98 protein-coding genes and 2 pseudogenes (2 of these 100 running past the window's edge) are annotated in these 115343 nt (G+C 64.8%); 57 read left to right on the top strand and 43 right to left on the bottom strand.

Going from position 1 to position 115343, the window contains the following annotated elements:
• The 3 genes from CAG29_RS03165 to rarD form a co-directional block, all read left to right on the top strand.
• Positions 1 to 1084 carry the 3' portion of a PhoX family phosphatase gene (locus tag CAG29_RS03165; RefSeq protein ID WP_085693854.1) on the top strand. It extends 818 nt beyond the left edge of the window, so only the last 1084 of its 1902 coding nucleotides appear in the window; its start codon lies off the left edge, out of view; it ends in the stop codon at positions 1082 to 1084.
• A 143-nt stretch (positions 1085 to 1227) separates the two neighbouring features.
• The gene (locus CAG29_RS03160; protein ID WP_085693853.1) at positions 1228 to 2202 is read left to right on the top strand and encodes a serine/threonine protein kinase; all 975 of its coding nucleotides are present in this window, start codon (positions 1228 to 1230) and stop codon (positions 2200 to 2202) included.
• Between the two features lie 150 nt (positions 2203 to 2352).
• On the top strand, positions 2353 to 3240 hold the full coding sequence (rarD, locus tag CAG29_RS03155) for an EamA family transporter RarD (RefSeq protein ID WP_085693852.1): 888 nt from the start codon (positions 2353 to 2355) through the stop codon (positions 3238 to 3240).
• A gap of 223 nt (positions 3241 to 3463) precedes the next feature.
• On the opposite strand, the gene CAG29_RS03150 is transcribed toward rarD, so the two are convergent.
• The gene (locus tag CAG29_RS03150; RefSeq protein WP_085693851.1) at positions 3464 to 3982 is read right to left on the bottom strand and encodes a glycine cleavage system protein R; all 519 of its coding nucleotides are present in this window, start codon (positions 3980 to 3982) and stop codon (positions 3464 to 3466) included.
• 564 nt (positions 3983 to 4546) lie between these two features.
• Here CAG29_RS03150 and CAG29_RS03145 point away from each other — a divergent pair.
• On the top strand, positions 4547 to 6724 hold the full coding sequence (locus CAG29_RS03145; protein ID WP_085693850.1) for a malate synthase G: 2178 nt from the start codon (positions 4547 to 4549) through the stop codon (positions 6722 to 6724).
• Positions 6725 to 6979: 255 nt separating this feature from the next.
• Here CAG29_RS03145 and CAG29_RS03140 read toward each other — a convergent pair whose 3' ends face one another.
• Positions 6980 to 7438 carry a response regulator gene (locus CAG29_RS03140; protein ID WP_085586801.1) on the bottom strand — a complete coding sequence of 153 codons (459 nt, stop codon included), beginning with the start codon at positions 7436 to 7438 and terminating at the stop codon, positions 6980 to 6982.
• Between the two features lie 255 nt (positions 7439 to 7693).
• Here CAG29_RS03140 and CAG29_RS03135 point away from each other — a divergent pair, with 255 nt between their 5' ends.
• Together CAG29_RS03135 and CAG29_RS03130 are read left to right on the top strand one after the other, a co-directional pair.
• Positions 7694 to 9628 (top strand): putative nucleotidyltransferase substrate binding domain-containing protein, encoded by a 1935-nt coding sequence (locus CAG29_RS03135; protein ID WP_305879797.1) that lies wholly within the window; start codon positions 7694 to 7696, stop codon positions 9626 to 9628.
• Complete coding sequence (locus tag CAG29_RS03130; RefSeq protein ID WP_085586799.1) at positions 9625 to 10332, top strand: PolC-type DNA polymerase III; 708 nt, start codon at positions 9625 to 9627, stop codon at positions 10330 to 10332. The genes CAG29_RS03135 and CAG29_RS03130 overlap by 4 nt, the downstream gene beginning before the upstream one ends.
• A gap of 53 nt (positions 10333 to 10385) precedes the next feature.
• Here the strand turns inward: CAG29_RS03130 and CAG29_RS03125 are convergent, their stop codons facing one another.
• Positions 10386 to 10712 (bottom strand): hypothetical protein, encoded by a 327-nt coding sequence (locus tag CAG29_RS03125; RefSeq protein ID WP_085586798.1) that lies wholly within the window; start codon positions 10710 to 10712, stop codon positions 10386 to 10388.
• Between the two features lie 302 nt (positions 10713 to 11014).
• Here CAG29_RS03125 and CAG29_RS03120 point away from each other — a divergent pair, with 302 nt between their 5' ends.
• The 6 genes from CAG29_RS03120 to CAG29_RS03095 all read left to right on the top strand — a co-directional run bounded on the left by CAG29_RS03120 (position 11015) and on the right by CAG29_RS03095 (position 17288).
• Positions 11015 to 11533, top strand: coding sequence for an RNA polymerase sigma factor (locus CAG29_RS03120; RefSeq protein ID WP_085586797.1), 519 nt, complete (start codon positions 11015 to 11017; stop codon positions 11531 to 11533).
• Positions 11530 to 12501, top strand: coding sequence for a FecR domain-containing protein (locus CAG29_RS03115; RefSeq protein ID WP_085629965.1), 972 nt, complete (start codon positions 11530 to 11532; stop codon positions 12499 to 12501). The genes CAG29_RS03120 and CAG29_RS03115 overlap by 4 nt, the downstream gene beginning before the upstream one ends.
• A 217-nt stretch (positions 12502 to 12718) precedes the next feature.
• Entirely contained in the window at positions 12719 to 15145 is a 2427-nt protein-coding gene (locus CAG29_RS03110; protein ID WP_085693849.1) for a TonB-dependent siderophore receptor, read from the top strand.
• A 74-nt stretch (positions 15146 to 15219) separates the two neighbouring features.
• Positions 15220 to 16350: a PepSY domain-containing protein gene (locus CAG29_RS03105; RefSeq protein WP_085655821.1), complete on the top strand. Its 1131-nt coding sequence runs from the start codon at positions 15220 to 15222 to the stop codon at positions 16348 to 16350.
• A complete protein-coding gene (locus CAG29_RS03100; RefSeq protein ID WP_085586793.1) occupies positions 16347 to 16526 on the top strand; it encodes a hypothetical protein in 180 nt (59 codons plus the stop codon). Before CAG29_RS03105 ends, CAG29_RS03100 begins: the two co-directional genes overlap by 4 nt.
• Before the next feature lie 132 nt (positions 16527 to 16658).
• Entirely contained in the window at positions 16659 to 17288 is a 630-nt protein-coding gene (locus CAG29_RS03095) for a glutathione S-transferase family protein (protein WP_085629971.1), read from the top strand.
• Positions 17289 to 17463: 175 nt separating this feature from the next.
• On the opposite strand, the gene creD is transcribed toward CAG29_RS03095, so the two are convergent.
• The 4 genes from creD to CAG29_RS03070 all read right to left on the bottom strand — a co-directional run bounded on the left by creD (position 17464) and on the right by CAG29_RS03070 (position 21658).
• Complete coding sequence (creD, locus tag CAG29_RS03085) at positions 17464 to 18831, bottom strand: cell envelope integrity protein CreD (RefSeq protein ID WP_085693847.1); 1368 nt, start codon at positions 18829 to 18831, stop codon at positions 17464 to 17466.
• Between the two features lie 147 nt (positions 18832 to 18978).
• Positions 18979 to 20397, bottom strand: coding sequence for a two-component system sensor histidine kinase CreC (gene creC / locus CAG29_RS03080; RefSeq protein WP_085693846.1), 1419 nt, complete (start codon positions 20395 to 20397; stop codon positions 18979 to 18981).
• Entirely contained in the window at positions 20397 to 21077 is a 681-nt protein-coding gene (gene creB, locus CAG29_RS03075; RefSeq protein ID WP_085586788.1) for a two-component system response regulator CreB, read from the bottom strand. Before creB ends, creC begins: the two co-directional genes overlap by 1 nt.
• Positions 21078 to 21151: 74 nt before the next feature.
• Positions 21152 to 21658, bottom strand: a complete 507-nt coding sequence (locus CAG29_RS03070) for an ATP-dependent zinc protease (RefSeq protein WP_085586787.1) — start codon at positions 21656 to 21658, stop codon at positions 21152 to 21154.
• 261 nt (positions 21659 to 21919) lie between these two features.
• On the opposite strand from CAG29_RS03070, the gene CAG29_RS03065 reads away from it, so the two are divergent.
• Complete coding sequence (locus CAG29_RS03065; protein ID WP_085655824.1) at positions 21920 to 22807, top strand: acyltransferase; 888 nt, start codon at positions 21920 to 21922, stop codon at positions 22805 to 22807.
• Between the two features lies 1 nt (position 22808).
• Here CAG29_RS03065 and CAG29_RS03060 read toward each other — a convergent pair whose 3' ends face one another.
• Positions 22809 to 23363, bottom strand: a complete 555-nt coding sequence (locus CAG29_RS03060) for a DUF2780 domain-containing protein (protein ID WP_085586785.1) — start codon at positions 23361 to 23363, stop codon at positions 22809 to 22811.
• 327 nt (positions 23364 to 23690) lie between these two features.
• Between CAG29_RS03060 and CAG29_RS03055 the strand changes: the two genes are divergently transcribed.
• Both CAG29_RS03055 and CAG29_RS03050 read left to right on the top strand, forming a co-directional pair.
• Positions 23691 to 23903, top strand: coding sequence for a cold-shock protein (locus CAG29_RS03055; RefSeq protein ID WP_085586784.1), 213 nt, complete (start codon positions 23691 to 23693; stop codon positions 23901 to 23903).
• A 75-nt stretch (positions 23904 to 23978) separates the two neighbouring features.
• Positions 23979 to 24239 carry a hypothetical protein gene (locus tag CAG29_RS03050; protein ID WP_085629982.1) on the top strand — a complete coding sequence of 87 codons (261 nt, stop codon included), beginning with the start codon at positions 23979 to 23981 and terminating at the stop codon, positions 24237 to 24239.
• 75 nt (positions 24240 to 24314) lie between these two features.
• On the opposite strand, the gene fdhA is transcribed toward CAG29_RS03050, so the two are convergent.
• The 7 genes from fdhA to CAG29_RS03015 form a co-directional block, all read right to left on the bottom strand.
• The gene (gene fdhA / locus CAG29_RS03045; RefSeq protein ID WP_085693845.1) at positions 24315 to 25514 is read right to left on the bottom strand and encodes a formaldehyde dehydrogenase, glutathione-independent; all 1200 of its coding nucleotides are present in this window, start codon (positions 25512 to 25514) and stop codon (positions 24315 to 24317) included.
• A 215-nt stretch (positions 25515 to 25729) separates the two neighbouring features.
• Positions 25730 to 26587, bottom strand: coding sequence for a formyltetrahydrofolate deformylase (gene purU, locus CAG29_RS03040; protein WP_085586781.1), 858 nt, complete (start codon positions 26585 to 26587; stop codon positions 25730 to 25732).
• A gap of 79 nt (positions 26588 to 26666) precedes the next feature.
• Positions 26667 to 27299, bottom strand: a complete 633-nt coding sequence (locus CAG29_RS03035) for a sarcosine oxidase subunit gamma (RefSeq protein ID WP_085586780.1) — start codon at positions 27297 to 27299, stop codon at positions 26667 to 26669.
• A 127-nt stretch (positions 27300 to 27426) separates the two neighbouring features.
• Positions 27427 to 30444, bottom strand: coding sequence for a sarcosine oxidase subunit alpha (locus CAG29_RS03030; RefSeq protein WP_085636904.1), 3018 nt, complete (start codon positions 30442 to 30444; stop codon positions 27427 to 27429).
• The gene (locus CAG29_RS03025; protein WP_085586778.1) at positions 30441 to 30770 is read right to left on the bottom strand and encodes a sarcosine oxidase subunit delta; all 330 of its coding nucleotides are present in this window, start codon (positions 30768 to 30770) and stop codon (positions 30441 to 30443) included. Before CAG29_RS03025 ends, CAG29_RS03030 begins: the two co-directional genes overlap by 4 nt.
• Positions 30771 to 30784: 14 nt before the next feature.
• Entirely contained in the window at positions 30785 to 32035 is a 1251-nt protein-coding gene (locus CAG29_RS03020; RefSeq protein WP_085586777.1) for a sarcosine oxidase subunit beta, read from the bottom strand.
• A gap of 20 nt (positions 32036 to 32055) precedes the next feature.
• Positions 32056 to 33309, bottom strand: a complete 1254-nt coding sequence (locus CAG29_RS03015; protein ID WP_085586776.1) for a serine hydroxymethyltransferase — start codon at positions 33307 to 33309, stop codon at positions 32056 to 32058.
• Between the two features lie 376 nt (positions 33310 to 33685).
• Between CAG29_RS03015 and CAG29_RS03010 the strand changes: the two genes are divergently transcribed.
• From CAG29_RS03010 to CAG29_RS02990, 5 genes are all read left to right on the top strand, one after another.
• A complete protein-coding gene (locus tag CAG29_RS03010) occupies positions 33686 to 34726 on the top strand; it encodes a low specificity L-threonine aldolase (protein ID WP_085586775.1) in 1041 nt (346 codons plus the stop codon).
• Positions 34727 to 34850: 124 nt separating this feature from the next.
• Positions 34851 to 35675 (top strand): NAD(P)-dependent oxidoreductase, encoded by an 825-nt coding sequence (locus CAG29_RS03005; protein ID WP_085693844.1) that lies wholly within the window; start codon positions 34851 to 34853, stop codon positions 35673 to 35675.
• Positions 35676 to 35765: 90 nt separating this feature from the next.
• Positions 35766 to 36251, top strand: a complete 486-nt coding sequence (locus CAG29_RS03000; RefSeq protein WP_085586773.1) for an Hcp family type VI secretion system effector — start codon at positions 35766 to 35768, stop codon at positions 36249 to 36251.
• 47 nt (positions 36252 to 36298) lie between these two features.
• Positions 36299 to 37687 (top strand): hypothetical protein, encoded by a 1389-nt coding sequence (locus tag CAG29_RS02995; RefSeq protein ID WP_256576778.1) that lies wholly within the window; start codon positions 36299 to 36301, stop codon positions 37685 to 37687.
• Positions 37684 to 38448, top strand: a complete 765-nt coding sequence (locus CAG29_RS02990) for a hypothetical protein (RefSeq protein ID WP_085693842.1) — start codon at positions 37684 to 37686, stop codon at positions 38446 to 38448. The genes CAG29_RS02995 and CAG29_RS02990 overlap by 4 nt, the downstream gene beginning before the upstream one ends.
• Positions 38449 to 38510: 62 nt before the next feature.
• Here CAG29_RS02990 and gbcB read toward each other — a convergent pair whose 3' ends face one another.
• The gene (gene gbcB / locus CAG29_RS02985; protein WP_085586806.1) at positions 38511 to 39611 is read right to left on the bottom strand and encodes a glycine-betaine demethylase subunit GbcB; all 1101 of its coding nucleotides are present in this window, start codon (positions 39609 to 39611) and stop codon (positions 38511 to 38513) included.
• 281 nt (positions 39612 to 39892) lie between these two features.
• On the opposite strand from gbcB, the gene gbcA reads away from it, so the two are divergent.
• Positions 39893 to 41185 carry a glycine-betaine demethylase subunit GbcA gene (gbcA, locus tag CAG29_RS02975; protein ID WP_085586769.1) on the top strand — a complete coding sequence of 431 codons (1293 nt, stop codon included), beginning with the start codon at positions 39893 to 39895 and terminating at the stop codon, positions 41183 to 41185.
• Between the two features lie 107 nt (positions 41186 to 41292).
• Here gbcA and CAG29_RS02970 read toward each other — a convergent pair whose 3' ends face one another.
• The 9 genes from CAG29_RS02970 to CAG29_RS02930 form a co-directional block, all read right to left on the bottom strand.
• Positions 41293 to 42537 carry a metallophosphoesterase gene (locus CAG29_RS02970; RefSeq protein WP_085636920.1) on the bottom strand — a complete coding sequence of 415 codons (1245 nt, stop codon included), beginning with the start codon at positions 42535 to 42537 and terminating at the stop codon, positions 41293 to 41295.
• A 25-nt stretch (positions 42538 to 42562) separates the two neighbouring features.
• Entirely contained in the window at positions 42563 to 44431 is a 1869-nt protein-coding gene (locus CAG29_RS02965) for a hypothetical protein (protein WP_085693841.1), read from the bottom strand.
• Positions 44432 to 44593: 162 nt separating this feature from the next.
• Positions 44594 to 48046 carry a GMC oxidoreductase gene (locus tag CAG29_RS02960; protein WP_085693840.1) on the bottom strand — a complete coding sequence of 1151 codons (3453 nt, stop codon included), beginning with the start codon at positions 48044 to 48046 and terminating at the stop codon, positions 44594 to 44596.
• 1106 nt (positions 48047 to 49152) lie between these two features.
• Positions 49153 to 49923: an electron transfer flavoprotein subunit beta gene (locus CAG29_RS02955; protein ID WP_085580647.1), complete on the bottom strand. Its 771-nt coding sequence runs from the start codon at positions 49921 to 49923 to the stop codon at positions 49153 to 49155.
• 10 nt (positions 49924 to 49933) lie between these two features.
• Positions 49934 to 51154 (bottom strand): electron transfer flavoprotein subunit alpha/FixB family protein, encoded by a 1221-nt coding sequence (locus CAG29_RS02950; RefSeq protein WP_085629996.1) that lies wholly within the window; start codon positions 51152 to 51154, stop codon positions 49934 to 49936.
• On the bottom strand, positions 51154 to 53103 hold the full coding sequence (gene dgcB, locus CAG29_RS02945; RefSeq protein WP_085580651.1) for a dimethylglycine demethylation protein DgcB: 1950 nt from the start codon (positions 53101 to 53103) through the stop codon (positions 51154 to 51156). Before dgcB ends, CAG29_RS02950 begins: the two co-directional genes overlap by 1 nt.
• A gap of 154 nt (positions 53104 to 53257) precedes the next feature.
• Positions 53258 to 55318, bottom strand: coding sequence for a dimethylglycine demethylation protein DgcA (gene dgcA, locus CAG29_RS02940; RefSeq protein WP_085580653.1), 2061 nt, complete (start codon positions 55316 to 55318; stop codon positions 53258 to 53260).
• Positions 55319 to 55333: 15 nt separating this feature from the next.
• A complete protein-coding gene (locus CAG29_RS02935) occupies positions 55334 to 55864 on the bottom strand; it encodes a DUF5943 domain-containing protein (protein ID WP_003228980.1) in 531 nt (176 codons plus the stop codon).
• A 74-nt stretch (positions 55865 to 55938) separates the two neighbouring features.
• Positions 55939 to 56916: a dipeptidase gene (locus CAG29_RS02930; RefSeq protein WP_085580657.1), complete on the bottom strand. Its 978-nt coding sequence runs from the start codon at positions 56914 to 56916 to the stop codon at positions 55939 to 55941.
• Between the two features lie 235 nt (positions 56917 to 57151).
• Between CAG29_RS02930 and CAG29_RS02925 the strand changes: the two genes are divergently transcribed.
• A complete protein-coding gene (locus CAG29_RS02925; RefSeq protein WP_085630432.1) occupies positions 57152 to 57553 on the top strand; it encodes a lysozyme inhibitor LprI family protein in 402 nt (133 codons plus the stop codon).
• Between the two features lie 44 nt (positions 57554 to 57597).
• On the opposite strand, the gene CAG29_RS02920 is transcribed toward CAG29_RS02925, so the two are convergent.
• Positions 57598 to 58563 (bottom strand): tyrosinase family protein, encoded by a 966-nt coding sequence (locus tag CAG29_RS02920; RefSeq protein WP_085630002.1) that lies wholly within the window; start codon positions 58561 to 58563, stop codon positions 57598 to 57600.
• Between the two features lie 260 nt (positions 58564 to 58823).
• On the opposite strand from CAG29_RS02920, the gene CAG29_RS02915 reads away from it, so the two are divergent.
• Complete coding sequence (locus CAG29_RS02915; protein ID WP_085580661.1) at positions 58824 to 59240, top strand: DUF3010 family protein; 417 nt, start codon at positions 58824 to 58826, stop codon at positions 59238 to 59240.
• A 166-nt stretch (positions 59241 to 59406) separates the two neighbouring features.
• On the opposite strand, the gene CAG29_RS02910 is transcribed toward CAG29_RS02915, so the two are convergent.
• A complete protein-coding gene (locus tag CAG29_RS02910; RefSeq protein ID WP_085630006.1) occupies positions 59407 to 60351 on the bottom strand; it encodes a GlxA family transcriptional regulator in 945 nt (314 codons plus the stop codon).
• Between the two features lie 193 nt (positions 60352 to 60544).
• Here CAG29_RS02910 and CAG29_RS02905 point away from each other — a divergent pair, with 193 nt between their 5' ends.
• The 7 genes from CAG29_RS02905 (at position 60545) to aac(6') (ending at position 66434) form a co-directional block, all read left to right on the top strand.
• Complete coding sequence (locus CAG29_RS02905) at positions 60545 to 61489, top strand: choline ABC transporter substrate-binding protein (protein ID WP_085580665.1); 945 nt, start codon at positions 60545 to 60547, stop codon at positions 61487 to 61489.
• A 75-nt stretch (positions 61490 to 61564) separates the two neighbouring features.
• Entirely contained in the window at positions 61565 to 62452 is an 888-nt protein-coding gene (locus tag CAG29_RS02900; protein ID WP_085580667.1) for a 3-keto-5-aminohexanoate cleavage protein, read from the top strand.
• Between the two features lie 137 nt (positions 62453 to 62589).
• The gene (locus CAG29_RS02895; RefSeq protein WP_085630008.1) at positions 62590 to 63555 is read left to right on the top strand and encodes an L-carnitine dehydrogenase; all 966 of its coding nucleotides are present in this window, start codon (positions 62590 to 62592) and stop codon (positions 63553 to 63555) included.
• A 136-nt stretch (positions 63556 to 63691) separates the two neighbouring features.
• Positions 63692 to 64168 (top strand): thioesterase family protein, encoded by a 477-nt coding sequence (locus CAG29_RS02890; protein ID WP_085693839.1) that lies wholly within the window; start codon positions 63692 to 63694, stop codon positions 64166 to 64168.
• A gap of 24 nt (positions 64169 to 64192) precedes the next feature.
• Positions 64193 to 65356, top strand: coding sequence for a gamma-butyrobetaine dioxygenase (locus tag CAG29_RS02885; protein WP_085693838.1), 1164 nt, complete (start codon positions 64193 to 64195; stop codon positions 65354 to 65356).
• A gap of 315 nt (positions 65357 to 65671) precedes the next feature.
• Positions 65672 to 65932 (top strand): hypothetical protein, encoded by a 261-nt coding sequence (locus tag CAG29_RS02880; RefSeq protein WP_085580676.1) that lies wholly within the window; start codon positions 65672 to 65674, stop codon positions 65930 to 65932.
• 55 nt (positions 65933 to 65987) lie between these two features.
• On the top strand, positions 65988 to 66434 hold the full coding sequence (aac(6'), locus tag CAG29_RS02875; RefSeq protein ID WP_085580679.1) for an aminoglycoside 6'-N-acetyltransferase: 447 nt from the start codon (positions 65988 to 65990) through the stop codon (positions 66432 to 66434).
• On the opposite strand, the gene CAG29_RS02870 is transcribed toward aac(6'), so the two are convergent.
• Together CAG29_RS02870 and CAG29_RS02865 are read right to left on the bottom strand one after the other, a co-directional pair.
• Positions 66435 to 67538: a GlxA family transcriptional regulator gene (locus CAG29_RS02870; protein ID WP_085580681.1), complete on the bottom strand. Its 1104-nt coding sequence runs from the start codon at positions 67536 to 67538 to the stop codon at positions 66435 to 66437.
• A gap of 664 nt (positions 67539 to 68202) precedes the next feature.
• Positions 68203 to 69579: an L-serine ammonia-lyase gene (locus CAG29_RS02865; RefSeq protein WP_085580683.1), complete on the bottom strand. Its 1377-nt coding sequence runs from the start codon at positions 69577 to 69579 to the stop codon at positions 68203 to 68205.
• A gap of 435 nt (positions 69580 to 70014) precedes the next feature.
• On the opposite strand from CAG29_RS02865, the gene CAG29_RS02860 reads away from it, so the two are divergent.
• The 3 genes from CAG29_RS02860 (at position 70015) to choV (ending at position 73048) form a co-directional block, all read left to right on the top strand.
• Positions 70015 to 70962 (top strand): choline ABC transporter substrate-binding protein, encoded by a 948-nt coding sequence (locus CAG29_RS02860; RefSeq protein WP_085580685.1) that lies wholly within the window; start codon positions 70015 to 70017, stop codon positions 70960 to 70962.
• 65 nt (positions 70963 to 71027) lie between these two features.
• The gene (gene choW / locus CAG29_RS02855; RefSeq protein WP_085580687.1) at positions 71028 to 71873 is read left to right on the top strand and encodes a choline ABC transporter permease subunit; all 846 of its coding nucleotides are present in this window, start codon (positions 71028 to 71030) and stop codon (positions 71871 to 71873) included.
• Entirely contained in the window at positions 71870 to 73048 is a 1179-nt protein-coding gene (gene choV, locus CAG29_RS02850) for a choline ABC transporter ATP-binding protein (RefSeq protein ID WP_085580689.1), read from the top strand. The genes choW and choV overlap by 4 nt, the downstream gene beginning before the upstream one ends.
• A gap of 438 nt (positions 73049 to 73486) precedes the next feature.
• Here choV and CAG29_RS02845 read toward each other — a convergent pair whose 3' ends face one another.
• Positions 73487 to 75427, bottom strand: coding sequence for a BCCT family transporter (locus CAG29_RS02845; RefSeq protein ID WP_371856101.1), 1941 nt, complete (start codon positions 75425 to 75427; stop codon positions 73487 to 73489).
• A gap of 481 nt (positions 75428 to 75908) precedes the next feature.
• On the opposite strand from CAG29_RS02845, the gene betI reads away from it, so the two are divergent.
• From betI to yccS, 12 genes are all read left to right on the top strand, one after another.
• Positions 75909 to 76529 carry a transcriptional regulator BetI gene (gene betI, locus CAG29_RS02840; RefSeq protein ID WP_085581202.1) on the top strand — a complete coding sequence of 207 codons (621 nt, stop codon included), beginning with the start codon at positions 75909 to 75911 and terminating at the stop codon, positions 76527 to 76529.
• A 48-nt stretch (positions 76530 to 76577) separates the two neighbouring features.
• Positions 76578 to 78050, top strand: a complete 1473-nt coding sequence (gene betB, locus CAG29_RS02835) for a betaine-aldehyde dehydrogenase (RefSeq protein ID WP_085580694.1) — start codon at positions 76578 to 76580, stop codon at positions 78048 to 78050.
• Positions 78051 to 78203: 153 nt separating this feature from the next.
• Positions 78204 to 79907: a choline dehydrogenase gene (betA, locus tag CAG29_RS02830; RefSeq protein WP_085693837.1), complete on the top strand. Its 1704-nt coding sequence runs from the start codon at positions 78204 to 78206 to the stop codon at positions 79905 to 79907.
• Positions 79908 to 80105: 198 nt separating this feature from the next.
• Positions 80106 to 81104, top strand: a complete 999-nt coding sequence (locus CAG29_RS02825; protein ID WP_085580698.1) for a hypothetical protein — start codon at positions 80106 to 80108, stop codon at positions 81102 to 81104.
• Positions 81104 to 81826 carry an AzlC family ABC transporter permease gene (locus CAG29_RS02820; protein WP_085580700.1) on the top strand — a complete coding sequence of 241 codons (723 nt, stop codon included), beginning with the start codon at positions 81104 to 81106 and terminating at the stop codon, positions 81824 to 81826. The genes CAG29_RS02825 and CAG29_RS02820 overlap by 1 nt, the downstream gene beginning before the upstream one ends.
• A complete protein-coding gene (locus CAG29_RS02815; RefSeq protein WP_085693836.1) occupies positions 81823 to 82164 on the top strand; it encodes an AzlD domain-containing protein in 342 nt (113 codons plus the stop codon). The genes CAG29_RS02820 and CAG29_RS02815 overlap by 4 nt, the downstream gene beginning before the upstream one ends.
• Before the next feature lie 217 nt (positions 82165 to 82381).
• A complete protein-coding gene (locus tag CAG29_RS02810; protein ID WP_085580704.1) occupies positions 82382 to 83824 on the top strand; it encodes a TldD/PmbA family protein in 1443 nt (480 codons plus the stop codon).
• The gene (locus CAG29_RS02805) at positions 83824 to 85161 is read left to right on the top strand and encodes a TldD/PmbA family protein (protein ID WP_085630016.1); all 1338 of its coding nucleotides are present in this window, start codon (positions 83824 to 83826) and stop codon (positions 85159 to 85161) included. Before CAG29_RS02810 ends, CAG29_RS02805 begins: the two co-directional genes overlap by 1 nt.
• Positions 85162 to 85296: 135 nt before the next feature.
• Positions 85297 to 86724: a multidrug transporter subunit MdtD gene (gene mdtD, locus CAG29_RS02800; RefSeq protein ID WP_085580708.1), complete on the top strand. Its 1428-nt coding sequence runs from the start codon at positions 85297 to 85299 to the stop codon at positions 86722 to 86724.
• Positions 86725 to 86804: 80 nt separating this feature from the next.
• Entirely contained in the window at positions 86805 to 88190 is a 1386-nt protein-coding gene (gene dbpA, locus CAG29_RS02795; protein WP_085581204.1) for an ATP-dependent RNA helicase DbpA, read from the top strand.
• An 81-nt stretch (positions 88191 to 88271) separates the two neighbouring features.
• Positions 88272 to 89450: an NAD(P)/FAD-dependent oxidoreductase gene (locus tag CAG29_RS02790; RefSeq protein ID WP_085693835.1), complete on the top strand. Its 1179-nt coding sequence runs from the start codon at positions 88272 to 88274 to the stop codon at positions 89448 to 89450.
• Between the two features lie 276 nt (positions 89451 to 89726).
• The gene (gene yccS, locus CAG29_RS02785; protein WP_085693834.1) at positions 89727 to 91910 is read left to right on the top strand and encodes a YccS family putative transporter; all 2184 of its coding nucleotides are present in this window, start codon (positions 89727 to 89729) and stop codon (positions 91908 to 91910) included.
• A 135-nt stretch (positions 91911 to 92045) separates the two neighbouring features.
• Here the strand turns inward: yccS and CAG29_RS02780 are convergent, their stop codons facing one another.
• On the bottom strand, positions 92046 to 92783 hold the full coding sequence (locus CAG29_RS02780) for an ABC transporter substrate-binding protein (RefSeq protein ID WP_085580714.1): 738 nt from the start codon (positions 92781 to 92783) through the stop codon (positions 92046 to 92048).
• Between the two features lie 255 nt (positions 92784 to 93038).
• Here CAG29_RS02780 and CAG29_RS02775 point away from each other — a divergent pair, with 255 nt between their 5' ends.
• Entirely contained in the window at positions 93039 to 93491 is a 453-nt protein-coding gene (locus tag CAG29_RS02775; protein ID WP_085580716.1) for a GNAT family N-acetyltransferase, read from the top strand.
• 118 nt (positions 93492 to 93609) lie between these two features.
• On the opposite strand, the gene CAG29_RS02770 is transcribed toward CAG29_RS02775, so the two are convergent.
• Genes CAG29_RS02770 through CAG29_RS02760 form a run of 3 tightly spaced genes read right to left on the bottom strand, consistent with a single transcriptional unit; the run spans position 93610 to position 96598 of the window.
• Entirely contained in the window at positions 93610 to 93906 is a 297-nt protein-coding gene (locus tag CAG29_RS02770; protein WP_085580718.1) for a helix-turn-helix domain-containing protein, read from the bottom strand.
• Between the two features lie 30 nt (positions 93907 to 93936).
• The gene (locus CAG29_RS02765; RefSeq protein WP_085630018.1) at positions 93937 to 94428 is read right to left on the bottom strand and encodes a M48 family metallopeptidase; all 492 of its coding nucleotides are present in this window, start codon (positions 94426 to 94428) and stop codon (positions 93937 to 93939) included.
• 46 nt (positions 94429 to 94474) lie between these two features.
• On the bottom strand, positions 94475 to 96598 hold the full coding sequence (locus tag CAG29_RS02760; protein ID WP_085580724.1) for a bifunctional diguanylate cyclase/phosphodiesterase: 2124 nt from the start codon (positions 96596 to 96598) through the stop codon (positions 94475 to 94477).
• A 322-nt stretch (positions 96599 to 96920) separates the two neighbouring features.
• Here CAG29_RS02760 and CAG29_RS02755 point away from each other — a divergent pair, with 322 nt between their 5' ends.
• The 4 genes and pseudogenes from CAG29_RS02755 (at position 96921) to CAG29_RS02745 (ending at position 99044) form a co-directional block, all read left to right on the top strand.
• Positions 96921 to 97589, top strand: coding sequence for a polysaccharide lyase family 7 protein (locus CAG29_RS02755; RefSeq protein ID WP_085693833.1), 669 nt, complete (start codon positions 96921 to 96923; stop codon positions 97587 to 97589).
• Between the two features lie 383 nt (positions 97590 to 97972).
• Positions 97973 to 98326: a DUF6124 family protein gene (locus tag CAG29_RS02750; protein WP_085580729.1), complete on the top strand. Its 354-nt coding sequence runs from the start codon at positions 97973 to 97975 to the stop codon at positions 98324 to 98326.
• A gap of 177 nt (positions 98327 to 98503) precedes the next feature.
• A pseudogene (locus CAG29_RS28945) lies at positions 98504 to 98623 on the top strand (DUF6124 family protein); the annotation flags it as partial.
• Positions 98624 to 98792: 169 nt separating this feature from the next.
• Positions 98793 to 99044 (top strand): transcriptional regulator, encoded by a 252-nt coding sequence (locus CAG29_RS02745; protein WP_085580731.1) that lies wholly within the window; start codon positions 98793 to 98795, stop codon positions 99042 to 99044.
• A 79-nt stretch (positions 99045 to 99123) separates the two neighbouring features.
• On the opposite strand, the gene fba is transcribed toward CAG29_RS02745, so the two are convergent.
• The 6 genes from fba to tkt all read right to left on the bottom strand — a co-directional run bounded on the left by fba (position 99124) and on the right by tkt (position 105423).
• Entirely contained in the window at positions 99124 to 100188 is a 1065-nt protein-coding gene (gene fba / locus CAG29_RS02740; RefSeq protein WP_085580733.1) for a class II fructose-bisphosphate aldolase, read from the bottom strand.
• 176 nt (positions 100189 to 100364) lie between these two features.
• On the bottom strand, positions 100365 to 100697 hold the full coding sequence (locus CAG29_RS02735) for an MliC family protein (RefSeq protein WP_085580735.1): 333 nt from the start codon (positions 100695 to 100697) through the stop codon (positions 100365 to 100367).
• Positions 100698 to 100754: 57 nt separating this feature from the next.
• Positions 100755 to 100976, bottom strand: a complete 222-nt coding sequence (locus tag CAG29_RS02730; RefSeq protein ID WP_085580737.1) for a hypothetical protein — start codon at positions 100974 to 100976, stop codon at positions 100755 to 100757.
• Positions 100977 to 101010: 34 nt separating this feature from the next.
• Positions 101011 to 102174 (bottom strand): phosphoglycerate kinase, encoded by a 1164-nt coding sequence (locus CAG29_RS02725; protein ID WP_085580739.1) that lies wholly within the window; start codon positions 102172 to 102174, stop codon positions 101011 to 101013.
• A 17-nt stretch (positions 102175 to 102191) separates the two neighbouring features.
• Positions 102192 to 103244, bottom strand: coding sequence for an erythrose-4-phosphate dehydrogenase (gene epd, locus CAG29_RS02720; RefSeq protein ID WP_085580742.1), 1053 nt, complete (start codon positions 103242 to 103244; stop codon positions 102192 to 102194).
• Positions 103245 to 103425: 181 nt separating this feature from the next.
• Positions 103426 to 105423, bottom strand: coding sequence for a transketolase (gene tkt / locus CAG29_RS02715; RefSeq protein WP_085580744.1), 1998 nt, complete (start codon positions 105421 to 105423; stop codon positions 103426 to 103428).
• A gap of 271 nt (positions 105424 to 105694) precedes the next feature.
• Between tkt and CAG29_RS02710 the strand changes: the two genes are divergently transcribed.
• The 4 genes from CAG29_RS02710 to CAG29_RS02695 all read left to right on the top strand — a co-directional run bounded on the left by CAG29_RS02710 (position 105695) and on the right by CAG29_RS02695 (position 110267).
• Complete coding sequence (locus tag CAG29_RS02710; RefSeq protein ID WP_085693832.1) at positions 105695 to 106690, top strand: metalloregulator ArsR/SmtB family transcription factor; 996 nt, start codon at positions 105695 to 105697, stop codon at positions 106688 to 106690.
• Positions 106691 to 106708: 18 nt separating this feature from the next.
• A complete protein-coding gene (gene metK / locus CAG29_RS02705; RefSeq protein WP_085580748.1) occupies positions 106709 to 107899 on the top strand; it encodes a methionine adenosyltransferase in 1191 nt (396 codons plus the stop codon).
• A gap of 204 nt (positions 107900 to 108103) precedes the next feature.
• Positions 108104 to 109783: an NAD-dependent DNA ligase LigB gene (ligB, locus tag CAG29_RS02700; protein WP_085693831.1), complete on the top strand. Its 1680-nt coding sequence runs from the start codon at positions 108104 to 108106 to the stop codon at positions 109781 to 109783.
• Positions 109784 to 109880: 97 nt separating this feature from the next.
• Positions 109881 to 110267: a DUF1090 domain-containing protein gene (locus CAG29_RS02695; protein WP_085580752.1), complete on the top strand. Its 387-nt coding sequence runs from the start codon at positions 109881 to 109883 to the stop codon at positions 110265 to 110267.
• A 61-nt stretch (positions 110268 to 110328) separates the two neighbouring features.
• Here the strand turns inward: CAG29_RS02695 and CAG29_RS02690 are convergent, their stop codons facing one another.
• Entirely contained in the window at positions 110329 to 110778 is a 450-nt protein-coding gene (locus CAG29_RS02690) for a cytochrome c (protein WP_085581206.1), read from the bottom strand.
• A 128-nt stretch (positions 110779 to 110906) separates the two neighbouring features.
• Here CAG29_RS02690 and CAG29_RS02685 point away from each other — a divergent pair, with 128 nt between their 5' ends.
• Positions 110907 to 112091, top strand: a complete 1185-nt coding sequence (locus CAG29_RS02685; protein ID WP_085655835.1) for a murein transglycosylase A — start codon at positions 110907 to 110909, stop codon at positions 112089 to 112091.
• A 137-nt stretch (positions 112092 to 112228) separates the two neighbouring features.
• Here the strand turns inward: CAG29_RS02685 and CAG29_RS02680 are convergent, their stop codons facing one another.
• Positions 112229 to 112612 (bottom strand): MAPEG family protein, encoded by a 384-nt coding sequence (locus CAG29_RS02680; RefSeq protein WP_085580756.1) that lies wholly within the window; start codon positions 112610 to 112612, stop codon positions 112229 to 112231.
• Between the two features lie 40 nt (positions 112613 to 112652).
• Positions 112653 to 112832: pseudogene (locus tag CAG29_RS02675) on the bottom strand (EamA family transporter); the annotation flags it as partial.
• A gap of 217 nt (positions 112833 to 113049) precedes the next feature.
• On the opposite strand from CAG29_RS02675, the gene CAG29_RS02670 reads away from it, so the two are divergent.
• Both CAG29_RS02670 and CAG29_RS02665 read left to right on the top strand, forming a co-directional pair.
• On the top strand, positions 113050 to 114219 hold the full coding sequence (locus CAG29_RS02670; protein WP_085580758.1) for an MFS transporter: 1170 nt from the start codon (positions 113050 to 113052) through the stop codon (positions 114217 to 114219).
• A 190-nt stretch (positions 114220 to 114409) separates the two neighbouring features.
• Positions 114410 to 115343 carry the 5' portion of a sodium:proton antiporter gene (locus CAG29_RS02665; protein ID WP_085630024.1) on the top strand. Its footprint extends 329 nt past the window's final position, so 934 of the gene's 1263 nt are visible here — the first part of the coding sequence; it begins with the start codon at positions 114410 to 114412; its stop codon lies beyond the right edge, outside the window.

Raw genomic sequence — 115343 nt, 5'->3', positions numbered from 1 at the left:
CTGGCACCCGTACGACCCGCGCTTCGACATGGCCAAGAACCCCAACGAACTCAACCGTCACGGCTGGGTGGTGGAGATCGACCCGTTCGACCCGCAGTCGACCCCGGTCAAGCGCACCGCCCTGGGCCGCTTCAAGCATGAGAACGCCGCCCTGGCCGAAACCGACGACGGCCGCGCCGTGGTGTACATGGGCGACGACGAGCGCGGCGAGTTCATCTACAAGTTCGTCAGCCGCGACCGCATCAAGCACCGCAACCCGAAAGCCAACCGCGACCTGCTCGACCACGGCACCCTGTACGTGGCGAAGTTCGACGCCGGCGACGGCAACCCCGACCATCCGAAAGGCCAGGGCCAGTGGATCGAACTGACCCACGGCAAGAACGGCATCGACGCCAGCAGCGGCTTCGCCGACCAGGCCGAAGTCCTGATCCACGCGCGGATGGCCGCCACCGTGGTCGGCGCCACGCGCATGGACCGTCCGGAGTGGATCGTGGTCAGCCCCAAGGACGGCCAGGTTTACTGCACCCTGACCAACAACGCCAAGCGCGGCGAGGACGGCCAGCCGGTGGGCGGACCGAACCCGCGGGCGAAGAACGTCTACGGGCAGATCCTGCGCTGGCGCACCGACCGCGACGACCACGCGTCCAAGACCTTCGCCTGGGACCTGTTCGTGGTCGCCGGCAACCCGGGCGTGCACGCCGGCACGCCGAAGGCCGGCTCCTCCAACATCACCCCGCAGAACATGTTCAACAGCCCCGACGGGCTGGGCTTCGACAAGGCCGGGCGCCTGTGGATCCTCACCGACGGCGATTCGAGCAACGCCGGCGACTTCGCCGGGATGGGCAACAACCAGATGCTCTGCGCAGACCCTGCCACCGGTGAGATCCGCCGGTTCATGGTCGGGCCGATCGGCTGCGAAGTGACCGGGATCAGCTTCTCGCCGGATCAGAGGACCCTGTTCGTGGGGATCCAGCATCCGGGCGAGAACGGCGGCTCGACCTTCCCCGAGCACCTGCCCAACGGCAAGCCGCGCTCGTCGGTGATGGCGATCACCCGTGAGGACGGCGGGATCGTCGGCGCCTGACCGGCCCTCATCGCCGGCAGGCTGGCTCCCACAGGAAACGGGGGCGCCAGCCTGCCCGCGATGGCGTCAGCACAGACACCCACCGCCCACCTGCGTTACCATGCCGGGCCGGACGCGGCCGCCTGCCGCGCGCAGGAGTCAGCATGGCCCACCCGTTTGAAACCCTCACCCCAGACCTCGTGCTCGACGCCGTCGAGAGCATCGGTTTCCTCAGCGACGCGCGCATCCTGGCGCTCAACAGCTACGAAAACCGCGTGTACCAGGTCGGCATCGAAGGCAGTGAGCCGCTGATCGCCAAGTTCTACCGCCCGCAGCGCTGGAGCGATGCGGCAATCCTGGAAGAGCACCGCTTCACCCTGGAACTGACCGAGCGCGAGATCCCGGTGGTGGCGCCGTTGATCCACAACGACGACACCCTGCACGAACACCAGGGTTTCCGCTTCACCCTGTTCCCCCGTCGCGGCGGCCGGGCGCCGGAGCCGGGCAACCTCGATCAGTTGTACCGCCTCGGCCAACTGCTCGGGCGCCTGCATGCCGTGGGCGCGACCCAACCGTTCGAACACCGCGAAGCCCTGGCCGTGAACAACTTCGGCCATGATTCGCTGAACACGCTGCTGCAAGGCAATTTCATCCCCAAGAGCCTGCTGCCGGCGTACGAATCCGTCGCCCGCGACCTGCTCAAGCGCGTCGAAGACCTTTACGCCGCCACCCCGCACCGCAACATCCGCCTGCACGGCGACTGCCACCCCGGCAACCTGTTGTGCCGCGACGACGTGTTCCACATCGTCGACCTCGACGACTGCCGCATGGGGCCGGCAGTGCAGGATCTCTGGATGATGCTGGCCGGCGACCGCCAGGAACGCCTCGGACAACTGGCCGAGCTGATGGACGGCTACAACGAGTTCCACGGCTTCGACCCGCGCGAACTGGCGCTGATCGAGCCGCTGAGGGCCCTGCGCCTGATGCACTACAGCGCCTGGCTGGCCCGGCGCTGGGACGACCCGGCGTTCCCCCGCAGCTTCCCGTGGTTCGGCAGCGAGCGGTACTGGGGCGATCAGGTGCTGGCGCTGCGCGAGCAAACGGCGGCGCTGGATGAAGAGCCGTTGAAACTGTTTTGATCCCGCCCCCTCGACCTGGAAGGTCCCCGGTGGGAGCAGGCTCGCTCCCACCGTTTTTTGTGCGCGAATCCCTGAGCGATCGACTGCGACATTCCAGGGCGAAACTCCTTACAATCCCCCCTTTGTTAGCTGCCTAAGCAAGGACTCTGCATGCAAGCCGCCAACCCGCACCGCGGGTACATCCTGGGACTGAGCGCCTACATCATCTGGGGCCTGTTCCCGCTCTACTTCAAAGCCATCGCCGCCGTGCCGGCCGTCGAGATCATCATCCACCGGGTGCTCTGGTCGGCCCTGTTCGGCGCGCTGTTGCTGCTGGTGTGGAAACACCCGGGCTGGTGGCGCGAACTGCGGGAAAACCCCAAGCGCCTGGCCATCCTCGCGCTGAGCGGCACCCTGATCGCGGCCAACTGGCTGACTTACGTGTGGTCGGTGAACAACGGCCGCATGCTGGAGGCCAGCCTGGGCTACTACATCAACCCGCTGGTGAACGTGCTGCTGGGCATGCTGATCCTCGGCGAACGCCTGCGGCGCATGCAGTGGCTGGCGGTGGCGCTGGCGGCCATCGGCGTGGCGCAGCAGGTGTGGCAGGTCGGCAGCCTGCCGTGGGTGTCCCTGGCGCTGGCGTTGTCCTTCGGCTTCTACGGACTGATCCGCAAGCAGGCGCCGGTCAAGGCGTTGCCGGGGCTGGTGGTGGAGACCTGGATGCTGGTGCCGATCGCGCTCGCCTGGCTGCTGCTCAACCCGACCGCGGCCAGCGCCCAGGCCGAATTCTGGAGCACGTCCCAAGCCTGGTGGCTGGTGGCGGCCGGCCCTGTGACGCTGGTGCCGCTGGTGTGCTTCAACGCAGCCGCGCGGCACCTGCCCTACACCACCCTGGGCTTTCTTCAGTACCTGGCGCCGACCCTGGTGCTGCTGCAGGCGGTGCTGCTGTTCGGCGAGCACCTGTCGTCGAGCACCCTCGTGGCGTTCATGTTCATCTGGGCGGGTCTGGCGGTGTACAGCGTCGATGCCTGGCTGAGCCTGCGCCGGCGCGCCTGATCAAAAAACGAACACCCCTGCGCAGGCCACGGTTCTCGTGGCCTGCACCGTTCCTTCCCAAGGTTATCCACAGCGTGATCCCCGCCGATTGTGCGCAAGTCGCTGATTGGCGGTGATTTTTTGATCAATCTTCGCCAAGCCACGGCCGGCGTGGCCTGGCGCGCGGTCTCTACAGGTTATCCACAGCCAGGTTCAGTTTTTCACGGGATAACCTGTCCGGCGCTCAAGGGTCTGTGCGCAGCACCAGTTCCACCATCAGGTCGTCGGCCAGGGTCTCCAGCCGCGACTGCAGCACATCCAGCGACAGGGTCAGCGGCACGGCCAGGATCGCCTCGGCGTGGAACAGCGGCTCACTGCTCATCGGCGCCGGACGCACTTCAGTCACCAGCCGTTCCAGGTTCACCCCCTGCTCGCTCAGCAACCGGGTGATGTCCCGCACGATGCCGGGACGGTCGTTGCCCACCAGTTCCATGGCGATCGGTTTCCAGGTGCAGGCCTGCTCGATGCCGCTCTCGGCGATCTGCACGCGGATGCCCTGGGCCGACAGCGCCTGTAGGGAATCGACTAAAGCTTCGTAAGCCTCCGCCGGCACGCCCACCCGCAAGATCCCGGCGAACTGCCCGGCCATCCGCGACATGCGGCTCTCCAACCAGTTGCCGCCGTGCTCGGCGATGCATTGGGCGATGCGCTCGACCTGGCCCGGCTTGTCCGGGGCGAAGACGGTGAGTACGAGGTGATCCATGGCGCAGCCCTCTGTCGTGACTTTTGTGATGGAAAGGCAAGTATAGGCAAGCGGGCAGACTGTGCGGCGGGGCCGTCGACACCGACAGAACGGTGGGAGCCAGCCTGCTGGCGATGGCGCCCGCCAGGGCGCCCCAGCTTCTGCGGGAGCGGGCCTGCCCGCGAACCCAGGCGCCGCCGATCCCGGCCACAGAACAAATCGTGTACAACTTTTTATATTTAGCTGGAACAATCCAGCACTTTTTTGAGAACATCCCGTTCCGCGCCGTGACCGCAATGCGTCATGGGGTCGCAGAACGACGTAATTAGTCTGATTTTCACAACCGCAGGTCATCATGTAGTATGCCGCAGCGCGCACTACATAATGTTGGACCGATGTCTGCCCAAGGCACGTCCGCAACCCCGAAAGCCCCGTCAGCAAGGCCCCAAGCCGTTGATTGGATGCCAACCCAGCCGCCGGCGACGGCATGTACTGGTAGAGGGGTTTGTGGTTTAAATGGCCAGTGGCTTCATCGTCAATTCGAAGAGCTGAAAAGCGAAATAGCTGAGCAGAGTGAGGCAAGCAATGACTGAACACGTTCAAGTCGGTGGCCTTCAGGTCGCCAAAGTCCTGTTCGACTTCGTGAACAACGAAGCCATTCCCGGTTCCGGCCTCACCGCCGAGCAGTTCTGGGAAGGCGCCGACAAGGTCATCCACGACCTGGCGCCGAAGAACAAAGCCCTACTCGCCAAACGCGATGATTTCCAGGCCCGTATCGACGGCTGGCACCAATCCCGTGCCGGTCAGCCTCACGACGCCGCGGCCTACAAAGCCTTCCTGCAAGAGATCGGCTACCTGCTGCCCGAAGCCGCCGATTTCCAGGCAACGACGCAAAACGTCGACGACGAGATCGCCCGCACCGCAGGCCCGCAACTGGTCGTGCCGGTGATGAATGCCCGCTTCGCCCTCAACGCCTCGAACGCCCGCTGGGGTTCGCTGTATGACGCCCTGTACGGCACCGACGCCATCAGCGAAGCCGGCGGCGCGGAAAAAGGCAAAGGCTACAACAAGGTGCGCGGCGACAAGGTCATCGCCTTCGCCCGCGCCTTCCTCGACGAAGCCGCGCCGCTGGCGTCCGGCTCCCACGTCGATTCCACCGGCTACAGGATCGTTGACGGCAAACTGGCCGTCTCGCTCAAGAACGGCAGCGAGACCGGCCTGCGCAACCCGGCGCAGCTGATCGGCTTCCAGGGCGACACCAACGCCCCGCTCGCCATCCTGCTGAAAAACAACGGCCTGCACTTCGAGATCCAGGTCGACGCCGCCACCCCGGTCGGCCAGACCGACGCCGCCGGCGTCAAAGACATCCTGATGGAAGCGGCGCTGACCACCATCATGGACTGCGAAGACTCCGTGGCCGCCGTCGACGCCGACGACAAAGTGGTGATCTACCGCAACTGGCTCGGCCTGATGAAGGGCGACCTGGCCGAAGAAGTGGCCAAGGGCGGCCAGACCTTCACCCGCACCATGAACCCCGACCGCACCTACACGAAGGCCGACGGCAGCGAACTGACCCTGCACGGCCGCTCGTTGCTGTTCGTGCGCAACGTCGGCCACCTGATGACCATCGACGCGATCCTCGACCGGCACGGCAACGAAGTGCCGGAAGGCATCCTCGACGGTCTGGTGACTTGCCTGGCGGCGATGCACAACCTCAACGGCAACACCTCGCGCAAGAACACCCGCACCGGCTCGATCTACATCGTCAAGCCGAAGATGCACGGCCCGGAAGAAGCGGCGTTCACCAACGAGCTGTTCGGCCGCATCGAAGACGTGCTGGGCCTTGCGCGCAATACCCTGAAAGTCGGGATCATGGACGAGGAGCGCCGCACCACGGTCAACCTCAAGGCGTGCATCCAGGCGGCCAGCGAGCGCGTGGTGTTCATCAACACCGGTTTCCTCGACCGCACCGGCGATGAGATCCACACCTCCATGGAAGCCGGCCCCGTCGTGCGCAAGGCCGACATGAAGGCCGAGAAGTGGATCGGCGCCTACGAGAACTGGAACGTCGACATCGGCCTGCGCGCCGGCCTGCAAGGCCGTGCGCAGATCGGTAAAGGCATGTGGGCGATGCCCGACCTGATGGCGGCGATGCTCGAACAGAAGATCGCCCACCCGCTGGCCGGCGCCAACACCGCCTGGGTGCCGTCGCCGACCGCCGCCGCGCTGCACGCGCTGCACTACCACAAGGTCGACGTGTTCGCCCGCCAGGCCGAACTGGCCAAGCGTGAGCGTGCGTCGGTGGACGACATCCTGACCATCCCGCTGGCGGTCAACCCGACCTGGACGCCGGAGCAGATCAAGCACGAACTGGACAACAACGCCCAGGGCATCCTCGGTTACGTGGTGCGCTGGATCGACCAGGGCGTGGGCTGCTCGAAGGTGCCGGACATCAATGACATCGGCCTGATGGAAGACCGTGCGACGCTGCGCATCTCCAGCCAGCACATCGCCAACTGGCTGCGCCACGGCGTCGTCACCGAGGCCCAGGTGATGGAAAGCCTCAAGCGCATGGCGCCGGTGGTGGACCGTCAGAACGCCAACGACCCGCTGTACCGCCCGCTGGCGCCGGACTTCGACCGCAACATCGCCTTCCAGGCGGCGGTCGAACTGGTGATCGAAGGCACCCGACAGCCTAACGGCTACACCGAGCCGGTGCTGCACCGCCGCCGCCGCGAGTTCAAGAAGGCCAACGGCCTGTAACCCGCGCTGACGCCGGAGACGAAAAAGCCCTGATCTTGCGGTCAGGGCTTTTTTTTGGGGTGCGCCTTGGCTGACGCCATCGCCAGCAGGCTGGCTCCCACCTGGTCTTGCAGCGTTCGCAGGTACCGCATTCACCCAAGATTCCGTGTGGGAGCCAGCCTGCTGGCGATGGCGTCAGCGAGACCACCGCAACGGGCATGGAACCGGGGTAAAAAGAGGCTGCAGATACCGGCCTCGCAAACCTTCACAACAAGGTTAGGGCGCCATCCCCAATTCACGCCTCGCCAACTGCAGCAGCTTGGCGGTGTCGATGGGCTTGAGCAGAAAGTCCACCACACTCAGGTGCATGGCGGCGATGGCGTCCTTCACCGAGGCGTCGCCGGACACGATGATGATCGGCAGGGCCGCGCGCTCCGACTCGCGCACCCGACGAATCAGCTCAAGCCCCCCCACGTGCTCCATGCGCAGGTCGGTGATCACCAACCCGATCCGCCGTTTGTTGTCCGTGTCGGGCATCAGCATCCTGAGCGCCTCTTCGCCGCTGGAGGCGGTCACGCAATCGATGCCGTCCAAGGCGAGGATCTCCGCCAGCAACTCCCGGGCGTCCTTGTCGTCGTCGACGATCAATGCCCGTTGAGGCGGCAGCGCGGGCTCGAGCATGACGTCCCGCAGCGCCTCCTGTTCGGCGTCGCTCAAAATATCGTGATCGGACATGGCGTTCTCTACGTAGGCAAGTCGTTCCCCTGGCACAGTGGTCAGACATCGCTGGACAGAGCTTCAATGTGCACTTCGTCGGATTGTTTTCCAAGGGGCCGGAAAAAGAAAATCCGACTGATAACGTAGGGCATTTCCGAAATGCCCCGAACGGCATTGCCCACCTAGACTTACGTCCAATGGGCACCCCGGCCGCAGGCGCCGACCATGGCGACAACGCTCCAACAACAATTCAAAGAAACTGCGGTCATGGTCATGAGTAAAGCGGACGCCTTCACCCAGGCAGGGAAAACCGCCGTATTGCAGAACATCCAGGGCACCCTGCAATTCCTTCAGCGCTTCCCGCCCTTCAATCAGATGGAACATGCCCACCTGGCCTACCTGGTGGAGCAGTGCCAACTGCGCTTCTACGGCCAGGGCGAGAGCATCGTCAAACCCGCCGACGGGCCGGTCGAACACTTCTACATCGTCAAGCAGGGCCAGGTGGTCGGCGAACGGCCCCATACCGCCAAGGGCGGCACCGAAACCACGTTCGAAATCACCGCCGGCGAGTGCTTTCCCCTCGCCGCCCTGCTCGGCGAACGGGCGACACGCACCGAACACCTGGCCGGCGAAGACACCTTCTGCCTGCAACTGAACAAACCGGCGTTCATCAAACTGTTCGCGCTCTCCGGGCCGTTCCGCGATTTCGCCCTGCGCGGCGTCAGCAGCCTGCTGGACCAGGTCAACCAGCAGGTCCAGCAAAAGGCCGTGGAGACCCTCGGCACCCAATACTCGCTGAACACCCGCCTCGGCGAACTGGCGATGCGGCATCCGGTGACCTGCGCCCCGGCCACGCCGTTGCGCGACGCGGTGAAGCTGATGCACGAGCAGCAGGTCGGCAGCATCGTCGCCGTGGACGGGCACAAGGCGCCGCTGGGGATCTTCACCCTGCGCGACCTGCGCCACGTGGTGGCCGAAGGCGTCGGCGACCTGAGCGAACCCATCGAACGCCACATGACCCCGTCGCCCTTCTGCCTGTCGCCGGACCACAGCGCGTTCGACGCGGCCATCGCCATGACCGAGCGGCACATCGCCCATGTCTGCCTGGTCAAGGAGCAGCGCCTGTGCGGCGTGGTGTCCGAGCGCGACCTGTTTTCCCTGCAGCGGGTCGACCTGGTGCACCTGGCGCGCACGATCCGCAGCGCCCAGCGCGTCGAGCAACTGGTGGCCCTGCGCGGCGAGATCGGCCAACTGGTGGAGCGGATGCTGGCCCACGGCGCGTCGTCCACCCAGATCACCCATATCATCACGCTGCTCAACGACCACACCGTGTGCCGGGTGATCGAACTGACCCTGGCCGACAAGGGCGATCCCGGCGTGCCCTTCAGTTGGCTGTGCTTCGGCAGCGAGGGCCGACGCGAACAGACCCTGCACACCGACCAGGACAACGGCATCCTGTTCGAGGCCCGCGACGCGGCGCACGCCGCCGAGATCCGCGGCAAGCTGCTGCCGATCGCCCAGCAGATCAACCACAGCCTTGCGCAGTGCGGTTTCGCGTTGTGCAAGGGCAACATCATGGCCGGCAACCCGCAGCTGTGCCTGTCCCGCGCCGAATGGGCCCGGCGCTTCGCCGCGTTCATCCGCGAGGCGACACCCGAGAACCTGCTGGGATCGAGCATCTATTTCGACCTGCGGGTGGTCTGGGGCGACGGGCAAGGCTGCGAGCAACTGCGCCGCGGCATTCTCGAGCAGGTCGGCGACAACCGCCTGTTCCAGCGCATGATGGCCGAGAACGCCCTGCGCAACCGTCCGCCCGTGGGGCGCCTGCGCGAGTTCGTGCTGACGCGCAAGGGCGGCGAAAAGGCCACGCTGGATCTGAAGGTCCAGGGCCTGACCCCGTTCGTCGACGGCGCGCGCCTGTTGGCGCTGGCCCACGGCATCGACGCCAACAACACCCTGGAACGCTTCCGCAGCCTGGTGGAAAAGGACGTCATCGACCGCCTGGACGGCGCAGCCTACGAGGAGGCCTACCACTTCATCCAGCAGACCCGCCTCCAGCAGCATCAGATCCAGACCCGGGAAAACCTGCCGTACTCCAACCGGGTCGATCCCGACAGCCTCAACCACTTGGACCGGCGCATCCTGCGCGAGTCCCTGCGCCAGGCCCAACGCCTGCAAAGCAGCCTGACGTTGCGGTATCAGCTATGAACCTGTTCTCGTGGCTGCGACCGGCCGGGCCCGACCTGCCGGATCCGTTGCGGCAACGGCTGGCGAAGCTGCCGCCGCCCCGCGAGCTGGATGAATGCAGCCTGCGCGAACAGCGCTGGGTGGTGCTGGACCTGGAAACCACCGGGCTGAACCTGAACAAGGACCGCGTGCTGTCGATCGGCGCGGTGGTGATCGAGGACGGCGCGGTGGACTTCGGCCAACAGTTCGAACGCACCCTGCAATGCCGCGAAATGAAGCTGGGGCCCAGCGTGCTGATCCACGGCCTGGGGCCGAGCGCGATCGCCGCCGGCAGCGATCCGGCCGAGGCGTTGCTCGATCTATTGGAGTTCATCGGCGACAGCCCGGTGCTGGCCTTCCATGCGCCGTTCGACCGGCACATGCTGGGCCGGGCCGTGAAGGAACACCTGGGCCATAAGTTGCAGTCGGTGTTTCTCGACGTGGCGGACCTCGCGCCGCTGCTGTGTCCGCAGGCGCATTTGCGTGAAGCCGGGCTGGACGACTGGATCGGCTGGTTCCGGCTGGAGGTGTTCGAGCGCCATCACGCCAGCGCCGATGCCCTGGCCACCGCCGAACTGGCGCTGATCCTGTTCAGCCGTGCCCGGCAACAGCAGATCCACAGCCCGCTTAACCTGCAGCAGCGCCTGGGCCAGTGGAGGCGCCGGCAACAGGCGCCTTCGTTCTGATCCCCGCTCCGCGACGCAGGGCGGGGAGACGCAGGGCAGGCCTGTTCACAGGCTCATTGTACGGCGACGCCGTCCCGGCTTTTTTGCTTGGCGAGACGGCGCCGTTGGCGTGCGTGCAATCCGACGAAGTAAACCAGCGCCCCGGCCAGATAGAGGGGCCACAACGTAATGAGCACGACTTGCAGCCACACATCCAGCATGTCCCCGCCTTCGCGGAAGAACGTTTTGAGCACCAGGGCCATCACGGGATTGCGCTCGATGGGCCGCTCGTTGTCGTCGATCCAGTTCCAGCCGACTCGCCCTGCCTCGCCCAGCAGTAATGCGCCAATCCATGCCGCCATGAAAATCAGGCTGGGCAATGCGAGGTAAATCAGTTTCATCAGGGTGTTTCTCCGGGTCGGCGTCCGATCGTCTGCAAGCGAACGAACGAAAGGCGAATGACATCATATCGCCATAAACTCCGGCTATCCTACCTTGTTGCCCACCCGTTCGGCACCGCCCGGATCAAGTTTCATCATCCGTCTCACTTACGCCGTCGACGGGATTGATCGCCCGGCGATCCCATCCACAGGCAACGGCGCCTCGGGATTACCCGACCGGTGGCCAATTGCTAACGATTCCCACCTCTGACACAATCGCGAACAATTCTCGTTGGTTAACACTTCCCAGTCGGTGATACATCGTGTCGTCAGCCCAAAGCCCCCACAGTGAGCTCGTCGGTGCGTTGTATCGCGACCACCGCAGTTGGCTGCTGGCCTGGTTGCGGCGCAATGTGGCGTGTCCGCAGCGGGCGGAGGATCTGAGCCAGGACACCTTCGTGCGCCTGCTCGGCCGCGACGAGCTGCCGGTGCCCCGCGAGCCCCGGGCCTTCCTGGTGGCCATCGCCAAGGGCCTGCTGTTCGACTATTTCCGCCGCGCCGCGCTGGAACAGGCCTACCTGACCGAACTGATGCTGATCCCCGAAGGCGAACAGCCGTCGGTGGAAGAACAGCAACTGATCCTCGAAGACCTCAAGGCCATCGACCGGATGCTCGGCCAACTGTCGACCAAGGCCCGCGCCGCCTTCCTCTATAACCGCCTCGACGGCCTCGGCCATGCCGAGATCGCCGAGAAGCTCGGCGTGTCGGTGCCCCGTGTGCGCCAGTACCTGGCCCAGGGCATCCGCCAGTGCTACATCGCCCTGTACGGTGAACCGACATGAGCCCCGCCGGTTCCCGGCCGGTGCCGGCCCATGTGCTGGACGCGGCCATCGCCTGGCAACTGACCCTGGATTCCAGCAGTCCGCTGGAGCGCGAAGAGTTCGCCAAATGGCACGCCGCCAGCGAAGAGCACGCCCGCGCCTGGCGCCAATTGGGCATGCTCGACCAGCGTTTCAGCGTAGCCAAGGGGCCGGCGCGCACGGCCCTGCTGCAATCGCGCGAAGGCATCCGCCGCCGGGTGCGCAAGCTGGGCAGCGGCCTGGCCGGGATGGTGGCGGTGGTCGGCCTGGCCCTGTTCGCCAGCGAGCGCTACCTGCCGCTGGACTACTGGCTGGCCGACCAGCGCACCGCCACCGGCGAACAGCGCACCGTGCGCCTGACGGACGGCACCTTGCTCAACCTCAACACCCACAGCGCGGTGGATGTGCGCTTCGATCAGCGGCAACGGCTGATCGTGCTGCAGGAAGGCGAAGTCCTCATCGAGACCGGCCACGGCGATGCCCGGCCGTTCATCGTCGAGACCCGCGAAGGCAGCATGCGGGCGCTGGGCACGCGGTTCCTGGTCAAGCGCGAAGAACACGGCACGCGCCTGAGCGTGCTGCAGTCGGCGGTGGCCGCCCATCCGCAGAGCGACCTGCAGGAGCGCATCCTGCGCGAAGGCCAGCAGGTGCTGATCCGCCGCGACGGCCTGGATCCGGTGGCGACGCTCGACCCCGGCGCCGATGCCTGGACCCGCGGCATGCTGGTGGTGGACAATGCCCGGCTGGAAGACCTGGTGCGCGAGATCGGCCGCTACCGCCGCGGCCACCTGGGCACCGCGCCGGAGGTCGCCGACCTGCGCATCACCGGCAGCTTCCCGCTGCACGACACCGACAAGGCCTTGAGCGCCCTGCTGCCGACCCTGCCGGTGCAGATCGAACACCACACGCCGTGGTGGGTCACCGTCGCCAAGGCCGATGCCAAGCCCTGAAGAATCGCGTTGTCCGCACGTTCGCCATCGCGCCCCCACATGGAATCCCGAGAACACCCGCAAACCTGGGGGAGCGGGCTTGCTCGCGACAGGGCCATCCGCCGCACCGAAGAGGCCTGACCCCGCCGCCCGAAAAAATTTCACCCAGCCCTATCACTTTTCGAATCTCGTCCGGCACACAGGCAATTGAGAAATATTTCCATTCAGGAGCCGCCGTATGTCCCGTTCGCTAGACACCTTGTTGCGCCCCAGTTTGCTGGCGGTCGCCATCGCCCTCTGCACCCCGCTGGCCAGCAGCCAACTGATCGCCGCTGAACAGGCGTCGAACGTACGCGCGTACAACCTGCCGGCGGCGCCGCTGTCCACCACCCTGAACCAGATCGCCAGCCAGGGCGGCCTCGCGCTGTCGCTGGATCCCGCGCTGGCGGCCGGCAAGACCTCGGCGCCGGTCAACGGCCAGTACGATGCGGCCGGCGCCCTGCGCGCGGCCCTGCGCGGCACCGGCCTGCAACTGGAGCAGAGCGGCACCGGCACCTATACCCTGGTGGCCGTGCCGGACGGCGTGATGGCCCTGCCGGAGACCTCGGTGATCGGCGTCGAGAACACGGAAAGCGCCTGGGGCCCGGTCGAAGGCTACACCGCCACCCGCACCGCCGCCGGCACCAAGACCGACACCGCGCTGGTCGAAGCCCCGCGCTCGATCTCCGTCGCCACCCGCCAGCAGATGGACGACCGCAGCGTGCACAGCCTCGATGACGCCGTGCGCTACATGCCCGGCATCACCGCCAGCAGCTACGGCAGCGACACCCGCGCCGACTGGCTGCGCGTGCGCGGCTTCGAACCGACCCAGTTCCTCGACGGCCTGCCGCTGCCCAAAGGCGTCTACGCCAACCCGAAACAGGAAACCTGGAACCTGGACCGCCTCGCCCTGCTGCGCGGCCCGGCCTCGTCCGTCTACGGCCAGACCCCGCCGGGCGGCCTGCTGGACATGGTCAGCCGGCGTCCCAGCGACATCGCCAGCAGCGAGATCCAACTGCAGTACGGCAGCGACAACCACCGCCAGATCAACTTCGCCAGCACCGGCAAGATCGACGACGCCGGCCGGTTCCTCTACGGCATCAGCGGCGTGGTGCGCGACAGCGGCACCCAGATCGACCACGTCGACAACAAGCGCTACAACATCGCGCCGAGCCTGACCTGGAACATCGACGATGACACCAAGTTCACCCTGCTGACCCAGTTCACCCGCGACGACACCGGCATCACCAGCCAGTTCCTGCCGGTGCAGGGCACCAAGATCGACATGCCGTTCGGCAAGGTCTCGCACCACAAGAACCTGGGCGATCCGGACTGGGAATACTACGACCGCACCTACTACGCGCTGGGCTATGCCTTCGAGCACCGCCTCAACGACGTGTGGCAGTTCAAGCAGAACCTGCGCTACACCAAGTCGGACCTGTCGTTCCAGGGCATCACCGTCGGCTCCTACCCGTTCACCCAGGTGGACAACGAAGGCAACGTCGGCCGCTCGACCACCATCGTCGACGAAGACATCAGCCAGTTCGCCGTGGACAACAACTTCCAAGCCGACTTCGCCACCGGCGACATCCGCCACACCCTGCTGCTGGGCCTGGATCACCAGCGCAGCAACACCAACTACACCTCGATCTTCGGCAGCGCGCCGTCGATCAACGTGAACAACCCGATCCACGGGCTGCCAATCACCCGTCCGGCGCGCTCCACCGCGTTCTACGACTACGACCAGAAGACCCACCAGACCGGCCTGTACGTGCAGGACCAGATGGCCCTCGACCAATGGCGCCTGACCCTCGGCGGCCGCGAGGACTGGGTGCACACCGGCACCAAGTTCTTCAACAAGGGCAACGCCACCAGCACCGACCGCGACAAGGCCTTCAGCGGCAACGCGGCGCTAAGCTACGTGTTCGACAACGGCTTCGTGCCGTACATCTCCTACGCCGAGTCCTTCCAGCCCACCAGCGGCGCCGATTCCAGCTCCACCGAATCGCTCAAGCCGACCGAAGGCAAGCAGTGGGAAATGGGCATCAAGTACCAGCCGCCCGGCAGCAAGACCCTGCTGACGGCCGCCGTGTATGACCTGACCCAGAAAAACGTGTCGGTCACCACCACCGTCAACAACATCCCGCTCACCAGCCAGACCGGCGAAGTGAAGGTCAAGGGCCTGGAGCTGGAAGCGGTCTCCGACGTCACCGACAACCTGAAGGTGATCGCCGCCTACACCCTGGCCAAGTCCGAAGTGCAGAAAGGTGACGACAAGGGCAACCGCCTGCAACTGATGCCGAACCAGCAGGCATCGCTGTGGGCCGACTACACCTGGCACACCGGCGTGCTCGACGGCTTCGGCATCGGCGCCGGCGCCCGCTACACCGGCAACACCTACGGCGACAAGGCCAACACCTGGCTGGGCAAGGCCGACGCCTACACCGTGTTCGACGCCGCCGTGCACTACGACCTCGGCCGCCTGGACAACAGCCTCAAGGGCGCGTCGGTGGCCATCAACGCCACCAACCTGCTGGACAAGGACTACATCTCCACCTGCGACAGCTTCTACTGCTACTACGGCGACCAGCGCAGCGTCGTCGCCAGCGCCACCTACAAGTGGTAAGCGACTGAGCTGAACCGGCCCCGCAGCCAGGCCGTCCCCCCGGGGACGGCTTTGGCGTTTCTGAAGGTCATGAAATGAAAAGCAAAACAATTCGTCGCTGGTCGTTCGTGCACACCTGGACCAGCCTGATCTGCACCGTGTTCCTGCTGCTGTTGGCCCTGACCGGCCTGCCGCTGGTGTTCCACCACGAGATCGAACACCTGCTCGGCGACGCGCCGGAGTTTCGCGAAATGCCCGCCGACACCCCGCGCCTGAACCTGGCGCAACTGGTGGAGGCCGCCGAGCGGCATCGTCCCGACGAAGTCGTGCAGTACTTCGGTTTCGAAGAGGACGAACCCAACGGCGTGCTGGCGATCATGGCGAAGACCGCCGGCACCGAACCCAACTCGTCGCACTCCTTCATGCTCGACGCCCGCACCGGCGAAGCCGTGGAGACGCCGGCGGCCAACGGCGGCCTGATGCTGTTCATCCTGCGCCTGCACGTGGACATGTTCGCCGGCCTGCCGGGCAAGCTGCTGCTGGCGTTCATGGGAGTGCTGTTCGTGGTGGCGATCGTCTCCGGCACGGTGCTGTACCTGCCGTTCATGCGCCGGCTGGAGTTCGCCACCGTGCGCCGGGACAAATCCGCCCGCCTGCGCTGGCTCGACCTGCACAACCTGATCGGCGTCGTCACCCTGACCTGGGCGCTGGTGGTGGGGGTCACCGGCGTCATCAGCGCCTGCGCCGACCTGCTCATCTCCGCCTGGCGCAACGACGCGCTCGCCGCCCTGGTCGAGCCCTACCGCGACGCGCCGCCGCTGACCCTGCGGGCACCGGCCACCCGCCTGCTCGACATCGCCGCCGAAGTCGCGCCGGACATGCAGCCGGACTTCATCGCCTTCCCCGGCACGCGGTTCTCCAGCGAGCACCATTACGCGGTGTTCATGAAGGGCGGCACCCACCTGACCTCGCACCTCCTGACGCCGGTGCTGATCGACGCCAGCACCCTCAAGGTCACGGCCGTGGCCGAGCGGCCGTGGTACATGGACGCCATGGGCATGTCCCAGCCGCTGCACTTCGGCGACTACGGCGGCATGCCGATGAAAATCCTGTGGGCCACCCTCGATGTGCTGACCATCATCGTGCTCGGCAGCGGCGTGTACCTGTGGGTGGTGCGGCGCAAGGCGGCCAAGGCCTTGCCGCAAGCGACGGAGGCGTCAGCATGAAGCCGCGCCGGTCGAATTTCTGGAAAGTCTTCAGCACGCCGCTGGTGATCGCGCTGCTCAGCGCCGCCGGGCTGTTCGCGGCGCTGCTGGGGGACGGGATCTGGGACGCCTTGAGCTGGATCGGCCTGGGCGTGCCGGCGTGGCTGGGGATGAGGGGATTGCTCGCGCGCCGGTGAGCGTGCAGGCCTGTCGGGCCTCATCGCGGGCAAGTCGAAAGGGCCCAACCAGACACCATCTAGCCCTCGCCAGCCGCGCCGGAACTCTCTAGGCTAGACCTCTGCATTTTCGCCGATTGCCGAGGTTTGCCCATGTCCGCCCCCAGCATGACCCTGTTCCACAACACCCTGTCCCCATTCGTGCGCAAGATCATGGTGCTGCTGCACGAGACCGGCCAGCAGAATCGCGTGGCCCTGCACGATTGCGTCCTCAGCCCCGTCAGCCCGGACGCGGCGCTGAACCACGACAACCCCCTGGGCAAGATCCCGGCCCTGCGCCTGGCCGACGGCAACGTCATCCATGACAGCCGGGTGATCCTCGACTACCTCGACCATCAGCACGTCGGCAACCCGCTGATCCCCCGCGACGGCTCGGCCCGCTGGCGGCGCCTGACCCTGGCCTCGATGGCCGACGGGATCATGGACGCCGCCGTCACGGTGCGTTACGAGCAGGCCCTGCGCGCCCCGGAAAAGCACTGGGAAGAATGGCTCGACGCCCAGCGCGACAAGATCCGCCGCACCCTGGCGCTGTTGGAGCGCGACGCCATCGCCGAACTCACCAGCCACTTCGACATCGCCGCGATCAGCCTGGCCTGCGCCTTGGGCTACCTCGACCTGCGCTTCCCGGACATGGACTGGCGCACGGCCAACCCGCAACTGGCCGATTGGTACTTCGAGGTGAGCCAGCGGCCTTCGATGATCGCGACGATGCCCAAGGCCTAGGCCGGCCGTCCGGGCCTCACCGCGAGCCGCCCTTCTCCCACAGGTGTCTGCGGCTCCGTGCGGGAGCGAGCCTGCTCGCGACGGCGCCACCTCGGCTGCTCCGGCAACCACCCAAGTATCAGCGTCACCAAAACCTGCGCCTCGCGCCGGTCCTCGCGCAACCCCAACGACCGGCTCATTGCACCGCCCCCAGGTCGAACTCCAGCGGCTTGGCCGGTTTCTGCCCGATCCCGTACCAGTCCAGCTTGCGGGTCAGCACCATGAACACGCCCAGCAGCCCGAACAACAGCAGCGAGCCCATCAGCAGCGCGTAGTCCTCGGCGCTCAGCAAGCCGTAGAGCAGGCCGTACAGCGCCGCCAGCCCCGCCGAGAAACTCAGGCCGTGGCGCACGCTGCGCAGCACGTGGCACACATAGAAACCGATCAGCAGCACACAGGCGCCGGCCGACAGCAGATACGCCAGGGCGAAGCCGATGTGCTCCGACAACGACAGCAGCAACAGATAGAAGAACGCCAGCGCCACGCCCACCAGCGCATATTGCACCGGGTGCACCGCCAGGCCTTTGAGCACCTCGAACAGGAAGAAGCCGGCGAAGGTCAGGACGATGAACAGCAGCGCATATTTGATCGCCCGGTCGCTCTTGAGGTACTGGTCCACCGGATCGATGAAGCTCACGCCGAAGCGGCGCCCGTTGAACCCTTCGCAATCCCCCGCCACGCAGTGCTGCATGGCCTCCTGCAGGTTGGTGGAGAAGAACGAGGTCTGCCAGTCGGCGGTGAAGCCCTGATCGGTGATCTCCCGTTTGGCCGGCAGGAAGTTGCCGACGAAGCTGGGATGCGGCCAGTTCGCGGCCAGGCTCACACGGCTGGTCTTGCCCACCGGCAGCACCTGCAGCGAGCCGGTGCCTTGCAGGCGCAGGTCGAAGCCGAACGTCAGCTGCGTGGCCTTGCCGGCGTCCAGCGGCGGCAGCGTCACCCGCACGCCTTCGCCGAGCCAGCCCACTTCGGTGCCGGGCACGAAGTCCAGGCGCTGGCCGTCGAGTTCCAGCTTCAGCGCGTTTTCGATGCCGCGGATGTCGCTGATGGCCACGGCCAGGAACGGCGCCTCGAACCGGTAGTCGGCGAAGTCTTCCTTGATGCCCAATTGCGCCGGCAGCGAGAAATGCCCGCTGAGGCGGTTGTCGGCATGGAACAGCCTGGCCTCGTAGATGCCGCGGGCACGCAGTTCGGTCTGCACCTGGCCGTCGAGCTCGAAACGCTCCGGCAGGAAGTACAGCCGCCCGCGGGCTTCGCTGAGCTCTTCATAGCGCTGGTTGGTCTTCTCGTTGGTCTTCCAGATACGGACAGTCTTGCGGTACGGCACCACCATCACCGGCCCGCTCACCTGCTGGCTGTAGCCGGAACTGCGGGCGATGTCTTCCAGCACCCCGTCACGCAACTGCTGGCGCTCGTCGATCACGCCTTCGATCATCAGCAAAGGCACCAGCAACAGCAGGATCAGCAGGGCGATCGCCCCGAGTTTCAATGCAAGGTTCTTGTTCATGGGACTCTCCCTGTTTCGGTGGGCAGAGTCTGGTTGGGCGGTGTGGGGGGAATGTGGGGGATGTGTGGAGTTTGTGTGGAGATTTGGCCTGCCTGATCGCGAGCAGGCTCGCGCCTGCACAAAGACAGCAAAGACAGCGACACGCGCTCAAGGCAGGCGCAGGATCACTTCCACGCCGTTCTCGGCATTGCCGACCGCCATCGAGCCGCCGTGCAGTTTGACCACCTCTTCGACGAAGTTCAGCCCCAACCCCGTGCTTTTGCGCCCGCTGTCCGGGCGGGGCAACGAATAGAACCGCTCGCTCAGGCGCGGCAAGGCGTAATCGGGAATCGGCTCGGCCTCATTGAACAGGCGAACCACCACCTGCCCGCCGTCACGTTCGGCGCTCAAGCGCAGCAAACCGCCGGCCGGCGTGAAGTCCAACGCATTCTCCAGCAGGTTGGCCAGCGCCTGGCGCAACAGGAACGGCTCGCCGGTCAACGCCAAATCCGCCGGGACGGCCTGTTCGACGCGCAATCGCCGGCCCTCGATCCGGGCGACCTGGGCCTGCAATAGTCCGTCCACCAGTTCCGCCAACGGCACCGTCACCTGTTCCTCCAGGGTCTGGCGCTGTTCCACCTGGGCCAGGTTCAGCAGCCGTTCGATCAACTGCTGCATCCGCGCGCTTTCGCTGTCGATGTTGCCGACGAAGCGTTGCCGGTGCTCCGCCGGCATGTCCCCCTGCAACAGCTCCGCCGCCCCGCGGATCGCCGCCAACGGGCTCTTCAGTTCGTGGGTCAGGGTGTGCACATAGCGTTCGACATAGGCCTTGCCTTCGAGCTGGGTGCGCATCTGCTCCACGGCCGTGGCCAGTTGCGCCAGCTCGCCGCCGCGATAGTGCGGCACTTGCGCCCGGCGGCCCTCGCTCACGGCCTGGGCGTAGCCGGTCAAACGGTGCAGGGCCCGACTCAGCCACCACGACAGCAACGCGCCGAACAGCAGGCCGAGGCCGATCAGCGCGGCGCCGTAGCCCAGCAACCGGCGCTCGGTGCGGTCCACGTACGGTTGCAGGGAGCTGTTGGGCTTGGCCACCGTCACCACGCCGATGATTTGCCCGCTGTCGCGGATCGGCGCGCCGACGTGCATCACCGACGAGGCCGGGTCGTCCGGGTCGCTGCGGCTGGAGCGGGCGCCGTACTCGCCGCGCAGGGTCAGGTAGACGTCGTTCCAGCGCGAATAGTCCTGGCCCACTGCGGCGCCGCTGGAGTCCAGCACCACGATGCCGTTGGCGTCGGTGACGTAGATGCGGTGGTTGACCTGGTTCTTCGGCAGGTCCCAGATCGTCGCCTTCGGCTGGCGCTCGCCATAGGCGCGCAGCAGCTGCGGCCAGCGGTTCTGGTTGAGGGTGCCGGCCTTGAAGTCGTCGCGCAGGATCTCCGCCATCAGGTTGGCGGTGTCCACCAGGGTCTCTTCGGTGGACTGGCGCACGCCGGGGCGGATCTCTTCCATGACGGTGTTGAGCACGAAATAGCCGGTCAGGCCGATGAACAGCACGTACACCAGAAAGATCCGCAGCCCCAGCGGCATCAGCTGTGCCCCGGACTGTAGCTGTAGCCGAGGCCGCGATGGGTCTGGATCGGCTCGGCGTCGGCGCGCACCAGGCGCAGCTTGGCGCGCACGCTCTTGATGTGGCTGTCGATGCTGCGCTCGTAGCCGGCATCGGCGGCCACGCCCAGGGCATCGAGCAATTGTTCGCGGCTGAACACCCGCTCCGGCTGTTCGAGCAGGCATTGCAGCAGGCGGAACTCATGGCGGGTCAGGCTCAGGGCCTGGCCTCGGTAGCAGATCTGCACGCGCTCGGCATCGATCCGGAACAGGGCCGAGGCGGCCTCGACGGCCGGGCGCGGGGCCATGCGCTTGAGGATCGCCCGTACCCGCGCCGCGACTTCCCGGGGGCTGAACGGCTTGACCACATAGTCGTCGGCGCCGATCTCCAGGCCCACCACCCGGTCGATCTCGGCGTCCCGGGCGCTGAGGAACAGCACCGGCACTTCCGAGAACCTGCGCAGTTGCCGGCAGGTCTCGAAACCGCTGATGTCCGGCAGGCCGATGTCGAGGATGATCAGGTCGGCCGGGGTCTGGCGCTGATGGGCGAGCGCGGCGGCGCCGAGGCTCAGCCACGTGGTGGTGAACCCCTCGCCTTGCAGGGCAAAGATCAGCGTGTCGGCAATCGCCGCTTCGTCTTCGACAATCAGAATGTGAGGCATGGCGTCCGAGCCTGTGGGTTGGTGCGCGAACGGTGCCCCAAGCCTCGCCTTACGTCAATGAGACCACTTCGGCATCAGCAATCGGGCTTGTCGGCGGTGAAGCGCCGCGCCGGGTTCACCGCCGCGCCGAACTCACGCAAGGCCTTGGCCCCGATCAGCAACGGATAGTTGAAGCTGCTGCGGTCGGTCAGGTTGACCTCCACGGTGCGTTTGACGTTGCCCAGACACAGCTCCAGGTCGACCACCGGACGCTTGGCGACCTCGACGCTGTCGCCCTCTTCGCCTTCCTCCTCGGAGCGGTTCTTGATCTTGCTGATCCGCGCCACCTTGTGCTCGTAGACCTTGTTGTCGGCGCCTTTGGTGGCGAGGCGAAAGCGCACCCACTCGTCGCCGTCGCGGGTGAAGGTCTCGATGTCCTTGGCCGACAGCGACGCGGTCAGTGCGCCGGTATCCATCTTCGCCTTGAGCACTTGGCCGCCGATTTCCGGCAGCGCGATGTATTCGTAGCGACCGTACAGGGTCGGTTCGGCGGCCATGACCGGCAAGGCCACCAGGGAAAGCAATGCAAGGAGGGATTTCACGTTGAGGGCTTCCTTGGGAAATGGGGGCGTCAGACGCCGAACTCTAGACCGCTGAAAATCACAATAGTTGATCACGCGCCGGCCTCTGCGGCGAGGGCGCCTGCTGGCGCCGGGACGGTTGCGCAGCCGGCGGAGGCAGGCGCCCTCGCCACCAGGGATCAACCCTACCCGCGCACAGGTGAAACATTTGTCACCGACGATTTGGCCTGTCGCCCGAAGCCACTTATCATGGCGCGCCCATCCGCTTTCATAGAGTCGCTTATGCGCCGCCTGCTCACCGGCTGTCTCGTCACCCTGCTGCTGTTGCTCAACACCCTGGCGCTGTTCGGCCCGCTGATGGTGTTCGCCCTGCTCAAGCTGATCCTGCCGGGACGCCTGCGCGACGTCGCTTCGGGGGCGGTGATGTGGATCGCCGAGACCTGGGCGGAGATCGACAAGCTGATCTTCCGCCTGTGCATCCCCACGCAGTGGGACATCCGCGGCGGCGACGACCTGCGCGGCGACACCTCGTACCTGGTGGTCAGCAACCACCAGTCCTGGGTCGACATCCCGGCGCTGATCCAGACCCTCAACCGGCGCACGCCGTTCTTCAAGTTCTTCCTCAAGAAAGAGCTGATCTGGGTGCCGTTCCTGGGCCTGGCCTGGTGGGCGCTGGACTACCCCTTCATGAAGCGCTACACCAAGGCGTTCCTGGCCAAGCACCCGGAACTGGCCGGCAAGGACCTGGAGATCACCAAGGCCGCGTGCGAACTGTTCAAGCGCCAGCCGGTGACCGTGGTCAACTACCTGGAAGGCACCCGCTTCACCGCGGTCAAAAGCGCCCAGCAGCAATCGCCGTTCAGCCACCTGCTCAAGCCCAAGGCCGGCGGCGTGGCGTTCGTGCTGGCGGCGATGGGCGAACAGCTGGACGCGATCCTCGACGTGACCGTGGTCTACCCGCAAGAGAAGATCCCGGGGTTCTGGGATCTGATCAGCGGCAACGTGCCCCGCGTGATCATCGACATCCAGACCCGCGAGCTGGATCCGACCCTGTGGCAGGGCGACTACGAGAACGACCCGGCCTTTCGCGAAAAGGTCCAGGGCTGGGTCAACCAGCTCTGGACCTTGAAGGATCGGCGCATCGCCGAACTGAAGAACGAACGCCGCTGACTCAACTGCCGGCGCCGGTGCCCCAGATACTGCCCAGGCTCTGCAGCAGCGGGCCGCCGACGCCCTGCTGACCGAGGAACTGCAGCAGCACCGGGGCAAACTGGCCGACCATGCCGCTGTCCATGCCCAAGGCACCGAAGGCGTTGTTCAGGTCGTTGGTGTCCTTGACGTTGCCCAGGGCGTTGTCCAGCCCGGCGGACTTGCCCGAAGAACCCAACAGCCCGCTCAGCATGGCCAGGTTGCCCGCCCCGCCCGACAGCTGGTCGATGCCCGGCACGCTCTTGGCCAGCTCCGAGTAGTCGGTGTTGCTGAGCTGGTTCTTCGCCAGCCCCAGCATGGCGCTGGTGCCGCCCACCGCCTGTTGCGGGGTGACGTTCAACGCGCCCAGGGCGTTGAGCAGGCCGGCGGTCTGCGAGGTCGGCGCAGCATCCGCGGCCTTGTCGCCGCCCTGCATGCCCGCCACCGCGCCCGCCACGTCGTTCAGGCTGAAACCGGCGAACACGGGGCCGGCCAGCGCCATCAGCGAGGCCAGGGCAATACCGCGCGAAATCTTCATTCAGACATCCTCTTGTGGCATCAAAGCCGCCCGACAGGCAGCGAAACTGCCGGTTTGACCGGGCATCCGCCGGCATGTTCCGGGGCGGTGCGGCCATATTCCGCGTGCCGGTGTCCATACATCGTGAAAAGGACCTCAGGGCGCCGCTGCCGGTCAGCGATAACACCGTCGGCGACTATCAAGAAATGCACTAAAGGACTGTCATATCTGACAGTTACCCGATGGCGGATCCTCACCTACATTGAATCTGCGGTCTCGGAAAGGGTACGCCCGCCTGACGAAGGCGGCCGACCCGTTATTCAGTCAAGCGAGCGGGAAGTGCAGAGCATGGCAATCAGACAGGACGGTACAGTCAAATGGTTCAACGATGAAAAGGGTTACGGGTTCATCACCCCGGAATCCGGCCCGGATCTCTTCGTGCATTTCAGAGCCATTGAGGGCAGCGGCTTCAAAAGCCTCAAAGAAGGTCAGAAAGTAACGTTTGAGGCCGTACAAGGACAAAAAGGCATGCAAGCGGACAAGGTTCAAGTCAAAGACTGAGGCACCCTTGAACCGGCGCACCACTCCGCGTCTGTCCCACCGCAGGCGCGGGTAACCCATACGGGAGAGGCGGCGATGGAGAGACGTTGGCGCGACTGCGCTGAACCGAACAAGGCCGAGATGACGGACGCGCCAGAGGAGTGGGCGATGCAGGCCAATCTGTCCTCCCCTTCCATCATCTTTTGCATCGACCCGTCGGATCCGTTGATGAAGCGGATCAAGGCCGGGCAAACCGTCACGTACGAACTGGTGCGCGGAGACAACGGTCAGTGGTATGCCATCGATATCCGGCTGGAGTCTGACGCGACAGAGGAAGACAACTTTGACACCGCCTGACGCCTGCTCCCATTTTCCGTCGACAAACAAAAAACGGCGCCCCTCAGGCGCCGTTTTCCTTTTGCCGCTCTGGCCTCAGGCCGCGCTGAACAGCTTGTGCGGATCGATCACAAACTTCTTCGGCACGCCGGCGTCGAACTCGCCGTAGCCTTCCGGCGCCTGGTCGAGGCTGATGACCTGCACGCCCACCACTTCGGCGATGTTGATGCGGTCCCACATGATCGCCTGCATCAACTGGCGGTTGTACTTCATCACCGGAGTCTGCCCGGTGTGGAAGCTGTGGGATTTGGCCCAGCCCAGGCCGAAGCGGATGCTCAGGCTGCCCATCTTCGCCGCCGCGTCCACCGCGCCCGGATCCTCGGTCACGTACAGGCCCGGGATGCCGATCTTGCCGGCCACGCGCACCACGCCCATCAACGAGTTGAGCACCGTGGCCGGGGCTTCCTGTTTCACCCCGTCATGGCCATGACCACGGGCTTCGAAGCCCACGCAGTCCACGGCGCAATCGACTTCCGGCTCGCCCAGCAGCGCAGCGACCTGCTCATGCAGCGGCGCGTCCTTGGACAGGTCGACGATCTCGAAGCCCTGGGCCTTGGCGTGGGCCAGGCGGATCGGGTTGACGTCGCCGACGATCACCACCGCCGCGCCCAGCAGGCGCGCCGAGGCGGCCGAAGCCAGGCCGACGGGGCCGGCGCCGGCGATGTACACGGTGCTGCCCGGCCCTACGCCGGCGGTCACGGCACCGTGGTAGCCGGTCGGCAGGATGTCGGACAGGCAGGTCAGGTCGCGGATCTTCTCCATGGCCTTGTCGCGGTCCGGCAGCTTCAGCAGGTTGAAGTCGGCGTACGGCACCAGCACGTACTCGGCCTGGCCGCCGGTCCAGTCGCCCATGTCGACGTAGCCGTAGGCACCGCCGGCGCGGGCCGGGTTGACGGTCAGGCAGACGCCGGTGTGCTGCTCCTTGCAGGAACGGCAGCGCCCGCAGGCCACGTTGAACGGAACGGACACCAGGTCGCCGATCTTCAGGCTCTCGACGTCGCTGCCCTTCTCGATCACCTCGCCGGTGATCTCATGGCCCAGCACCAGCCCGACCTGGGCGGTGGTGCGACCGCGCACCATGTGCTGGTCGGAGCCGCAGATGTTGGTGGAAACCACACGCAGGATGACACCGTGCTCGATTTTCCTGCCGCGCGGATCCTGCATTTTCGGATAGTCGATCTTCTGCACTTCGACCTTGCCAGCGCCGAGATACACCACACCACGATTGCCAGACATGCTTTCACCTCGCTGTTGTTTTTATGGAACCGCGCCGCCCAGGCAGGCCGCGCGTTGAGTGCTCGGGTACAGATGCTGAATCTTGTGTCGCCTGTTATGGCCTCATCGCTGGCAAGCCAGCCCCCACAGGATCCCTGATGGGTTCAAGATCTGTGTACGACACAAATCCCTGTGGGAGCTGGCTTGTCGGACCGCCGCAACGCAGCGAAACCAATCTAAAGAACGACCGTGCGGTTGGCGTTGAGGAACACCCTCCGCTCGATGTGATAGCCCACGGCCCGCGCCAGGGTCAGGCCCTCGATGTCGCGCCCCTTGGCGATCAGGTCTTCGGGGTAATGGCTGTGGTCCACGGCCTCGACGCCCTGGGCGATGATCGGCCCCTCGTCCAGGTCGTTGTTGATGTAGTGCGCCGTGGCACCGACCAGCTTCACGCCCTTGTTGTAGGCCTGGTGGTACGGTTTGGCGCCCTTGAAGCCCGGCAGCAGCGAGTGGTGGATGTTGATCGCCTTGCCGTCGAGCTTGCGGCACAGTTCCGGCGACAGCACCTGCATGTAGCGGGCGAGGATCACCAGTTCGGCGCCGGCCTCCTCGATCACCTGCCACACCTGGCGCTCCTGGGCCGGTTTGTCGTTGGGGTCGAGGGGGAAATGGTAGTAGGGAATCTGGTGCCAGTCGGCCAGCGGCTTGAGGTCCGGGTGGTTGGACACCACCGCCGCCACGTCCATCGACAACTGGCCGATGCGCTGGCGGTAGAGCAGGTCGTTGAGGCAGTGGTCGGCCTTGGAGACCATGATCACCACTTTTGGCCGGTAGTTCGGCGCCGTCAGCTCGAAGACCATGCCGAAGGCCTGGCCGCGCTCGGCGAGGCCGGCGCGGAACGACTGCTCGTCGAAGCCGTCGGGCTGGCGGAACTCCACGCGGATGAAGAACCGGCCCGAGAGCCGGTCATCGAACGAATGGTGCTCGGTGACGTAGCAGCCCTGCTCGTAGAGAAAACGCGTGACCGCGTCCACCGTGCCGAGGACGCTGGGGCAGTCGGCGGTCAGAATCCATGTATCCGGGGCGCGGCTCATAAGGGATCGCTCCTGAAACTTTGATAATCGTTGTTCCCCTGCGAAAGCGGGCAAGCCCGCTCCCGCAGGGGGATGACGATCAGGCCTGGACGCTCAGGCCGTATTCGGCGGCGGCATCCTGCAGCCACAGCCACCAGTAGTCCGAGAAGCTGCGGCGGATCAAAAGCTCCCAGGTGTCTTCGGCGGTGTGGCGGATCATCAGCTGCGACTTGGCGAACACCGTGCCGACCGCCTTGCCCACCGGGAAGTTGTTCGGGTGCACGTCGTAGCTGGTGGACTTCATCAGCACCTGACGCACGTTCGGCCCGCTCAGTTCGAGCAGTTGCTGGCCGCCGCTGACGTTGACGATGGCGATGTGCAGGTCGCCCAGCGCCTCGCGCAGCTTCTGCTCGGCGGCGAACTCTTCGCCGCTCGGCACGATCAGCAGCCACTCGTCCGGGCCCATCCACTGCAGGCTGGTCTCGCCCTTGACGATGACGCTCAGGGCACCCGGCAGTTCGATGCCCAAGGCCTTGTGCACGCCGGCGGCGAAGGCCGCGTCATGGCCGTCGCCGCGCAGGGTCAGGTGGCCCAGGAGTTTCTTTTCGCGCACGGTCACGCCGGCGTTCTTGCGGCCCTTGCCCACCAGTCCGGCGAGGTCGGCATGATGCAGCGACGACTCGGCCTTGGCCCCGGTGGTCGGGCGTTGTTGGTACACGTTGGCTGCGGTCATAAAGCACCCTTTCTGAATTCTGTGTTCCTGTGGGAGCTGGCTTGCCAGCGATAGCGGTGTGTCGGTCTGACGCTATCGCGGCGATGCCGCGGGCCGACAAGCCCACTCCCACAGGGACTGTGGTGTCTCAAATGTTCTGGCGATCGCCTTTCGGATCGAAGAACACCGAAGAAACGATCTCCGCCTCGATCACGCGGCCGTCGGCCAATGGCGCGAACACCCGCTCGCCCAGGCGCTTGAGGCCGCCCTTGACCACGCCCATGGCAAACGAATAGCCCAGGGAGTTGTGCGCGTAGCTGGAGGTCACGTGGCCGACCATGGTCATCGGGATCGCCTGCTTGGTGTTGAACACCAGTTGCGCGCCCTCCGGCAGCCATTGGTTCGGGTCGATCGGCTTGAGGCCCACCAGTTGCTTGCGCTGGTCGCGCACGCAGTCCTCACGGTTCATGCCGCGCTGGCCGATCCACGAGAACGGCTTGGTGCGGCCGACGCACCAGCCCATGTTCAGGTCGTCCGGGGTCATCGAGCCGTCGGTGTCCTGGCCGACGATGATGAAGCCCTTCTCGGCCCGCAGCACGTGCATGGTCTCGGTGCCGTACGGGGTCAGGTTGTACTTCTTGCCGGCCTCGACGATCTTTTCCAGCACGCCCATGGCGTAGTCGGCCTGCACGTTGACTTCGTACGACAGCTCGCCGGTGAACGAGATCCGGAACACCCGGGCCGGCACGCCGCCGACCAGGCCTTCCTTCCAGGTCATGAACGGGAAGCCGTCGCGGTCCAGGTCGATGTCGGTGACTTCGCTCAGCAGCTTGCGGCTGTTGGGGCCCGACAGGGTCATGGTCGCCCAGTGGTCGGTGACGGAGGTGAAGTACACCTTCATGTCCGGCCACTCGGTCTGGTGGTACAGCTCCAGCCACTGCAGCACGCGGGCCGCGCCGCCGGTGGTGGTGGTCATGACGAAATGGTTGTCGGCCAGACACGCCGTCACACCGTCGTCGAAGACCATGCCGTCTTCCTTGCACATCAGGCCGTAGCGGGCCTTGCCCACGTCGAGCTTGGTCCAGGCGTTGGTGTACACGCGGTTGAGGAACTCACGGGCGTCCGGGCCCTGGATGTCGATCTTGCCCAGGGTCGAGGCGTCCAGCAGGCCGACGCTGTCGCGCACGGCCTTGCACTCGCGCTTGACCGCCGCGTGCAGGTCTTCGCCGTTCTTCGGGAAGTACCAAGGGCGTTTCCACTGGCCGACGTCCTCGAACTCGGCGCCGTTCTTCAGGTGCCAGGCGTGCAGCGCAGTGAAGCGCACCGGCTCGAAGAGGTGCCCGCAGTGCCGGCCGGCCACGGCGCCGAAGGTGATCGGCGTGTAGTTCGGACGGAACATCGTGGTGCCCATCTGCGGGATGGTGATGTTCATCGAACGGGCGGCGATGGCCAGGCCGTTGATGTTGCCCAGCTTGCCCTGGTCGGTGCCGAAGCCCAGCGCGGTGTAGCGCTTGACGTGCTCGACCGACTCGAAGCCCTCGCGGGTCGCCAGTTCGATGGCGGCGGCGGTGACGTCGTTCTGCAGGTCGACGAACTGCTTCGGCGCACGGGCGGTGCCTTTCTCGTGGGGCACCTGGAACAGCGCCAGGGTCGCTTCCTCCAGACGGCTCAGGGCCTTGGGCAAGGTGCCTTCGACCACCGTGAAACCGGCCTCGCTGGCGGCGCGGGCGCCGCCTTCGAAACCGTCGGCCAGCGAATCGCCGAGGCCGTAGACACCGTTGATGCCGCCGACGCAAACGCGTTTCTGCGGCGCTTCGCCCGGCACGAAGCCGAGGATGTCATCACGCCAGACCGGCTTGCCGCCCAGGTGCGACGCCAGGTGAACCACTGGGCTGTAGCCGCCGGAGCTGGCGATCACGTCGCAGTCCAGCCATTCGCCGGGACTGGTCACGGCATGGGCTTTCACATCGATGGCGGCCACGCGGGCGGCCGTCACGCGCTTGCTGCCCCGGGCCTCGATCACGGCGCTGCCGGTGAGGATGCGGATGCCTTTGGCGCGTGCCTCTTCCACCAGCGCACCGCGCGGGTTGCTGCGGGCGTCGGCGATCGCCACCACTTGCAGGCTGGCGTCGAGCCAGTCCAGCGCCACGCGGTAGGCGTGGTCGTTGTTGGTGCTCAGGACCAGCTTCTTGCCCGGCGCCACGCCGTAACGGCGCACGTAGGTCGAGACCGCGCCGGCCAGCATGTTGCCCGGCACGTCGTTGTTGCCGTAGACCAGCGGACGCTCATGGGCGCCGGTGGCCAGCACCACGCGCTTGGCGCGCACCCGGTGGATGCGCTGGCGCACCTGGCCGATCGGCGCACGGTCACCGAGATGATCGGTGAGGCGTTCGTGAATGGTCAGGAAGTTGTGGTCGTGGTAGCCGTTGACCGTGGCGCGCGGCAACAGCAGCACGTCCGGGGTGTTCTTCAGCTCGGCGATGACGCCGGCGACCCACTCCACGGCAGGCTTGCCGTCGAGGCTTTCGCGGGAGTCGAGCAGGCTGCCGCCGAACTCTTCCTGCTCGTCGGCCAGGATCACCCGGGCGCCGCTGCGCGCAGCGGCCAGCGCGGCGGCCAGGCCTGCGGGGCCGGCGCCGACGACCAGCACGTCGCAGTGCTGGTTCATGTAGTCGTAGCTGTCCGGATCGTTCTCGGTCGGCGAGCGGCCGAGGCCGGCGGCCTTGCGGATGTACTTCTCGTAGGTCATCCAGAACGACTGCGGATACATGAACGTCTTGTAGTAGAAGCCCGGCGGCATCAGCTTGCCGCCGACCTTGCCGAGGATCCCCATCATGTCGTTGTTCACGCTCGGCCAACCGTTGGTGCTGGTGGCGACCAGGCCCTGGTACAGCGCCTGTTGGGTGGCGCGCACGTTGGGGATCTGGGTGGCTTCGGTGGCGCCGATCTGCAGCACCGCGTTCGGCTCTTCGGCACCGGCGGCGAAGATGCCGCGCGGCCGGGAATACTTGAAGCTGCGGCCGATGATGTCGACGCCGTTGGCGATCAGCGCCGACGCCAGGGAGTCGCCCTCGAAACCCTTGTAGCTCTGGCCGTTGAAGGTGAAGCTCAGCACTTTGTTGCGGTCGATCCGTCCACCGTTGGACAGGCGATTGATCTGGCTCATACCTTCTCTCCCAGAGCCTGCGCGGCCGCTTTCGGACTGTCGGCCTTGTCGGTGAATTGCGGCTTGGCGCCGATCTTGTAGGTTTCGAGGATCTCGTAGGTCACGGTGTCGCGGGTGACGTTGAAGTACTGGCGGCAACCGGCGACGTGATCCCACAGCTCATGGTGCAGGCCGCGTGGGTTGTCGCGGAAGAACATGTAGTCGCCCCACTGCTCGTCGGTGCAGGCGTTCGGATCCAGCGGACGCGGGATGTGCGCCTGGCCGGAAGCGTGGAATTCCTCTTCGGAGCGCAGTTCGCCGCAGTGAGGACAGAAGATGTGCAACATGGGGATTTCTCCTGTTAGTGGGCGACAGCCGCAGCGCCGTGTTCGTCGATCAACGCACCGTTGTGGAAACGGTCGATGGAGAAAGGTGCGGCCAGCGGGTGCATCTCACCCTTGGCCAGACTCGCGGCAAACACGTTGCCCGAGCCAGGTGTTGCCTTGAAGCCACCGGTGCCCCAACCGCAGTTGAAGAACATGTTCGGCACCGGGGTTTTCGAAATGATCGGGCAGGCGTCCGGGGTGGTGTCGACGATGCCGCCCCACTGGCGGTTCATGCGCACGCGGGACAGCACCGGGAACATCTCGACGATGGCCTGGATGGTGTGCTCGATCACCGGGTACGAGCCGCGCTGGCCGTAGCCGTTGTAGCCGTCGATGCCGGCGCCGATCACAAGGTCGCCCTTGTCGGACTGGCTGATGTAGCCGTGCACGGCGTTGGACATGATCACGCTGTCGATGATCGGCTTGATCGGCTCGGACACCAGCGCTTGCAGCGGGTGGGATTCGAGCGGCAGGCGGAAGCCGGCGAGCTTGGCCATGTGGCCGGAGTTGCCGGCGGTGACCACGCCGACGCGCTTGGCGCCGATGAAGCCTTTGTTGGTCTCCACACCGATGCACACGCCGTTTTCCTTGCGGAAACCGATCACTTCGGTCTGCTGGATCAGGTCCACGCCCAGGGCGTCGGCCGCACGGGCGAAGCCCCAGGCCACGGCATCGTGGCGGGCCACGCCGCCGCGGCGCTGGACGGTGGCGCCCATCACCGGATAGCGGGTGTTCTTGGAGCAGTCCAGGTACGGGATCTCGTCCGCCACCTGTTTGGCGTCGAGCAGTTCGCCGTCGATGCCGTTGAGGCGGTTGGCGCTGACCCGGCGCTCGGAGTCGCGGATGTCCTGCAGGGTGTGGCACAGGTTGTAGACGCCGCGCTGGGAGAACATCACGTTGTAGTTCAGGTCCTGGGACAGGCCTTCCCACAGTTTCATCGCGTGCTCGTACAGGTGCGCCGACTCGTCCCACAGGTAGTTGGAACGCACGATGGTGGTGTTGCGGGCGGTGTTGCCGCCGCCCAGCCAGCCCTTCTCGACCACGGCCACGTTGGTGATGCCGTGCTCCTTGGCCAGGTAGTAGGCGGTCGCCAGGCCGTGCCCGCCGCCGCCGACGATGACCACGTCGTAGACCTTTTTCGGGGTCGGCGTGCGCCACATGCGCTGCCAGTTCTCATGGTGGCTGAGGGAGTGCTTGAAGAGGCCGAAGCCCGAATAGCGTTGCATAGTCATTACTCCAGAACCGCTCAGCGATAAACCGGGAAGTCAGCGCACAGGGCCGAGACCTGCTGGGCGACGTTGGCCTCGACGTCGGCGTCGCCGAGGTTGTCGAGGATGTCGCAGATCCAGCCGGCCAGCGTCACGCACTGGGTCACCTTGAAGCCGCGGGTGGTCACCGCCGGGGTGCCGATGCGCAGGCCCGAAGTGACGAACGGCGACTGCGGGTCGTTCGGCACGGCGTTCTTGTTCACGGTGATGTGGGCACGGCCCAGCGCCGCATCCGCGTCCTTGCCGGTGAGGCCCTGACGGATCAGGCTGACCAGGAACAGATGGTTGTCGGTGCCGCCGGACACTACATCGTAGCCACGTTTGACGAATACGCCCGCCATCGCCTGGGCGTTCTCGATCACCTGCTGCTGGTACGCCTTGAAGCCGGGCTCCAGCGCTTCCTTGAAGCACACGGCCTTGGCGGCGATGACGTGCATCAGCGGGCCGCCCTGGGCGCCGGGGAACACGGCGGCGTTGAGCTTCTTCTCGATCTCTTCGTTGGCCTTGGCCAGGATCAGGCCGCCGCGCGGGCCGCGCAGGGTCTTGTGGGTGGTGGTGGTGACCACGTCGGCGAACGGGATCGGGTTCGGGTACAGGCCCGCCGCCACCAGACCGGCCACGTGGGCCATGTCGACGAACAGCAGCGCACCGACCTTGTCGGCGATCTGGCGGAAACGCGGGAAGTCGAGGGTCTTGGAGTACGCCGAGAAGCCGGCGACGATCATCTTCGGCTTGTGCTCGACGGCCAGGCGCTCGACTTCGTCGTAGTCGATCAGGCCGGTGGCGGTGTCGATGCCGTACTGCACGGCGTTGTACAGCTTGCCCGAGGACGACACCTTGGCGCCGTGGGTCAGGTGGCCGCCGTGGGCCAGGCTCATGCCCAGGATCGTGTCGCCGGCCTGCAGCAGGGCCAGGTACACGGCGCTGTTGGCCGAGGAGCCGGAGTGCGGCTGGACGTTGGCGTAGTCGGCGCCGAACAGTTGCTTGGCGCGCTCGATGGCCAGGGCCTCGACCTTGTCCACGTGCTCGCAGCCGCCGTAGTAGCGCTTGCCCGGATAGCCTTCGGCGTACTTGTTGGTCAGGCCGCTGCCCTGGGCCTCCATGACGCGCTTGCTGGTGTAGTTCTCGGACGCGATCAGCTCGATGTGATCTTCCTGACGTTGCTCCTCGGCATTCATCGCCGCCAGCAGTGCATCGTCGTAACCCTGGATCCGGTCTTGCTTGCTGAACATCGCGTCTCTCCCAGCGGCGTCTGTGCGCCATTCGTCTCGGTCAGGCACCGGCGTTTCGGCGGTGCCCTTTGGATGCGATGGTATGACCGGTTCGGACACGTCAAATGCCTACGGACGCCACGCAAAGGCGCGTTTACGACATGGCGCGAAACCGGCGGGCCAGACGCAAGGCCCGACGCCTGGCGATGCCCGCCGCACCGCCGACCTGTGGCAGCCGGCCTGCTGGCTCCCACATGGATCGGTGGTGCAGGCCGGACGGCATCGCTGTACAGTTCCGCAAGCGACATCCCGTGCGCGCCCCGGACGATCTTCGGTACAGTGCGCACCCTCATTGACCAACGGGTCACCACAAGTGCCCCGATCACGGAAGCCGGCCATGACCGACAAGAGCCAACAATTCGCCAGCGACAACTATTCCGGCATCTGCCCCGAGGCCTGGGCCGCCATGGAACAGGCCAACCAGGGCCACCAGCGCGCCTACGGCGACGATGAATGGACCGCCCGCGCCTCGGACCATTTCCGCAGGCTGTTCGAGACCGACTGCGAGGTGTTCTTCGCCTTCAACGGCACCGCCGCCAACTCCCTGGCCCTGGCCTCGATGTGCCAGAGCTACCACAGCGTGATCTGCTCGGAGACCGCCCACGTCGAGACCGACGAGTGCGGCGCGCCGGAGTTCTTCTCCAACGGCTCCAAGCTGCTGATCGCCGGCACCGAGAACGGCAAGCTGACCCCGGCCTCGATCCGCGAGATCGCCCTCAAGCGCCAGGACATCCACTACCCCAAGCCCCGCGTCGTGACCCTGACCCAGGCCACCGAGGTCGGCAGCGTCTACACCCCGGACGAAGTGCGCGCCATCAGCGCCACCTGCAAGGAACTGGGCCTGAACCTGCACATGGACGGCGCCCGCTTCTCCAACGCCTGCGCGTTCCTGGGCTGCTCGCCGGCGGACCTGACCTGGAAGGCCGGCGTCGACGTGCTGTGCTTCGGCGGCACGAAGAACGGCATGGCGGTCGGCGAGGCGATCCTGTTCTTCAACCACGAACTGGCCGAAGACTTCGACTACCGCTGCAAGCAGGCCGGCCAGCTGGCCTCGAAGATGCGCTTCCTGTCGGCGCCGTGGGTCGGCATCCTGGAGAACGACGCCTGGCTCAAGTACGCCCGCCACGCCAACCGCTGCGCGCAGTTGCTGGCGGAGCTGGTCAGCGACATCCCGGGCGTCGAGCTGATGTTCCCGGTGCAGGCCAACGGCGTGTTCCTGCAACTGTCGGAGCCGGCCCTCGCCGCGCTGACCGCCCGGGGCTGGCGCTTCTACACCTTCATCGGCAAGGGCGGCGCACGGTTCATGTGCTCGTGGGACACCGAAGAAGAGCGGGTGCGCGAGCTGGCGCGGGACATCCGCGAGGTGATGACCGCGTAACACGCCCCTGTGGCGGGGGAGCCTGCTCCCTCGCCGCAAGCCCCCGCCCCTGCACGCCCTCCTGCCTGGTCTACAGTGTGTGTCGAGCCTTTCCGCTCACATAACAACAAGCAGGAGCGAACGCATGTCCCTCAAAGGCAAGACCCTGTTCATCACCGGCGCCAGCCGTGGCATCGGGCGCGAGATCGCGCTGCGGGCCGCGAAGGACGGGGCCAACATCGTGATCGCGGCCAAGAGCGCCGAGCCCCACCCGAAACTGCCCGGCACCATCCACAGCGTGGCCAGGGAAGTCGAGGCGGCCGGCGGCCAGGCGCTGGCCCTGCAAGTGGATGTGCGCGACGAAGACGCCGTGCGCCAGGCGCTGACCCAGGCCAACGAACGCTTCGGCGCCATCGATGCCCTGGTGAACAACGCCGGGGCGATCAAGCTCACCGGCGTGGCCCACATCGAGCTCAAGCGCTTCGACCTGATGCACCAGATCAACACCCGCGCGGTGCTGCTGTGCAGCCAGGCCGCCCTGCCCTACCTGAAAAAATCCGCCGGGCACATCCTCAACCTGTCGCCGCCGCTGAACCTCGCGGCAAAATGGTTCGCCCAATACAGCCCCTACACCGTCACCAAGTACGGCATGAGCATGCTCACCCTGGGCATGAGCGAGGAATTCGCCGCCCACGGCATCAGCGTCAACTCCCTGTGGCCGCAGACCATGATCGCCACGGCGGCCATCGAGTTTCAGCTGGGCAACCGCGAGTCGTTCAAGCATGCGCGCACCCCGGCGATCATGGCGGACGCGGCCCACACGATCCTGAGCAGCAACGGGCGGCAGATCACCGGGCGCCTGCTGATCGACGAGGAGATCTTGCGCGAACACGGCGCGACCGAATTCGGCCACTACCGCTTCGAACCGGACAGCGACGCCAAACTGATGCCCGACCTGTTCATCGACTGATCAATTTCAGAATCGGACTACGCCTCGTCCGACATCAAGTAAACAGGGTTCCTCATAGACTGCCCGCTCCACATTCAAGGAGCGAAGGCTATGGCGAACCCTGCCTACATGACCATCACCGGCAAGACACAAGGCCTCATTTCAGCGGGCTGCTCGACCCCGGAGTCCGTGGGCAACAGCTACCAATCCGCCCATACCGACGAAATCATGGTGCTTGCCTTGAGCCATGAAATGCGCCGCGACAACAACCTCGGAAAAGCCGTCCACCAACCGGTGATCATCACCAAAGCGTTGGACAAGTCCTCCCCGCTGCTGGCCCAGGCCCATTCGAACAGCGAAGAGCTGGAGTGCACGATCAGCCTGTATCGCACCTCGCCCCAAGGCCAGCAGGAAAAGTTCTATACGATCGCCCTCGACGGCGCCGTCCTCGCCGAGCTCTCGCAGGATGTGCCGCATATCATCCTGCAGAACGACGCCCAGCCCCAGGAACAGCTGGCCATCCGTTACCGCGGCATCAGCTGGGTGCACCACATCGCCGGCACCACCGGCACCACCTCGTGGGGCGAAATGGGTTGAGCCCACGGCCATCCGCTCCCAGTGACGTGCAGGACGCCGCCGGCCGCTTGCTGGGCCAGGCCCTGACCAGCGGCGCCCGCCATATGGCCTTCGGCATGGCACGCGTGCGGTTCATCCAACAGGTCGCACGCTACGCCAAGCGCATCGCCGATGAAGTGGCCGCCGGCCACCTGAGCCCGGAGCAAGGGATCCTGGCCCTTGCGCAGGAACAGCGGGACTTGCTGAACCAGTCCCGGATCCTGTCGCGCAACCCCCGCCCGGCGAGGGCCAGGTCGTTGTCCGCGCAGCCCGCAGCCCATTCCGATCCGGAACGGCTGCTGCGGGCCGTCCACCGGCAGAACCTGAAGGTGTCGCGCCTGGCGGCGATGTCCGGCCCGTCCCCGCACCCCGTCAACGACCTGCGGTTCTTCCCCGGCGAGCTCTGGCCGCAGGAAGTGCCGGCGCCTGTAGAGCCGGGGTTCTACATCGTGCCCGAAAGCCTGCCCGCCGAGGCCCTTCAGGCGCGCCTGTTCCCGTCGCCCAAGCCCAATGTCATCGCCACCTTCAAACGCCTGAATCCGCTGGAGGACGTGGTGAAGGCCGGGTCGCTTATTGTTTTGAGCGATCCGGGCAATCAGCAGTGCACCTATGAGGAATCGTTGCTGATGGAGACCGCGCGTACCGTGAGCACGGCGCTAGCACCGTTGACGGTGGAAGAGGCGGATTTCATGGCGCAGAACTACGGCATCATTCAGGGCGCACTCTCGGATCAATCGAAAGTGATTGGCGTCGTCACGGCCATAGCGGCCAATCATCTGGACGGTATAAAAAGCATTCTGAACGACATCGAGCTCTTGCATACCAATACCCTTGAGGCGAATGGGAGCCTGAATTCAAAAGACTTCAAAAAACAGCGGGCGCAATTGCTCAAAGGTTTTGATGGCCAACTGACCCGACTCACCAGAGAAACCCTCAACCTCCCTGACTACCCAAACCTGAAAACCGCCTTAGGTATCGATAACCCACACCTGATCCATCGCTGGAGAAAGGCCGGCGGCATCAGCCAGATTCCCGGTTACGCCACTCATTTCCAGGCCGTCACCAACGCGTCGCAATACGTCAAATATGGCGGTTGGATCGGCACGGCGGTGGGAGGTAGTGCGTCGGTGATGAAGGTTCAGGAAGTTTGCGCGAATGGAAGCACCGAAGCGTGTGAAAAGGTGAAGTTCACGGAGACCGGAAGCTTTTTGGGTAGCGTGGGAGGCGGAATAGTCGCCGGCACGCTCGTGAGTTTGAGTGCCTCAACGATCTGCGTAGGAGTTGGTCTCCCGACTGGCGGGCTCGGCACTGTCCTTTGTGCTGCCCTATTGGCAGGAGTCGGAAATTATGCCGGCGGGACTTTGGGCGAAAAAGACGGTGATCGGATCGCAGAGAAAGTATACGAGGCTGTTAAATGACCCTCCGCATTTCAGACTTAATATTTTTGTTGGTTGGCATTATAGACTTCATCGGCATATTTATTCTAATAGGGATAATGTTGTATATCGCCAAAACAAAAACCGAAACCATACTAAGCCACCTAACTAACAGCTCGATCTCAAACAAAATAATAGTACTTTGGCACGGAGGAATCCGGGGCAGAATTCGCATGATGGGCGAAGTGTTCGCCATCATGAGAAACCCAGCGATTTATATCCACGCCGGAACACTTTGCGCGAAGGACTTCGAAAACTTCCCCAAAAAACTCAAGAAAGACTTAATCACCTTATACAGACTCGTTTTAATTTCTTTCGCAATGATGATGTGCCTGGGACTTGCCTCATCTGCAGATCACATGCGCGACATCGCAAAAGAGCCAATAGTGATTATGGCCATAGTGAGCTTCATAGGCCTTTTATCAGTCAATGGGATTTTGCTTTATGTCGCCAAGGAAAAGCTGGAATTAATCCTCAACAGCTTTGAAAGAAGCTCGATCACCCCGTCTCTGCTCATGTTATGGCAGTCGGGTTTAGGGGGGCGCATCTATATGTTAGGAGAGATCTTTGGCATCCTCAAAAACCCCTCACGATATATATCCCAAGGCAAAGTAAGCGCAAGAGACGTTAAGAGTTTTCCCCCAAAGCTCAAACGCGTCCTGCTTAGACTGAACCAATACCAGCGAATATTTGGCTTTACGTTCGCGGGCTTTGCCTTGCTCGCCATGTCCGAACTGGTTTGAAGTCGCAGTATTCCAGCCGACCTCCTCGCTGAGGAGATCGGCCCAAGTGCAAACAATCCGACTTAAAACTCAATCCGCACATCCCCCTTCGGCACGCTACAGCACGACAGGATGTACCCCTCGGCCTCGTCGTCCTCGGTGATCCCGCCGTTGTGGTCCATCTCCACCTCGCCGCCGAGCTTGAGCACCTTGCAGGTGCCGCAGATGCCCATGCCGCAGGCCTTGGGGATCATCAGGCCGACCTTGGCCGCCGCCGCGTGCACGGTTTCGCCCGGGGCCACGCGAATGCTCTTGTCCGAGGAGGTGAACTCCACCAGGTGCAGGTCCGCCGCATCGACCGCCGGCGCTTCCGCTGCCTGTTCGGCCTGTTCCACGGCGTCGGCCTGGGCTTCCGGCGGCGTGGCGCCGAAGGACTCCTCGTGGTAGCGCTTCATGTCGTAGCCGGCGTTTTCCAGCAGACGCTTGACCGCGTTCATGTACGGCGTCGGGCCGCAGCAGAACACTTCGCGCTCCAGGAAGTCCGGCACCATCAGTTCGAGCATCTTGTGGTTCAGGTAGCCGCGGTAGCCGGCCCACGGCTCGCCCAGCCCGTGCTTCTCGCAGATCAGGTGCAGGCTGAAGTTGTCGATCCGCGAGGCCATGTGCTCCAGCTCGCGGTGATAGATGATGTCCTTGGGCGAGCGGGCGCTGTGGATGAACGACATGTCGACGTTGCCGTTGGTGTCGTAGAACCAGCGCGCCATGGACATGCACGGGGTGATGCCGACGCCGCCGCTCAGGTACAGCACTTTCGGGCTTGGGAAGTCGATGGCGTTGAACAGCCCGACCGGCCCGTGCACCGCCAGTTCCTGGCCTTCGTGCAGGGTGTCGTGCAGCCAGTTGGAGACCTTGCCCCCCGGCACGCGCTTGATGGTCACCGAGAAGCTGTAGGGCACCGACGGCGAACTGGAGATGGTGTAGGAACGCATGATCGGCTGGCCGTCGATCTCAAGCTCCAGGGTCACGAACTGGCCCGGCTTGAAGAAGAACATGATCGGCTGGTCGGCCATGAAGCAGAACGTGCGCACATCCCAGGTTTCCTGGATGACTTTGACGCAACGGACTATGTGCCGGCCATTGGCCCAGGTCTGGGTGGTGACCGGATTCAGGAAGTTGTTGGACATGCTGTTCTCCACGGCCGACGGTCGGCCTTCATGTGGCGATTCTGCGCATGGCGCAAACCGTGCGTTTACCTATCCGCGACATTCACATGCTTATCGCGACCAGCCCCCAACCACCGGGGCTTGCGCGTCGGGATCAGATTGCGCCATGTCGCCCATGGATAAGGTTGCGGGCTGCGCCGGCCCCACACTCGGCTCCACATAACGACGATTTGCAGCACCTTGCGCAGCACACCTGATCAGCCACTTTCACCGGCCCGCAGAATGGCCATGAGGACGAATCGATGGACACCGCAAAACTCAGCCTGGGCGATCCGCTGGAACCCGCACGCAAGGCCACCGCGCAAATGCTTCAGGAACGCGAGCGCACCTTCTCGCTGCCGCAGCCGTTCTACAGCGACGAGCGCCTGTTCGACATCGACATGCAGGAGATCTTCCAGAAGGAATGGCTGATCGCCGGCATGACTTGCGAGATCCCGGCCAAGGGCAACTACCTGACCCTGCAGATCGGCAAGAACCCGATCATCGTGATCCGCGGCGCCGAGGGCGTGGTGCATGCGTTCCACAACGTGTGCCGCCACCGCGGCTCGCGCCTGTGCACCAGCGACAAGGGCAAGGTCGCCAAACTGGTCTGCCACTACCACCAGTGGACCTACGAGCTGGACGGCCGCCTGCTGTTCGCCGGCACCGAGATGGGCGCCGACTTCGACATGAACCAGTACGGCCTCAAGCCGGTGAACGTGAAGACCGCCGGCGGCTACATCTTCATCAGCCTGGCGGAGAACCCGCCGGCCATCGACGACTTCCTGTCGACCCTGAACCACTACATGGAACCCTACGACATGGAGAACACCAAGGTGGCGGTGCAGACCACCTTGATGGAGAAGGCCAACTGGAAACTGGTGCTGGAGAACAACCGCGAGTGCTACCACTGCAACGGTTCGCACCCTGAGCTGCTCAAAACCCTGCTGGAATGGGACGACGTCACCGACCCCCGCGCCGACCAGGCGTTCAAGGACCATGTCGCCGCCTCCGCCGCCGCCTGGGAAGCCGAGAAGATCCCTTACGCCCACGCCAGCTTCGGCCTGCGCAACCGCATCGTGCGCATGCCGCTGCTCAAGGGCACCGTGTCGATGACCATGGACGGCAAGCAGGGCTGCGCCAAGCTGATGGGCCGGATCAAGAACCCGGACCTGGGCTCGATGCGCATCCTGCACCTGCCGCACTCGTGGAACCACTGCATGGGCGACCACATCATCGTGTTCACCGTGTGGCCGATCAGCGCCCAGGAGACCATGGTCACCACCAAGTGGATCGTGCACAAGGACGCGGTCGAAGGCGTGGACTACGACGTCGAGCGCATGCGCAAGGTGTGGGACGCCACCAACGACCAGGACCGGCGCCTGGCCGAAGAGAACCAGCGCGGCATCAACTCCACGGCCTACCAGCCGGGCCCGTACTCCAAGACCTACGAGTTCGGCGTGGTCAACTTCGTGGACTGGTACAGCGAGCGCATGCTGAGCAACCTCGGCGCCGAGCCTGCGCCGTACCTCAAAGGCGTGCCGGTGCAAGGCTAAAGGCAAAGGCATCGCTGGCAGGCCGTCCTCCACAGGGGATCTCCGATGCACAGAGAATCCCCGGTGGGAGCCAGCCTGCTGGCGATGGGCCCCTCCCCCTTACCGCATCACCTGGATGACCACCTCACCGAGCCATCCTCACCGATGAACTCCTCGAAGATCTCCTCGCCCACCAACCGCACCCTCGCATAACCGTTCAGCACCCGCAGCGGATACGACGGGTCCTGGGCGTTCTTGGTCTCCGAAAACAGCACCCGCGAATGCCCGTCCAGCTGGCTGGTCACCCCGTACGGAATCGCTCCGTGCCCGGCGCAGCGCGCATGCAGCCCGCCCTGGGTCGCGTAGACGATGCCGTTGTGCAGATGCCCCCAATACCAGTAGTCCGGTTCACGGCCCAGCGCATCGCAGACCGGTTGGTACAGCGCGGTCTTGTGGTGCCCGGTGATGTCGAAGCCCTGGTGGTGACTGAGCACCATCAGCTTCTTGCGTTTGGGCAGGCCTTTCATCCACTCGATCTGCGGCTTGTTCAGGGTGCCGTCCATGTACAGGTTCATCACGTCGGAGGCATACGCCGTGTCCAGCCCGACGATCAGCCAGTCATCGTTGTACATCGCGAAGTAGCTGGTGCCCTGTTGCCCGGGGAAACGGTGCGCCAGTTCCTTGAAGTAACCGTGGGCGCCGCTGTACATCTCGTGGTTGGAATTGAGCGTGAACGAGCCGTGGGTACCCATCGGCCAGCCGGCCATGTCGGTGTCTTCCTGGGAGTGGGTGCCGGCGTAGTACACATCCCCCAGGTGGATGGTGAAGTCGGCATTGGCCAGTTGCATCTGGTTGGCGACCGACACCGCCGGCGCATGGCTGTTGAACGGCCCGGTGCCCCAGTCGCCGGCGATCGCCAGGGTCACGTCGCGCTCCATTTTCACCATGGCCGGATCAGTGCCGAAGGTCGCGTGATGGCGCAGGTTCTCGATCCACTTGAGCAGCGCCTCGCTCCACAGCAGATCCAGCAGTTCCCACTTGCGGCACCCCAGCAGCGTGCCGTCCTTGAGCACGCGGGTCTGCAACTGGTCGGTGGACTGCGGCAGCGGCGTGGCGTTGCCGATGCGCAGGATCGACAAGCCGTGGGCCAGTTCCCACGGCACGGCCGGCTCGTCGTCCGGCAGTTCGCCGTGCTTGAGCACGTACTGCGCCTGATCGTGGCCGCGCTTGAGCAGCGTGATGATCGCCTCGAACTCCTTGGGCTCCAGCTCGCTGACCAGTTTCATCCAGGCCATTTCCATGCGCGTGAGCAAGCCGTGCAGGCGCACCTTGACCTTGTCGTACTCGTGCTTCAGATGACCGACCGCTGACATGGCGAAATCCTCTATCCGTAAGGGTTCACAGGGTTTTCATGAATTCGATCAGGGCGCGCTTGTCCACGTCCGACAGTTGCGTGCCGTACTGGTGGCCGCTGTTGTGGTTGCCCTCCAGGCGCGTGTCGTACTTGAAGTCCGCCGAGGCCTTCATCTGCGCGCCGCTGGTGACGAAGCCGACGTTGACCGGGTCGTACACGTCAGAGCCGGTGTAGAACACCTGCGGCCGTTTCTCAGGCGGCTGCAGCAGGTCCCACAGGGTCGGCACCGAACCGTTGTGCAGGTACGGCGCCCGCAGCCAGATGCCGTCGGTGGGCGTATTGCTGTAGCTCTGGGTCTTGCGGTAGGCGCCGAAGTCGAACGGCGGTGTCTTGAAGGTGTGGAACGCGGCGACCAGCCCCGTGGTGAACGAGTCGAGGCGGTGCGGGTCGGTGCCCAACTGGTCGATGTTGGTGGTGACCTGGCCTGTGTCGGTGCGGCCGAAGTCATGGCAACCGGCGCAGTTGGTTTCCCAGATCGGTTTGCCCTGGGCGACCTTGGCCTGATCCAGCGCCCACGGCCAGGCCGGCGCCTTGTGCCCCAGCAGCCAATTGGTCACGCGGTTGAAGCTGGGCGGCAGCACGGATTGCGGCGTCGCGCCCACGGCCATCGCCGCCGCGTAGTTGCGCTCGTGGATCTTGTTGTTGTTGCCGTCCCAGTGCAGGTACATCGACTCGCGCGGCTTCTGGTTCCACACCTGCGGCAGGTCGACGGTGCCGATGGTCGAGTCGTCCGGGAAGCCGAACACCACCATCTTCGTCGGGTTGAAGGTGTCGGTGCGCCCCGGCCCCTGGGCCGGACGCAGTTTCTGCCAGGCGTAGGCCTGCTTTTGCTTGAGCAGCGCGGTCTTGGCCATCGGGATGATCAGGAAGCGGTTGTAGAGGCGCTCGAAGAAGCCCAGCTGGAACTTGGCGTTGATCGCCGCCATCACCGCGTCGGTGGTGAATTTCGGGTCGCTGGCGCAATCGTAGGCGAACCACTGGAACGCCTGCAGCTGCAGGGTGTTGGCCGGTGCGCTCGGCACGTTGATCGCCACGTCGCTGGCGTTGGCCCGGTAGGAGCCGGTGTGGCACAGCGCGCAATTGGGTTCGACGGTCGGGTAGCCGATCTGCCGCTTGGCCATGCCGATGGGCAAGTCCTTGCCGTTCTCGAACAGGAAGCCGAAGACTTCCCAGCCGCCGGGTTTCGGCATCTTCTCGGGGCACATCTGCGGCAGCACGGAAAACAGGTAGTACGGGATCCGCGCCTCGATGCCCAGGCCGATGGCGGCGTACTTGTAGTGGTCTTCGTCGGAGGCGTACTCCTGCTCCGGCACCACCCGCAGCATCTGGTACCAGGTCTGGTAGCCGATGAACGCCAGCAGTGCCACGACCACGAACGTGGCCACCTTGAACCCGTGGTTCTGCCAGCGCCGGGCCCAGCCCGCCCGCCATTCCCGCCAGCCGGCGCACAGCAGCGGCAGCGGCCGGTTCTCCGGGGCGCTGCCCAGGTACAGCAGGATGCCCAGGATCAGGAAGAAGCTCAGGTCGCCCATCAGCATCGGCACGAACACCGAGCCTTGGCTGCTGGTGTTGATCAGGTAGATCCAGAACGCCACGGCGATCAGCCGCGTCAGCACGCACAGCCAGGAGTGCACCACATAGCGTGGCGCGTTGAAGCCCGACGGCATGTAGAACACGCTGATGCCCACCAGCAGCATCCCGGCGTTCTCCAGCCACGGGTCGGAGAGCTGGGGCGGCAGGCCGACCACGGATGTCAGCAGCCCCGGCGCGAACAGCGCCGGGATCGCGAACACCATGTTCATCAGAATGCCGAGCCAGATGAAGCGTTGAAACCAGCGCAGATAGCTGTCCATATCATCCATTTCCTTGTGCGGATCCCGAAGGTGCAGCGCCTGATGCGCCGCCTTCGCGTGCGAGCCCGCTCCCGCAGGAGCGCGGAGCCTCACTCGGGATCTGCGCCCGGCGCAGATCCCTGTGGGAGCGGGCTTGCCCGCGAAGCGGCCGATGCGGCCCCGTCAACCGAGGGCGGTCTTCTCCAGGTGTTCAAGGATGATCGGGTACACGTCCACCACGGCGTTCTTGCCGAACATGCAGTCGATGTGACCGTAGCCCGGCACCACATGCCGGCTGTAGCGCTCCGGCCCATGCACCTTGCACACCCGCTCGTAGGTCTTGAGCGTGCTTTCCGGCAGGTAGCACTGGTTGTCGGCGCCGCTGATGAAGCAGATCGGCATGCTCAGCCGCTCGAAGTGCGGCATGTACACGTCGTGCCCCTTGAAGTCCACCAGGTGGCCCTTGCGCACGATCAGCGCCAGGTGCTCGAAGGTCTGCATGTTCGACTCGCCGAACAGCTCATGCAGGTTCTCGTGCAGGGTTTCGTTCAAGGTGTCGTGGCGGTACAGCGAGGCGTACATGAACGTGATGCGGTGGCACACCGGGTTGGTGCAGTAGCCCTGGGCCTCGATCCTGGCGTAGCCGTTGAGGGCCTTGTCGTACAGCTTGTTGAACCAGTTCTCCTTGCTGTCGGCGTAGGCCGTGAGGGATTTGACGCCGATGGCGTCGAGCATGCCCGGCAGGTGCAGCCCGGCCTTGAGCCCCGTGGCGGTGGCGACCACCGTGTCGGCGGCGATCTGCGAGCAGACCACCGAGCGCACGTCCTGCAGGCCGGCCAACAGCGACATGAAGAACGTGGTCGCGCCGTAGCAGTGCACCACGCACTGCACGTCCTTGGCCCCGGTCTCGCGGCGGATCTGGCCGATGGCGGCCTTGAAGTCGTACTGGGCGATCTGGTCGCCGTTCCATTCCTTCTTGCTCGCCGGCAGCAGGATGCTCACCCGGAAATCCAGCAGCCATACGTCGTAGTCGTGCTTGCAGAGGAACTCCAGCAGGTTGGTCTGGATGGTGTCGGTGGAGAAGATGTTCGACCCCACGCCCAGCCCGTGCACCAGCATCACAGGCCCCTTGCTGCCGGCCCGGTAGCGGGTCAGGCGCAGCTGGACGCCGTCCTCGGTGGGGAAGAAATGCACGTCCGGGGTCGGCGCGTCCAGCGGCCGCTTCAGCCGCGGCGGCGCATCGGGGTTGAAGTAGATGTCCCCGGCGAACACCCCGCCGTAGCTTTCCCAGAGGATCCCGGCGAAGAACTTGCCGAACCGCGCCAGGCCCTCGATGCGCTCACGCTCGTTGCGCGCGTTGAGCACTTTCATGGTGGTCATCTGCTTGGCGAAATCCGCCGGCTTGATGTGCATCACCCCGGAGCCGATCACCTCGCCGGACTTGTCCGGCCCGCGGTACAGGGTGACGTACAGGGTGCTGGTGTCGTGCCAGATGTTCAGCACGCCGTTGTCCTCCGGCACGGTCTTGAACGCGCTGAAGAAGTAGTCGTTGCCGTCCTCGGCGGTGAGCTTCATGTCGTATTTCATGTGACGGGTGTCGACCTGCTGCTCGAACTGTTCGAACAGGTTGAACACGCCATTGCTGGCGGTCAGCGGCTCGGGCGACAGCGCCGGGGCGATCACCGTGCCGACGATCGTCGCGGCGTGCGTCGGCTCCTTGATCATCCGGTTGAGGTCGTTGGCGGTGATGGTCAGGGTGAAGTCGATCGGCGAGTTGTCCGCCTCGCCGCGCTTGGCCGCCGCCTCGTAGACTTTCAGGTCCGTGCTCTGCGCCGCGGTGAACGCCCGGGAGAAGTAGCCTTTCATGGTCTCGGTGAACTGCACGCCGAGGGTCGGCGGCGCCACTTGCTTGCGCGGCGCCGACGGCAAGGTGTAGTCGATGTGCCAGCCGCGGTCGGCGGCCAACAGGCCCATGTTGCGCTCGCTCACGGCGGAGATGGTCAGCAGCGGGTTGACCGCCAGGGAGGTGGGGATCACCGCGCCGTCGGTCACGTACAGGTTGGCGTAGACGTCGGTGCCGCTGGCGCCGCTGAACACCTGGCCCTTGTGGTTGACCACCCCTTGCGCCGCGTCCTGGCCCATCACGCAGCCACCCAGCGGGTGCACCGACACGATGCTGTGCTTGAGCAGCTTGGTCCAGATCGGGTTCTCCACCCAGATCCCGCCCAGGGCCTTGGTGCTCTGGTGCAGGCGCTCGTTGCCGATCTTGAAGTTGTCCTGCTCGCCGACGCCGGGCCAGTCGATGCGCAGCTGATCCTTGCTGTCGAGCACCATCCGCCCCTGGCCGCTGTCGTGGCTCATGATCAGGTACGTCTGCATGTTGTGCAGCGCGCCATGGTACGGGCCGCGCAGGAAGCTTTCGGTTTCGCGTTCCTTGTATTTCACCTTGCCGCTGAAGCTGTCGTCGGTGGGTTTGCCTAGCGCTTCGGCGAACCCGGCCATCGCCGGCACCATCGGCCGGCCCAGGGCACCGGGGATCGAGCCTTCCTCGATGACCATGCGGCTGCTGACGTCGCCTTCGGTGCGCATGTCGATGATCGAGGTGATGCACGGCCCCACCGGCTTGAGTTCCTTGGCCGAGTGCGCGCCGAAGCCGATGCCGTTGACGGTCTGCTCGCAGTTGTGGCCGAAGCCAAGGATGTCGCCGTTGCCGCTCATGTTCTCGCCGAGCTGACCGGACATCACCAGCCCCTTGTCGCGCGAACGCAGCAGGATTTCGGTGGAACCCAGGGTGCCTGCGGACACCACGACGATGTCGGCCTTGACGAACAGGGTCGGCGCCGAGAACTTCTCGCGGCCGCTGTCCAGGTACTGGAAGTGCACGATCCAGCCGTCGCCGTCGCGCTCCAGGTGCCGCACCTGGGCCTGGCAGAAGATCTCCGCGCCGTGGTTCCAGGCGTCCGGCAGGTAGTTCATCAGCGTGGTGTTCTTGGCCTTGTTGTTGCAGCCCGACACGCAGTCGCCGCAGTGGTTGCACGGCAGCTGCTCGACGCCGACATGGTTGGTGTTGTTGGGCAGCTTGTCGAAGGTCACGTTGATGGGCGGCTTGTAGAAATGCGCGCCCTGCTTGAGGAAATCGGCGGACTTCTTGTTGGCGTCGAGCTTGGGCAGATTCGGTGCGGAGGCGGGGTAAGGGTTGGGCTTGAGCATCTCGCGGGCCCGGGCGTAGCCGTCCTTGAGCAGGGTGTCGCGGTGCGCGCGCACTTCCGGCGGCCAGCGCGGATCCTCGAACACGCCCGGCTCAGGCTCCAGGGAGACGTTGGCGTTGATCAGCGACGTGCCGCCCAGGCCGCAGCCGACCACCACGTTCTGCTGGGCGTTGACGTGCAGGTCGAACAGCCCGGTGCGCGAGCCGATGTGGCCGTCGGGGTCGTGCACCTGCAGCTCTTCGGTGGCGGCGATCATGGTGTTGGGGTACTCGCCGGGGCGGATTTCCCGGCCGCGCTCCAGCAGGCAGACCTTCTTGCCGGCCCGGGACAGGCGCGAGGCGGCGATGCCGCCGCCGTACCCCGAACCGATGACGATCACGTCGTAGTGTTCCTTGATCTCACTGATGGGCGTTGCGATCCGTGACATGGGTAGGTTCCTCTCTCAGGCTGACGGGGCAACTCTGCGGCTGCCTGCGATCATGGGGCGAACGGCACCTGGCCTCCGGACGGAGCCGGCGGCAGTACGGCGGTTTGGGCAGTGGGCATTGCAAAAGCGCTAAAGACGGGCGCGCTGGTTGGCGGCGCGGCGCAGCGTGCGTTTGCGCGGCCGGGGTGCCGGCCACGCAGTGCGCGGCACACAGGGAACGGGGAGCGGGCGGAGTGAATGGCTATCCATCACGGCGTTCTCCCTGAACCGGATGTGGATAAGTGACGGCTGTCCTTGTGCCATTGGAGTGAAGACAGCCGCCGGATCGAAGTCAAGGCAGGCCCTTAGAACTGTATGAAATCTGAGCAATTGCCGTTTGGACTAAGCCCGGCGGGCCTTTCAGGGTTTGGCGAACAAGTTATCCACATGACCACCCACAGCTAATGGGGACAACTGCGGACAATCCGCACAGAAACGGGGGCTTTCGGCGAGGAAAAACCGTGGATTATTCAGGACGATACGCGAACGCGCGCAATGATCATTTTTTGATCAGATCATTGCAAGCCACGCAGAACGTGGCTTTCAGCGTATGGCAAACACCTTATCCACAGAAGCGCCAACAGAGTTCGGGGGTAACTTTGAGATTGCTGTGGAAAAGCGCCCAGGCTGTTGAATAAACCGGCCGTTGAAGGCGTTTTGTGTATGCGAAGGCTGAATTGAACGTTTTTTGATCAGCGCCTTGCAAGCCACGTTCTGTGGGGCTTTCAGCCGAGAGCGAACATCTTATCCACAAAAGGGCCAACAGAGATTGGGGGAAACTTTCGTCGGCCGCCATGGGAAAAAGGCCGAAAAAACCGTGACTTAGGCTGATCGTTTTTTGATCGCAGGGCTGCAGGGCTTGATTGGCGTGGGGTCTGTGGAGGGGCGAACATGTTATCCACAGAATCGCCAACAGGGATTGTGGGTAAAGCCTGTGGGAGCAAATGTCTCGTCGGCCTCATCGCCAGCAGGCTGGCTCCCACAGTTTTCAGCTGCACCACAACCCCTGTGGGAGCCAGCCTGCTGGCGATGGCGTCAGTGAGAGCGCCACTGCGCCCCCAGGGGATTCAGCGAACCACCCCCTCCTCGATCAACAGCTTGAGGATCGCCTCGGCCCCCGCCTGGGCACTGACGCCCTTGAGCACCTGTCCACCCCCGCCGCTGGCCTTGGCCGTGGCGGCCTTCATCCGGTCGGCGCCGCTCTTGGCCTTGATCACCTTCAGCCGCTTCGGGCGCGGCTTGGCCGGTTGCAGCGTCGCTGCCGCCAACAGGCCGTCGTCCACCACTTCGACGTCTTCAGGTTGCAGCACACCGCGCCGGGCCGGCCCGTAGGCGCTTTGCCGCGGCTTGGGCGCGGCGTTATCCACAGTGGCCAGAAACGGCAGGCGCACCTTCAGCCGCCGCCGCTGCCCGCGCGGCAGCGCTTGCAGCACCAGCGCCGAGCCGCCGTCGATCGATTCGACCTGCGCCAGCCCCACCACCAGCGGCCAGCCCAGCCCTTCGGCCAGCAGGAACGGCAGCATCCCCGAACCTTCGCCGGTTTCCGCCTGGCTGCCGGTGAGCACCACCTGGGCCCCGGCCCCGCGCAGGTAGTCGGTCAGCGCCGGCAGCGCGTCCGCCCCCGCCGGTTGCTCCAGCACGTGCATCTGCTCCAGGCCCATGCCCAGGTAGGCGCGCAGCGCAGGCTCGGCGATGTCGCCGGCGTGCAGCACTTGCAGGCCGTCCCCGGCCAGTTGCAGGCCCAGCTCCACGGCCCGGGCGTCCTGCTCGGCGCGGCGCGGCCGGCCCGAGGTCGGGTGGGCGCCGATTGAAACCAGACTGATGACTTTCGCGTTCATGACCCTTTCCTCAAGCCGCATCACGTTTGGCGCCGTTGCGCCAGGCTTCCACCGCCGCGATCAAGGCCTGCAGCACCTCGGCGCTCTCGCCGATCACCGACAGGTCGGCGCGCTTGATCATGTCGCAGCCGGCGTCGAGGTTGATCGCCACCACCTTGTCGCAGGCACCGATGCCTTGCAGGTGCTGGATCGCCCCGGAAATCCCCACCGCCACGTACACCCGGGCGGTGACCCAGGTGCCGGACGCGCCGACCTGACGGTCGCGGGACATGAAGCCATCGTCCACCGCCACCCGCGAAGCGCCTTCGGTGGCGCCGAGGGCGGCGGCCGTCCTGTGGAAAAGATCCCAGTCCTTGACCCCGTTGCCGCCGGAGAAAATGAACTCCGCCTCGGCCATCGGGATCGCCGCCGGATCCACCGCCACCGCGCCCAGATCCTCAATGCGCGACAGGCTGCGGGCAACGCTTGTGGATAACTCCACCGGCAACGCTTCGTGGCGGGTCTCGCTGACCGGCTCGGCGCATTCGGCCGAGGCCAGGATCAGCCGCGCCAGCGGCCGGACGAGATCCTGCAGGCCTGCCCCGGCGCGGCCGGTGCATTCCTGATCCTTGACTTGCCACACCCGCGTCGCCGGGCGTTCGCCCAGGGCTGCGGCAAAGCGCCGGCCCAGTTCGCCGCCGCCGCTGCGGCTGTCGGGCAGCAGCCAGTGGCGCGGAGCGAACTGGTTATCCACAGCCCGCAGGCCCTGCACCCGTTGCTCCGGTGCATAACCGTTGAATTGCTCGCCTTCGAGCACCAGCAGGCGGTCGACGCCCGCCGTGGCGAAGGCGCTTTCCTTGTGCTCGCCGAACACCACCGCCAGCACCGCGCCGTCCTGGCCGGCCAACTGACGGGCCAGGCCCAGCAGGTCGCGGTCGTGGCTGCTCAGGCGGCCGCCGACCATGTCCGGCACCACGCTGATGTAGAACGCCGGTGTCGGCACCTGGTGCAGCGGCAACTGCACTTCCACGGCGGCCGAGCGCTTGGCCGCCCCGCCCTGCTGGGCACCGCTGCGGTCGATGCGCTTGATGCCGTTGGGGCCGATGAAGCCGACGCCGTGGGGGTTCTTGCGGACGATCCCGTGGGGGCCCATCCAGCTGTGCTGCGCCGGTTGCATGGCTGCGTGCAGCGGATGCAGACGGTTGCGTGCGATCCATTCGGCGCGCGGATCGCGGCGGATAATGTCGCTCATCAGTGGGCCTCCGCAGGTTCACGTTTGGCCGGGGCGGCGGGCTTGCCCGAGGCGGACTCCTCCAGCAGCGCGTCGGCCACCAGCTCAGCGATGTCCTTGATCAAAGGACGCGGTTCGACCACGCCTTCGAGCATCGCCGTGCACTGCGGACAACCCACGGCCACCAGGGCAGCGCCGGTTTCGCGGATGTCTTCCATGCGCATGTCGGGGATCCGCTGCTTGCCCGGAATGTCGGTGATCGGCGCCCCGCCACCGCCGCCGCAGCAGCGCGAACGGAAGCCGGAACGCTGCATTTCCTTGACCTCGATGCCCAGGGCCCGCAGCACCTGGCGCGGCGCTTCGTACTCGCCGTTGTAGCGGCCCAGATAGCACGGGTCGTGATAGGTCACGCTGTCGCCCTTGTGCTGGCCCAGGTTCAGCGCGCCGTCGCCGATCAGTTCCGCCATGTAGGTGCTGTGGTGCTGCACCAGATAGTTGCCGTCGAAGGCGCCGTACTCGTTCTTCAGCACGTGGAAGCTGTGCGGGTCGCAGGTGACGATGCGGTTGAAGCGGTACTTGGCCAGGGTCTGGATGTTGCGCTTGGCGAGCAGTTGGAATGTCGCCTCGTCGCCCAGGCGCCGGGCCACGTCGCCGCTGTCGCGCTCTTCGAGGCCCAGCACGGCGAAGTCGATCTTCGCCGCCTTCAGCACCTTGACGAAGGCGCGCAGGGTGCGCTGGTTGCGCATGTCGAAGGCACCGTCGCCGACCCAGAACAGCACGTCGGTGGATTTCTTCTCGCCGAGCACGTCGAGGTTCAGGTCCGCCGCCCAGTTCATCCGCCCGCCCGGGGCGAAACCGCCGGGGTTGTCGGTGGCGATCAGGTTCTCCAGGACCTCGGCGCCCTTGTTCGGGGTCGCACCCTTTTCGAGGGTCAGGTGACGGCGCATGTCGACGATGGCATCGACGTGCTCGATCATCATCGGGCATTCCTCGACGCAGGCGCGGCAGGTGGTGCACGACCACAGGGTCTCGGCGTCCACCAGGCCGTTGACGATCGGCTGGTGCGGGTTGCCCGAATGCTCGCCGACGGGTTTGCCCGGATACGGGCTGCCGGCGAACTTCGCGTCGCTGCCGCCGGCCAGGCCGACGACCATGTCCTGGATCAGCTTTTTCGGGTTCAGCGGCTGGCCGGCGGCGAACGCCGGGCACGCCGCTTCGCACTTGCCGCACTGCACGCAGGCGTCGAAGCCGAGCAATTGGTTCCAGGTGAAATCCTTCGGTTTCTCCACGCCCAGCGGCGCATCTGGATCGTTGAGGTCCAGCGGCTTGAGGCCGGTGGAGCGACCGCCGCCGAAGCGTTCGGCGCGGCGGTGCCAGGCCAGGTGCAGGGCACCGGCGAAGGCGTGTTTCATCGGTCCGCCCCAGGTCATGCCGAAGAACAGCTCCGACACGCCCCACAGCACACCGACGCCCAGGATGGCCGCCAGCACCCAGCCGCCGAAGTCCTGCGGCAGGATGCCGGCCACCGGCAAGGTCACCAGGAAGAACGAGGCCGAGAACGCCAGCAGGCTTTTCGGCAGGCGCATCCACGGGCCTTTGGACAGGCGCGAAGGTGGGTCGAGCCGACGGCGGTAGACGAACACCGCGCCGACGAACATCACGGCTGTCATCAGCAGCAGCGCGTAGCCGAGGATGCGGTTGTGCAGGCCGAAGCCGTGCACCAGGATCGCCAGCACGATGGACGCCACCGCCCCGCCCGCCGTGGCGACGTGGGTGTTGGCGATGTATTTGTCCCGCGCCACCACGTGGTGCAGGTCGACCATGTAGCGCTTGGGCATGGCGAACAGGCCGCCGATCAGGTCGACCTTCGAGGCACGGCCCCGGCGCCACATGGCCACCCGCCGCAACGCGCCCAACACCGCGAGGGCGATGGCCGCGAACAGCAGGATCGGAAGAAGGGTGTTCAACATGGTGAAGCTCCCACCAGTACAGCCTGGAGAAACACGGTCTGCGGTTACTGTGGGAGCGGGCTTGCCCGCGAATGCATTCTGTCAGTCACATTTTCATCGACTGATCCACCGCTATCGCGGGCAAGCCCGCTCCCACAGGGTTGTGTGCAAGTCTTCAGAAGTCCTTGCACAGCCGCAGCGCGTCATAGATCGCCGCATGGGTGTTGCGCTGGGCCACGCAGTCGCCGATGCGGAACAGCAGGTAGCCGTCCCCCGCCTGGCTCAGCGATGGCTGCGGCTGGATCGCGAACAGCGCCTCGACGTCGATCTGGCCCTTGTTGCGCGAGCCTTCCTTGAGCGCGTAGTAGATTTCTTCGTCCGGGCGCACGCCGTTCTCGACGACCACCTGATCCACCACCCGCTCTTCCTTGGCGCCGGTGTATTCGTTCTCCAGCACCGCCACCAGCTTGTCGCCCTCGCGGTAGACCTTCTCCAGCATCATGTCGCCGGTCATGATCACTTCCTTGGGGTACATGCTGCGGTAGTAGGTCGGGAACGACGTGCCGCCGATGGCCACGCCCGGCTTGATGTCGTCGGTGACGATCTCGACCTGGCTGCCCTTGTCGGCGAGGAAGTCGGCGACCGACATCCCGGTGAACTCGCAGATGGTGTCGTAGACCAGCACGTTCTTGCCCGGCGCGACCTTGCCGTCGAGCACGTCCCAGCTGCTGACCACCAGCCCTTCGGCGGCGCCCCAGTGCTCGTTCTGCTCCAGGTACGGATGGCCGCCGACGGCGAGCACCACGATGTCCGGACGCAGATCCATGATGGTCGGCGCATCCGCCGCCACGCCCAGGCGCAGGTCGACTTTCAGGCGCGCCAGCTCCAGCTGGAACCAGCGGGTGATGCCGGCGATCTGGTCACGCTGCGGCGCCTTGGCCGCCGTGGTGATCTGGCCGCCGATGAATTCCTTCTTCTCGAACAGGGTCACGTCGTGGCCGCGCTCGGCCGCCACACGGGCAGCTTCCATCCCTGCCGGGCCGGCACCGACGATCACCACCTTGCGTTTCGGCCCTGCCGACTTCTCGATGATGTGCGGCACGCCCATGTATTCGCGGGAGGTCGCGGCGTTCTGGATGCACAGCACGTCCAGGCCCTGGTACTGGCGGTCGATGCAGTAGTTGGCGCCCACGCACTGCTTGATCTGGTCGACCTGGCCCATCTTGATCTTGGCGATCAGGTGCGGGTCGGCGATGTGGGCGCGGGTCATGCCGACCATGTCCACGTAGCCGCCTTCGAGGATGCGGGTGGCCTGGTTCGGGTCCTTGATGTTCTGCGCGTGCAGCACCGGCACCTTGACCACTTCCTTGATCCCGGCCGCCAGGTGCAGGAAAGGCTCCGGCGGGTAGCTCATGTTGGGGATCACGTTGGCCAGGGTGTTGTGGGTGTCGCAGCCCGAACCCACCACGCCGATGAAGTCGAGCATGCCGGTGTCGTCGTAGTACTTGGCGATCTGCTTCATGTCCTCGTGGGACAGGCCGTCCGGGTGGAACTCGTCGCCGCAGATGCGCATGCCCACGCAGAAGTCGTCGCCGACCTCGGCGCGCACGGCCTTGAGCACTTCCAGGCCGAACTTCATGCGGCCCTCGAAGGTGCCGCCCCATTCGTCGGTGCGCTTGTTGACCCGCGGGCTCCAGAACTGGTCGATCATGTGCTGGTGCACCGCCGACAGCTCGACGCCGTCCAGGCCGCCGGCCTTGGCCCGGCGCGCGGCCTGGGCGTAGTTGCCGATCACCCGCCAGATCTCTTCCGGCTCGATGGTCTTGCAGGTGGCGCGGTGCACCGGTTCGCGGATGCCCGACGGCGACATCAGGGTCGGCCAGTTGTAGCCGTCCCAGCGGGAGCGGCGGCCCATGTGGGTAATCTGGATCATGATCTTGGCGCCATGCTTGTGCATGGCGTCGGCCAGGTTCTGGAAGTGCGGGATGATCCGGTCGGTGGACAGGTTCACCGAACTCCACCACTGCTGCGGGCTGTCGATGGCCACCACCGACGAACCGCCGCAGATCGCCAGGCCGATGCCGCCCTTGGCTTTCTCTTCGTAGTACTTGACGTAGCGCTCGGTGGTCATGCCCCCGTCAGTCGCATAGACCTCGGCGTGCGCGGTGCTGAGCACGCGGTTGCGGATGGTCAGTTTGCCGATCTGGATCGGCTGGAACATTGCTTCGAAAGCCATGGCGGATTCCTCGACTTACAACGGCTTGACGGTGAACAGGCCGTCGTCGTGGCCTTCTTCGGAACCGCCGTAGACCTGCTCGGCCACGGTGCGGATCTTGCTGCCGCGGGCGGCGAGGATCTGGTCCATGGCACCTGCGAACCAGCCGGTGAACATGTAGTCGACCTTGCGCCCGACCTTGCCGTACACGTAGACGAACGCCGAGTGTTCGAGCTTGACGCTGGCGGTGCCCTTGTCGAGGTCGATGTCCTGGATCTTGAACAGGCCCCAGCCGCGCTGCGACAGGCGCTTCATGTAGTGCTCGAACACTGCGACGCCTTCCAGGCCGTGGCATTCGGCTTCTTTCTCGCACCAGTGCCAGGCGGACTTGTAGCCGGCCTTGTAGAGGATCTCGGCATAGGCTTCGGCGCCCAGCACTTCCTCGATGCCCATGTGGTTGTTGACGAAGAAATGGCGCGGCACATACAGCATCGGCAGGGCGTCGGACGTCCAGACACCGGTCTCGCTGTCGACTTCGATTGGCAATTGCGGGGCGATCTTGGCCATGGAAACTTAACTCCAGAAAAATTTTGGTGTTGCCCCCGGCGCGGACGGCCGGGGGAAAGTATTCGGGAAGCGGCTTACTCGCCCCAGACGTCCTTGAGGACGTTCACCCAGTTCTCGCCCATGATCTTGCGCACCACCCGCTCGGAGTGGCCGCGCTTGAGCAGGGTTTCGGTCAGGTTCGGGAACTCGCCGACGGTGCGGATGCCCAGCGGGTTGATGATCTTGCCGAAGTTGGTCAGGCGGCGGGCGTAGCCCTTGTCGTGGGTCAGGTACTCGAAGAAGTCCTGGCCGTGGCCCTGGGTGAAGTCGGTGCCGATGCCGATGGCGTCTTCGCCGACGATGTTCATGGTGTATTCGATGGCTTCGGCGTAGTCGTCGATGGTCGAATCGATGCCCTTGGCCAGGAACGGCGCGAACATGGTCACGCCGACGAAGCCGCCGTGGTCGGCGATGAACTTCAGTTCCGCATCGGACTTGTTGCGCGGGTGCTCCTTGAGCCCCGACGGCAGGCAGTGGGAATAGCAGACCGGCTTCTTCGATTCGAGGATGACTTCCTCGCTGGTCTTGGAGCCGACGTGGGACAGGTCGCACATCACACCGGCGCGGTTCATCTCGGCGACGATCTCGCGGCCGAAGCCCGACAGGCCGCCGTCGCGCTCGTAGCAGCCGGTGCCCACCAGGTTCTGGGTGTTGTAGCACATCTGCACGATGCCCACGCCCAGCTGCTTGAACACCTCGACGTAGCCGATCTGGTCCTCATAGGCGTGGGCGTTCTGGAAGCCGAAGAGGATGCCGGTCTTGCCCAGCTCCTTGGCCTTGCGGATGTCGGCGGTGGTGCGCACCGGCATCACCAGGTCGCTGTTCTCGCGGATCAGCTTCTGGCTGGCGGCGATGTTGTTGACCGTGGCCTGAAAGCCCTCCCACACCGACACGGTGCAGTTGGCCGCCGTCAGACCGCCCTTGCGCATGTCTTCGAACAGCTCGCGGTTCCATTTGGCAATGATCAGACCGTCGATAACGATGCTGTCGGCGTGTAGTTCGGCTGGGCTCATCAGGCTGTCCCCTTATTGGCGATTCCTGCGCCGAATCGTCTGCCGGCGCTTTGGGGCCAGCATATGCCTAGGGCCCGGGTCGTTCCGGTGCAAAAACGACAGGGGAATCACCGAAAGCGTCAATCCGCGACAAAGGGTCGCCGACCGGCCCGACCGGCCACCTGTTCAAGGCCGCGAGCTTGAGCCAGAATCTTGCGCATCTCGCACACACCACTGGATTAGAGCGGCGACCCCAATGAAATCGATCTTCCTGGCCCTGGCCCTGATTGCGACCGGCGCACACGCCGCCGAAGAGTCCGACAGCAACCCGTGCGACGCGGTGGAAAACGACGTCCAGACCCTGGAATGCTCCACCTACAGCCGCACCACCGCCGAAGACCTGCTCAAGGACAACTACAAGAGCCTGAACGAGCGCATGCAGACCGCCTACGGCAAGAACGCCGGGCAACTGGCCGACATTACCGCCAAGCTCAAGTCCGCCCAGCAGCAATGGCTCAAGACCCGCGACGCCGACTGCGCCGTCGAGGCCTTCCCGGCCACCGAAGGCAGCAAGGCCTTCAAGATCGCGCAGAACGACTGCGTGGCGCGGATGAGCGACGAGCGGTCGGAGTTTCTGGAGTCGATCGGGCAGGAGTGAGGCCGGTTCCTGCGCCTGCGGCGCGGGAACCGTGCGTCCCGTCCTCAGGGCGCCATGAAAGGCGATTTGAAGGGGCGCTTGTGCAACTGCTTGACCGGCGAGTATTCGTAGCCCAGATCCTGAATGTTCAAGACATGCCTCACCGTCCTTGTCCAGGGCGCGAGCGCATCATCGATGTTGTGGCCGGGCGGCCCCTCCATGACCGGCGCGTAATGGGGCGCCCACTGCGGGTGGTCCAGTGCCATCTGCGCCTGCCACTCGGCCCAGACCTTGTCGATGAAGCAATGGTGCAGGAAAAACACCGGATCTTCAGGCGAAGTCATGGCCAACATGTTGCCACCTATCCACAGGTGGACGCGGTTGTGCAATTGCGAACCGGCAGTGGTGACCTGCGGATCGCCCCGCCGCGTGACCCACCCTTCCAACCGGTTGCGGAACCCTCGGGTATACGGCCCGGAATCGTAAGGCGGTGTGTCGTACAGCCACTCGTCCATCGCCATTTGCACATCGGCAAGCGTCGGCAGTGATGCGACTGAAACACCGAACTGACGCTTGAGGCCAGGTTCCGTCTCTCCATTTTCGGGATAGGCTGGAACCGGCCAGTTTCCGTACTGATGGGCAAAGGGCCCCGTCTGCACCCGGTCATGATCGCCGCGGTCTCCATTGCCGCCCATCCATAGCTCTGACCAGATCGGCGAGTTCTCCGGGTCGTCGGCGTCTTCGGTCCAATCCCAGTACGGCAAGGCGACATCGGGGCTGACGGTGCGCAAGTCAGACTCGAACTGCATCAGCATTTCCCGGTGCCAAGGCAGAAACGCCGGACCAAGGTGCGCGCCGTTCCGGTATTCGGGATCCTGCGGCTCCCATGGACGCACCGTCGGCACCATCATTTCGTGATGCCAATGCACATAACGGTCATAGCGCCCTATTCGTTTGAGCTCCAGAACAGCCCTGATGTAGTCCGAACGCTCCTCGAACGTCAGCGAACGAACGTTTTTCCTGATGATCATGGCACGACTCCTTTGCCTGAGGCAGCTTTCGGCCGAAGGTGGCTTCACGCCAATCTAAGAGGCATGAACGCAGGCGACCACTGTCACAAGTAACAGGTCGATCTTGTTTTCAGATGAACGGTCGACCCTGCCGGAAGACGCGTCGAGGGACACTTCCAGGACGATCCGGACAGCCGCAGGGCAGCCGAGACGGCATTCGGCGACGCACCCCGTCGCCTGGCGCTGTAAGCTGCACGCCTCAGGCCAATCAAAGGATTCACATGAACATCTGCGGCATCGAAATCAAAGGCAGCGAAGCGATCATCGCCGTGGCGTCCCTTGACGGGGCGAGCCTTCACCATGTTGCGCTGGGCACCAAGAAAATCGCCCTCGACGATGACGACGAGACCGCCAACGTCCGGCTGTTCGCCGCGCAGGTGGCGTCGTTCGTGCGCGAGAATTCGATTGATCGCATTGCGATCAAGAAGCGCAGCAAGAAGGGCGAGTTCGCCGGCGGGCCGACCACGTTCAAGATCGAGGGCGTGTTCCAGTTGCTGGATGGCTGCGAGGTGACGCTGCTGTCGCCGCAGACCGTCAACGCCCAGGCCAAGAAGCACAACGTCGAGCTGCCGGGCACGCTGAACAAGTATCAGCACGAGGCGTACAGGACGGCGTGCGCGGCGTTGCTGAAGAAGTAACCTTTCCTTCCCGGCCACTGCCGGTCAATTGTGGGAGCCCCGCCCACCACAAAACCTGTAGGAGCTTGCCTGCAAGCGATGAGGCCGGCACTGCCGACATCCCGATTGCCTGACTCACCGCCATCGCCGGCAGGCCGGCTCCCACATCGGTCTTGCGTGCAGTCACTCAGGCCTGGGCGGTGCGCCGGTCTTCCCTTGGGCAGCGGGCAAACCGTGCCCGGTAGCTGCGGGTGAAATACGACGGCGATTCGAACCCGCAGGCGATGCTGACCTCCAGCACGCTCATGTCGGTCTGGCGCAGCAGTTGCCGGGCCTTCTCCAGCCTCAGGCGCAGGTAGAAATTGCTCGGCGTGTCGTTCAGGTGCAGGCGGAACAGCCGCTCCAGCTGGCGCCGCGTCACCTTGATCGATTCCGCCAGCTCCAGGGTGGTCAGCGGCGGTTCGCTGTGCTGTTCCATTTCGCCGATCACCTGCACCAGCTTCTTGTTGCTGATGCCGTAGCGCGTGGCGACTTCCATGCGCTGGTGGTCTTTGCGCGGACGGATCCTTCCCAACACAAATTGCTCGCTGACCTGGATCGCCAGTTGCGGGCCGTGGGCCTGGGCGATCAGGTCGAGCATCAGGTCGATGGACGCGGTGCCGCCGGCCGAGGTGATGCGGCGGCGGTCGATCTCGAACAGCTCCTGGGTGACGCTCAACTGCGGATAGGACTCCCGGAAGGCGTCGATGGCCTCCCAGTGCAGGGTCAGGCGGTGGCCGTCGAGCAGGCCGGCCTCGGCCAGGACGAAGCTGCCGGTGTCGATGGCGCCCAGGGTCACGCCTTCGTTGTCCAGGCGCCGCAGCCAGTGCTCCAGCGCGGGGGTGGCGAACTTCAGCGGCTCGAACCCGGCCACCACCAGCAACGTCGCGCCTTTCTTCAGCGGCTCCAACGCTGCGTCGGCGTTCACCGACATGCCGTTGCTCGCCAGCACCGCTCCGCCGTCGGCGCTCAGCACGTGCCAGCGGTACAGCTCGCCGCGAAAGCGGTTGGCGACCCGCAGCGGCTCTATCGCGGAGATGAACCCGATGGCCGAAAAACCCGGCATCAACAGAAAGTAGAAATCCTGGGACATGGCGCGCACTCGGTGGGCGGGTAGCGTGCAACGTTGATACGCCAGTTGTCGGCGGCATTCAAGAGGACAGGTCGCTGCAGTGCAAGAGTCGGTCGCCGCAGTGCGTTTTCGCCGGCGCGTTGCTGCGTAGTTTTGGCATCACCGGCGCAACAGACACCGGGCCCCACAATAACGAACTGCCGAGGAACCCGACATGAAACGACTGATCAGCCGCTGCGTCCTTTCACTCAGCGCCACCGCCTTGTTGAGCACCGGCGTCATGGCGGCCGAGCCCGCCGCGTGCCAGAACGTGCGCATGGGCGTGGTCAACTGGACCGACGTGATCGCCACCAGCGCCATGGCCCAGGTGCTGCTCGACGGCCTCGGCTACAGCACCAAGCAGACCAGCGCGTCCCAGCAGATCGTCTTCGCCGGGATCCGCGACCAGCGCCTGGACCTGTTCCTCGGCTACTGGAACCCGCTGATGACCCAGACCATCACTCCGTTCGTCGACGCCAACCAGGTCAAGGTGCTCGCCGAGCCGAGCCTGAAGGACGCCCGCGCCACCCTCGCCGTGCCGACCTACCTGGCCGACAAGGGCCTGAAGACCTTCGCCGACATCGCCAAGTTCGAGAAAGAGCTGGGCGGCAAGATCTACGGCATCGAACCGGGCTCCGGCGCCAACACCCAGATCAAGGCGATGATCGCCAAGAACCAGTTCGGCCTGGGCAAGTTCCAGCTGGTGGAGTCCAGCGAGGCCGGCATGCTCGCCGCCGTGGACCGCGCCGTGCGCCGCAAGGAGGCCGTGGTGTTCTTCGGCTGGGCGCCGCACCCGATGAACGTCAACGTGCAGATGACCTACCTGACCGGCAGCGACGACGCCCTGGGCCCGAACGAAGGCATGGCCACCGTCTGGACCGTCACCGCGCCGAAATACGCCGAGCAGTGCCCGAACGTCAGCCGCCTGCTGAGCAACCTGACGTTCAGCGCCGAAGACGAGAGCCGCATGATGCAGCCGCTGCTCGACCACAAGGACGCCTTCGAATCGGCGAAGCAATGGCTCAAGGATCACCCCCAGGACAAGCAGCGCTGGCTTGAAGGCGTCACGACCTTCGACGGCAAGCCGGCCGCCGAGAACCTCCAGCTCACCAGCAAATAGACCGCAACCGAAAAACCGTTCCGCAGCCCGCCGCGGGCTGCGGACAGACCCCTCACGCCTGAAGGAAACCGCACCATGAACCACGACGTCATCATCACCTGCGCACTCACCGGTGCTGGCGACACGACCGCCAAGAGCCCCCACGTGCCGGTCACCCCGAAACAGATCGCCGCAGCCGCCGTGGAAGCGGCCAAGGCCGGCGCCACGGTCGTGCACTGCCACGTCCGCGACCCGCAGACCGGCAAGTTCAGCCGCGACGTGGCGCTGTACCGCGAAGTGATGGAGCGCATCCGCGAAGCCGACGTCGACATCATCGTCAACCTCACCGCCGGCATGGGCGGCGACCTGGAGATCGGCCCGGGCGAGCGGCCGATGGAGTTCGGCCCGAATACTGACCTGGTGGGCCCGCTGACCCGTCTGGCCCACGTCGAAGAGCTGCTGCCGGAAATCTGCACCCTGGACTGCGGCACCCTGAACTTCGGCGACGGCGACACCATTTACGTCTCCACCCCGGCGCAGCTGCGGGCCGGCGCCAAGCGCATCACCGAGCTGGGCGTGAAGGCCGAGCTTGAGATCTTCGACACCGGCCACCTGTGGTTCGCCAAGCAGATGATCAAGGAAGGCCTGCTCGACAACCCGCTGTTCCAGCTGTGCCTGGGCATCCCGTGGGGCGCCCCGGCCGACACCACCACCATGAAGGCCATGGTCGACAACCTGCCGGCCGACGCGGTGTGGGCCGGCTTCGGCATCGGCCGCATGCAGATGCCGATGGCGGCGCAAGCGGTGCTGCTGGGCGGCAACGTGCGGGTCGGCCTGGAAGACAACCTGTGGCTGGACAAAGGCGTGCTGGCGACCAACGGCCAACTGGTCGAACGCGCCACCGAAATCCTCAGCCGCCTCGGCGCCCGCGTGCTGACCCCGGCCGAGGGCCGCCAGAAAATGGGCCTGACCCGGCGCGGCTGATCCACCCCTTTCCCCCTGTGGGAGCGGGCTTGCCTGCGAAGAGGCCGGTACGCCGCAAGCCTCTTCGTCAATCGACCCGACGCTTTCGCGGGCCGGCTCGCTCCCACAGTTTTTTAAGCCCACTTCAGGACATCAGCATGAGCTTTATCACCGACATCAAAACCTTCGCTGCCCTGGGCAGCGGTGTCATCGGCAGCGGCTGGGTGGCCCGCGCCCTCGCCCATGGCCTCGACGTCGTGGCCTGGGATCCGGCGCCCGGCGCCGAAGCGGCCCTGCGCAAGCGCGTGGCCAACGCCTGGGGCGCGCTGGAGAAGAACGGCCTGGCGCCCGGCGCCTCGCAAGATCGCCTGCGCTTCGTCGCCACCATCGAGGAATGCGTGCGCGACGCCGATTTCATCCAGGAAAGCGCCCCGGAGCGCCTGGAGCTGAAACTGGAGCTGCACAGCAAGATCAGCGCAGCGGCCAAGCCGAACGCACTGATCGGCTCCAGCACGTCGGGCCTGCTGCCCAGCGAGTTCTACGAGAGTTCGACCCACCCGGAACGCTGCGTGGTCGGCCACCCGTTCAACCCGGTCTACCTGCTGCCGCTGGTGGAAGTGGTCGGCGGCAAGAACACCGCGCCCGAAGCGGTTCAGGCGGCCATGCAGGTCTACGAGTCCCTCGGCATGCGCCCGCTGCACGTGCGCAAGGAAGTGCCGGGCTTCATCGCCGACCGTCTGCTCGAAGCGCTGTGGCGCGAGGCGCTGCACCTGGTCAATGACGGCGTGGCGACCACCGGCGAGATCGACGACGCGATCCGCTTCGGCGCGGGCCTGCGCTGGTCGTTCATGGGCACCTTCCTGACCTACACCCTGGCCGGCGGCGATGCGGGCATGCGCCACTTCATGTCGCAGTTCGGCCCAGCACTGAAGCTGCCGTGGACCTACCTGCCGGCACCGGAGCTGACCGACAAGCTGATCGACGACGTGGTGGACGGCACCAGCGACCAATTGGGCCGACACAGCATTTCGGCGCTGGAGCGCTATCGTGACGATTGCCTGCTGGCGGTGCTGGAGGCGGTCAAGGCCACCAAGCAGAAGCACGGCATGAGTTTCAGCGAGTAGGCCCCGCAGACCGAGGCCAGCAGTACCGGCCCCTTCGCGGTCCAGCCCGCTCCCACAGTGGGATGTGGTTCCCTGTGGAAGCGGGCTGGCCCGCGAAGGCGGCCGTCCACTCACCCCTTTTGCCGGAGCCAGCAGCATGCCCGCCCTCACCACCTACCAGACCCGCATCCTCCCGGAGTGGGTCGACTACAACGGCCACCTGCGCGACGCCTTCTACCTGCTGATCTTCAGCTACGCCACCGACGCCCTGATGGATCGCCTCGGCATGGACAGCGGCAACCGCGAAACCAGCGGCCAGTCGCTGTTCACCCTCGAACTGCACCTGAACTACCTGCACGAAGTGAAGCTCGACGCCGAAGTCGAGGTGCGCACACAGATCATCGGCCACGACCAGAAGCGCCTGCACCTCTACCACAGCCTGCACCTGAGCGGCGGCGACAAGGCCTTGGCCGGCAACGAGCAGATGCTGCTCCACGTCGACCTCGCCGGCCCCCGTTCGGCGCCGTTCAGCCCGCCGACGCTGGAGCGCCTGCAAGCCCTCGTCGCGGAACAGGCCGACCTGCCCGCGCCGGAGTACATCGGCCGGGTCATCGCCCTGCCCCCCGCCCGGTAAACCCGTCCATCGCAAGGAGCCGCCATGAACACCGTTGCCGCCGTAGCCGATTTCCGTACCTATCCGTTGATCAGCGCGCTGAACGGCGTGCAGCGTCTGGCGGACCGCGTCCTGGCCGAATGGGCCGACGGGCGGGTCAGCCCGTTCCACCACGCTTGGCTGCGGGACAACTGCCCGTGCCCGCAGTGCGTGTACAGCGTCACCCGCGAGCAGGTGTTCGAGATCGTCGACGCCTCGTCCTCGCTGGAACCCGCCGCCGCCCGCATCGACAGCGACGGCCGCCTGCTCATCGACTGGCAGGACGGCCACCTCAGCCGCTTCGACCCCGGCTGGCTGCGGGCCCACGCCTACGACGACGAATCCCGCGCCGAACGCCTCGCCGCCAAGCCCAGGCCCTTCCTCTGGCACAGCGACCTGCAACTGCCGGTGTTCGACTACGCCGCCCTGATGAACGACAACGACGCGCTGCTGCACTGGCTGCTGGCGGTGCGCGACATCGGCCTGACCCAGGTGCGCGGCGCGCCCACCGAACCCGGCTCGCTGAAGGCGGTCGCCCAGCGCATTTCGTTCATCCGCGAGAGCAATTTCGGTGTGCTGTTCAACGTGCAGTCCAAGGCCGATGCCGACAGCAATGCCTACACTGCCTTCAACCTGCCGCTGCACACGGACCTGCCGACCCGCGAGCTGCAACCGGGGCTGCAGTTCCTGCATTGCCTGGTGAACGACGCCGAGGGTGGCGAGAGCATTTTCGTCGACGGGTTCGCCATCGCCGAGGCGCTGCGCCGGGAGGATCCCCCGTCGTTCCAGGCCCTGTGCGACATCCCCGTGGAGTTTCGCAACAAGGATCGCCACAGCGACTATCGCCGGCTGGCGCCGATCATTGCGCTGGACGCCTTGGGTCACGTGGCCGAGATCCGCATGGCCAACTTCCTGCGCGGGGCGTTCGACACGTCGGTGGAGCAGATGCCGCTGCTGTACCGGGCCTACCGGCGCTTCATCGCCATGACCCGCGAACCGCGCTTTCGGGTGATGCGGCGGCTCAATCCGGGCGAGCTGTGGTGCTTCGACAACCGCCGCACCCTGCACGCGCGCAACGCGTTCGACCCGGCCACCGGGGCCCGGCACTTCCAGGGCTGCTACATCGACCGGGACGAGCTGCTGTCGCGGATTCTGGTGCTGCAGCGCTGAAACCGCGTCATCGTTCATCGCCAGCAGGCTAGCGATGAAACTACCGCGGACTTACCACCCGGCAGGCAAAAAAAGCCCCGATGCAAGCCGTGACAGGATCGGGGCGAGGGTACTGTTGAGGAGCTGCCGTGCGAGGGTGACCAAACCTTCGTGAAGCGAGCTGGGATCAGTGTGCCCACTCCCTGGGCGCGCAAGTTAGCCGAAAACGACATGCTCATAGCCAATGTGGACACCGCGACAAAACACCCTTGCCGCGCCTCGGCAGGCCTACCAGAATCGAGCCACGACCTCCGTTGCCAAAGAAGGATCCGCGTCATGATGTATGCCGATTTGATCGATCAGGAAGACCTGTTGGGCCAACTCAAGTCGTTGGGATTCGAAGTGCCGTCGGGCTCCACGGCCCAGCAGGCCTGCGAGTGCGCCGTTCGCGGTCTGGACGATGTACGGGCCAATACCCTGCGCACCATGGTCAAGCAGATGTACACCAGCAGCGCGAGCATCCAGCCGATCGTGCGTGAAGCCATCGACAAGCAGTTGCTGCCGGCGCTGGCGCAGTACCAACAGACCCGCGTCTGAGATCCCGGGCGTTTGCTAGAGTGGTGGCCTTGACGATCACCACGAGCGAACGCCGATGTTCTTTATCCAGACCTGCCAGTCCAGCGAACAACCGGGCTGGCTGCCCTTACGCCAGGCGCTCTGGCCCGATGCGCCGGAACACGAGCACCGCGACGACATCGAGCAGCAGCTGAAGGCGCCGCAACGCTATATCAACTTCGTTGCCTACGACACGCAAAACCATCCCGTCGGCCTCGCCGAAGCCTCATTACGCTCCGATTACGTCAACGGCACCGACAGCTCGCCGGTGGTGTTCCTGGAAGGCATCTACGTGGTGCCGCAGCAGCGCCGCCACGGCGTGGCCGCCCGGTTGATCGAGCAGGTGGCGCAATGGGGACGGGAAAACGGCTGCGTGGAAATGGCTTCCGACACCGGCCTCGACAACCTGGTCAGCCAGGCGACGCACAAGGCGCTCGGCTTCGAGGAAACCGAGCGCGTCGTGTACTTCAGGCGCCCGCTCTGATCAGAGCCTCACGCTGGCGAACGTCGATTCGTTGCGCGCCTGGCTCAACGCCGACAGCGGTCCCGACAGCGGCGACATCACGATGGCCTGCGGCAGCGGCAGCATCGCCACCTGCTGGGCGGTGTTGGAGCCTACGCGCTCGTCCCGCGGCGGAATGCCGAAGTACTCGCGGTAGCACTTGGAGAAGTGCGGCGTGGACACGAATCCGCAGACCGACGCCACCTCGATGATCGACATCGGCGTCTGCTTGAGCAGTTGCCGGGCGCGGATCAGGCGCAGCTTGAGGTAGTAGCGCGACGGCGAGCAGTGCAGGTACTTCTGGAACAGGCGCTCCAGCTGACGCCGGGACACCGAGACGTACACCGCCAGCTCGTCGAGGTCGATCGGCTCTTCCAGGTTGGCTTCCATCAGCGCGACGATCTCCTGCAGCTTCGGCTGGTTGGTGCCGAGCATGTGCTTGAGCGGCACGCGCTGGTGATCCTGCTCGTTGCGGATGCGCTCGTAGACGAACATCTCCGAGATCGCGGCGGACAGTTCGCGGCCGTGGTCGCGGCTGATCAGGTGCAGCATCATGTCCAGTGGCGCGGTGCCGCCGGAGCTGGTGAAACGGTTACGGTCGAGGGTGAACAGGCGGGTGCTCATGGCCACGCGCGGGAAGGCTTCCTGCATCGCCGCCAGGCATTCCCAGTGCACGCTGCAATCGAAGCCGTCGAGCAGGCCGGCGCAGGCCAGGGCCCAGCTGCCGGTGCACACGGCGCCGAGGCGGCGCGACTGGCGCGCCTGGCCCTGCAGCCAGGAGACGTGTTCACGGGTCACGGTGCGCTGGATGCCGATGCCGCCGCAGACGATCACGGTATCCATCGGCGGGGCTTTGTGCATGGAGGCGTCGGGGGTGATCTGCAGGCCGTCGCTGGCCCAGACCTGGCCGCCGTCTACGGTGAGGGTGGTCCAGCGGTACAGCTCGCGTCCGGACAACTGGTTGGCCATGCGCAGCGGTTCGACTGCGGAAGCCAGGGAAATCAGCGTGAAATTGTCCAGCAGCAGGAAGCCGATGGATTGAGGCGCACGGTTCTGGGGTTGAGCCCCGGAGTTGAACGACGTCATCGCGGTATCTCCTCACACAAAGCGGGTGATGGCCTCAGGCGGAGGCTCTTGTTATTGCCGTCGTTCTCTTGCGCGAGACGGGGCTTTGTTATGACAGAGCAATTGCCGTGCCTGAAATTGAATGCGCGTTCAATAACTCCTGAAAACGACGTCGCGGAGCGTCTATTCAAGACGCCTGACGAAAGGTCGTGTGAAGAGCCATCAGTGGCGGCGAAAGCACTGCCCCGCAGGGTGTGAGCAAATCGGTAGCACTTGTGGGAACTGGCCCGGGGGCCGGTGCGGCGCAGTGTCACCCATGGCACGGCGGACGGACGGTCGCGGGCGCGCACGGCGCCGCCCGGACGGGAATGGTTCTTGTCTGATTGCGACGCGCCAAAAGGTGGCGCGTTGGGCGGCCAGTGCTCCCTGGGTGCGCAGTTTTGACTGGTCTGGCGCTATCGCTGGCAAGCCAGCTCCCACAGGTTTTCCGGTCGTTCACAAATCCTGTGTACACCCGATTCACTGTGGAAGCTGGCCTGTCTGCTCCCACAGCTTTTTGGGTTGTTCACAAATACTGTGCTCACCCGAATAACTGTAGGAGCCAGCCTGCCGGGGTGTTCACAAATCCTGCATTCACCCAAATCACTGTGGGAGCTGGCTTGCCAGCGATGGGGGCGACGCGGTCTCAGCACTCGACCGCGCTGACCGCCAACCCGCCCCGTGAGGTTTCCTTGTATTTGTCGTGCATGTCCGCACCGGTGTCGCGCATGGTGCGGATCACCCGGTCCAGGGAAATGAAATGCTGCCCGTCGCCCCGCAACGCCATCTGCGCCGCGTTGATCGCCTTGACCGCCGCGATCGCGTTGCGCTCGATGCACGGCACCTGCACCAGCCCGCCCACCGGGTCGCACGTCAAACCCAGGTTGTGCTCCAGGCCGATCTCCGCCGCGTTGCACAACTGCTCCGGCGTTGCGCCCAGCACTTCGGCCAGGCCCGCCGCCGCCATCGCGCAGGCCGAGCCGACCTCGCCCTGGCAGCCGACTTCGGCGCCCGAGATCGAGGCGTTCTTCTTGCAGAGGATGCCCACCGCCGCGGCCCCCAGGAAGTAGTCGACGACATTGGCGTCGGTCACCGCTTCGCTGAACCTCATGAAGTAGTGCAGCACCGCCGGAACAATCCCCGCCGCGCCGTTGGTCGGCGCCGTCACCATGCGCCCGCCGGCGGCGTTCTCTTCGTTGACCGCCAGTGCATAGAGGTTGACCCACTCCATGGCGCTGAGGGTCGAGCCGATCACGTTGGGTTTGTTCAGTTCCTGCAGGCTGCGGTGCAGCTTGGCTGCGCGCCGGCGCACATTGAGGCCGCCGGGCAGGATGCCTTCGTGCTTCAGACCGTGCTCGACGCAATCCTGCATCGCCTGCCAGAGCTTCATCAGGCCGGCGCGGATTTCCTCTTCGCTGCGCCAGGCCTTTTCGTTGGCCATCATCAGCTCGGCCACCCGCAGGTTGTGTTTCTTGCACAGCTCCAGCAGCTCCACTGCGCTTGAGAAGTCGTAAGGCAATTCCGTCCGGTCCAGGTCCGCCACGCCGCTGGCGGCCTGCGCCGCGTCCACCACGAACCCGCCGCCGACCGAATAGTAGGTGTCGCGGTACAGCTCGCCGTGATCACCTTCGGCGACCAGGGTCATGGCGTTGGGGTGGAACGGCAGGTTCTCGTCGATCAGGCGCATGTCCCGCGCCCATATAAATGGCACCGACAGCCGTCCGTCGAGCAACAGCGTGTGGGTTTCGCGCAGGGCCTGGATCCGCGGGCCGATCAGCGACGGGTCGATGGCGTCCGGCCATTCGCCCATCAGCCCCATGATCACCGCGTTGTCGCTGCCGTGACCGATACCGGTGGCCGACAGCGAGCCGTACAGCTGCACCTCGACGCGACGCACCTGTTCCAGCAGGTGCCTGTCGCGCAGCGACCCGACGAACAGGGCGGCGGCGCGCATCGGGCCGACGGTGTGGGAACTGGACGGGCCGATGCCGATCTTGAACAGGTCGAAAACGCTGATAGCCATTGCTGCGAAGCTCCTCAAGGATGCCGTTCGGGGGCGCGAAACGCCCGCTGGCGGAGCTGCTACGCTCAAGCTGCGTTCCGCCGGGATGCCCGCATCATCAAGCTTTTCCCGGCGCGCCCGGCGTCTGGCACCGACGCACTCATGTCCACCAACGCCGTACCGCTTTACGCCCGTTCCTGCGCCGTTTTTCTGCGGTTCAGACACGCCAAAAGGGCCGAAAAAAGCTGTAAACGACGTCACCGACACTGGATGCGACCATCCCTGTACTGGATACGACGCACCCTGTAGGCGTCAGATTTTCACTGGTACATGATCGTTATGACTCGATTGAAAGGCGCCGCGGTAGAGCTGTTTTCAGAACGCCACCCAACCGCAACCCATAAGTGCGGTGGTCCAATCGGAACACTGCCGAAAAAAACACCAAGGAGTCCATTCATGAAAGGTTCCCCGTCGTTGTTGTTGGCCGCCATGCTGAGTCTGCCGCTGCTGGCTCAGGCCGCCGAACCGGCGCAATGCAGCACCGTGAACTTCTCCGATGTCGGCTGGACCGACATCACCGCGACGACCGCGACCACCAGCGTCGTGCTCAACGCCCTCGGCTACAAGACCAAGACCACCATGATCTCCGTGCCGGTGACCTACAAGTCCCTGGCCGACGGCAAGAACATGGACGTGTTCCTGGGCAACTGGATGCCGACCATGGAAAACGACATCAAGGCCTACCGCGATGCCGGCACCGTCGAGACGGTGCGCACCAACCTCAAGGGCGCCAAGTACACCCTCGCCGTGCCCCAGGCCCTGTACGACAAGGGCCTGCACGACTTCGCCGACATCGCCAAGTTCAAGAAGGAACTGGACGGCAAGATCTACGGCATCGAGCCGGGCAATGACGGCAACCGCCTGATCCAGAGCATGATCGACAAGAACGCCTTCGGCCTGAAGGACGCCGGCTTCAAGGTCGTGGAATCCAGCGAGGCGGGCATGCTGTCCCAGGTCGACCGCGCGCAGAAGCGCGACACCGCCGTGGTGTTCCTCGGCTGGGCGCCGCACCCGATGAACAAGCGCTTCAAGATTCAATACCTGACCGGCGGGGACGACTTCTTCGGCCCCGACTTCGGCGCCGCCACCGTAGCGACCAACACCCGCAAGGGCTACGTCCAAGAGTGCGGCAACGTCGGCCAGCTGCTGAAGAACCTGGAGTTCACCGTCGACATGGAAAGCGAACTGATGGGCAACATCCTGGACGACAAAATGAAGCCTGAGGCGGCCGCCAAGGCCTGGCTGAAGAAGAATCCACAGGTGCTCGATACCTGGCTCGCTGGCGTGACCACCACTGACGGTAAACCTGGCCTGGAGGCCGTGAAAGCCAAGCTGAATCAGTAATCGCTTACGCCGGGCGGGTTCGCCCGCCCGGGCTGTTATTTCCTTGCATGCGGACGTTCACTACCATGCTGATTGATCAGAAAATCCCTTTAGGCCAGTACATCGCAGGCTTCGTCGAATGGCTGACGCAACACGGCGCCAGCACCTTCGACGCCATCGCCGCGACCCTGGAAACGATGATCCACGGCGTGACGTTTGCGCTGACCTGGTTCAACCCGCTGGCGCTGATCGGCCTGATCGCCCTGCTGGCCCACTACATCCAGCGCAAATGGGGCCTGACCGCGTTCGTGGTCGCCTCCTTCCTGCTGATCCTCAACCTGGGGTACTGGCAGGAAACCATGGAAACCCTCGCCCAGGTCATGTTCGCGACCCTGGTCTGCGTGGTCATCGGCGTGCCGCTGGGCATCGTCGCGGCGCACAAGCCGATGTTCTACACTTTAATGCGTCCGGTGCTCGATCTGATGCAGACCGTACCGACCTTCGTTTACCTCATTCCTACCCTGACCCTCTTCGGGCTGGGTGTGGTGCCGGGCCTGATCTCCACCGTGGTGTTCGCCATCGCCGCGCCGATCCGCCTGACCTACCTGGGCATCCGCGATGTCCCGCAAGAACTGATGGACGCCGGCAAGGCCTTCGGCTGCTCGCGTCGCCAACTGCTGTCACGGATCGAACTGCCCCACGCCATGCCGAGCATCGCGGCCGGCATCACCCAGTGCATCATGCTGTCGCTGTCGATGGTGGTGATCGCGGCACTGGTGGGCGCCGACGGACTCGGCAAACCGGTGGTCAACGCACTGAACACTGCCGATATCGCCCTGGGCTTCGAAGCGGGCCTGGCGATCGTCCTGCTGGCGATCATGCTCGACCGGATCTGCAAACAGCCCGAAGGCAAAGTAGGGGGTGATGCATGAGCATTATTCGATTCGACAACGTAGACGTCATCTTCTCCAAGGACCCGCGCGAGGCGCTCAAGCTGCTCGACCAGGGCATGACCCGCAACGAGATCCTGAAGAAGACCGGCCAGATCGTCGGTGTGGAAAAGGCCAGCCTGGACATCAACAAAGGCGAGATCTGCGTGCTGATGGGGCTGTCCGGCTCCGGCAAGTCGAGCCTCTTGCGCTGCATCAACGGCCTCAACACCGTGAGCCGCGGCAAGCTGTTCGTCGAGCATGAAGGCAAGCAGATCGACATCGCCTCCTGCACCCCTGCTGAACTCAAGATGATGCGCACCAAGCGCATCGCCATGGTGTTCCAGAAGTTCGCCCTGATGCCTTGGCTGACGGTGCGCGAGAACATCAGCTTCGGCCTGGAGATGCAGGGCCGTCCGGAAAAGGAACGGCGCAAGCTGGTGGACGACAAGCTTGAGCTGGTGGGCCTGACCCAATGGCGCAACAAGAAGCCGGACGAACTCTCCGGCGGCATGCAGCAGCGGGTCGGCCTGGCCCGTGCGCTGGCGATGGACGCCGACATCCTGCTGATGGACGAGCCGTTCTCGGCCCTCGACCCGCTGATCCGCCAGGGCCTGCAGGACGAACTGCTGGAACTGCAGCGCAAGCTGAGCAAGACCATCGTGTTCGTCAGCCACGACCTCGACGAGGCGCTGAAGCTGGGCAGCCGCATCGCGATCATGAAGGACGGCCGGATCATCCAGTACAGCGTGCCGGAAGAGATCGTGCTGAACCCGGCGGACGACTACGTGCGCACCTTCGTCGCCCACACCAACCCGCTGAACGTGCTGTGCGGCCGCAGCCTGATGCGCACCCTGGACAACTGCAAGCGCATCAACGGTTCGGTGTGCCTGGATCCGGGCGGCGACTCGTGGCTGGACCTGGCCGAAGGCAACACCATCAAGGGCGCCCGCAAGAACGGCTCGACCCTCGACCTGCAGAACTGGGTGCCGGGCCAGGCCGTGGAAGCCCTCGACCGCCGCCCGACCCTGGTGGACTCCAACATCGGCATGCGCGAAGCGCTGCAGATCCGCTACCAGACCGGCAACAAACTGGTGCTGCACGACAACAACCACGTGGTGGGGATCCTCGGCGACAGCGAGCTGTACCACGCGCTGCTCGGCAAGAACCTGGGGTAAAGGAAAGGCCACCGACACGAAAACGCCGCGAATCATCGCGGCGTTTTTGTTGGTGCAGGGAATGTAGCTGTGGCGAGGGCGCTTGTTGGATCGCCGCACCGTCCCGCCGGCTCGCGAAGCGGCCCCGGGCAAAGCGCCGCCGCGATCCAGGTTTACGACTGCTGCGCAGTCGACCGGGACGGTGCGGGCGATCCGACAAACGCCCTCGCCACGATGCGTCCCATCAGTCGCAGAAGCATTACCCCCAAACGCAAAAACGCCGCGAATCGATCGCGGCGTCTTTGTTTTTGCGCGTCTGCGGTGAGGCCTTAAGCCCCCTTCCCCAACAAGCCAGCCCCACACTCCCCTGTGGGAGCCAGCCTGCTGGCGATGAAGCCGGCGCGGCATCCCAGACCGAAACACCGCACCGCTTGTTGCTTATCGCTTACCGCTTACCGCTTAGCTATAAACCCGGCCCAACAACTGCCGATGGCTTTCGAACTGATCAAGCACATCCCGCGTGATCTGGTCCTGGGTGAAGCCCATCAGGTCATAGTCCTGGCTGCCGTTGTGCAGGTACACCTCGGCGCGGTAGTAACGCTGGCGCGCCTCGTCGGACTGGGCCGACTCGGTCGGGGTCGCCAGGTAGCCGTCCAGGCTCACTTCGTAGACGAAAGGGTTGCCCTCTTCCATCTCGACGCGCACGCCCATGCAGCGCTTGGACTTGCCCAGCAGGGTCTGCACTTCCAGGCCCTGGGCGCGCAGCTGCGCGGCGGCGTCATCAAGCGCCGGAGTGACGTGCTTGTCCATGAAACGCTGAACCACCGACTGGCTCGGCTGCAGGTCCAGCTGGGTCAGGCGCTCGCTGAAGCCGCGGCGGCCACGGGCCGCCAGCTCCGCTTGCTCCTGCTCGATCTGCACGTCCGAACGCATCGCCTTGTGCAGGCCGAACATGAAGAACACCAGCACCACCGAGAACGGCAGGCCGGCCAGCACCACCATGGTCTGCATGGCTTCGAAGTTGCCGGCGAACAGCAGGCCGATGGTCACCAGGGTGATCACGACCGACCAGAAGATCCGCAGCCAGTGCGGGGCGTCTTCGTCGACGTTGCCGCCCTTGCACGAAAGGTTGGCCATCATCACCGCGCCGGAGTCGGCGGGGGTCAGGAACAGCACGAAGCCGACGAAGATCGACACACCGATCACGACCTTCGACGCCGGGTAATGCTCAAGCAACTGATAGATCGCCATCGACGGCTGTTCCAGCGCCGTCTTGCCCAGTTCCACCGCGCCCTGGTTCATCACCAGGTCCAGCGCCGAGTTGCCGAAGATCGACAGCCATGCCAGGGTGAAGCCCAGCGGGATCAGCAGCACGCCGGCCACCAGTTCGCGCACGGTGCGGCCACGGGAGATGCGAGCGATGAACATGCCCACGAATGGCGCCCAGGAGATCCACCAGGCCCAGTAGAACAGAGTCCACAGGCCCAGCCAGCGGTCGGACTTGGCGCTGTCGCCTTCATACACGTAGAGATCGAAGGTCTTGAGCACCACGCCGTTGAGGTAGTCGCCGATGTTCTGCACGAAGCCGTTGAGCAGGTGCAGGGTCGGGCCGAACAGCAGCACGAAGATCAGCAGGCCGCTGAACAGCATGATGTTGAGGTTGGACAGGCGGCGGATGCCGTTCTCCACACCGGACACGGCGGCGATGGTCGCCACGGTGCTCATCACGATGATCACGATCAGCAGGTTGGTGTTGCTGTGCTCCATGCCGAACAGGTTTTCCAGGCCCGACGCCACTTGCAGCGAACCGATGCCCAGGTTAGTCACCAGGCCCAGCAGGGTCACGAACATGCCGAAGCCGTCCACCGCATGACCGGCGCCGCCCTTGACCCAACGCTCGCCGACCAGCGGGTACAGCGCCGAACGCAAGGCCAGCGGCTGGTTGTGACGGTAAGCGAAGTACGCCACGGCCAGGCCGACCAGGGCGTAGATCGCCCAGCCGTGCAGGCCCCAGTGCAGGAACGTCAGCTGCACCGCCTGACGCGCGGCCAGGTTGGTGGCCGAAGCGCCTTCCGGCGGGTTGAAGTAGTGGTCCAGCGGCTCGGAGGCGCCGAAGTACAGCAGCGAGATGCCGATGCCCGACGAGAACAGCATCCCCGCCCAGGCGCCGTAGCTGAAATCGGGGGTATCGTCCTTGCTGCCCAGCTTGAGCTTGCCGTAGGACGAAAACGCCAGCCCCACCACGAACACCAGATAGGCGGCGATCACCACCATGTAGTACCAGCCGAAGCTGCGGGACAGCCAGGCCTGGGCCACACCGAGCAACCTGCCCGCCTCTTGCGGGGCGGCGATCAGGATGGCGGTCAACAGCAGAATCAGCGCGGTCGAGGTGTAGAACACCCAACCGTTGACCGTCACCTTCTCGGGCGGGGTCTTTATTAGCGAGGCAGAACTCATGGCACAAATGCTCCAGGCAGTGCGAGAGAAGAACACAAGGCAACACGGAACCCGACCAATCGGTGAGTTGGCAGCCGACCGGCGGGTGATATAAAGACACCCCGAAAAAGCCCGAACCTGCAGAGATGGCACCGCGAATCGCCGTCGTGGCCATGACCCGGACATTCATCCGAAACCTGGCCCCAAGCGTCTTGCCCATTCAACACGTCCATCGAACGCCGAACCGCGCCTTGCCCCACGCAGGTTTCGAGCATTTTCGGATGTCGGTTTATCGCCATTTACACGTAGGAAAAACCTGTAGGCAGCGACGATTTGTCGCAGATCTTATTCTTTGTTGATTGAACGTTCAATCAAAACAAAATAGACTGGCCCTCGATCCGACAGCCGTTGCGCGGCTGCCGGAAGGCCTAAGGAGATGTGCAAGATGCCCAAGGTCGGTATGCAACCCATCCGCCGCCAACAACTGATCGAAGCCACGTTGCAGGCCGTCGACCAGGTCGGGATGGGGGACGCCAGCATTGCGCTGATCGCCCGTTTGGCCGGTGTCTCGAACGGCATCATCAGTCACTACTTTCAGGACAAGAACGGCCTGATCGCCGCCACGATGCGGTATCTGATGACCGCCCTCAGCGAGAGCGTCACCGCGCGCCGTCAGGCGCTGGCAGACAACAGCCCCCGGGCTCATCTGCAGGTGATCATCGAAGGTAACTTCGACGCCAGCCAGGTCAATGGCCCGGCAATGAAAACCTGGCTGGCCTTCTGGGCCACCAGCATGCACCAGCCGTCTTTGCACAGGTTGCAGCGGATCAACGATCACCGTCTGTATTCCAACCTGTGCTGCGAGTTCCGCCGCGCGTTGCCGCTCGAAGAGGCGCGCAACGCCGCACGCGGACTGGCAGCGTTGATCGACGGCTTGTGGTTGCGCGGCGCGCTGTCGGGAGACGCTTTCGACACCGAGCAGGCGCAACGGATCGCTTACGAATACATGGACTTCCAACTGGCCAAGCAGGCGAGCCAGAGCACACAGAAAACGCTCGGCCCCTGAACCGCCGCCATGGCGGCAGCCAACCACTCATGCACTTGCGAGGACTTTATGGCCCGTTTCGAACTGCAAAAACTCTACATCGATGGCGCGTACTCCGACGCCGGCAGCGATGCCACCTTCGAAGCCATCAACCCGGCTAACGGCGAAGTCCTCGCCCACGTGCAGCGCGCCACCAAGGAAGACGTGGAGCGCGCCGTGGTCAGCGCCGAAAAGGGCCAGAAGATCTGGGCCTCGATGACCGCCATGGAGCGCTCGCGCATCCTGCGCCGCGCCGTCGACATCCTGCGCGAGCGCAACGATGAGCTGGCTGCGCTGGAAACCCTGGACACCGGCAAGGCCTACTCCGAAACCAAGTACGTCGACATCGTCACCGGCGCCGACGTGCTGGAATACTACGCAGGCCTGGTGCCGGCCATCGAAGGCGAGCAGATCCCGCTGCGCGACACCTCCTTCGTCTACACCCGCCGCGAGCCGCTGGGCGTGGTCGCCGGCATCGGCGCGTGGAACTACCCGATCCAGATCGCCCTGTGGAAATCGGCCCCGGCCCTGGCCGCCGGCAACGCGATGATCTTCAAGCCGAGCGAAGTCACCTCGCTGACCACCCTGAAACTGGCCGAGATCTACACCGAAGCCGGCCTGCCGAACGGCGTGTTCAACGTCCTGACCGGCAGCGGCCGCGAAGTCGGCACCTGGCTGACCGAGCACCCGCGCATCGAGAAAGTCTCCTTCACCGGCGGCACCGACACCGGCAAGAAAGTCATGGCCAGCGCCTCGGCCTCGTCCCTGAAGGACGTGACCATGGAACTGGGCGGCAAGTCCCCGCTGATCATCTGCGACGACGCCGACCTGGACCGCGCCGCCGACACCGCCATGATGGCCAACTTCTACAGCTCCGGTCAGGTCTGCACCAACGGCACCCGCGTGTTCGTGCCGAGCCACCTGAAAGCGGCCTTCGAAGCCAAGATCGTCGAGCGCGTCGCCCGCATCCGCGTCGGCAACCCTGAAGACGAAAACACCAACTTCGGCCCGCTGGTCAGCTTCGCCCACATGGAAAGCGTGTTGGGCTACATCGCCAAGGGCAAGGAAGAAGGCGCACGCGTGCTGTGCGGCGGCGAGCGCATGACCGACGGCGACTTCGCCAAGGGCGCATTCGTGGCACCGACCGTGTTCACCGACTGCACCGACGACATGACCATCGTGCGCGAAGAGATCTTCGGCCCGGTCATGGCGATCCTGACCTACGAAACCGAAGAAGAAGTGATCCGCCGCGCCAACGACACAGACTTCGGCCTGGCCGCCGGCATCGTCACCCGCGACCTGAACCGCGCCCACCGCGTGATTCATCAGCTGGAAGCGGGCATCTGCTGGATCAACGCCTGGGGCGAGTCCGACGCGAAGATGCCGGTCGGCGGCTACAAGCAGTCGGGCGTCGGCCGCGAGAACGGCATCAGCTCGCTGACCAACTACACACGCATCAAATCGGTACAGGTCGAGCTGGGCGATTACGTCTCGGTGTTCTGAGACCCGAGTCCTTCATTGCTCGCGAGGCCGCCTTCGCGAGCAGGCTCGCTCCCACAATGGAATGCGTACCCCTGTGGGAGCCAGCCTGCTGGCGATTGAGTGCGCAGCACTCATCCGGCCTTGATCTGACCAACTTCAAAGAGGGTGCATTCAATGTCCCAAGTATTCGATTACATCATCGTCGGTGCCGGCTCGGCCGGTAACACCCTGGCCACCCGCCTGACCGAAGACGAGGGCGTCACCGTCCTGCTGCTCGAAGCCGGCGGCCCGGACTACCGTCTCGACTTCCGTACCCAGATGCCGGCCGCGCTGGCCTTCCCGCTGCAGGGCCGCCGCTACAACTGGGCCTACGAAACCGATCCTGAGCCGTTCATGGACGGCCGCCGGATGGAATGCGGCCGCGGCAAGGGCCTGGGCGGCTCGTCGCTGATCAACGGCATGTGCTACATCCGCGGCAACGCGATGGACTACGACGGCTGGGCGCAATTGCCGGGCCTGGAAGACTGGTCCTACCTGGACTGCCTGCCGTATTTCCGCAAGGCGGAAACCCGCGACATCGGCCCGAACGACTACCACGGCGGCGAAGGCCCGGTCAGCGTGACCACGCCGAAGGCCGGCAACAACCCGCTGTTCCACGCCATGGTCGAAGCCGGCGTGCAGGCCGGCTACCCGCGCACCGAAGACCTGAACGGCTACCAGCAGGAAGGCTTCGGCCCGATGGACCGCACCGTGACGCCGAAAGGCCGCCGGTCCTCCACCGCCCGCGGCTACCTGGACACCGCCAAGAAGCGCTCGACCCTGACCATCGTCACCCACGCCCTGGCCGACAAAGTGCTGTTCGAAGGCAAGCGTGCGGTTGGCGTGCGTTACCTGGTCGGCTCCGCCGAAGAGCGCGTCGAAGCCAAGGCGCGCAAGGAAATCATCGTCTGCTCCGGCGCCATCGCCTCGCCGCAACTGCTGCAGCGTTCCGGCGTGGGCCCTGCGAAGCTGCTGGAAAGCCTCGACATTCCGGTGGTCCACGACCTGCCGGGCGTCGGCGAGAACCTGCAGGACCATCTGGAGCTGTACCTGCAGTTCGCCTGCACCCAGCCGGTGTCCCTGTACCCGTCGCTGCTGTGGCACAACCAGCCGGCCATCGGTGCCGAGTGGCTGTTCAACGGCACCGGCATCGGCGCCAGCAACCAGTTCGAGGCCGGCGGCTTCATCCGCACCCGTCCTGAGTTCGCCTGGCCGAACATCCAGTACCACTTCCTGCCGGTGGCGATCAATTACAACGGCAGCAACGGCGTGCAGGAGCACGGCTTCCAGGCGCACATGGGTTCCATGCGCTCGCCGAGCCGCGGCCGCATCCAGCTCAAGTCCAAGGATCCGCGCCAGCACCCGAGCATCCTGTTCAACTACATGGCCACCGAGCAGGACTGGCAGGAATTCCGCGACGGCATCCGCCTGACCCGCGAAATCATGCAGCAGCCAGCGCTGGACGCCTTCCGCGGCCGCGAGATCAGCCCGGGCATCGAAGTGCAAACCGATGAAGAGCTGGACAAGTTCATCCGCGAGCACGCCGAAACCGCGTTCCACCCGTCCTGCTCGTGCAAGATGGGCACCGACGAGATGGCGGTGGTCGACGGCCAGGGCCGCGTCCACGGCATGCAGGGCCTGCGCGTGGTCGATGCCTCGATCATGCCGATCATCACCACCGGCAACCTGAACGCGCCGACGATCATGATGGCCGAGAAAATCGCCGACAAGATCCGCGGCCGTCAGCCGCTGCCGCGCAGCAAGGCCGCCTACTACGTGGCCGGCGATGCGCCGGTCAAAGGCAAGCCGCTGCGTGAAGTGAGCTCCGCAGCGCACTGACGGCTCAACTGTCAGCGCAAACGAAAGCCGCCAGTTTCCCTGCGAAACTGGCGGCTTTTTAATTTCGACTCTCATATAAGAAAGTTTCCAAAAAGACACTCTCCAAGAAAACAAAAACCGCAACAATTACATTCTTTACCCGTCTATCAAAAACACTAATATGCGCGCCAGAAAATCACCCACCAAGGAAGGCCAACCGTGCGCAGCCATAAAGACCAATACAACTCCGTTGAATTCTTTCGACACGAACTCTCCAACGAAAAAACCATCTCGCTAGACTTCGACTACATCAGCGGAACCATTGAGTCGTGGTGGAGCAAAAATAAAGAAAGGGATATTCATACGCTCAAGATAGAGCTTACGAATATTTTCATGACCTATCTCCATCCTGACCACATCGCCTACTTCGGCAAAGTCGGCATCGCCAAGAGCGGCGTGGCGGCGGTCTGCATCACCAACATATTCACGACCGACTCTCCAGAACTGGCGCTGACCGTCCATGAGGCACTGGCCGATCTGTTCCACCTGACAGACATTAAGTACGAATATGAAGACCACAAGGCGCTGTACCTGAAACCGAGCGCCGAAAAGTACCGCGAATGGGGAAATGGGTACGGTGACATCACTCCGCACTCTGATGACCTTTATGAAAGCCTGAACGTCGACTATCTTGCGCTCACCGTTTGCCGTGACACCACCCATACACCGACCGCTTATTACTACCCTGCTGACTTACTTCAATGCCTTGATGACGAAGACATTGAAACGCTCCTGAGCACGCAAGCGGAATTCATTTCCGGAAAGAATGTCGACGGCTCGAAAAAGCGAATCCGAAACATCGTTGAATACAGCGAAACATATGGCTACCAGTTTTCACTGGATTTCCGCATCGATACCCATTGCGGTGAACGGATGCGAGCAATCAATGGTGGCCAACAAGTTCTGGACAAGATCAGGGCCAATATCTCAACCGCCAAGAGCAATGTCTCCACCGCACAGACTGGCACCTTCCTGATCGTTGCCAATCACAAGATCCTGCACGCGCGCCCCATACTGAACATCAGCGCGGATGAGGTTCGCTCACAGACGGCAAACTCGACATACAGCACGACGCCACGCCTACTGTTTCGCAGCAAAGGGCCCCGCAAGCAGTACTACTCGCTTGACGGGAAATACGCCGCGCTGGAAGCCGCTTGATGAAGGGTGGCCTACAGACCTCTCTTTCGCCTTTCGCCAAGGCACTTGGAGAAGGAGGCCGCGACTCGATCACCTTCGGGGTCGCGTTCATCTTTCTGTACCTGTCGATCGGCATGACAGGTTCGGCCCAGGCACTGACGTTGAATCAGACCCTTGCGACGACCTTGTTGATCTTTTCTACGCCACTGCAGTTCCTGCTCATTCAGAACCATGGCGAGGGATGGTTTCTGATACCGATCGTGTTGGCGCTCAATGCTCGCTTCGTCTTGCTTTCAACGACGCTGGCGCCCTACTTCAAGGAAACGCCGACGGGAAAGATCCTGGCTTCGCTCATTCTGTTCACGCCCTCGGTCTTCACTGCATGCATAACGCGCTTCAAGCAAAACGCGGAGTTTCCGTTCGCCTATCTCATCGGGGTGGGCACCCCCATCTTCGCTGTTTCGGCAGTCTGCACCTGGATCGGGTTTGTCGCGGGTGCTGGGCTCACTTCGCCGGTCATCGCCGCCGCCATAACAATGCTGCTGCCCCTTCAGTTCACGGCGCTGGCCGGCAAGCACTGGCCGAACCATGGGGAGGTGTCCAGCTATTGGCTCGGTTTCGTCAGCGCTCCACTGCTCGTGTTGCTGCTCAAGGACTACAACCTGTTAATCACACCCTTTCTGATCGGCGGTCTGATCGTGATGATTGAAAATGGCTCGACCCAAGGATTGGCTTCCCGATGACGATTTGGTTGCTGATCGGCTTTGGCGCACTGACGGCGCTTGCATTTCGCGCACTGCCGTTTGCCTTCAAAAATGCACCTGCATTAACCCGTACCCAGGGTTCTTTCTATCGATTCGTCAGTTACAGCGCTCAAGCCATGCTAGGAGTGATCGTCTACGACACGGCGTTTGGAAAGCTAGACGGCCCGAGCCTGTTGCAGCAGTTTCAGGTTCTCGATGCGCTGAAGATACTGCTGTTGGCGGGAACGTTCGTCGTCGTCGCGAAGACCAGGCAGATTCTGCCGAGCTTCCTGGGCAGCCTGGCGATTTACCTGCTCGCGTTTCATTTGAGCAGCTGAAGCGCCCGGCAACCCCTCCAAGTGACCCTCGTGAGCCTGGCAGGCTCACGAACCCTCACCTGTCAGGTACAACGTCTGACATTCAGAGAGCATTTTCCCTCTCTCGCAATGCCCTTGATCCTACCCCCACGCAGGCCTACTCTAGTCCTCGCCCCATCGCATCACCCCTCCCCGCCGAATCCGCTTCGCCGCTACTCCATGACAAGGAGGTTTCCGAATGTTCGATTTCCACCCCCGGCTCAAGCAGCGCTTCGCTGCCCTGCGCACGGGTGCCGAATTCTTTTCCTTGCGCTATGTGCGCGAGTCCGGCCAGTACCTGTCGGTGCGCAAGAACGTCGCCGAGCCGCCGAGCCTGCGCCGCGACGAAGGTGCGATGCTCACCGTGCGGGTCAACGGCGTCGAAGCCTACGCCGCCACCAACGACCTGTCGCAGCAGGGCCTGCAGGCCGCCCTCGACCGCGCCGAACAGCAGGCCCGGCGGCTCAAGCCCCACGCCCTGCTCGACCTGCGCGAGCAGCCGGTGTCCGGCGACCGCGCCGACTACTTCTCGCCCCACCTCGACCAACCCCTCCCGTCCCTGAGCGAATGCTTCGAGCTGCTCGGCGCGGAGTCCGCCTCGGTGCCAAAGGATGAGCGCCTGGTGAACTGGGAAGTGAGCCTGGGCATCACCCATGTCGAGCAGATCTACCTGAGCAGCGCCGGCGCCGAACTGCGCCAGGCCCAGCGCTTCATCTACCCCGGCCTGGACGTCACCGCCTACGACGGCAACGACAGCCAGACCCGCAGCCTGGGCCGGGAGAACTTCGGCCAGCAGGGCGGCATGGACGTGGTGCGCCGCTGCGGCCTGATCGGCGCCGGCCCGCAAGTGGCCGACCAGGCGCTGCAGCTGCTGCTGGCGCCGAACGCCCCGCAAGGGCCGCGCGACCTTCTGCTGATGCCCGACCAGATGATGCTGCAGATCCACGAGTCCATCGGCCACCCGCTGGAGCTGGACCGGATCCTGGGCGACGAACGCAACTACGCCGGCACCAGTTTCGTCACCGCCGCCGACTTCGGCACCCTGCAGTACGGCTCGAAGCTGCTCAACGTGACCTTCGACCCGGACATTCCCGAAGAGCTGGCCAGCTACGGCCACGACGATGACGGCAGCGCCGCCAGCAAGCAGTTCCTGATCCGCGAAGGCCTGCTGGTGCGGCCGCTGGGCGGGGCGCTGTCGCAGTTCCGCGCCGGCCTCGACGGCGTCGCCAACAGCCGCGCCTGCGGTTGGAACCGCCCGCCCATCGACCGCATGGCCAACCTCAACATCGAGCCGGGCGACCAGTCGCTGGCGCAACTGATCAACGGCATCGAGCACGGCATCCTCATGAGCACCAACCGCTCATGGTCGATCGACGATGCCCGCAACAAATTCCAGTTCGGCTGCGAGTGGGGCCAACTGATCGAGAACGGCGAACTCAAGGGCGTGGTGAAGAACCCGAACTACCGGGGCATTTCCGCGCACTTCTGGAAGAGCCTGCGCGCCGTCGGCGACGCCGGCACCACCCGCGTGCTGGGCACGCCCAACTGCGGCAAGGGCGAGCCGAACCAGGTGATCCGCGTCGGCCACGCCTCGCCGGCCTGCGTATTCAGCAACGTTGATGTGTTTGGGGGAGACGCCTGATGAGTATTTCCAGGAACGGAAGCGCCGCCTTCAAGGCGCTGGTCGACTGGCTGCATGACGCCGTGCGCGAACCGGAACAATTCACCCTCAGCTACGCCGCCGAGTCCTCGGCGTTCGTGCGTTTCAACCACGCCAAGGTGCGTCAGGCCGGGCAGGTGCAGCAGGCCAACATCGGGCTGAAACTGATCGACGACGGCCGCCATGCGGACTTGCAGATCACCCTGTCCGGCGAGCCGGAAACCGACCTGCAACGCCTGGCCGAAGGCCTGCAGCAGCTTCGCGAGACCGTGCCGCTGCTGCCGCAGGATCCGTACCTGCTGCTCAACCACAACCGCTGGCAGAGCCAGAGCGTGCAGGAACATCCCCTGCCGGACACCGAAGACGTGGTGGCGCAGATCACCGAAGCCGCCGCCGGCCTGGATCTGGTGGGCTTCTATGCCGCCGGGCCGATCAGCCGCGGTTTCGCCAGCTCCTCGGGGGCGTTCGGCTGGCACCAGGCCAACAGCTTCAATTTCGACTTCAGCCTGTTCCACGACAACGGCCAGGCCGTGAAGGCCAGCTACGCCGGCCACGACTGGAGCCGCGAAGGCTTCGCCCAGCGCTTCGCCCAGGCCCGCGAGCAACTGGAATTTCTCGGCCGGCCGCTGCGCACCCTGGCGCCGGGGCAGTACCGGGCGTACCTGGCGCCGGCGGCGCTGGAGGAAATCATGGGCATGCTCAGCTGGGGTGGATTCTCGGCCCAGTCGATCGCCAGCAAGAGCAGCCCGCTGCAGAAGCTGTATGCCGGCGATCAGGCCTTCAGCCCGCTGGTCTGCGTCGACGAGCAGGTCAGCGGCTCGTTGAGCCCGGCGTTTTCCGGTGAAGGCTATCCGCGCAGCGACCTGCGCCTGATCGTCGAAGGCAAGGCCGGCGACCGTCTGGTGGGCTCGCGCAGCGCCGCCGAATACGGCCTGGCCGCCAACGGCGCCGGCGGCGGCGAAGCGCCGAGCGCGCTGAACATGGCCGCAGGCCAACTGCCCCAGGACGAGATCCTCAAGCAATTGGGCACCGGGCTGTACATCAGCAACCTGTGGTACCTGAACTACTCGGACCAACCGGCGGCGCGCCTGACCGGCATGACCCGCTTCGCGACCTTCTGGGTCGAGGACGGCCGGATCCAGGCGCCGGTCAGCACCATGCGCTTCGACGACAGCGCCTACAGCCTGCTGGGTTCGCAGCTGGAAGCCCTGACCGCCGAACGGGAACTGCTGCTGTCGGCCAGCACGTACAGCCAGCGCAACACGTCTTCGGCGCTGTTGCCGGGGGCGCTGGTCAGCCGGTTGACGCTGACCCTGTAAACACAAGACCTGCGGGAACGGGCTTGGCCGCCAAAGCGGTGGGTCAATCGACAGGGATGTCGGATGAAACGGCCTCTTCGCAGGCCGGCCCGCCCCCGCAGGTTGTCCGGTTACCCGACCATCGCAAGAGGTTCCATGCCCGACCGCACGCCGATTGACGCCATCACCGCCCGCTGGTTGCCGTGGGTCGTGGCCATCGCTTTCTTCATGCAGTCCCTCGACGGGACGATCCTCAACACCGCCCTGCCCGCCATGGCACAGGACCTGGCCGAAGACCCGCTGCGCATGCAGGGCGTGGTCATCGCCTACATGCTCACCGTGGCCCTCTTGATTCCGGCCTCGGGCTGGATCGCCGACCGCTTCGGCACCAAGAAGATCTTCTTCGGCGCCATCCTGCTGTTCAGCCTCGGCTCGTTGCTTTGTGCGCTGTCGGGCAGCCTGAGCATGCTGGTGGGCGCCCGAGTGATCCAGGGCCTGGGCGGCGCGCTGATGCTGCCGGTCGGACGGCTGGTGGTGCTGCGCGCCTACCCGCGCTCCGAACTGGTGCGGATCATGGGCTTCATCACCATCCCCGGCCTGCTCGGCCCGCTGATCGGCCCGACCATGGGCGGCTGGATGGTGGAGTACCTGACGTGGCACTGGATCTTCCTGATCAACCTGCCGGTGGGCGTCATCGGCTGCTACGCGGTGTGGAAGTTCATCCCCGACCTGCGCGGCAGCGAGCGCACGCGCTTCGACAGCATGGGCTTTGTGCTGTTCGGCGCGGCGATGATCCTGATCACCATCGCCATGGAAGGCCTGGGCGAACTGCACCTGCCGCACCTGCGGGTGATGCTGCTGCTGTTCGCCGGGCTGGCGTGCCTGGCGGCCTACTGGCTGCGCGCCGGGCACATCGACAATCCGCTGTTCGCGCCGTCGCTGTTCAAGACCCGCACCTTCGCCGTCGGCATCCTCGGCAACCTGTTCGCCCGCCTGGGCAGCGGCGCCCTGCCGTTCCTGGTGCCCTTGCTGCTGCAGGTGGCGCTGGGCTATTCGCCGTCCCAGGCCGGGATGAGCATGCTGCCGCTGGCCGCTGCGGCGATGGTCGCCAAGTGGGTGGCGCGGCCGCTGATCGAGCGCCTGGGCTACCGCATCGTGCTCACCGGCAACACCTTGGCGCTGGGGATCATGCTGGCGAGCATGGGCCTGGTCAGCGAGCAGACGCCGTACTGGCTGCTGCTGTGCCTGCTGGCGATCCTGGGGGCGATCAACTCGCTGCAGTTCACCGCCATGAACACCGTGACCCTGATCGACCTCGACGACGCCAGCGCCAGCAGCGGCAACAGCCTGCTGTCGGTGGTGGCGCAGCTGTCGCTGAGCCTGGGCGTGGCCTGCGCCGGCGCGCTGCTGGGCGGGTTCACCGCGCAGATCGGCAACGACGGCGTCGACACCGTCCTGGGCGCGTTCCAGCTGACGTTCGTGACGGTGGGCGTGATGGCGATGCTGGCGGCCACGATCTTCTCCCAGTTGTCGAAGGACGACGGGCGGCGCGTGCGCAGCGCGGAGCAGCACATCGAACATTGACCGCTGTTCGTCCAGAACTTTCGAGGAAAGTGGCACGGTGCTGGTACACTGCGCGACATTTTGTTTTGCAGGCCCGTCCCGTGACCACCATCGCCACCGCTTTCAACACTTTGCCGCTGTCCGCCGCCATGCTGGCTAACCTCGACTCCCTCGGTTACGCCCAGATGACGCCGATCCAGGCGCAGAGCTTGCCGGTGATCCTCAAGGGGCTGGATCTGATCGCCCAGGCCAAGACCGGCAGCGGCAAGACCGCCGCGTTCGGCATCGGCCTGCTGAACCCGATCAACCCGCGCTACTTCGGCTGCCAGGCGCTGGTGATGTGCCCGACCCGCGAGCTGGCCGACCAGGTGGCCAAGGAAATCCGCCGCCTGGCCCGCGCCGAAGACAACATCAAAGTGCTGACCCTGTGCGGCGGCGTGCCCTTCGGCCCGCAGATCGCTTCGCTGGAGCACGGCGCGCACATCATCGTCGGCACGCCGGGGCGCATCCAGCAGCACCTGAGCAAGGGCACCCTGGTGCTCGACGGCCTCAACACCCTGGTGCTGGACGAAGCCGACCGCATGCTCGACATGGGCTTTTACGACGCCATCGAAGACATCCTCGGCCAGACCCCGGCGCGCCGCCAGACGCTGCTGTTCTCCGCCACGTATCCGGCGGGCATCAAGCAGCTGGCGTCGAACTTCATGCGCGATCCGCAGCAGGTGAAGGTCGAGGCCCTGCACGACGACAGCCAGATCGAACAGCGTTTCTACGAGATCGCCCCCGAAGATCGCCTGAGCGCGGTGACCAAGGTGCTCGGCCACTTCCGCCCGGCTTCCTGCGTGGCGTTCTGCTTCACCAAGCAGCAGGTGCAGGAGACCGTCGACCACCTGACCGCCAAGGGCATCTCGGCCGTCGGCCTGCACGGCGACCTGGAGCAGCGCGACCGCGACCAGGTGCTGGCGATGTTCGCCAACCGCAGCACCTCGGTGCTGGTGGCCACCGACGTCGCCGCCCGCGGCCTGGACATCGATGCGCTGGACATGGTGATCAACGTCGAACTGGCCCGCGACTCCGAAGTCCACATCCACCGCGTCGGCCGCACCGGCCGGGCCGGCGAGAAAGGCATCGCGGTCAGCCTGGTGGCGCCGTCGGAAGCGCACCGCGCACGGGCCATCGAAGAGCGCCAGAAGGCCCCGCTGAACTGGGATCAGGTGGACAACCTCAAGTCCCAGGGCGGCGGCCCGCTGCTGCCGGCCATGAGCACCCTGTGCATCGCCGCCGGGCGCAAGGACAAGGTGCGTCCGGGCGACATCCTCGGCGCCCTCACCGGCGACGCGGGCATTCCCGGCGCCCAGGTGGGCAAGATCGCGATCTTCGACTTCCAGGCCTACGTGGCGGTGGAGCGCGGCATCGCCAAACAGGCCCTGGCGCGGCTCAACAGCGGCAAGATCAAGGGCCGTTCGCTGCGGGTGCGAATTTTGTAAGAGCAACACACCTGTAGGAGCGAGCCTGCCCGCTCCTACAGGGGGTTCCGGTGATTTTGAAATTTGTGTGAGGACACCGTTTTGCGCTCTACCGAAGTCGTGATCATTGGCGCCGGCGCCGCCGGTTTGATGTGTGCCCTGACCGCCGCCGGGCGTGGGCGCCAGGTGCTGCTGCTCGACCACGCGAACAAGGCCGGCAAGAAAATCCTGATGTCGGGCGGCGGGCGCTGCAACTTCACCAACATGTACACCGAGGCCGGCAATTTCCTGTCGCAGAACCCGCATTTCTGCAAATCCGCCCTGGCCCGCTACACCCAGTGGGACTTCATCGGCCTGGTCGCCAAGCACGGCGTGCCGTACCACGAGAAGAAGCTCGGCCAGCTGTTCTGCGACAACAAGTCCAGCGACATCCTCGGCATGCTCCTCGACGAGTGCGACCAAGTGGGCGTCGAACTGCGCCTGGACACCTCGATCCAGACCATCGAGAAGACCGAAGGCGGCTACCTGCTCGACACCACCCTCGGCCAGGTCCAGTGCCAGTCGCTGGTGATCGCCACCGGCGGCCTGTCGATCCCGACCCTGGGCGCCACCGGCTTCGGCTATCAGGTGGCCAGGCAGTTCGGCCACGAACTGCTGCCGACCCGCGCCGGGCTGGTGCCGTTCACCATCACCGACCAGCTCAAGGACCTGTGCGGCGAACTGTCGGGCACCTCGGTCGATTGCCTGGTCAGCTGCAACGGCCAGAGCTTTCGCGAGAACATCCTGTTCACCCACCGCGGCCTCAGCGGCCCGGCGATCCTGCAGATCTCGTCGTTCTGGGAATCCGGCGACACGGTGGAGATCAACCTGCTGCCGGACCACGACGCCGCCGGCTGGCTGCAACAGCAGCAGGCCGAACGCCCGAACAGCGAACTGAAGACCCTGCTCGGGGAAATCTTCACCAAGAAGATGGCCACCCTGCTGGCGGACAACTGGTTCACCTCCAAGCCGATGAAGCAGTACACCCACGCGGAGCTGGCGGACATCGCCGACAAGCTCGGCAGCTGGAAAGTCGTGCCGGCGGGCACCGAGGGCTACCGCACCGCCGAAGTCACGCTGGGCGGCGTCGATACTCGGGAAGTGTCGTCCAAGACCATGGAATCGCTGAAAAGCCCGGGCCTGTACTTCGTCGGCGAAGTGCTCGACGTCACCGGGCACCTGGGCGGCTTCAACTTCCAGTGGGCCTGGGCCTCGGGCTACGCGGCGGCGCAGTACGTCTGATCCGTTTTCAAACATGAAACGCAATTTCTGTGGGAGCTGGCTTGCCAGCGATAAGGCCGGTAGAGCCAACATCGTAGTTGCCTGACAGTCAGCCATCTCTGGCAAGTCGAATCGTCGCACCGCAGCTCCCACAGGTTTCTTTGCCAACCTCGGACATTGAGCTTGGCAAAACCAATGCAAGGAACACTTTTTGCTGTCCGATGTGATCGGCGCCATTGCGTCGGCGTCATTACTGGCTCAATTTAGCGGCATCGCCTCGGAAGGCCTTCGCATTTCATGTCCTCGACCTCGTTTCGTCAGTCTTTGCGGCGCCTGTGGGCGCTGGACAAGTTCAGCTACAGCGTGCGGGTGTTCATCGCCCTGACCGGCAGCATGGCGCTGTGCTGGTTCCAGGATGAAATGGGGCTGCTGATCCCGCTGTTCCTGGGGATCATCGCCAGCGCCCTGGCCGAGACCGACGACAGCTGGCAAGGCCGCCTCAACGCGCTGGCGGTGACGCTGGTCTGCTTCAGCGTCGCCGCGCTGTCGGTGGAGCTGTTGTTCCCCTACCCCGTCGTGTTCGTCATCGCCCTGGCGCTGGCCAGTTTCGGCCTGACCATGCTCGGCGCCTTGGGCGAGCGCTACGGGGCGATCGCCTCGGCGACGTTGATCCTGTCGGTGTACACGATGATCGGCGTCGACCAGCGCGGCGGCGCGGTCAGCGATTTCTGGCACGAACCGATGCTGCTGGTGGCCGGCGCCGCGTGGTACGGGCTGCTGTCGGTGCTGTGGCAGGCGTTGTTCTCCAACCAGCCGGTGCAGCAGAGCCTGGCGCGGCTGTTCCGCGAGCTGGGCTACTACCTCAAGCTCAAGGCCTCGCTGTTCGAGCCGATCCGCCAACTGGACGTCGAGGCCCGGCGCCTGGAGCTGGCGCAGCAGAACGGCCGGGTGGTGGCGGCACTCAACACCGCCAAGGAAATCATCCTGCACCGGGTCGGCAACGGTCGCCCAGGCTCCAAGGTCAGCCGCTACCTGAAGCTGTACTTCCTGGCCCAGGACATCCACGAGCGCGCCAGTTCCTCGCACTACCCGTACAACGCCCTGGCCGACGCGTTCTTCCACAGCGACGTGCTGTTCCGCTGCCAGCGCCTGCTGCGCCAGCAAGGCAAGGCCTGCCGGGCGCTGGCCGAATCGATCCAGATGCGCCAGCCGTTCATCTACGACGCCAGCTTCGCCGAAGCGTTGGGCGACCTGCACGCCTCCCTCGAACACCTGCGCATCCAGAGCAACCCGGCCTGGCGCGGCCTGCTGCGTTCGCTGCGGGCGCTGGCGGCCAACCTCGGCACCCTCGACCGCCTGCTCAGCGACGCCAGCAACCCCGACGCCCTGGCCGACGCCACCGACAGCAGCCTGCTCGACCGTTCGCCGCGCAACCTCAAGGACGTGTGGACGCGCCTGCGCACGCAACTGACGCCGACCTCGCTGCTGTTCCGCCACGCCCTGCGCCTGCCGCTGGCCTTGAGCATCGGCTACGGCATGGTGCACCTGATCCACCCTTCGCAGGGCTACTGGATCATCCTCACCACGCTGTTCGTCTGCCAGCCGAACTACGGCGCCACCCGGCGCAAGCTCGGCCAGCGGATCCTCGGCACCGCCATCGGCCTGACCGTGGCCTGGGCGCTGTTCGACCTGTTCCCCAGCCCGCTGGTGCAGTCGTGCTTCGCCATCGCCGCCGGCGTGGTGTTCTTCACCAACCGCACCACGCGCTACACCGTGGCGACCGCGGCGATCACCATCATGGTGCTGTTCTGCTTCAACCAGGTGGGCGACGGCTACGGCCTGTTCGTCCCGCGCCTGCTCGACACCCTGCTGGGCAGCCTGATCGCGGGCCTGGCGGTGTTCCTGTTCCTGCCGGACTGGCAGGGCCGGCGCCTGAACAAGGTGCTGGCCAACACCCTGACCTGCAACAGCATCTACCTGCGCCAGATCATGCAGCAGTACGCCGCCGGCAAGAGCGACGACCTCGCCTACCGGCTGGCCCGGCGCAACGCGCACAACGCCGACGCGGCGCTGTCCACCACCCTGGCGAACATGCTCATGGAGCCTGGGCATTTCCGTAAGGAGGCCGACGTCGGGTTCCGCTTCCTGGTGCTGTCGCACACCCTGCTCAGTTATCTCTCGGGCCTGGGCGCGCACCGGGAAACCCGCTTGCCGGAGGACGTACGCGAGCACCTGATCGACGGCGCCGGCGTCAGCCTGGCCTCCAGCATCGACGACATCGCCCAGGGCCTGGCGAGCAAGCAGCCGATCGCGATCCAGAGCGACGAGGAAGAAGCGCTGGCCAACGCGCTGGAGCAGATGCCGGACGAGATCGATGAGGGGCAGCGGCTGGTGCAGACGCAACTGGCGTTGATCTGCCGTCAGTTGGGCCCGTTGCGAACCCTGGCGGCGCATTTGATCAAGGACACCGGCGAGGCCTGAGTCCTGCGGCGCCTTTCATGGCGTCATCGCCAGCAGGCTGGCTCCCACCTTTGAAGACTGGAATACAGTCCACTGTGGGAGCCTGCCTGCTGGGCGATGAGGCCATCAACCGCACAGCGGATTCCGGATCAGGGCTCACATGCCATGCTGCCTGAGCAACTTGTCGTAGCTGCCGTCAGCCTTCATCGCCGCGATCTCCCGGTCGAACCCGGCCACGATCTGCTCGTGCTGCGGGTTCTTCAGGCTCACCAGGATGTGCAGGCTGTTCTCGCTCAGGGGCTTGGGCAGGAATTCCACGGCGTTGCGCACCTTCGGCGCTTCGCGGGCCAGGTAGTAGCGCGCGACGTACTCGTCCTCCAGCGTCAGCTTGACCCGGTCCGCCGCCAGCATGCGCACGGCCATGGCGAAGTTGTGCACCGGCACCTTCTGCAACGCGGTGTCGGCGTCGAACGGCGCCGAATAGGCGTAACCGCGCACCACCGCGATCGGGTAGGTGTGCAGTTCCTCCAGACTGCTGTATTCCAGTGGCATGTCCTTGCGCTTGAGGAACCGCACGCGGTTGAGCAGGTACTCGCCGGAGAACTGCCCAAGCTTGGTCCGCTCGTCGTTGTACCAGGCGTTGACCAGCACGTCGTAGCGGCCCTCGCCGACGCCGAGCAAGGCCCGCGCCCACGGCACCTGTTCATAGCTGCTGGCATACCCGGCCCGGGACAGGGCCGTGCTGACGATGTCCGTGGCCAGCCCGCCGTTGGCCAGCGTTTCGTCGGTGAACGGCGGCCAGACATCGAACACCAGGCGCAGCTTGTCCGCGGCAGCGCTTTGGCCCAGCAACAGCAATCCGATCAAAGCAAAGGCTCGATGCAATCGCGGCATGCTTGAAAATCCTTAGCGGGCGGGCTGCCCGGCGTGTTTTCAGTCAAAACCCCAAGGCCTGTGGACGCGCATCCCAGGCCCTAACATTAGCTCATTGCAGCCAGTGCACAGCGCTTACCAGCAGATTACACAAAGAACTCGGAACCGCGAGGACGGAATGATGGCATTTTGGTCTTTGTCACAGATTTATGCGCCATGCAGACAGATTCCGGCCCGGCGCTTAGTATCGGGCGACGCCAATCAAGGAACCGGACAATGACAATCGAGTGGGTCTGCAAACATCACAGCGATCTGGGCAAGGAGCAGCTGTACGCCATCCTGAAGCTACGCTCGCAAGTGTTCGTGGTCGAACAGCGCTGCGCCTACCTGGACCCCGACGGCCAGGACCTGGAAGGCGACACCTGCCACCTGATGGGCTGGGAAGGCGACGAGCTGGTGGCCTACCTGCGCCTGCTGGATCCGCAGTCCCAGGGCGGCGACGTGGTGATCGGCCGCGTGCTCACCGCGCCGTCAGGGCGCGGCAAAGGCCTGGGCCACACCCTGATGGAACAGGCGCTGAAGCAGGCCGAAAAGCACTGGCCGCAGGTGCCGGTCTACCTGTCGGCCCAGGCACACCTGCAAGGGTATTACGGGCGTTACGGGTTCGCCGTGGCAGGCGAGGAATACCTCGAAGACGACATTCCGCACATCGGCATGCGCCGGGCCTGAGGGCCTCATCGTCGGATCGCCGCAGGATCAAGACCGTTGCTCCCACACTGTTGCGCCTGGCACAGAACCTGTGGGAGCCAGCCTGCTGGCGATGGGGCCGGCCCGCTCACCGCAGCACTCAGGGATACTCCAGCACCGCCTTGATCTGCCGCAGGTTGCGCTCGATCCACCCTCGGTCGATCGCCCCCCACTCGCGGATCCGGTAGCGCCCGGCATGGTTGCGCGCACCCTCTTCCTGCTCGAACTCGCAGACGATGTCCAGGTCCGCCAGCGCCGCGATGGTGTCCTGCGCCGTGCGCCGGGGCATGCCGGTGGCGTCGGTCAGCGCCGGCACGCTGCTGGCCAGGCCGCTGTCGATCAGGTACGCCACGTACAGACGGCGGTAGAAACTGCTCTTGGTCTTGCTCACGTCCATCCACACACTCCTTGTCGCGTCAGTTGATCGCTACTGCAGATCCCGCCAGGTCAGGTACACCCGCAGGTCGAACTCGATCTGGTGATAGCCCGGCAACATGTGCTCGCACAGCTTGTAGAACGCCTTGTTGTGGTCCGACTCTTTGAAATGCGCCAGTTCGTGCACCACGATCATCTTCAGGAATTGCGGCGCGGCCTCCTTGAACAGCGAGGCGATGCGGATTTCCTTCTTGGCCTTGAGCTTGCCGCCCTGCACCCGCGACACCGTGGTGTGCAGGCCAAGGGCGCGGTGGGTCAGGTCGAGGCGGTTGTCGAACAGCACCTTGTCGATGGCCGGGGCGTTGCGCAGGTATTCCTGCTTCAGCTCCAGCGCGTAGCCGTACAGGGCCTTGTCGCTCTGCACGTCGTGACGGCCGGGGTAGCGTTGGTCGAGGTAGTCGCCGAGGCGACCGTCGGCGATCAGCTGGCGCACCTGATCCTGCAGTTGCACGGGATAGGCCTGGAGGTATTTCAACGCAGTCATGGGGCTGGCGGTACGGGCTCATGGAAAGGCCGCCAGTGTAGCGAATTCAACCGACCAACGCGCCCCAGTCGAACGGCTGGGCAAACCGCACGGTCTCGTCGGCGACCATCGGCCGCGCCACCAGGAAGCCTTGCACGTATTCGCAGCCATGGGCCTGCAGCCATCGGTACTGCGCCAGGGTCTCGACACCCTCGGCGATCACCAGCAGGCCGTACTCCTTGCTCAGTTCGAGCACGCTGCGCACCAGCGAGGCGTCCCGCGCCGAGTCCGGCAATCGGGCGATCAGGTGTCGGTCGAGCTTCAGCGTATCCAGCTCAAGGTCGCGCAGGTGCGCCAAGGAGCACGCGCCGGAGCCGAAGTCGTCCAGCGCCACCCGCACCCCGAGGTTGCGCAACAGGCGCAGTTGCTTGCGCGTGTCGTCCGGGTTGACCGTCAGCGCCTCTTCGGTGACTTCCACCTCCAACTGCCGTGGCTTCAACCCATGACGTTCCAGCACCTGCCGCAGCTCGGTGACCAGGTTCGGCAGGCCGAACTGGGTGTTGCTCAGGCTCACGCCCAGCACCAGGTCCTCGTCGAACTGCGCCTGCCAGGCCTTCCGCTGCCCGGCGCTGTGGTGGTAGATCCAGCTGCCGAGGCGGCTGATCAGCTGCGCTTCCTCCAGCAACGGCAGGAACAGGCCCGGCGGCACGTCGCCGGCGCTCGGATGGTGCCAGCGCAGCAACGCCTCGAAGCCACGGATCCGCCCGTCGGCGATCGCCACCTGCGGCTGGTACACCAGATTGAAGTCGAGGTTCTCGATGGCGGTGCGCACGCTCTCTTCCAGCATCAGCCGCGAGCGCGCCCGGCCGTTCATCTCCGGGTCGTAGAAGCGGTACTGCTGACGCCCGGCGCGCTTGGCCTCGTACATGGCGATGTCCGAGGCGCGCAGCAACCCATCGACGCTGTTGCCGCAATCCGGGTAAGTGGCGATGCCGATGCTGGCACCCAACGTGACGTCCATGCCCTCGATCTGCTGACAGATCGACACCCGTTCGATGAGCTTCTCCGCGATCTTCGCCGCCTGCTCGGGAAACTCCAGGTCCAGCAGCGCCGTGAACTCGTCCCCGCCCATCCGCGCCAGGATGTCGAACGGGCGCAGGCACGCCTTCAACTGCTCGGACACCCAGCGCAGCACCCGGTCGCCGGCATCGTGGCCGAGGGAATCGTTGACCCGCTTGAAGCCGTCGAGGTCCAGGTACATCAGCACCCAGGCGCTGTCGCTGCGCTCGCCGCGCAGCAGCAAGTTCTCGACGGTCTGGTAGAAGCCGCGCCGGTTGAGCAGCCCGGTCAAGGGGTCGGTGACGGCCTGGAACTCCAGCTGCTGATGCAGGTGGCGCACCACCGACATGTCCAGCACCGTCACCACCATCGCATGCTGTTCGGTGGGCAGCGGCGCGCAGGACAACGCCACCGGCACCTGCTGGCCCGGCGCGGTGCGCAGCAAGGCGTCGTGCAGGCGCAGGGTTTCGCCGCGCTTGTAGCTCACGTAAAAATCGGAATCGGCCCACAAGGGAATGTGAGGTTTTTGCAGGAAATCGAGAAACTCCTGACCTTGCAGTTCCTGCACCGGAGCATTGAGCAGCCGGGAGATCGCCGGGTTGGCGAACCGGATCAAGCCGTCCTCGGCCAACACCAGGATCCCCTCCGCCGCATTGTCCAGCACCGAGGCGTTGAACGCCCGGGCGATCTCCAGGTCCTGGCTCAGGCGCTGCAAGGCCCGCCGGTTGCGCTGGTGCTCCAGCAACGCCTGCACCTTGGGCTTGAGGATCTGCGGGTCGAAGGGCTTGAACAGGTAATCCACCGCACCGCTGGCGTAGCCCTTGATCACGGCGTCCTGGGACTGCTCGTTGGCGGTCAGGAAAATGATCGGCGTCAGGCGCGTGCGCTGGCTGCCGCGCATCAGCCGCGCGACCTCGAAACCGTCCATGCCCGGCATCTGCACATCCAGCAGCACCAGGTCGATGTCGTGCTCAAGCAACAGGTTCAGCGCCTCGAAGCCTGAGGCGGCCGTCATCACCTGCCAGTCCTGGCGTTGCAGCAACGCCCGCATGCTGATCAGGTTTTCAGGGTAATCATCAACGATCAAAAGGACTGAGCTGCCTTCACCTGGCTGTGGTTGCGCGCATTCCATGCTGCTTCTCTTGTCGGGACGTCAGACGGGATTCCGGTGAAAAACCGTACACCTACTGAGCCATCACTCTAGTCCGGGATCGGCAAAAGCTGTAGCTATCACAGGGCCATCACCCAAGCAAACGCTTGAGTAGCCGACTAACGGTCGTCGCTGAAGCCCCCGGAAACCGGGAAGGATGGCACTTCGACAGGATGTTGGCGCCAATCATCCGCCGAGCGGGCGTTAACAAAAAACACCCTTGCGCTTATAAAGGCCGCCCCCGAAAGGCGCGGGCTAGAGCTTCTGGCACGCGCGTGCAGCGAAAATCAGCGGAAGCACCGACATGATCGACCTCGCAACCTGGAACCTCAGCGTTCCCGTCGGCAACCCGCCGTACACCGTCGACACCGCCAAACTGGTGAACGGCTTCAAGGACCAGTACTTCCACTCCGACACCGGCACGCTGTTCTTCTGGTCGCCGGTCACCGGCTCCAAAACCGAAAACGCCATCTACCCGCGCACCGAACTGCGCGAGACCTACAGCAACGGCACCCTGCGCAACTGGTTCTACCCCGACGCCGACAACCTGCTGCGCGCAACCTTGGCGGTGAACAAGGTGCCCAGCTCCGGCAAGATCGTCATCGGCCAGATCCACGCCTACGAAAGCCAGAAGCCGATGCTCAAGCTCGAATACCAATACAAGAGCAAAACCGAAACCGGCAACCTGGTGATCAAGCTGCGCACCCACCCGGACCAGGACGAAAGCCGCGTCATCACCCTCGCCACCGGGATCAAACTGGATCGCGAGTTCAACTACCTGATCCACCTGAGCCCCGGCGGCGCCTTGGGCGTCAGCGCGGCGGGCTATCAATGGGATTCGCAGATCAGCGCGACCTGGCGCAACAAGCCGCTGTATTTCAAGGCCGGGGTGTATGTGCAGGACAACACCGGCTACACGAGCGAGGGCGGGCAGGTGACGTTTTCCAAGCTCGACATTGATCACAACAAGTAATCCTGTGACGAGGGATTTCCGGACTTGGACAGCGCGCTTAAACGCGCCTGTTTACGGACACCCGGCGTTACGTCCCCAGGCCTACAACGGCTTGCGCCGCTGCCTACCGGTACGCCAGAATCCGCCGGCTTGTGCGCCTGGGGGGCCCTCGGTAACTTGGTTCGCGTCACTGATTTCCAGTGATCGGGTTTAGTAGCCCGGCACTTCCACCACCGTACAAGCGTCATCCCGTCAGGCCTTAGCCTGCACTTGATGGTGGCTGTGCGCATGGCGCCTTCGGGTGCGCCGGGATTTGGTGGTTTTGCCCGGTCCACTAACTTGCGTACAGCCGCCACCCTCCGTTTAGTAGCGAGATGGTTGCGGCCCAATCCGAGAAACCATCAATGATCAAATCGACACCTCATCCACCTGAAACCGATCCGGCCTCCCCCTACGAATCCATCGATTCCCGCAAGCTCCACGAAGCCGCCGAACGCGCCCTCGACCACTACCTCAACCCCGTCACGCCCACCTACCCCGCCCACGACCCCATGTACTTCGCCAACCCGGCCTACACCACCGAATCCCTGCTGGCCGACGCCAGCGAAAACCTCGGCTCGGCCAGCGCCATGCTCGACCACTTCACCACCCTGCTCGACACCCCGCACCGCAAACTGGCCCAGGGCATTGCGCAACTGGTCATGCTGGGAGAATTGGCCGTGAATCAGGCGTTGGATAACGTTGAGCCGAAGCTGTAGCGCTCGAACCGGATGACACGCACCTGACTTACGCCATCGAAAACCCGCCAATCGGTGGGTTTTCTGTAGCGATGCACAAATGAAAGAGTGAATGCCAACCTGCCAGCCGTTTCAGTATTAAGGGGACGGATTTATTTAATCAGTAAATAAATCCGTCCCCTTTCTCCCCTTTCTCCCAACTTCGCCGCCACTCTCGACACGCCTTATCGCAAGACCGCGTTGGGCATCGCCCAAGTGGTGATGCTCGGAGAGTTGGCGGTGAATCAGGCGCTGGATCATGTTGAGTTAAAGGTGTGATTGGGGTTGGAACCCAGTGAGAAATGTTACCTGTAACGGACTTTTGCCCAATCGGTACTGGAAATGTCCGTTATGGGTGTCATTCGCTCGATCGTCACAGGCGTAAGCTCGATCAAACTCAGTGTTCCGTTTAAAGAACACTCCCTCACGAATGTTACGTTAACGACACATGGATCATATTCTGCTCGTCAGCCGACTTGGTGCTCAGATACGCGGAAAACGTATCGCTCTCGGCCTGACCCAGGCGCAACTTGCCGAACTCGCGCGATTGACGCGATACAAAGTGATTGCTATCGAGAAAGGCACCCTATCTGTCGGCATGATCGCCTACGCTCGCGCATTGTGCGCTCTCGATTGCGAACTCACCGTCGTTCCGGCGGGCATGCCGACGCTTGAAGAGCTAGAGGGATTGTTCGAGTAAAAATCTCTGGCTGGTTTCTCAGCGCCCACAAAAAACCCGCCTCTCGGCGGGTTTCTTTTGAATCAGCTCAACGCCAGTCTCAATTAACCTTAGCGTTCAACTCACCCTTCAAATAACGCTGATACATCCCTTCCAGCGAAACCGGTTTGATCTTCGAAGCATTACCGGCAGTGCCGAAAGCCTCGTAACGCGCGATGCACACATCACGCATGGCCTTCACGGTCTCACCGAAGAACTTGCGCGGGTCGAACTCGCTCGGGTTGGTGGCCATCAGGCGACGCATCGCACCGGTGGACGCCAGGCGCAAGTCGGTGTCGATGTTGACCTTGCGCACGCCGTGCTTGATGCCTTCGACGATCTCTTCGACCGGTACGCCGTAGGTTTCTTTGATGTCGCCGCCGTACTGGTTGATGATCGCCAGCCACTCTTGCGGAACCGACGAGGAACCGTGCATCACCAGGTGGGTGTTCGGGATGCGCTTGTGGATTTCCTTGATGCGGTCGATGGCCAGCACGTCGCCGGTCGGCGGCTTGGTGAACTTGTAAGCGCCGTGGCTGGTGCCGATGGCGATGGCCAGGGCGTCAACTTGAGTCTTCTTGACGAAGTCGGCGGCTTCTTCCGGGTCGGTCAGCATCTGGCTGTGATCCAGCACGCCTTCGGCGCCGATGCCGTCTTCTTCGCCGGCCATGCCGGTTTCCAGGGAGCCCAGGCAGCCCAGCTCACCTTCCACCGAAACACCGCAGGCATGGGCCATGGCCACGGTCTGCTGGGTGACGCGCACGTTGTATTCGTAGTCGGTCGGGGTCTTGCCGTCTTCGCCCAGGGAACCGTCCATCATCACCGAGCTGAAGCCCAGTTGGATCGAGCGCTGGCAGACGTCAGGGCTGGTGCCGTGGTCCTGGTGCATGCACACCGGGATGTGCGGGAATTCTTCGATGGCCGCCAGGATCAGGTGACGCAGGAACGGGGCACCTGCGTATTTGCGGGCACCGGCCGAAGCCTGGACGATCACCGGGGAGTCAGTCTTGTCAGCGGCTTCCATGATGGCGCGCATTTGTTCAAGGTTGTTGACGTTGAAGGCCGGAACGCCGTAGCCGAATTCGGCTGCGTGGTCCAGCATCTGGCGCATGCTGATGAGTGCCATTGTGTGTGTCTCTCCCGGTTTAGGGTCGTTAATCGTGCCAGCCTGCCGGAGCGGCGGCGGCTATTCAAGTGATTGCGGATCGGGGGTCGAGGCCCGGTCCGGTGATTCGGTGTTGCCAAAATCCTGTGAACGGCAAAGACCCCTGCATCGGACCTCTGCGCATCCGTTCAATCGTGTCACTGCGCCTTGCAGCCCCGGCCGATCAGATCATTGGTGGCGACCCAGTAGACCAGGCCTTCCTCACCCTTGATGTGAAACGCCAGCATGTTGTCGCTGTACAGCGCACCCGACGCGCCCGGCTCTTCCTTCAGGCGGTAGACCTGGTCGCCGCCGCCCAGGCGCACGTCGACTTCCTTGCGCCCGGCATCGGTGTAGCGCCACAGCACCTTGGCCTGGCTGTCGCAGGTCCAGGTTGTCCAGTCGTCCGCCGGTGCGGACGGCTGAAACAGCCCCAACTGTGCGCAACCGCCCAACAATCCCAACGCCGCAACGGCGATCAAGCCTTTCATCCGTGTTCCTCGACCGACGGCGCACGCCGCCGGCCCTGAGTTAAAGGGTCAGACCCGTCAAGGACAGCCCTGTTCCTTGGCCGGGGTTTGCGTCTCGTACTTGTCCAGGCCTTCCGGCCCCGAGCGCTTGTTCAGCACCGGGTTGGTTTCGGCTTGCCAGTCGGCCTGGTAGCAGCCCTTGTGCGCCTCGCCGGCGTCCGGCTGCGCGTCGGCCTGCGGGTGGCTCCCGCAGGCGGCCAGCGCAGCGGTCAGCAGCAACAGCGCTAACGACTTGACCATGTGAACACTCCTTTGCCTGGCCAATCGGGCGGCCTCAGGCCTTGGCCCGGCTTTCCAGGACTTCGACGGCCGGCAGCACCTTGCCTTCGACGAATTCGAGGAACGCGCCGCCACCGGTGGAAATGTAGGAGATATCACTGGCCACGCCATACTTGTCGATGGCCGCCAGGGTGTCGCCGCCGCCGGCGATGGAGAACGCGGCGCTTTCGGCGATGGCCTGGGCCAGCACTTTGGTGCCGTTGCCGAACTGGTCGAACTCGAACACGCCGACCGGGCCGTTCCACAGGATGGTCTTCGACGATTTCAGCAGTTCGGCGAAGTTGGCTGCGGTCTGCGGGCCGATGTCCAGGATCATGTCGTCGGCGGCCACGTCACCGATCAGCTTGACGGTGGCGGCGGCGGTTTCGGCGAATTCCTTGGCCACCACCACGTCCACCGGCAGCGGCACGCTGACCTTGGCGGCGATGGCGCGGGCGGTGTCCAGCAGGTCCGGCTCGTACAGGGACTTGCCGACCGGGTGACCGGCCGCCGCCAGGAAGGTGTTGGCGATGCCGCCGCCGACGATCAGTTGGTCGCAGATCTGGCTCAGGCTGTTCAGCACGTCCAGTTTGGTCGAGACCTTGGAGCCGGCAACGATGGCGGCCATCGGCTTGGCCGGCGCGCCCAGGGCCTTGCCCAGCGCGTCCAGTTCGGCGGCCAGCAGCGGGCCTGCGGCGGCGACCTTGGCGAACTTGGCCACGCCGTGGGTCGAACCCTCGGCGCGGTGGGCGGTGCCGAAGGCGTCCATCACGAACACGTCGCACAGGGCGGCGTATTGCTGGGCCAGTTCGTCGGCGTTCTTTTTCTCGCCCTTGTTGAAGCGCACGTTCTCGAACAGCACGATGTCGCCGGCCTTGACGTCAACGCCGCCCAGGTAGTCGGCCACCAGCGGCACTTCGCGGCCCAGAGCCTTGCTCAGGTAGTCGGCGACAGGCTTGAGGCTGTTCTCGGCGGAGAACTCGCCTTCGGTCGGACGGCCCAGGTGCGAGCAGACCATCACCGCCGCGCCTTTCTCCAGGGCCAGCTTGATGGTCGGCAGCGAAGCCAGGATGCGCGCATCGCTGGTGACTGCACCGTCCTTGACTGGGACGTTGAGGTCTTCGCGGATCAATACGCGCTTACCTTGCAGATCGAGGTCGGACATCTTCAACACGGTCATGGGTCGCACTTCCTGGATTACTTGTTTGTTGGAATCGCTGTCTGCAGATAGTGCTCTGCAACGTCCAGCATTCGGTTGGCAAAACCCCATTCGTTGTCGAACCAGGCCAGGATGTTCACCAGCCGTGGGCCGGAAACGCGGGTCTGACTGGCATCGACGATGGCCGAATGTGGGTCATGGTTGAAATCGCAACTGGCATGGGGCAGCTCGGTGTAGGCCAGCAACCCCTTGAGCGGGCCGGCGGTGGCGGCGTCGCGCAGGATCCGGTTGACCTCGGCGGCGTCGGTGTCGTTCGCGGTCTGCATCGTGATGTCGAGGCAGGACACGTTGACCGTCGGCACGCGTACGGCTTTGGCCTGAATTCGCCCGGCAAGTTCCGGCAGCAGGCGCTCGATGCCGCGCGCAAGGCCGGTGGACACCGGAATCACCGACTGGAACGCCGAACGGGTGCGGCGCAGGTCTTCGTGGTGATAGGCGTCGATGACCGGCTGATCGTTCATCGCCGAGTGGATCGTGGTGATCGACACGTACTCCAGCCCCACCGCCCGGTCCAGCAGGCGCAGCAGCGGCACGCCGCAGTTGGTGGTGCAGGAGGCGTTGGACACCAGGCGCTCGGCGCCGGTCAGGCAGTCCTGGTTGACGCCGTAGACGATGGTGGCGTCGACATCCGACTCGCTGGCCATCGGCTGGGAGAACAGCACCCGCGGCGCGCCGGCGTCGAGAAAGCGCTGGCCGTCGCCGCGGGTGTGCCAGGCGCCGGAGCATTCGAGCACCAGATCGACGCCCAGGGACGCCCAATCGATGCCTTCGGGGGTGGGACTGCGCAACACCTTCACGCAGTCGCCGTTAATGTGCAGACAATCGCCGTCGACCTTCACTTCGCCGGGAAACCGGCCGTGGGTGGAGTCGAAGCGTGTCAGGTATTCGATGCTGGCCATGTCGGCCAGGTCGTTGATCGCGACAATCTCGAACCCGGCCTTCTCGCCTCGCTCGAACAACGCACGCAAGACGCAACGACCAATCCGGCCGTAGCCGTTGAGTGCAACTTTGTAGGGACGCGGTTGAGGCATGGGGTTCTCGATAATACGCAGACCAGACGCAATGCTTATGTGCGACACAGCCCTTGTGGGAGCTGGCTTGCCAGCGATAGGGCCATCCGCTTCAACCTATGTGCTGACTGAACGGACTCTATCGCTGGCAAGCCAGCTCCCACAGGGAATTGCGGTGACCGGGAGGTCACCGCCGTGTGCCTTAGTCTTCCAGCAGCTCTTCGGCCTGGCCCAGGATGTTCTCCAGGGTGAAGCCGAACGCTTCGAACAGCGCCGGAGCCGGTGCCGATTCGCCGTAGGTGGTCATGCCGATCACGCGGCCTTCCAGACCCACATACTTGAACCAGAAGTCGGCGTGGGCCGCTTCGATGGCGATGCGCGCGCCGACCTGCAGCGGCAGGACCGATTGCTTGTAGCCGGCGTCCTGGGCGTCGAACACGCTGGTGCACGGCATCGACACCACGCGAACCTTGCGGCCCTGCTCGGTCAGCTTGTCGAAGGCCTGGACGGCCAGGCCGACTTCGGAGCCGGTGGCGATCAGGATCAGCTCAGGCTCGCCTGCGCAGTCCTTGAGCACGTAGCCACCGCGGCTGATGTCGGCGATCTGGATCGCGTCGCGGGACTGATGCTGCAGGTTCTGGCGGGAGAAGATCAGCGCCGACGGGCCGTCCTTGCGCTCCAGGGCGTTTTTCCAGGCCACTGCCGATTCGACGGCGTCGGCCGGACGCCAGGTGTCCAGGTTCGGCGTGCTGCGCAGGCTGGTCAGCTGCTCGATCGGCTGGTGGGTCGGGCCGTCTTCGCCCAGACCGATGGAGTCGTGGGTGTAGACGTGGATCACGCGCTGCTTCATCAGGGCCGACATGCGCACGGCGTTGCGGGCGTATTCCATGAACATCAGGAAGGTCGCGCCGTAAGGCACCAGGCCGCCGTGCAGGGCGACACCGTTCATGATCGCGGTCATGCCGAACTCGCGCACGCCGTAGTACATGTAGTTGCCGCTGGCGTCCTCGGCGCTGACGCCTTTGCAGCCTTTCCACAGGGTCAGGTTGGAACCGGCCAGGTCAGCCGAGCCGCCCAGCACTTCCGGCAGCAGCGGGCCGAACGCGTTCAGGGCGTTCTGGCTGGCCTTGCGGCTGGCGATGGTTTCGCCCTTGGCCGCCACTTCGGCGATGTAGGCGTCGGCCTTCTCGGAGAAGTCGGCCGGCAGCTCGCCGCTCAGGCGACGCACCAGTTCGTTGGCTTCGGTCGGGAACGCGGCGGAGTAGGCAGCGAAGCGCAGGTCCCAATCGGCTTCGACGGCGCGGCCGGCTTCCTTGGCGTCCCACTCGGCGTAGATGTCGGCCGGGATCTCGAACGGGCCGTGGTTCCACTTCAGGGCTTCACGGGTCAGCGCGATTTCCGCGTCGCCCAGCGGGGCGCCGTGGCAGTCTTCCTTGCCTTGCTTGTTCGGCGAACCGAAGCCGATGGTGGTCTTGCAGCAGATCAGGGTCGGCAGCGGGCTCTTGCGCGCGGTGTCGATGGCGGTCTTGATCTCTTCCGGATCGTGGCCGTCGACGTTGCGGATCACCTGCCAGTTGTAGGACTCGAAACGCTTCGGCGTGTCGTCGGTGAACCAGCCTTCGACCTCGCCGTCGATGGAGATGCCGTTGTCGTCGTAGAAGGCGATCAGCTTGCCCAGGCCCAGGGTGCCGGCCAGGGAAGCGACTTCATGGGAAATGCCTTCCATCATGCAGCCGTCGCCCAGGAACACGTAGGTGTGGTGGTCGACGATGTTGTGGCCCGGACGGTTGAACTGCGCGCCCAGCACCTTTTCCGCCAGGGCGAAGCCCACGGCGTTGGCCAGGCCCTGGCCCAGGGGACCGGTGGTGGTCTCGACGCCCGGGGTGTAGCCGAATTCCGGGTGGCCCGGGGTGCGGCTGTGCAGTTGGCGGAACGCCTTGAGGTCGTCGATCGACAGGTCGTAGCCGGTCAGGTGCAGCAGCGAGTAGATCAACATCGAGCCGTGGCCGTTGGACAGCACGAAGCGGTCACGGTCGGCGAACGACGGGTTGCTCGGGTTGTGCTTGAGGTAATCGCGCCAAAGCACCTCGGCGATATCCGCCATACCCATAGGGGCACCGGGATGGCCGCTGTTGGCTTTTTGCACGGCATCCATGCTGAGGGCACGAATGGCGTTGGCACGCTCACGACGGCTAGGCATCGCTGATCTCCTGGGTTCTGAAGCTGAAGGTGAAAAATCGAAACGGAAAAAAGGCGAGCATTTTCCCTCACCCGGACGCCTCGGGGCAATGACAGATAGTCATCTGAAGACGTTTTTCCCCTGCCGGGCGGCGCTTTCGGCGGGTGAATCCTTTCCGCCGCCCGTCTGTAACGTTAACCATTGCGTGGGAAACACCACCCATCGATCAATATCAAAACTTTTTGATATTGATCTTGCGATGCTTTCCGGCCGTCACTAGACTGCTGCCCCTATGAACTTACGCGTGCCTACGATTCGCCATGACGCCTGCGACGACCTGGCGGCCCTGTGCAAGGCCGGCGGCGATCCGCTGCGGCTGAACGTGCTGCGGGCGCTGGCCAACGACTCGTTCGGCGTGCTGGAGCTGGCGCAGATCTTCGGCATCGGCCAGTCCGGCATGAGCCATCACCTCAAGGTGCTGGCCCAGGCGAAGCTGGTGGCGACCCGCCGTGAAGGCAACGCGATTTTCTACCGCCGCGCCCTGCCCCATACCGAACTGTTGGGCGGCACGCTGCACGCGGCATTGTTAGAAGAAGTCGACAACCTGGCCCTGCCGGACGACGTGCAGGCGCGGATCGCCCAGGTGCACGGGCAACGGGCGGCGGCCAGCCAGGACTTCTTCGCACGGGTGGCGGAGAAATTCCGCGCCCAGCAAGACTTGATCGCAGGCCTGCCGCAGTACCGCGACAGCGTGCTGGCCCTGCTCGACAAACTGAACTTCGGCGGCACTGCCACGGCCATCGAAGTCGGCCCCGGCGATGGAGCCTTCCTGCCGGAACTGGCCCGCCGTTTCGGCACGGTAACCGCACTGGACAACAGCGCGGCGATGCTCGAACTGGCGCGTCAGGTATGCGTTCGTGAACGGCTGGCTAACGTCAGCCTGCAATTGGCCGATGCATTGAACGGTGTGAGCCTTCAGGCCGATTGCGTGGTATTGAACATGGTGTTGCACCATTTCGCCGCGCCGGCCGAAGCGCTCAAGCACATGGCCAGCCTGCTGCAACCGGGCGGTAGCCTGCTCGTGACAGAGTTATGCAGCCACAACCAGAGCTGGGCCAGGGAGGCCTGCGGTGATCTGTGGTTGGGGTTTGAACAGGACGATTTGGCCCGTTGGGCCACCGCTGCGGGACTCGTTCCCGGGGACAGCCTCTATGTAGGCTTACGTAATGGTTTCCAGATCCAGGTCCGCCACTTTCAGCGGCCGGCTGGCGACACTCACCATCGGTAAATTCAGGAAAACATCGAGATGAGCGAATACTCCCTCTTCACCTCCGAGTCCGTGTCTGAAGGGCATCCGGACAAAATCGCCGACCAGATTTCCGATGCAGTGCTGGACGCCATCATTGCCCAGGACAAGCACGCACGCGTGGCGGTGGAGACCCTGGTCAAGACCGGCGTGGCCATCGTTGCCGGTGAAGTGACCACCAGCGCCTGGGTCGACCTGGAGCAGATCGTCCGTGACGTGATCTGCGACATCGGCTACACCAGTTCCGACGTCGGCTTCGACGGCGCCACCTGCGGCGTGATGAACATCATCGGCAAGCAGTCCCCCGACATCAACCAGGGCGTTGACCGCGCCAAGCCTGAAGACCAGGGCGCCGGCGACCAGGGCCTGATGTTCGGCTACGCCAGCAACGAGACCGACGTGCTGATGCCGGCCCCGATCACCTTCTCGCACCAACTGGTGCAGCGCCAGGCCGAAGCCCGCAAGTCGGGCCTGCTGCCTTGGCTGCGTCCGGACGCCAAGTCCCAGGTCACCTGCCGTTACGAAGGCGGCAAAGTGGTCGGCATCGACGCCGTGGTGCTGTCGACCCAGCACAACCCGGAAGTGTCGTACAACGACCTGCGCGAAGGCGTGATGGAGCTGATCGTCAAGCACGTGCTGCCGGCCGAACTGCTGAGCAAGGACACCCAGTTCCACATCAACCCGACCGGCCAGTTCATCATCGGCGGCCCGGTGGGCGACTGCGGCCTGACCGGCCGCAAGATCATCGTCGACAGCTACGGCGGCATGGCCCGTCACGGCGGCGGCGCGTTCTCCGGCAAGGACCCGTCCAAGGTTGACCGCTCCGCTGCGTACGCCGGCCGTTACGTGGCCAAGAACATCGTCGCCGCCGGCCTGGCCGAGCGCTGCGAGATCCAGGTGTCCTACGCGATCGGCGTGGCCCAGCCGACTTCGATCTCGCTGAACACCTTTGGCACCGGCAAGATCAGCGACGACAAGATCATCAAACTGGTGCGTGAAGTGTTCGACCTGCGTCCTTACGCCATCACCACCATGCTGGACCTGCTGCACCCGATGTACCAGGAAACCGCAGCCTACGGTCACTTCGGTCGCGCTCCGCAGACCAAGACCGTCGGCGACGACACCTTCAGCACCTTCACCTGGGAAAAGACCGACCGCGCCGACGCCCTGCGTTCCGCCGCCGGCCTGTAACACCTCCAGGCGACACGAAAAGCCCCGCACGGCTCACGCCCTGCAGGGCTTTTTCATGCCTGCAGGTTCCCTCCCCGCTTCGGGCAGCGCCCCAGCCAAAAGCCCGCATCTGCCCATCCGGAAACAGCCCGAAAAACACCCGCCCGACGCCCCCGGATTCCCCGCCTACCCTTCAAGCGTTCCCCTTGAGCAAGGACGCTCACGATGCCCGCTGCAATGCCCCTGCTGCTCCCACTGCTGTTGATGCTCATCCTCCCGAACGCCCTCGCCGACGACTGCCCCGATTGGCCACCGGAAAAGGCCCGCACCGAAACCGCCGTCCTGCAAAGGCAGATCGACCGCTGGGACGACGCTTACCACCGCGAAGGCCGGGCGCTGATCGCCGACGGGCTCTACGACCAGTCGCGCTTGCGCCTGGACGAATGGCGCCGGTGCTTCGGCCTTCCGTCACCGGCCAACCCGCTGCGCACGGCCACAGGCCCTGTCACTCACCCGATCGCCCACACCGGGTTGGACAAACGCCACGACGGCAAAGACGTCGAAGCCTGGCTGCGCGACCGCGAAGGCCTCTGGATTCAACCCAAGGTCGACGGCGTCGCGGTCACGCTGATCTACCGCAGCGGGCGACTGCACCAGGCCATCAGCCGCGGCGACGGAGTCCGGGGCCAGGACTGGACAGCGTCGGCGCAGAAGATCGCCGCCATTCCCCGGCAACTGACCGAACCGGTGGATCTGCTGGTGCAGGGCGAACTCTATTGGCGCCTGAGCGAGCACGTTCAGTCCCGCGACGGCGGCCGCAACGCCCGCGCCACCGTCGCCGGCCTGATGGGCCGCAAGGATCTGGGCGCCGAAGAGGCCGGCGGCATAGGGCTGTTCGTCTGGGACTGGCCGCAGGGGCCTTCGGCCTTGTCCGAAAGGCTCTCGACGCTGGCCGCCCTGGGATTCGCCGCGACCGCGCCCTACACCCACACCCTCGAACGCTTTGCCGACGCCCAGGCATGGCGCGAGCATTGGTTCCGCACGCCGTTGCCGTTCGCCACGGACGGCGTCGTCCTGCGTCAGGACCGGCGCCCGTCGGCCGAGCGCTGGCAGGCACGGCCGCCGCACTGGGGCATTGCCTGGAAGTACCCGTTCGCCCAGGCCCTGGCCGAGGTGCGCAAGGTCGATTTCAGGATCGGGCGTACGGGGCGCATCACACCGGTGCTTGAGCTGGCGCCGGTGCGGCTGGACGACCGGCAGATCCGACGGGTCAGCGTCAGCTCGTTCCAGCGCTGGCAGGCGCTGGACATCCGCCCCGGCGACCAGGTCGCGGTCAGCCTGGCCGGCCTGACCATCCCCCGGCTAGACGGCGTCGTCCTGCGCGCGGCCGAGCGTGTCGAGCTGGCCGTTCCGCAGGCAACCGATTTCCACGCCTTGAGCTGCTGGCGACCGACGCCCGGCTGCGAAAGCCAGTTCCTCGCCCGCCTGACCTGGCTCGGCGGCAAGCAGGGGCTGGGGCTGCCCCATGTCGGTCGCGGCACCTGGGAGAAACTTCTGGAAACAGGCCGCCTGACCGGCCTGCTGGATTGGTTGACCCTCAAGGGGCCGGAGCTTGCTAACATGCCCGGCTTCGGCGAGCGCAGCGGCGCCCGCCTGCTGGACAGTTTTCACACAGCCCGCCAGCGGCCGTTCGCCACCTGGCTCAAAGCCTTGGGAATGCCGCCGACCGGACAGGCACCGCTGGACGGCACCTGGCACGAGCTGGCGCAACGCGACACCGAACAATGGCAGGCAGAACCCGGCATCGGCCCCGGCCGCGCGGCGCAACTGAGCGCCTTTTTCCGCGACCCGCAGGTGCTGGCCTTGCGCGACACCCTGCAAGCCGCCGGCATCGACGGCTTCTGAACACAGCCTCCCGGCACGCCGGGAACCCAATGTCCGTCGGGGCGCTCCAACAGCGCAGCGCACCACCGAACCGAATGCCTTAGCGCATGGAGCCTTTATGAAATCGCTTGCCCTGCTGACCCTATGCGGATTCCTGGCCGCCCCGTTGATGGCCGCCGAGGAAGCGCCGGAACTCACCGGCTGCGCCGCCAAGAAGCAGAACATCGTCACCCAGATCGAACAGGCCAAGGCCCACGGCAACGCCGACCAGCAGGCCGGCCTGGAGACCGCCCTGCGCGAAGTCACCGATCACTGCACCGACGCCGGCCTGAAGAAGGAACGCGAAAACAAGGTGCTGGAGGCCAAGCACGAAGTGAGCAAACGCCAGGCCGACCTCGACAAGGCCATGAAGAAGGGCGACCCGGAGAAGATCGACAAGCGCAAGAACAAGCTGGCCGAGTCCCGCAAGGAATTGCAGCAGGCGCTGGACGAACTGGACAAGTAACGAGAGCCACTGCGGCAAGGGAGCAAGCGCCCTCGCCACGGTCATTCAACCGCGTCAGCTATCAGTGATCGCGAAACTCTTTATGGCAGGCACTGCACGCATCTTCGACTTTCTGCACCGCTGGCCCCAGGTTGCTGGCCTTGTAGGGCTGCACTTGGCTGGCGATCACCAGTTCACCGGTGGCCGCCTCAAGGGTGCGGGCCATTTCCTGGAAACGCGCCTGCCTCTGCCAGACATCGTCCTTGGCGCTGGTGTGATCCTCTTCGCGCACCTGCGGGAAGTGCTTCCACGGCTCATGGGACAGCGCATCGAGCTTCACCGCGCCGTCGGCGAATTTCGCCCCGTCGAAGGGAATGCGCCCGCGCAGCATGCCGCCCAGGTCTTCGCCGGTCTTGAGCATCTGCTTGAAGATCGCCTTGCGCTGGCCCAGCGGAGAGTTGGGGTCGACGCCGCCGCAGGCGGACAGGGTCAGACAGGCCAGCAAAGCAACAGAGATTCTTTTGAGTGTCATGGTGGCTTCGGTCACGGAAAAATGGCGGCCAGTATCCTCGCGCGGCCGCCAAACACCAATAGCCCTATTAAAAATACGGGTTGCCTGAACGCATGGAGCATTCACGCAACCGGCACAGGAACCACTCCATGAACAGCCGCTTCAAGGCCTGGCGTCATCCGCTTTTCGCAACCCTGCCGCTGCTGGCGATCCTCGCCGGCTGCACCGGGGGCGACACGGCCAAGCCCAAGACCCACGCCCTCGCCACTTACTCCAGCGCCACCTGGGAGGCGCTGCCCGCCGTGTCCGACAACGACCTGGTGGCCGGCTTCGGTTCGTGGCGCAGCGCGTGCAACCGGCTCAAGGCCGACCCGGTCTGGGGCAAGACCTGCGCGGCGGCGGCCGATGTCCCGCAGAGCGCCGGCAGCATCCGCGCGTTCCTCAAGCAAAACCTCGACGTCTACGGGTTGCGCGCCGAGAACGACAACCCCAACGGCTTGATCACCGGCTACTACGAGCCGGTCTACCCCGGCAGCCTGACCCAGACCGCCACGGCGAACGTCCCGGTGTACGGCGTGCCTGACGACATGATCATCGTGTCGCTGGACAGCGTGTACCCCGAACTCAAGGGCAAGCGCCTGCGCGGACGCCTCGACGGCCGGGTGATCAAGCCCTACGACGACGCGGCGACCATCGAGAGCAAAGGCGTCAATGCGCCGGTGGTGGCCTGGCTGACCGATCCGATGAACCTGCAGTTCCTGCAGATCCAGGGATCGGGCAGGATCCAGACCGACGACGGACGCCAGTTGCGCATCGCCTACGCCGACCAGAACGGCCACCCGTACCGCCCGATCGGCCGCTGGCTGGTGGAACAGGGCGAGCTGAAGAAGGAAGACGTCACCATGGGCGCCATCAGCGACTGGGCCAAGGCCAACCCGTCGCGCATCCCGGAGCTGCTGGGCAGCAACCCCAGTTATGTGTTCTTCACCCGCAACCCGGACAGCGACGAAGGCCCGCGCGGTTCGCTGAACGTGCCGCTGACCGCCGGCTACAGCGCGGCGGTGGACCGCAAGGTGATTCCGTTGGGCAGCCTGCTGTGGCTGTCCACCACCCGCCCGGACGGCACCGCCCTGGTGCGCCCGGTGGCCGCACAGGACACCGGCGGCGCCATCGCCGGCGAAGTGCGCGCGGACCTGTTCTGGGGCACCGGCGATGCGGCGGGGCAACTGGCCGGGGACATGAAGCAGCAGGGGCAGATCTGGATGCTCTGGCCTAAAGGCACGGCGCTGCCGCAAGTGCCGCAGGTGGCCGATACGGTCAAGGGCAAGTCCTGACCGCCGAACCTTGTGGGAGCCCGGCGGCGCCGTCACTGACGCCATCGCCAGCAGGCGGGCTCCCACAGGGGCCCGGTCACTGCCAATCAATGTGGGAGCGAGCCTGCTCGCGATGAGGCCGTCAGCCTCCCCAAGGCTCAGGCCGACACAATGAAGAACCCGGCAATCAACCCCATCCCCACGAGCCACACCAGCGACCGCAGCACCGCCCAGTCCGCCAGGTAGCAAATGATGTAGAGCAGGCGGCTGGTGATGAACAGCACCGCCAGCACATTCACCGTCACAAGCTCGGCCGTGCCCACGAGGTGCGCGACGATCACGGCGGCGACGAAGGCCGGCGTCACCTCGAAGCTGTTCAGCTGCGCCGCATGGGCCCTCCGAGCCAGGCCGTTGAGGCTCTCCAGAAAGTCCCGGGGATCATGGTTGTCACTCATTCTGTAGCCGCCGACGGCCTTGGCCACGGCGGTGCACAGGTACGGCAGGAAAATCGCGATCAATACACACCACAAAGCCACGGTCATAGCGCAGTCCCTTTTTCGTGTCGTTCGAATGGCGGGCGGATCAGAGCTTCATCTCCAGCCTGCCGATCAGCACCAGCCCACAGGCTAAGAGCCGTGGCCGGCCGAAAGGTTCTTTGAGGCAGCGCATGCCGAACAGCACCCCCAGGATCAGGCTGATTTCCCGCAGCGCCGCCGCTTCGGCGATCGAACCCAGCTGCACCGCCCACAGCACCAGAGCGTAGGGCTTTGCCGGCGCTGCGCAAGGGCCGCGGGCAATTAGTCATATTATTGATTCGCGATGGGGCCGCAGCTGTTTATACTGCACGCGACCACGCCGCACTCGGTTGCGCACAGACCTATTCCAACAATGACTGCCTGACCCGTTCTCCGCCCGAGACCGGCCGTCGGCCTGCGCCTGCCTGAACGAAGCGTCAAGACTACCGACAGAGACCTTGCGCATGCCACTCGCCTTGCTTGCACTGGCCGCTGCCGCCTTCGGCATCGGCACCACCGAATTCGTCATCATGGGCCTGCTGCCCGACGTCGCTCGCGACCTCGCCGTGAGCATCCCCCACGCCGGCCTGCTGATCACCGGCTACGCCCTGGGCGTGGTGTTCGGCGCGCCGGTCCTGGCGGTCGGCACCGCCAACATGCCGCGCAAGGCGACGCTGCTGGGCATGACCCTGATGTTCATCCTCGGCAACGTGCTCTGCGCGCTGGCCCCGAACTACGCGACCCTGATGGCCGCCCGGGTGGTCACCGCGCTGTGCCACGGGGCGTTCTTCGGCATCGGTTCGGTGGTCGCCGCCGGCCTGGTGGCGCCGAACAAACGGGCCCAGGCGATCGCGCTGATGTTCACCGGCCTGACCCTGGCCAACGTGCTCGGCGTGCCGTTGGGCACCGCGCTAGGGCAGTTCGCCGGCTGGCGTTCGACCTTCTGGGCCGTGGCCGCCATCGGTGTGATCGCCGCCCTCGCCCAGTGGCTGTGGCTGCCCAAGCACATTCCGATGGAGCGCGCCGACCTCGCCAGCGAGTTCAAGGTGCTGGGCAAGGCCAACGTACTGCTGGCGCTAGGCATGAGCGTGCTGGCATCCACCAGCCTGTTCAGCGTGTACACCTACATCGCGCCGATCCTGCAGGACGTCACCGGCATCAGCCCCCACGGCGTGACAGTGATGCTGCTGTTGTTCGGCGTCGGCCTGACCGGCGGCAGCATGCTCGGCGGCCGCCTGGCCGACAGCCGCCTGTTGCCGTCGCTGGTGGGCGTGGCGCTGGCGGTGGTGGTGATCCTGGCGGCGTTCAGCCAGACCAGCCGCTCGGCGGTGCCCGCCGCGATCACCCTGGTGCTGTGGGGCGTATTCGCCTTCGCCCTGTGCCCGATCCTGCAACTGCTGATCATCGACCAGGCCCATGAAGCACCGAACCTCGGCTCGACCCTGAACCAGAGCGCCTTCAACCTCGGCAACGCGTCGGGCGCGTGGATCGGCGGGCTGGTGGTGGCCAGCGGCGCGGACCTGGCGGACCTGCCGTGGACCGGTGCCCTGGTCGGCGTGCTCACCGTGCTGGCGGCGCTTTTCTTCATTTATCTGCAACGTCGGCGCATGGCTGCGGTCAATGCCTGCGGCTGAAGCACCGGCTGCCGCAATCCCCGTGGCGGGGGCGCTCGCTCCCGCCCGAAGGAAAATTGCATGCGGGCCGGCGGGAGCAAGCTCCCTCACCCCAGACGGCCTCATGTGCCCCTGAGCGGCGCCAGCCCATCCAACCCTTGCGTCCAAGTATCGGACGCGCCTCTTCCATCTCCCATCCAAAGGACCCCGGATGCTTGAACTCGTTGCTGCGTTTATCTGCCTCACCACCCTCCTGACCTTCGTGAACTTCCGCTTCATCGGCCTGCCGCCGACCATCGGCGTGATGGTCACCGCACTGATGTTTTCCCTGCTGCTGCAAGGCCTGAGCTTTCTCGGCTACCCGGGCCTTGAAGAGCGCGTGCAGCAATTGATCGGCCAGATCGACTTCGGCGACCTGCTGATGAACTGGATGCTGTCGTTCCTGCTGTTCGCCGGCGCCCTGCACGTGAACCTCAACGACCTGCGCAGCTACCGCTGGCCCATCGGCCTGCTGGCCACGTTCGGCGTGCTGATCGCCACCGCCGTGATCGGCAGCCTCGCCTATTACATCTTTGCCCTGTTCGGCTGGCACGTGAGCTTCCTCTACTGCCTGCTGTTCGGCGCGCTGATCTCCCCCACCGACCCGATCGCGGTGCTCGGCGTGCTGCGTACCGCCAACGCCTCGAAGCCGCTCAAGACCACCATCGTCGGCGAATCGCTGTTCAACGACGGCACCGCCGTCGTGGTGTTCACCGTGCTGCTGGGCATCGCGCAGCTGGGCGAGACCCCGACCCTCGGCGCCACGGCCCTGCTGTTCGCCCACGAGGCCATCGGCGGCGTGCTGTTCGGCGGTCTGATCGGCTACCTGGTGTACCTGATGATCAAGAGCATCGAGCAGCACCAGATCGAAGTGATGCTGACCCTGGCGCTGGTGATCGGCGGCTCGGCCATGGCCACCGAACTGCACGTCTCGGCGCCCATCGCGATGGTGGTGGCGGGCCTGATCATCGGCAACCTGGGGCGCAACCTGGCGATGAACGACATGACCCGCAAGTACCTGGACGGTTTCTGGGAGCTGCTCGACGACATGCTCAACGCTCTGCTGTTCGCGCTGATCGGCCTGGAGCTGTTGCTGCTGCCGTTCA

This window comes from Pseudomonas sp. B7(2017), from assembly GCF_002112745.1.
In the GTDB taxonomy this organism is placed as follows: domain Bacteria; phylum Pseudomonadota; class Gammaproteobacteria; order Pseudomonadales; family Pseudomonadaceae; genus Aquipseudomonas; species Aquipseudomonas ekonensis.
This window is presented reverse-complemented; position numbering and strand designations above follow the sequence as displayed.

What these genes read in the sequence shown, in the direction of transcription:
- CAG29_RS02750 (WP_085580729.1), top strand. Translation starts at nt 97,973, where the DNA reads ATGATCAAATCGACACCTCATCCACCTGAAACCGATCCGGCCTCCCCC.
- mdtD (WP_085580708.1), top strand. Translation starts at nt 85,297, where the DNA reads ATGCCCGACCGCACGCCGATTGACGCCATCACCGCCCGCTGGTTGCCG.
- CAG29_RS03010 (WP_085586775.1), top strand. Translation starts at nt 33,686, where the DNA reads ATGACCGACAAGAGCCAACAATTCGCCAGCGACAACTATTCCGGCATC.
- CAG29_RS03055 (WP_085586784.1), top strand. Translation starts at nt 23,691, where the DNA reads ATGGCAATCAGACAGGACGGTACAGTCAAATGGTTCAACGATGAAAAG.
- CAG29_RS02870 (WP_085580681.1), bottom strand. Translation starts at nt 67,538, where the DNA reads ATGACGTCGTTCAACTCCGGGGCTCAACCCCAGAACCGTGCGCCTCAA.
- CAG29_RS02820 (WP_085580700.1), top strand. Translation starts at nt 81,104, where the DNA reads ATGAAGGGTGGCCTACAGACCTCTCTTTCGCCTTTCGCCAAGGCACTT.
- creB (WP_085586788.1), bottom strand. Translation starts at nt 21,077, where the DNA reads ATGCCTCACATTCTGATTGTCGAAGACGAAGCGGCGATTGCCGACACG.
- purU (WP_085586781.1), bottom strand. Translation starts at nt 26,587, where the DNA reads ATGAGCCGCGCCCCGGATACATGGATTCTGACCGCCGACTGCCCCAGC.
- CAG29_RS02960 (WP_085693840.1), bottom strand. Translation starts at nt 48,046, where the DNA reads ATGTCACGGATCGCAACGCCCATCAGTGAGATCAAGGAACACTACGAC.
- yccS (WP_085693834.1), top strand. Translation starts at nt 89,727, where the DNA reads ATGTCCTCGACCTCGTTTCGTCAGTCTTTGCGGCGCCTGTGGGCGCTG.
- CAG29_RS03105 (WP_085655821.1), top strand. Translation starts at nt 15,220, where the DNA reads ATGAAAAGCAAAACAATTCGTCGCTGGTCGTTCGTGCACACCTGGACC.
- CAG29_RS02965 (WP_085693841.1), bottom strand. Translation starts at nt 44,431, where the DNA reads ATGGACAGCTATCTGCGCTGGTTTCAACGCTTCATCTGGCTCGGCATT.
- CAG29_RS03110 (WP_085693849.1), top strand. Translation starts at nt 12,719, where the DNA reads ATGTCCCGTTCGCTAGACACCTTGTTGCGCCCCAGTTTGCTGGCGGTC.
- CAG29_RS02695 (WP_085580752.1), top strand. Translation starts at nt 109,881, where the DNA reads ATGAAATCGCTTGCCCTGCTGACCCTATGCGGATTCCTGGCCGCCCCG.
- CAG29_RS02970 (WP_085636920.1), bottom strand. Translation starts at nt 42,537, where the DNA reads ATGTCAGCGGTCGGTCATCTGAAGCACGAGTACGACAAGGTCAAGGTG.
- CAG29_RS02745 (WP_085580731.1), top strand. Translation starts at nt 98,793, where the DNA reads ATGGATCATATTCTGCTCGTCAGCCGACTTGGTGCTCAGATACGCGGA.
- CAG29_RS03030 (WP_085636904.1), bottom strand. Translation starts at nt 30,444, where the DNA reads ATGAGCCAGATCAATCGCCTGTCCAACGGTGGACGGATCGACCGCAAC.
- CAG29_RS02710 (WP_085693832.1), top strand. Translation starts at nt 105,695, where the DNA reads ATGAACTTACGCGTGCCTACGATTCGCCATGACGCCTGCGACGACCTG.
- CAG29_RS03125 (WP_085586798.1), bottom strand. Translation starts at nt 10,712, where the DNA reads ATGAAACTGATTTACCTCGCATTGCCCAGCCTGATTTTCATGGCGGCA.
- CAG29_RS02955 (WP_085580647.1), bottom strand. Translation starts at nt 49,923, where the DNA reads ATGAACGCGAAAGTCATCAGTCTGGTTTCAATCGGCGCCCACCCGACC.
- CAG29_RS03025 (WP_085586778.1), bottom strand. Translation starts at nt 30,770, where the DNA reads ATGTTGCACATCTTCTGTCCTCACTGCGGCGAACTGCGCTCCGAAGAG.
- CAG29_RS02680 (WP_085580756.1), bottom strand. Translation starts at nt 112,612, where the DNA reads ATGACCGTGGCTTTGTGGTGTGTATTGATCGCGATTTTCCTGCCGTAC.
- CAG29_RS02805 (WP_085630016.1), top strand. Translation starts at nt 83,824, where the DNA reads ATGAGTATTTCCAGGAACGGAAGCGCCGCCTTCAAGGCGCTGGTCGAC.
- CAG29_RS03140 (WP_085586801.1), bottom strand. Translation starts at nt 7,438, where the DNA reads ATGTCCGATCACGATATTTTGAGCGACGCCGAACAGGAGGCGCTGCGG.
- CAG29_RS02810 (WP_085580704.1), top strand. Translation starts at nt 82,382, where the DNA reads ATGTTCGATTTCCACCCCCGGCTCAAGCAGCGCTTCGCTGCCCTGCGC.
- tkt (WP_085580744.1), bottom strand. Translation starts at nt 105,423, where the DNA reads ATGCCTAGCCGTCGTGAGCGTGCCAACGCCATTCGTGCCCTCAGCATG.
- CAG29_RS03095 (WP_085629971.1), top strand. Translation starts at nt 16,659, where the DNA reads ATGTCCGCCCCCAGCATGACCCTGTTCCACAACACCCTGTCCCCATTC.
- CAG29_RS03000 (WP_085586773.1), top strand. Translation starts at nt 35,766, where the DNA reads ATGGCGAACCCTGCCTACATGACCATCACCGGCAAGACACAAGGCCTC.
- CAG29_RS03050 (WP_085629982.1), top strand. Translation starts at nt 23,979, where the DNA reads ATGGAGAGACGTTGGCGCGACTGCGCTGAACCGAACAAGGCCGAGATG.
- creD (WP_085693847.1), bottom strand. Translation starts at nt 18,831, where the DNA reads ATGAACAAGAACCTTGCATTGAAACTCGGGGCGATCGCCCTGCTGATC.
- epd (WP_085580742.1), bottom strand. Translation starts at nt 103,244, where the DNA reads ATGCCTCAACCGCGTCCCTACAAAGTTGCACTCAACGGCTACGGCCGG.
- CAG29_RS02755 (WP_085693833.1), top strand. Translation starts at nt 96,921, where the DNA reads ATGATCGACCTCGCAACCTGGAACCTCAGCGTTCCCGTCGGCAACCCG.
- CAG29_RS02930 (WP_085580657.1), bottom strand. Translation starts at nt 56,916, where the DNA reads ATGAGCCCAGCCGAACTACACGCCGACAGCATCGTTATCGACGGTCTG.
- CAG29_RS02865 (WP_085580683.1), bottom strand. Translation starts at nt 69,579, where the DNA reads ATGGCTATCAGCGTTTTCGACCTGTTCAAGATCGGCATCGGCCCGTCC.
- gbcA (WP_085586769.1), top strand. Translation starts at nt 39,893, where the DNA reads ATGGACACCGCAAAACTCAGCCTGGGCGATCCGCTGGAACCCGCACGC.
- CAG29_RS02895 (WP_085630008.1), top strand. Translation starts at nt 62,590, where the DNA reads ATGAGCTTTATCACCGACATCAAAACCTTCGCTGCCCTGGGCAGCGGT.
- CAG29_RS02905 (WP_085580665.1), top strand. Translation starts at nt 60,545, where the DNA reads ATGAAACGACTGATCAGCCGCTGCGTCCTTTCACTCAGCGCCACCGCC.
- gbcB (WP_085586806.1), bottom strand. Translation starts at nt 39,611, where the DNA reads ATGTCCAACAACTTCCTGAATCCGGTCACCACCCAGACCTGGGCCAAT.
- CAG29_RS02730 (WP_085580737.1), bottom strand. Translation starts at nt 100,976, where the DNA reads ATGGTCAAGTCGTTAGCGCTGTTGCTGCTGACCGCTGCGCTGGCCGCC.
- metK (WP_085580748.1), top strand. Translation starts at nt 106,709, where the DNA reads ATGAGCGAATACTCCCTCTTCACCTCCGAGTCCGTGTCTGAAGGGCAT.
- betI (WP_085581202.1), top strand. Translation starts at nt 75,909, where the DNA reads ATGCCCAAGGTCGGTATGCAACCCATCCGCCGCCAACAACTGATCGAA.
- CAG29_RS02670 (WP_085580758.1), top strand. Translation starts at nt 113,050, where the DNA reads ATGCCACTCGCCTTGCTTGCACTGGCCGCTGCCGCCTTCGGCATCGGC.
- CAG29_RS03115 (WP_085629965.1), top strand. Translation starts at nt 11,530, where the DNA reads ATGAGCCCCGCCGGTTCCCGGCCGGTGCCGGCCCATGTGCTGGACGCG.
- CAG29_RS03150 (WP_085693851.1), bottom strand. Translation starts at nt 3,982, where the DNA reads ATGGATCACCTCGTACTCACCGTCTTCGCCCCGGACAAGCCGGGCCAG.
- CAG29_RS02725 (WP_085580739.1), bottom strand. Translation starts at nt 102,174, where the DNA reads ATGACCGTGTTGAAGATGTCCGACCTCGATCTGCAAGGTAAGCGCGTA.
- CAG29_RS02935 (WP_003228980.1), bottom strand. Translation starts at nt 55,864, where the DNA reads ATGGCCAAGATCGCCCCGCAATTGCCAATCGAAGTCGACAGCGAGACC.
- betB (WP_085580694.1), top strand. Translation starts at nt 76,578, where the DNA reads ATGGCCCGTTTCGAACTGCAAAAACTCTACATCGATGGCGCGTACTCC.
- CAG29_RS03005 (WP_085693844.1), top strand. Translation starts at nt 34,851, where the DNA reads ATGTCCCTCAAAGGCAAGACCCTGTTCATCACCGGCGCCAGCCGTGGC.
- CAG29_RS02990 (WP_085693842.1), top strand. Translation starts at nt 37,684, where the DNA reads ATGACCCTCCGCATTTCAGACTTAATATTTTTGTTGGTTGGCATTATA.
- CAG29_RS02890 (WP_085693839.1), top strand. Translation starts at nt 63,692, where the DNA reads ATGCCCGCCCTCACCACCTACCAGACCCGCATCCTCCCGGAGTGGGTC.
- CAG29_RS02815 (WP_085693836.1), top strand. Translation starts at nt 81,823, where the DNA reads ATGACGATTTGGTTGCTGATCGGCTTTGGCGCACTGACGGCGCTTGCA.
- CAG29_RS03100 (WP_085586793.1), top strand. Translation starts at nt 16,347, where the DNA reads ATGAAGCCGCGCCGGTCGAATTTCTGGAAAGTCTTCAGCACGCCGCTG.
- CAG29_RS02915 (WP_085580661.1), top strand. Translation starts at nt 58,824, where the DNA reads ATGAACATCTGCGGCATCGAAATCAAAGGCAGCGAAGCGATCATCGCC.
- choW (WP_085580687.1), top strand. Translation starts at nt 71,028, where the DNA reads ATGCTGATTGATCAGAAAATCCCTTTAGGCCAGTACATCGCAGGCTTC.
- ligB (WP_085693831.1), top strand. Translation starts at nt 108,104, where the DNA reads ATGCCCGCTGCAATGCCCCTGCTGCTCCCACTGCTGTTGATGCTCATC.
- CAG29_RS03020 (WP_085586777.1), bottom strand. Translation starts at nt 32,035, where the DNA reads ATGCAACGCTATTCGGGCTTCGGCCTCTTCAAGCACTCCCTCAGCCAC.
- CAG29_RS02765 (WP_085630018.1), bottom strand. Translation starts at nt 94,428, where the DNA reads ATGACTGCGTTGAAATACCTCCAGGCCTATCCCGTGCAACTGCAGGAT.
- CAG29_RS03065 (WP_085655824.1), top strand. Translation starts at nt 21,920, where the DNA reads ATGCGCCGCCTGCTCACCGGCTGTCTCGTCACCCTGCTGCTGTTGCTC.
- CAG29_RS02760 (WP_085580724.1), bottom strand. Translation starts at nt 96,598, where the DNA reads ATGGAATGCGCGCAACCACAGCCAGGTGAAGGCAGCTCAGTCCTTTTG.
- CAG29_RS02885 (WP_085693838.1), top strand. Translation starts at nt 64,193, where the DNA reads ATGAACACCGTTGCCGCCGTAGCCGATTTCCGTACCTATCCGTTGATC.
- creC (WP_085693846.1), bottom strand. Translation starts at nt 20,397, where the DNA reads ATGCCGCTGGGGCTGCGGATCTTTCTGGTGTACGTGCTGTTCATCGGC.
- CAG29_RS02780 (WP_085580714.1), bottom strand. Translation starts at nt 92,783, where the DNA reads ATGCCGCGATTGCATCGAGCCTTTGCTTTGATCGGATTGCTGTTGCTG.
- fdhA (WP_085693845.1), bottom strand. Translation starts at nt 25,514, where the DNA reads ATGTCTGGCAATCGTGGTGTGGTGTATCTCGGCGCTGGCAAGGTCGAA.
- CAG29_RS02910 (WP_085630006.1), bottom strand. Translation starts at nt 60,351, where the DNA reads ATGTCCCAGGATTTCTACTTTCTGTTGATGCCGGGTTTTTCGGCCATC.
- CAG29_RS02690 (WP_085581206.1), bottom strand. Translation starts at nt 110,778, where the DNA reads ATGACACTCAAAAGAATCTCTGTTGCTTTGCTGGCCTGTCTGACCCTG.
- rarD (WP_085693852.1), top strand. Translation starts at nt 2,353, where the DNA reads ATGCAAGCCGCCAACCCGCACCGCGGGTACATCCTGGGACTGAGCGCC.
- CAG29_RS02900 (WP_085580667.1), top strand. Translation starts at nt 61,565, where the DNA reads ATGAACCACGACGTCATCATCACCTGCGCACTCACCGGTGCTGGCGAC.
- CAG29_RS02735 (WP_085580735.1), bottom strand. Translation starts at nt 100,697, where the DNA reads ATGAAAGGCTTGATCGCCGTTGCGGCGTTGGGATTGTTGGGCGGTTGC.
- fba (WP_085580733.1), bottom strand. Translation starts at nt 100,188, where the DNA reads ATGGCACTCATCAGCATGCGCCAGATGCTGGACCACGCAGCCGAATTC.
- CAG29_RS02880 (WP_085580676.1), top strand. Translation starts at nt 65,672, where the DNA reads ATGATGTATGCCGATTTGATCGATCAGGAAGACCTGTTGGGCCAACTC.
- dgcB (WP_085580651.1), bottom strand. Translation starts at nt 53,103, where the DNA reads ATGTTGAACACCCTTCTTCCGATCCTGCTGTTCGCGGCCATCGCCCTC.
- choV (WP_085580689.1), top strand. Translation starts at nt 71,870, where the DNA reads ATGAGCATTATTCGATTCGACAACGTAGACGTCATCTTCTCCAAGGAC.
- CAG29_RS02685 (WP_085655835.1), top strand. Translation starts at nt 110,907, where the DNA reads ATGAACAGCCGCTTCAAGGCCTGGCGTCATCCGCTTTTCGCAACCCTG.
- CAG29_RS02860 (WP_085580685.1), top strand. Translation starts at nt 70,015, where the DNA reads ATGAAAGGTTCCCCGTCGTTGTTGTTGGCCGCCATGCTGAGTCTGCCG.
- CAG29_RS02770 (WP_085580718.1), bottom strand. Translation starts at nt 93,906, where the DNA reads ATGGACGTGAGCAAGACCAAGAGCAGTTTCTACCGCCGTCTGTACGTG.
- CAG29_RS02920 (WP_085630002.1), bottom strand. Translation starts at nt 58,563, where the DNA reads ATGATCATCAGGAAAAACGTTCGTTCGCTGACGTTCGAGGAGCGTTCG.
- CAG29_RS03145 (WP_085693850.1), top strand. Translation starts at nt 4,547, where the DNA reads ATGACTGAACACGTTCAAGTCGGTGGCCTTCAGGTCGCCAAAGTCCTG.
- CAG29_RS02775 (WP_085580716.1), top strand. Translation starts at nt 93,039, where the DNA reads ATGACAATCGAGTGGGTCTGCAAACATCACAGCGATCTGGGCAAGGAG.
- CAG29_RS03135 (WP_305879797.1), top strand. Translation starts at nt 7,694, where the DNA reads ATGAGTAAAGCGGACGCCTTCACCCAGGCAGGGAAAACCGCCGTATTG.
- betA (WP_085693837.1), top strand. Translation starts at nt 78,204, where the DNA reads ATGTCCCAAGTATTCGATTACATCATCGTCGGTGCCGGCTCGGCCGGT.
- CAG29_RS02925 (WP_085630432.1), top strand. Translation starts at nt 57,152, where the DNA reads ATGAAATCGATCTTCCTGGCCCTGGCCCTGATTGCGACCGGCGCACAC.
- CAG29_RS03035 (WP_085586780.1), bottom strand. Translation starts at nt 27,299, where the DNA reads ATGACCGCAGCCAACGTGTACCAACAACGCCCGACCACCGGGGCCAAG.
- CAG29_RS03015 (WP_085586776.1), bottom strand. Translation starts at nt 33,309, where the DNA reads ATGTTCAGCAAGCAAGACCGGATCCAGGGTTACGACGATGCACTGCTG.
- CAG29_RS03160 (WP_085693853.1), top strand. Translation starts at nt 1,228, where the DNA reads ATGGCCCACCCGTTTGAAACCCTCACCCCAGACCTCGTGCTCGACGCC.
- CAG29_RS03130 (WP_085586799.1), top strand. Translation starts at nt 9,625, where the DNA reads ATGAACCTGTTCTCGTGGCTGCGACCGGCCGGGCCCGACCTGCCGGAT.
- CAG29_RS03060 (WP_085586785.1), bottom strand. Translation starts at nt 23,363, where the DNA reads ATGAAGATTTCGCGCGGTATTGCCCTGGCCTCGCTGATGGCGCTGGCC.
- dgcA (WP_085580653.1), bottom strand. Translation starts at nt 55,318, where the DNA reads ATGGCTTTCGAAGCAATGTTCCAGCCGATCCAGATCGGCAAACTGACC.
- CAG29_RS02950 (WP_085629996.1), bottom strand. Translation starts at nt 51,154, where the DNA reads ATGAGCGACATTATCCGCCGCGATCCGCGCGCCGAATGGATCGCACGC.